The 91,364-nt window shown below is 36.0% G+C and carries 96 protein-coding genes, 20 tRNA genes, 2 rRNA genes, 2 pseudogenes and 4 riboswitches (2 of these 124 only partly in view); of the genes and pseudogenes, 29 read left to right on the top strand and 91 right to left on the bottom strand.

Annotated features, from left to right (window positions below):
* Window positions 1-773, bottom strand: the 5' portion of a protein-coding gene (locus AABL52_RS22850) for a cation:proton antiporter (RefSeq protein ID WP_061687463.1). Its footprint begins 355 nt before the window's first position; the window shows 773 of its 1,128 coding nt (coding positions 1-773); its start codon is at window positions 771-773; the stop codon falls past the left edge of the window.
* A 278-nt stretch (window positions 774-1,051) separates the two neighbouring features.
* Here AABL52_RS22850 and AABL52_RS22855 point away from each other — a divergent pair, with 278 nt between their 5' ends.
* The gene (locus tag AABL52_RS22855; RefSeq protein WP_098585755.1) at window positions 1,052-2,455 is read left to right on the top strand and encodes an amino acid permease; all 1,404 of its coding nucleotides are present in this window, start codon (window positions 1,052-1,054) and stop codon (window positions 2,453-2,455) included.
* A 28-nt stretch (window positions 2,456-2,483) separates the two neighbouring features.
* Here AABL52_RS22855 and AABL52_RS22860 read toward each other — a convergent pair whose 3' ends face one another.
* The 3 genes from AABL52_RS22860 to AABL52_RS22870 all read right to left on the bottom strand — a co-directional run bounded on the left by AABL52_RS22860 (window position 2,484) and on the right by AABL52_RS22870 (window position 5,412).
* The gene (locus AABL52_RS22860; RefSeq protein WP_001174858.1) at window positions 2,484-2,654 is read right to left on the bottom strand and encodes a hypothetical protein; all 171 of its coding nucleotides are present in this window, start codon (window positions 2,652-2,654) and stop codon (window positions 2,484-2,486) included.
* Between the two features lie 12 nt (window positions 2,655-2,666).
* Window positions 2,667-2,870, bottom strand: a complete 204-nt coding sequence (locus tag AABL52_RS22865) for a hypothetical protein (RefSeq protein ID WP_000391503.1) — start codon at window positions 2,868-2,870, stop codon at window positions 2,667-2,669.
* A 79-nt stretch (window positions 2,871-2,949) separates the two neighbouring features.
* A complete protein-coding gene (locus AABL52_RS22870; RefSeq protein WP_341518502.1) occupies window positions 2,950-5,412 on the bottom strand; it encodes an FN3 and LamG domain-containing metallophosphoesterase family protein in 2,463 nt (820 codons plus the stop codon).
* A 309-nt stretch (window positions 5,413-5,721) separates the two neighbouring features.
* Between AABL52_RS22870 and AABL52_RS22875 the strand changes: the two genes are divergently transcribed.
* Window positions 5,722-6,186: an S-Ena type endospore appendage gene (locus AABL52_RS22875; protein WP_341518503.1), complete on the top strand. Its 465-nt coding sequence runs from the start codon at window positions 5,722-5,724 to the stop codon at window positions 6,184-6,186.
* 115 nt (window positions 6,187-6,301) lie between these two features.
* Here the strand turns inward: AABL52_RS22875 and AABL52_RS22880 are convergent, their stop codons facing one another.
* The 4 genes from AABL52_RS22880 to AABL52_RS22895 all read right to left on the bottom strand — a co-directional run bounded on the left by AABL52_RS22880 (window position 6,302) and on the right by AABL52_RS22895 (window position 8,060).
* Complete coding sequence (locus AABL52_RS22880; RefSeq protein ID WP_340422992.1) at window positions 6,302-6,655, bottom strand: DUF3992 domain-containing protein; 354 nt, start codon at window positions 6,653-6,655, stop codon at window positions 6,302-6,304.
* Window positions 6,656-6,671: 16 nt separating this feature from the next.
* Window positions 6,672-7,052, bottom strand: coding sequence for a DUF3992 domain-containing protein (locus AABL52_RS22885; RefSeq protein ID WP_001277551.1), 381 nt, complete (start codon window positions 7,050-7,052; stop codon window positions 6,672-6,674).
* Window positions 7,053-7,161: 109 nt separating this feature from the next.
* Entirely contained in the window at window positions 7,162-7,767 is a 606-nt protein-coding gene (locus tag AABL52_RS22890) for a DedA family protein (protein WP_000435019.1), read from the bottom strand.
* Window positions 7,768-7,778: 11 nt separating this feature from the next.
* Window positions 7,779-8,060: a YkvA family protein gene (locus AABL52_RS22895; RefSeq protein ID WP_000733847.1), complete on the bottom strand. Its 282-nt coding sequence runs from the start codon at window positions 8,058-8,060 to the stop codon at window positions 7,779-7,781.
* Between the two features lie 491 nt (window positions 8,061-8,551).
* Here AABL52_RS22895 and AABL52_RS22900 point away from each other — a divergent pair, with 491 nt between their 5' ends.
* The gene (locus AABL52_RS22900; RefSeq protein WP_340422995.1) at window positions 8,552-9,364 is read left to right on the top strand and encodes a Ku protein; all 813 of its coding nucleotides are present in this window, start codon (window positions 8,552-8,554) and stop codon (window positions 9,362-9,364) included.
* A 17-nt stretch (window positions 9,365-9,381) separates the two neighbouring features.
* On the opposite strand, the gene AABL52_RS22905 is transcribed toward AABL52_RS22900, so the two are convergent.
* Both AABL52_RS22905 and AABL52_RS22910 read right to left on the bottom strand, forming a co-directional pair.
* The gene (locus AABL52_RS22905) at window positions 9,382-10,161 is read right to left on the bottom strand and encodes a DUF2935 domain-containing protein (protein ID WP_097844524.1); all 780 of its coding nucleotides are present in this window, start codon (window positions 10,159-10,161) and stop codon (window positions 9,382-9,384) included.
* A 14-nt stretch (window positions 10,162-10,175) separates the two neighbouring features.
* Window positions 10,176-10,589 (bottom strand): VOC family protein, encoded by a 414-nt coding sequence (locus AABL52_RS22910; protein WP_341518504.1) that lies wholly within the window; start codon window positions 10,587-10,589, stop codon window positions 10,176-10,178.
* A gap of 48 nt (window positions 10,590-10,637) precedes the next feature.
* Here AABL52_RS22910 and AABL52_RS22915 point away from each other — a divergent pair, with 48 nt between their 5' ends.
* From AABL52_RS22915 to brnQ2, 4 genes are all read left to right on the top strand, one after another.
* On the top strand, window positions 10,638-10,853 hold the full coding sequence (locus AABL52_RS22915) for a spore coat associated protein CotJA (protein ID WP_001046257.1): 216 nt from the start codon (window positions 10,638-10,640) through the stop codon (window positions 10,851-10,853).
* A gap of 8 nt (window positions 10,854-10,861) precedes the next feature.
* Window positions 10,862-11,125 carry a spore coat protein CotJB gene (locus tag AABL52_RS22920; RefSeq protein WP_000194492.1) on the top strand — a complete coding sequence of 88 codons (264 nt, stop codon included), beginning with the start codon at window positions 10,862-10,864 and terminating at the stop codon, window positions 11,123-11,125.
* Window positions 11,126-11,137: 12 nt separating this feature from the next.
* On the top strand, window positions 11,138-11,707 hold the full coding sequence (cotJC, locus tag AABL52_RS22925; RefSeq protein ID WP_132134262.1) for a spore coat protein CotJC: 570 nt from the start codon (window positions 11,138-11,140) through the stop codon (window positions 11,705-11,707).
* A 217-nt stretch (window positions 11,708-11,924) separates the two neighbouring features.
* On the top strand, window positions 11,925-13,241 hold the full coding sequence (gene brnQ2, locus AABL52_RS22930; protein ID WP_341518505.1) for a branched-chain amino acid transport system II carrier protein BrnQ2: 1,317 nt from the start codon (window positions 11,925-11,927) through the stop codon (window positions 13,239-13,241).
* A gap of 38 nt (window positions 13,242-13,279) precedes the next feature.
* On the opposite strand, the gene AABL52_RS22935 is transcribed toward brnQ2, so the two are convergent.
* The 4 genes from AABL52_RS22935 to AABL52_RS22950 all read right to left on the bottom strand — a co-directional run bounded on the left by AABL52_RS22935 (window position 13,280) and on the right by AABL52_RS22950 (window position 18,039).
* Window positions 13,280-15,202 carry an ABC transporter permease gene (locus AABL52_RS22935; RefSeq protein ID WP_341518506.1) on the bottom strand — a complete coding sequence of 641 codons (1,923 nt, stop codon included), beginning with the start codon at window positions 15,200-15,202 and terminating at the stop codon, window positions 13,280-13,282.
* Window positions 15,203-15,341: 139 nt separating this feature from the next.
* Entirely contained in the window at window positions 15,342-16,346 is a 1,005-nt protein-coding gene (locus AABL52_RS22940) for an ABC transporter permease (protein ID WP_341518507.1), read from the bottom strand.
* Window position 16,347: 1 nt separating this feature from the next.
* A complete protein-coding gene (locus tag AABL52_RS22945) occupies window positions 16,348-17,214 on the bottom strand; it encodes an ABC transporter permease subunit (protein WP_340423006.1) in 867 nt (288 codons plus the stop codon).
* A gap of 90 nt (window positions 17,215-17,304) precedes the next feature.
* On the bottom strand, window positions 17,305-18,039 hold the full coding sequence (locus tag AABL52_RS22950) for a TIGR02206 family membrane protein (protein WP_341518508.1): 735 nt from the start codon (window positions 18,037-18,039) through the stop codon (window positions 17,305-17,307).
* Window positions 18,040-18,250: 211 nt separating this feature from the next.
* Between AABL52_RS22950 and AABL52_RS22955 the strand changes: the two genes are divergently transcribed.
* The 4 genes from AABL52_RS22955 to entC all read left to right on the top strand — a co-directional run bounded on the left by AABL52_RS22955 (window position 18,251) and on the right by entC (window position 23,028).
* Window positions 18,251-19,357: an efflux RND transporter periplasmic adaptor subunit gene (locus AABL52_RS22955; protein WP_341518509.1), complete on the top strand. Its 1,107-nt coding sequence runs from the start codon at window positions 18,251-18,253 to the stop codon at window positions 19,355-19,357.
* Window positions 19,354-20,028 carry an ABC transporter ATP-binding protein gene (locus AABL52_RS22960; RefSeq protein ID WP_000609098.1) on the top strand — a complete coding sequence of 225 codons (675 nt, stop codon included), beginning with the start codon at window positions 19,354-19,356 and terminating at the stop codon, window positions 20,026-20,028. The genes AABL52_RS22955 and AABL52_RS22960 overlap by 4 nt, the downstream gene beginning before the upstream one ends.
* 26 nt (window positions 20,029-20,054) lie before the next feature.
* Window positions 20,055-21,206, top strand: a complete 1,152-nt coding sequence (locus tag AABL52_RS22965) for an ABC transporter permease (protein ID WP_412783812.1) — start codon at window positions 20,055-20,057, stop codon at window positions 21,204-21,206.
* A 448-nt stretch (window positions 21,207-21,654) separates the two neighbouring features.
* A complete protein-coding gene (entC, locus tag AABL52_RS22970) occupies window positions 21,655-23,028 on the top strand; it encodes a cell wall-binding protein EntC (protein WP_341519746.1) in 1,374 nt (457 codons plus the stop codon).
* Between the two features lie 56 nt (window positions 23,029-23,084).
* On the opposite strand, the pseudogene AABL52_RS22975 reads toward entC, so the two are convergent.
* From AABL52_RS22975 to AABL52_RS23010, 8 genes and pseudogenes are all read right to left on the bottom strand, one after another.
* Window positions 23,085-24,013, bottom strand: a pseudogene (locus tag AABL52_RS22975) (HEAT repeat domain-containing protein).
* Window positions 24,014-24,116: 103 nt separating this feature from the next.
* Window positions 24,117-25,202, bottom strand: coding sequence for a DUF871 domain-containing protein (locus AABL52_RS22980; protein WP_341518510.1), 1,086 nt, complete (start codon window positions 25,200-25,202; stop codon window positions 24,117-24,119).
* On the bottom strand, window positions 25,192-25,470 hold the full coding sequence (locus tag AABL52_RS22985) for a hypothetical protein (RefSeq protein ID WP_061680153.1): 279 nt from the start codon (window positions 25,468-25,470) through the stop codon (window positions 25,192-25,194). Before AABL52_RS22985 ends, AABL52_RS22980 begins: the two co-directional genes overlap by 11 nt.
* A complete protein-coding gene (locus AABL52_RS22990; protein ID WP_341518511.1) occupies window positions 25,446-26,756 on the bottom strand; it encodes a PTS sugar transporter subunit IIC in 1,311 nt (436 codons plus the stop codon). The genes AABL52_RS22985 and AABL52_RS22990 overlap by 25 nt, the downstream gene beginning before the upstream one ends.
* A gap of 82 nt (window positions 26,757-26,838) precedes the next feature.
* Window positions 26,839-27,144, bottom strand: a complete 306-nt coding sequence (locus tag AABL52_RS22995; RefSeq protein WP_341518512.1) for a PTS sugar transporter subunit IIB — start codon at window positions 27,142-27,144, stop codon at window positions 26,839-26,841.
* A 1-nt stretch (window position 27,145) separates the two neighbouring features.
* A complete protein-coding gene (locus AABL52_RS23000) occupies window positions 27,146-27,466 on the bottom strand; it encodes a PTS lactose/cellobiose transporter subunit IIA (RefSeq protein WP_000131328.1) in 321 nt (106 codons plus the stop codon).
* Between the two features lie 111 nt (window positions 27,467-27,577).
* Entirely contained in the window at window positions 27,578-29,518 is a 1,941-nt protein-coding gene (locus AABL52_RS23005) for a BglG family transcription antiterminator (RefSeq protein WP_340423021.1), read from the bottom strand.
* A gap of 73 nt (window positions 29,519-29,591) precedes the next feature.
* On the bottom strand, window positions 29,592-30,680 hold the full coding sequence (locus AABL52_RS23010) for a DUF871 domain-containing protein (protein ID WP_340423023.1): 1,089 nt from the start codon (window positions 30,678-30,680) through the stop codon (window positions 29,592-29,594).
* Window positions 30,681-30,998: 318 nt separating this feature from the next.
* Between AABL52_RS23010 and AABL52_RS23015 the strand changes: the two genes are divergently transcribed.
* Both AABL52_RS23015 and AABL52_RS23020 read left to right on the top strand, forming a co-directional pair.
* Window positions 30,999-32,201: an MFS transporter gene (locus tag AABL52_RS23015; RefSeq protein ID WP_341518513.1), complete on the top strand. Its 1,203-nt coding sequence runs from the start codon at window positions 30,999-31,001 to the stop codon at window positions 32,199-32,201.
* A gap of 346 nt (window positions 32,202-32,547) precedes the next feature.
* The gene (locus AABL52_RS23020; RefSeq protein ID WP_341518514.1) at window positions 32,548-34,203 is read left to right on the top strand and encodes a Na/Pi cotransporter family protein; all 1,656 of its coding nucleotides are present in this window, start codon (window positions 32,548-32,550) and stop codon (window positions 34,201-34,203) included.
* A 34-nt stretch (window positions 34,204-34,237) separates the two neighbouring features.
* On the opposite strand, the gene AABL52_RS23025 is transcribed toward AABL52_RS23020, so the two are convergent.
* A complete protein-coding gene (locus AABL52_RS23025) occupies window positions 34,238-35,236 on the bottom strand; it encodes a YhdH/YhfP family quinone oxidoreductase (RefSeq protein ID WP_341518515.1) in 999 nt (332 codons plus the stop codon).
* A gap of 314 nt (window positions 35,237-35,550) precedes the next feature.
* Here AABL52_RS23025 and AABL52_RS23030 point away from each other — a divergent pair, with 314 nt between their 5' ends.
* Both AABL52_RS23030 and AABL52_RS23035 read left to right on the top strand, forming a co-directional pair.
* Complete coding sequence (locus tag AABL52_RS23030) at window positions 35,551-36,759, top strand: LCP family protein (protein WP_000437405.1); 1,209 nt, start codon at window positions 35,551-35,553, stop codon at window positions 36,757-36,759.
* Window positions 36,760-36,908: 149 nt separating this feature from the next.
* Entirely contained in the window at window positions 36,909-37,349 is a 441-nt protein-coding gene (locus AABL52_RS23035; protein WP_000642361.1) for a hypothetical protein, read from the top strand.
* An 80-nt stretch (window positions 37,350-37,429) separates the two neighbouring features.
* Here AABL52_RS23035 and AABL52_RS23040 read toward each other — a convergent pair whose 3' ends face one another.
* From AABL52_RS23040 to AABL52_RS23090, 11 genes are all read right to left on the bottom strand, one after another.
* Window positions 37,430-38,194 (bottom strand): sulfite exporter TauE/SafE family protein, encoded by a 765-nt coding sequence (locus AABL52_RS23040; protein WP_336180865.1) that lies wholly within the window; start codon window positions 38,192-38,194, stop codon window positions 37,430-37,432.
* Window positions 38,195-38,227: 33 nt separating this feature from the next.
* On the bottom strand, window positions 38,228-38,707 hold the full coding sequence (locus AABL52_RS23045) for a DsrE/DsrF/DrsH-like family protein (RefSeq protein WP_341518516.1): 480 nt from the start codon (window positions 38,705-38,707) through the stop codon (window positions 38,228-38,230).
* 69 nt (window positions 38,708-38,776) lie between these two features.
* Window positions 38,777-39,073, bottom strand: a complete 297-nt coding sequence (locus AABL52_RS23050; RefSeq protein ID WP_000661819.1) for a rhodanese-like domain-containing protein — start codon at window positions 39,071-39,073, stop codon at window positions 38,777-38,779.
* Between the two features lie 14 nt (window positions 39,074-39,087).
* Window positions 39,088-39,447, bottom strand: a complete 360-nt coding sequence (locus AABL52_RS23055; protein WP_001092310.1) for a rhodanese-like domain-containing protein — start codon at window positions 39,445-39,447, stop codon at window positions 39,088-39,090.
* 30 nt (window positions 39,448-39,477) lie between these two features.
* Entirely contained in the window at window positions 39,478-39,708 is a 231-nt protein-coding gene (locus AABL52_RS23060) for a sulfurtransferase TusA family protein (protein ID WP_002070570.1), read from the bottom strand.
* Between the two features lie 31 nt (window positions 39,709-39,739).
* On the bottom strand, window positions 39,740-40,870 hold the full coding sequence (locus tag AABL52_RS23065) for an MBL fold metallo-hydrolase (protein ID WP_341518517.1): 1,131 nt from the start codon (window positions 40,868-40,870) through the stop codon (window positions 39,740-39,742).
* 38 nt (window positions 40,871-40,908) lie between these two features.
* The gene (locus AABL52_RS23070) at window positions 40,909-41,484 is read right to left on the bottom strand and encodes a sulfurtransferase TusA family protein (protein ID WP_341518518.1); all 576 of its coding nucleotides are present in this window, start codon (window positions 41,482-41,484) and stop codon (window positions 40,909-40,911) included.
* 73 nt (window positions 41,485-41,557) lie between these two features.
* A complete protein-coding gene (locus AABL52_RS23075; protein WP_000456204.1) occupies window positions 41,558-41,821 on the bottom strand; it encodes a metal-sensitive transcriptional regulator in 264 nt (87 codons plus the stop codon).
* Between the two features lie 185 nt (window positions 41,822-42,006).
* On the bottom strand, window positions 42,007-43,671 hold the full coding sequence (gene cdr, locus AABL52_RS23080; RefSeq protein WP_341518519.1) for a CoA-disulfide reductase: 1,665 nt from the start codon (window positions 43,669-43,671) through the stop codon (window positions 42,007-42,009).
* Between the two features lie 200 nt (window positions 43,672-43,871).
* Complete coding sequence (locus AABL52_RS23085; protein WP_016133667.1) at window positions 43,872-44,456, bottom strand: DUF3238 domain-containing protein; 585 nt, start codon at window positions 44,454-44,456, stop codon at window positions 43,872-43,874.
* Window positions 44,457-44,591: 135 nt separating this feature from the next.
* A complete protein-coding gene (locus AABL52_RS23090; RefSeq protein ID WP_341518520.1) occupies window positions 44,592-45,176 on the bottom strand; it encodes a DUF3238 domain-containing protein in 585 nt (194 codons plus the stop codon).
* Window positions 45,177-45,319: 143 nt separating this feature from the next.
* On the opposite strand from AABL52_RS23090, the gene AABL52_RS23095 reads away from it, so the two are divergent.
* The gene (locus tag AABL52_RS23095) at window positions 45,320-45,793 is read left to right on the top strand and encodes a MarR family winged helix-turn-helix transcriptional regulator (RefSeq protein ID WP_001016465.1); all 474 of its coding nucleotides are present in this window, start codon (window positions 45,320-45,322) and stop codon (window positions 45,791-45,793) included.
* Between the two features lie 130 nt (window positions 45,794-45,923).
* Here the strand turns inward: AABL52_RS23095 and AABL52_RS23100 are convergent, their stop codons facing one another.
* From AABL52_RS23100 to AABL52_RS23110, 3 genes are all read right to left on the bottom strand, one after another.
* The gene (locus tag AABL52_RS23100; RefSeq protein WP_341518521.1) at window positions 45,924-47,186 is read right to left on the bottom strand and encodes a neutral/alkaline non-lysosomal ceramidase N-terminal domain-containing protein; all 1,263 of its coding nucleotides are present in this window, start codon (window positions 47,184-47,186) and stop codon (window positions 45,924-45,926) included.
* A 108-nt stretch (window positions 47,187-47,294) separates the two neighbouring features.
* Window positions 47,295-48,710 (bottom strand): stage V sporulation protein SpoVR, encoded by a 1,416-nt coding sequence (gene spoVR / locus AABL52_RS23105; protein WP_016089234.1) that lies wholly within the window; start codon window positions 48,708-48,710, stop codon window positions 47,295-47,297.
* A 114-nt stretch (window positions 48,711-48,824) separates the two neighbouring features.
* Complete coding sequence (locus AABL52_RS23110; protein WP_016089235.1) at window positions 48,825-49,385, bottom strand: nitroreductase family protein; 561 nt, start codon at window positions 49,383-49,385, stop codon at window positions 48,825-48,827.
* A gap of 233 nt (window positions 49,386-49,618) precedes the next feature.
* On the opposite strand from AABL52_RS23110, the gene AABL52_RS23115 reads away from it, so the two are divergent.
* From AABL52_RS23115 to AABL52_RS23155, 9 genes are all read left to right on the top strand, one after another.
* A complete protein-coding gene (locus AABL52_RS23115; protein WP_341518522.1) occupies window positions 49,619-50,215 on the top strand; it encodes a hypothetical protein in 597 nt (198 codons plus the stop codon).
* Window positions 50,216-50,340: 125 nt separating this feature from the next.
* Window positions 50,341-51,858 (top strand): spore germination protein, encoded by a 1,518-nt coding sequence (locus tag AABL52_RS23120; protein WP_144560732.1) that lies wholly within the window; start codon window positions 50,341-50,343, stop codon window positions 51,856-51,858.
* Window positions 51,855-52,940, top strand: a complete 1,086-nt coding sequence (locus tag AABL52_RS23125; RefSeq protein WP_000722252.1) for a Ger(x)C family spore germination protein — start codon at window positions 51,855-51,857, stop codon at window positions 52,938-52,940. The genes AABL52_RS23120 and AABL52_RS23125 overlap by 4 nt, the downstream gene beginning before the upstream one ends.
* A 16-nt stretch (window positions 52,941-52,956) precedes the next feature.
* A complete protein-coding gene (locus AABL52_RS23130; protein ID WP_001095034.1) occupies window positions 52,957-54,066 on the top strand; it encodes a GerAB/ArcD/ProY family transporter in 1,110 nt (369 codons plus the stop codon).
* A 45-nt stretch (window positions 54,067-54,111) separates the two neighbouring features.
* Window positions 54,112-54,624: a PCYCGC domain-containing protein gene (locus AABL52_RS23135; RefSeq protein ID WP_000761026.1), complete on the top strand. Its 513-nt coding sequence runs from the start codon at window positions 54,112-54,114 to the stop codon at window positions 54,622-54,624.
* 120 nt (window positions 54,625-54,744) lie between these two features.
* Window positions 54,745-54,993: a YhdB family protein gene (locus AABL52_RS23140; RefSeq protein ID WP_001195461.1), complete on the top strand. Its 249-nt coding sequence runs from the start codon at window positions 54,745-54,747 to the stop codon at window positions 54,991-54,993.
* A gap of 164 nt (window positions 54,994-55,157) precedes the next feature.
* Window positions 55,158-55,577 carry a disulfide oxidoreductase gene (locus AABL52_RS23145; protein WP_000532264.1) on the top strand — a complete coding sequence of 140 codons (420 nt, stop codon included), beginning with the start codon at window positions 55,158-55,160 and terminating at the stop codon, window positions 55,575-55,577.
* Between the two features lie 12 nt (window positions 55,578-55,589).
* Window positions 55,590-56,042, top strand: a complete 453-nt coding sequence (locus AABL52_RS23150; protein WP_000738442.1) for a thioredoxin family protein — start codon at window positions 55,590-55,592, stop codon at window positions 56,040-56,042.
* Between the two features lie 72 nt (window positions 56,043-56,114).
* Window positions 56,115-56,330, top strand: coding sequence for a DUF1540 domain-containing protein (locus AABL52_RS23155; RefSeq protein ID WP_001115486.1), 216 nt, complete (start codon window positions 56,115-56,117; stop codon window positions 56,328-56,330).
* Window positions 56,331-56,363: 33 nt separating this feature from the next.
* On the opposite strand, the gene AABL52_RS23160 is transcribed toward AABL52_RS23155, so the two are convergent.
* The 3 genes from AABL52_RS23160 to AABL52_RS23170 all read right to left on the bottom strand — a co-directional run bounded on the left by AABL52_RS23160 (window position 56,364) and on the right by AABL52_RS23170 (window position 58,413).
* Window positions 56,364-56,615, bottom strand: a complete 252-nt coding sequence (locus tag AABL52_RS23160) for a hypothetical protein (RefSeq protein ID WP_000834197.1) — start codon at window positions 56,613-56,615, stop codon at window positions 56,364-56,366.
* Window positions 56,616-56,718: 103 nt separating this feature from the next.
* Entirely contained in the window at window positions 56,719-57,480 is a 762-nt protein-coding gene (locus AABL52_RS23165; protein ID WP_341518523.1) for a L,D-transpeptidase, read from the bottom strand.
* 66 nt (window positions 57,481-57,546) lie between these two features.
* Window positions 57,547-58,413: an SDR family oxidoreductase gene (locus tag AABL52_RS23170; protein WP_341518524.1), complete on the bottom strand. Its 867-nt coding sequence runs from the start codon at window positions 58,411-58,413 to the stop codon at window positions 57,547-57,549.
* A 201-nt stretch (window positions 58,414-58,614) separates the two neighbouring features.
* Here AABL52_RS23170 and AABL52_RS23175 point away from each other — a divergent pair, with 201 nt between their 5' ends.
* Window positions 58,615-59,916: an NCS2 family permease gene (locus AABL52_RS23175; RefSeq protein ID WP_340423065.1), complete on the top strand. Its 1,302-nt coding sequence runs from the start codon at window positions 58,615-58,617 to the stop codon at window positions 59,914-59,916.
* Window positions 59,917-60,014: 98 nt separating this feature from the next.
* On the opposite strand, the gene AABL52_RS23180 is transcribed toward AABL52_RS23175, so the two are convergent.
* The 9 genes and pseudogenes from AABL52_RS23180 to AABL52_RS23220 all read right to left on the bottom strand — a co-directional run bounded on the left by AABL52_RS23180 (window position 60,015) and on the right by AABL52_RS23220 (window position 67,143).
* Window positions 60,015-60,218 (bottom strand): hypothetical protein, encoded by a 204-nt coding sequence (locus AABL52_RS23180; RefSeq protein ID WP_341518525.1) that lies wholly within the window; start codon window positions 60,216-60,218, stop codon window positions 60,015-60,017.
* A gap of 32 nt (window positions 60,219-60,250) precedes the next feature.
* The gene (locus AABL52_RS23185) at window positions 60,251-60,901 is read right to left on the bottom strand and encodes an ABC transporter ATP-binding protein (protein WP_340423068.1); all 651 of its coding nucleotides are present in this window, start codon (window positions 60,899-60,901) and stop codon (window positions 60,251-60,253) included.
* Window positions 60,902-62,134 (bottom strand): ABC transporter permease, encoded by a 1,233-nt coding sequence (locus tag AABL52_RS23190; RefSeq protein ID WP_341518526.1) that lies wholly within the window; start codon window positions 62,132-62,134, stop codon window positions 60,902-60,904.
* 155 nt (window positions 62,135-62,289) lie between these two features.
* Window positions 62,290-63,423 (bottom strand): RNA-guided endonuclease InsQ/TnpB family protein, encoded by a 1,134-nt coding sequence (locus AABL52_RS23195; protein ID WP_341519747.1) that lies wholly within the window; start codon window positions 63,421-63,423, stop codon window positions 62,290-62,292.
* Window positions 63,368-63,996: pseudogene (locus AABL52_RS23200) on the bottom strand (IS607 family transposase). The gene AABL52_RS23195 and the pseudogene AABL52_RS23200 overlap by 56 nt, the downstream one beginning before the upstream one ends.
* Before the next feature lie 35 nt (window positions 63,997-64,031).
* Window positions 64,032-65,105 (bottom strand): ABC transporter permease, encoded by a 1,074-nt coding sequence (locus AABL52_RS23205; RefSeq protein ID WP_341518527.1) that lies wholly within the window; start codon window positions 65,103-65,105, stop codon window positions 64,032-64,034.
* Window positions 65,106-65,128: 23 nt separating this feature from the next.
* Entirely contained in the window at window positions 65,129-65,518 is a 390-nt protein-coding gene (locus AABL52_RS23210) for a hypothetical protein (RefSeq protein ID WP_341518528.1), read from the bottom strand.
* 180 nt (window positions 65,519-65,698) lie between these two features.
* Window positions 65,699-66,553, bottom strand: coding sequence for a patatin-like phospholipase family protein (locus AABL52_RS23215; protein ID WP_341518529.1), 855 nt, complete (start codon window positions 66,551-66,553; stop codon window positions 65,699-65,701).
* Window positions 66,554-66,681: 128 nt separating this feature from the next.
* Window positions 66,682-67,143 carry a MarR family transcriptional regulator gene (locus AABL52_RS23220; RefSeq protein WP_016089247.1) on the bottom strand — a complete coding sequence of 154 codons (462 nt, stop codon included), beginning with the start codon at window positions 67,141-67,143 and terminating at the stop codon, window positions 66,682-66,684.
* A gap of 140 nt (window positions 67,144-67,283) precedes the next feature.
* Between AABL52_RS23220 and AABL52_RS23225 the strand changes: the two genes are divergently transcribed.
* Entirely contained in the window at window positions 67,284-68,465 is a 1,182-nt protein-coding gene (locus AABL52_RS23225) for an MFS transporter (RefSeq protein ID WP_016089248.1), read from the top strand.
* A 22-nt stretch (window positions 68,466-68,487) separates the two neighbouring features.
* Here AABL52_RS23225 and kdpDN read toward each other — a convergent pair whose 3' ends face one another.
* The 18 genes from kdpDN to tenA all read right to left on the bottom strand — a co-directional run bounded on the left by kdpDN (window position 68,488) and on the right by tenA (window position 83,460).
* Window positions 68,488-69,642, bottom strand: a complete 1,155-nt coding sequence (kdpDN, locus tag AABL52_RS23230; protein ID WP_080118087.1) for a KdpD-like non-kinase potassium sensor — start codon at window positions 69,640-69,642, stop codon at window positions 68,488-68,490.
* 56 nt (window positions 69,643-69,698) lie between these two features.
* Window positions 69,699-70,280, bottom strand: a complete 582-nt coding sequence (gene kdpC, locus AABL52_RS23235) for a K(+)-transporting ATPase subunit C (protein WP_016089250.1) — start codon at window positions 70,278-70,280, stop codon at window positions 69,699-69,701.
* Between the two features lie 16 nt (window positions 70,281-70,296).
* The gene (kdpB, locus tag AABL52_RS23240) at window positions 70,297-72,387 is read right to left on the bottom strand and encodes a potassium-transporting ATPase subunit KdpB (RefSeq protein ID WP_016089251.1); all 2,091 of its coding nucleotides are present in this window, start codon (window positions 72,385-72,387) and stop codon (window positions 70,297-70,299) included.
* Between the two features lie 13 nt (window positions 72,388-72,400).
* Window positions 72,401-74,068 (bottom strand): potassium-transporting ATPase subunit KdpA, encoded by a 1,668-nt coding sequence (gene kdpA, locus AABL52_RS23245; RefSeq protein ID WP_341518530.1) that lies wholly within the window; start codon window positions 74,066-74,068, stop codon window positions 72,401-72,403.
* Window positions 74,069-74,087: 19 nt separating this feature from the next.
* On the bottom strand, window positions 74,088-74,168 hold the full coding sequence (gene kdpF / locus AABL52_RS23250) for a K(+)-transporting ATPase subunit F (RefSeq protein ID WP_000972378.1): 81 nt from the start codon (window positions 74,166-74,168) through the stop codon (window positions 74,088-74,090).
* Window positions 74,165-74,269: a SipW-dependent-type signal peptide-containing protein gene (locus tag AABL52_RS23255; protein WP_000887889.1), complete on the bottom strand. Its 105-nt coding sequence runs from the start codon at window positions 74,267-74,269 to the stop codon at window positions 74,165-74,167. The genes kdpF and AABL52_RS23255 overlap by 4 nt, the downstream gene beginning before the upstream one ends.
* A 95-nt stretch (window positions 74,270-74,364) precedes the next feature.
* Window positions 74,365-74,510: riboswitch (cyclic di-AMP (ydaO/yuaA leader) on the bottom strand.
* A 261-nt stretch (window positions 74,511-74,771) separates the two neighbouring features.
* Window positions 74,772-75,002: a hypothetical protein gene (locus AABL52_RS23260; RefSeq protein ID WP_341518531.1), complete on the bottom strand. Its 231-nt coding sequence runs from the start codon at window positions 75,000-75,002 to the stop codon at window positions 74,772-74,774.
* A 16-nt stretch (window positions 75,003-75,018) separates the two neighbouring features.
* Window positions 75,019-75,405, bottom strand: coding sequence for a hypothetical protein (locus tag AABL52_RS23265; protein WP_000424082.1), 387 nt, complete (start codon window positions 75,403-75,405; stop codon window positions 75,019-75,021).
* Window positions 75,406-75,498: 93 nt separating this feature from the next.
* Window positions 75,499-75,646, bottom strand: a riboswitch (cyclic di-AMP (ydaO/yuaA leader).
* Between the two features lie 85 nt (window positions 75,647-75,731).
* A complete protein-coding gene (gene thiD / locus AABL52_RS23270) occupies window positions 75,732-76,553 on the bottom strand; it encodes a bifunctional hydroxymethylpyrimidine kinase/phosphomethylpyrimidine kinase (protein ID WP_002070538.1) in 822 nt (273 codons plus the stop codon).
* 6 nt (window positions 76,554-76,559) lie between these two features.
* The gene (locus AABL52_RS23275) at window positions 76,560-77,579 is read right to left on the bottom strand and encodes a thiazole biosynthesis adenylyltransferase ThiF (protein ID WP_341518532.1); all 1,020 of its coding nucleotides are present in this window, start codon (window positions 77,577-77,579) and stop codon (window positions 76,560-76,562) included.
* On the bottom strand, window positions 77,572-78,342 hold the full coding sequence (thiG, locus tag AABL52_RS23280; RefSeq protein WP_144612949.1) for a thiazole synthase: 771 nt from the start codon (window positions 78,340-78,342) through the stop codon (window positions 77,572-77,574). The genes AABL52_RS23275 and thiG overlap by 8 nt, the downstream gene beginning before the upstream one ends.
* 2 nt (window positions 78,343-78,344) lie before the next feature.
* A complete protein-coding gene (gene thiS / locus AABL52_RS23285; protein ID WP_001049508.1) occupies window positions 78,345-78,548 on the bottom strand; it encodes a sulfur carrier protein ThiS in 204 nt (67 codons plus the stop codon).
* 15 nt (window positions 78,549-78,563) lie between these two features.
* Window positions 78,564-79,673, bottom strand: coding sequence for a glycine oxidase ThiO (thiO, locus tag AABL52_RS23290; RefSeq protein ID WP_098238500.1), 1,110 nt, complete (start codon window positions 79,671-79,673; stop codon window positions 78,564-78,566).
* Window positions 79,666-80,286 carry a thiazole tautomerase TenI gene (tenI, locus tag AABL52_RS23295; RefSeq protein WP_000787176.1) on the bottom strand — a complete coding sequence of 207 codons (621 nt, stop codon included), beginning with the start codon at window positions 80,284-80,286 and terminating at the stop codon, window positions 79,666-79,668. The genes thiO and tenI overlap by 8 nt, the downstream gene beginning before the upstream one ends.
* 10 nt (window positions 80,287-80,296) lie before the next feature.
* Window positions 80,297-81,298, bottom strand: coding sequence for an ABC transporter substrate-binding protein (locus AABL52_RS23300; RefSeq protein WP_341518533.1), 1,002 nt, complete (start codon window positions 81,296-81,298; stop codon window positions 80,297-80,299).
* Window positions 81,295-82,047 carry an ABC transporter permease gene (locus tag AABL52_RS23305; RefSeq protein WP_341519748.1) on the bottom strand — a complete coding sequence of 251 codons (753 nt, stop codon included), beginning with the start codon at window positions 82,045-82,047 and terminating at the stop codon, window positions 81,295-81,297. Before AABL52_RS23305 ends, AABL52_RS23300 begins: the two co-directional genes overlap by 4 nt.
* On the bottom strand, window positions 82,047-82,796 hold the full coding sequence (locus AABL52_RS23310; protein WP_001256817.1) for an ABC transporter ATP-binding protein: 750 nt from the start codon (window positions 82,794-82,796) through the stop codon (window positions 82,047-82,049). The genes AABL52_RS23305 and AABL52_RS23310 overlap by 1 nt, the downstream gene beginning before the upstream one ends.
* Window positions 82,765-83,460, bottom strand: coding sequence for a thiaminase II (tenA, locus tag AABL52_RS23315; RefSeq protein WP_000666823.1), 696 nt, complete (start codon window positions 83,458-83,460; stop codon window positions 82,765-82,767). The genes AABL52_RS23310 and tenA overlap by 32 nt, the downstream gene beginning before the upstream one ends.
* Window positions 83,461-83,542: 82 nt before the next feature.
* Window positions 83,543-83,646, bottom strand: a riboswitch (TPP riboswitch).
* Window positions 83,647-83,706: 60 nt separating this feature from the next.
* Window positions 83,707-83,818, bottom strand: a riboswitch (TPP riboswitch).
* Between the two features lie 269 nt (window positions 83,819-84,087).
* Here tenA and AABL52_RS23320 point away from each other — a divergent pair.
* Both AABL52_RS23320 and AABL52_RS23325 read left to right on the top strand, forming a co-directional pair.
* Window positions 84,088-85,248, top strand: a complete 1,161-nt coding sequence (locus tag AABL52_RS23320) for an SH3 domain-containing protein (RefSeq protein ID WP_341518534.1) — start codon at window positions 84,088-84,090, stop codon at window positions 85,246-85,248.
* Between the two features lie 5 nt (window positions 85,249-85,253).
* Entirely contained in the window at window positions 85,254-85,592 is a 339-nt protein-coding gene (locus AABL52_RS23325) for a hypothetical protein (protein ID WP_001137810.1), read from the top strand.
* Window positions 85,593-85,833: 241 nt separating this feature from the next.
* Here AABL52_RS23325 and AABL52_RS23330 read toward each other — a convergent pair whose 3' ends face one another.
* The 24 genes from AABL52_RS23330 to AABL52_RS23445 form a co-directional block, all read right to left on the bottom strand.
* Window positions 85,834-86,985 (bottom strand): DUF3965 domain-containing protein, encoded by a 1,152-nt coding sequence (locus AABL52_RS23330; RefSeq protein WP_098238502.1) that lies wholly within the window; start codon window positions 86,983-86,985, stop codon window positions 85,834-85,836.
* 295 nt (window positions 86,986-87,280) lie between these two features.
* Window positions 87,281-87,700, bottom strand: coding sequence for a CBS domain-containing protein (locus AABL52_RS23335; RefSeq protein WP_000199029.1), 420 nt, complete (start codon window positions 87,698-87,700; stop codon window positions 87,281-87,283).
* A gap of 130 nt (window positions 87,701-87,830) precedes the next feature.
* Window positions 87,831-87,902: transfer RNA gene (locus AABL52_RS23340), tRNA-Glu, on the bottom strand.
* 1 nt (window position 87,903) lies between these two features.
* Window positions 87,904-87,978, bottom strand: a tRNA-Asn gene (locus AABL52_RS23345).
* Between the two features lie 8 nt (window positions 87,979-87,986).
* Window positions 87,987-88,063 (bottom strand) — tRNA-Ile (locus tag AABL52_RS23350).
* Window positions 88,064-88,072: 9 nt separating this feature from the next.
* A tRNA-Trp gene (locus AABL52_RS23355) sits at window positions 88,073-88,143 on the bottom strand.
* Between the two features lie 6 nt (window positions 88,144-88,149).
* Window positions 88,150-88,222, bottom strand: a tRNA-Thr gene (locus AABL52_RS23360).
* Between the two features lie 9 nt (window positions 88,223-88,231).
* Window positions 88,232-88,307: transfer RNA gene (locus AABL52_RS23365), tRNA-Phe, on the bottom strand.
* 8 nt (window positions 88,308-88,315) lie between these two features.
* A tRNA-Asp gene (locus tag AABL52_RS23370) sits at window positions 88,316-88,391 on the bottom strand.
* 3 nt (window positions 88,392-88,394) lie between these two features.
* Window positions 88,395-88,471 (bottom strand) — tRNA-Met (locus AABL52_RS23375).
* Window positions 88,472-88,493: 22 nt separating this feature from the next.
* Window positions 88,494-88,586: transfer RNA gene (locus AABL52_RS23380), tRNA-Ser, on the bottom strand.
* Window positions 88,587-88,641: 55 nt separating this feature from the next.
* Window positions 88,642-88,734 (bottom strand) — tRNA-Ser (locus AABL52_RS23385).
* A 20-nt stretch (window positions 88,735-88,754) separates the two neighbouring features.
* Window positions 88,755-88,827, bottom strand: a tRNA-Ala gene (locus AABL52_RS23390).
* Between the two features lie 15 nt (window positions 88,828-88,842).
* A tRNA-Pro gene (locus AABL52_RS23395) sits at window positions 88,843-88,916 on the bottom strand.
* A gap of 10 nt (window positions 88,917-88,926) precedes the next feature.
* Window positions 88,927-89,000, bottom strand: a tRNA-Arg gene (locus AABL52_RS23400).
* A gap of 3 nt (window positions 89,001-89,003) precedes the next feature.
* Window positions 89,004-89,092, bottom strand: a tRNA-Leu gene (locus AABL52_RS23405).
* Between the two features lie 16 nt (window positions 89,093-89,108).
* Window positions 89,109-89,183 (bottom strand) — tRNA-Gly (locus tag AABL52_RS23410).
* A 29-nt stretch (window positions 89,184-89,212) separates the two neighbouring features.
* Window positions 89,213-89,293 (bottom strand) — tRNA-Leu (locus tag AABL52_RS23415).
* Window positions 89,294-89,307: 14 nt separating this feature from the next.
* A tRNA-Lys gene (locus tag AABL52_RS23420) sits at window positions 89,308-89,383 on the bottom strand.
* A 4-nt stretch (window positions 89,384-89,387) separates the two neighbouring features.
* Window positions 89,388-89,462 (bottom strand) — tRNA-Gln (locus AABL52_RS23425).
* Window positions 89,463-89,473: 11 nt separating this feature from the next.
* Window positions 89,474-89,557, bottom strand: a tRNA-Tyr gene (locus AABL52_RS23430).
* Between the two features lie 8 nt (window positions 89,558-89,565).
* A tRNA-Val gene (locus AABL52_RS23435) sits at window positions 89,566-89,641 on the bottom strand.
* 5 nt (window positions 89,642-89,646) lie between these two features.
* Window positions 89,647-89,762: ribosomal RNA gene (gene rrf, locus AABL52_RS23440) — 5S ribosomal RNA — on the bottom strand.
* 101 nt (window positions 89,763-89,863) lie between these two features.
* Window positions 89,864-91,364, bottom strand: a 23S ribosomal RNA gene (locus AABL52_RS23445); it runs 1,421 nt beyond the window's last position.

Here is a 91,364-nt window from a genome sequence, read left to right on the forward strand (position 1 = left end):
TTATGTTCTACTTCGTGCTTATACTCTGTTTGCGAAATAGCAATTCCAGCTGCAAATGCTCCGATAATACCTGCAATCCCCATCATTTCACTATAATACGAAAAAGAGAAACAAATAATAAGAGCTGCACTAATTAATGCCTCAGTTACACGAAGTGGCACGAGCATTTTCATAATCCAAGGCACAACTTTCCAGGCAATAAAAACAATGCTGACAAAGAAAATAATTTTCTTTACGATAACAAGTGTTATATTCACATCTTGCGTTCCTAAAAAACTCATAACGAACGCTAATAAAATAACGACGATGACATCATCAAATACAGCAGCACCTAAAATCGTTGTACTTTCTCTCGTATTCATTTTCCCTAAATCTCTTAGCGTTTGCACCGTAATACTAACTGACGTTGCGCAAAGTAATAATCCTAAGAAAATCGCATGAGATTGTATTAATCCAAACAACAATCCTGTTACGTAACCACCGATGAAAGGAAAAATAATTCCACCAGCCGCTACTGCAAATGATGATTTCAAATTCCGATTTAACTCTTCTAAATCTGTTTCAAGCCCTGCCATAAACATAAGTAGTAAAACACCAATCTCACTCAGTTCATCGATCAATTCAGAGCTATTAATAATACCGAGTACAGCTGGACCGATAATAATACCGACAAGTAATTTACCAAGTACAGAAGGCTGGCCGAGTCTCACGCTAATATCGCCAGCTAATTTCGTGCAAAGTAAAATGACAACAAGTTCAAAATAAAATAACATAGCATCTGCTCCTACTTTAACTTTAATGAGTGGGCTTTCTCCATCCAAAGTAGATTATTAACCCTCGTCCATTCCTGCCAGTAGTTTCCCCTATTCATCCGCATTTTATTTGTCAAATTTTTATTTGACAAAATATTCTGAATTATATTAAGATTAATCCAGCAATTTTAAAAACTATAATACCATAACTGTACCTCCATTTACTTACATACTCTTTTCTAGTGGGCTCCTACTATATCCGCAGTTATGGAAATGAAAAAACGGGGGGAGAGTCCAAAGTGAAGTCATTATTACGAAAAAAACCGCTTAGTACTGAATCACCACGGCAGCTAGATAGAACATTAACGGCACTCGATTTAACATTTTTAGGAATTGGCGCCGTAATTGGGACAGGGATCTTTGTATTAACAGGTATTGTCGCAGCGAAACATTCTGGTCCTGGTATTATGCTATCATTCCTTATTGCTGCATTTACTTGTGCTTGTGTAGCCTTTTGTTATGCCGAATTTGCTTCTTCGATTCCTGTATCTGGAAGTGTGTATACTTACGCATATATGACAGTCGGAGAAGTCGTCGCCTTTATCGTTGGCTGGTGTTTAATGCTCGAATATTTACTTGCAGTCGCAGCAGTCGCTGTCGGCTGGTCTGGTTATTTACAATCTTTACTACAAGGATTTAACATCCATCTGCCCGCCATAATCGCCTCGGCCCCTGGCGTAGGAAAAGGTGGCATTATCGATTTACCGGCTGTTTGTATTTTACTACTCATTACAGGGCTTTTAAGTTTTGGTATACGCGAAAGCGCACGCATTAATAACATTATGGTTCTTATCAAGCTAGCTGTTATTATCGCCTTTATCGTAGCAGGCGCAAAATATGTAAAACCTGAAAATTGGACACCGTTCATTCCATTCGGGTACGACGGTATTATTACTGGGGCTGCCACTGTATTCTTCGCCTTCTTAGGCTTTGATGCAATCGCAACCGCTGCAGAAGAAACGAAAAAACCACAGCGCGATTTACCAATTGGCATTATCGGTTCCCTTCTTATTTGTACTGTTTTATACATGATTGTATCTTTCGTTTTAACAGGTATGGTTCCATATACACAATTAGATGTTTCTGATCCAGTTGCATTTGCCTTACATTTCGTTGGTGAAGATACAATTGCAGGACTACTCGCTGTTGGAGCGATGACTGGAATGACAACCGTCCTCTTAGTCGTTATGTACGGACAAGTTCGCGTTTCTTATGCGATGAGCCGTGACGGACTACTTCCAAAAGCACTAGCACGTGTAAATAAAAGAGTAAAAGTCCCTTTATTAAACACATGGATCACTGGTGTTGTTGCCGCTTTATTAGCAGGACTTTTAGACTTACATTTACTAGCGAATTTAGTAAACATCGGTACGTTAACAGCATTCACATTCGTTTGCTGCGCGGTACTTATTTTACGAAAAACACACCCTGACTTAAAGCGCGGATTCCGCGCACCTTTCGTACCTGTATTACCAGTTGTCGCGATTCTTTGCTGTTTATATTTAATGATTAATTTGTCTAAAACGACATGGATTAGCTTTATAGCTTGGCTTATAGTCGGCTTATGCTTCTATTTCTTCTACTCTAGAAAACATAGTCATTTAGCAACTGAAAAAACAAATGATGAAGAGAAAAAAGCATAACAAAATAGCTCGCCGATAAAACGGCGAGCTATCTTTCTGTATTATTATATTTTTTCGTTAACGATTGTAAAATGAAAAATATGCCGATGCAAGCTGTAAACGATGCCCAATTTCCTATTGGTGTTGAGTATTTAAAAATTCCAATACCTACAAGCACGATGAAAATGATCACCTGATATAGGAGCTTCCACTTTTGCATATGTTTCCTCCTTTACTTCGTTCCCTTCTTTTTCTTCTTCCATGCATTTAAACTATCAAAGAAGAAATTAATAAATAACGTGCCTAAACCCGCTAATAAAAACGTCATTAAAAATAAAATCCATATACTTTTCTCTTTTAAGAAATAATATCCTACAAGGAGCACAACCGCGATCCATACATATTCAAGAATTCTTTTTAGCTTTTTCTCTTCCAAATTATTCGCTCCCTCATTCTATACTATTTTTAGTATAACAAAAAAGAAGCCTATCATGATAAGCTTCTTTTCTTCTCTCTTATTTGTTTATGCTTTTTTCAACGAGTGAAATCGCGTATTCCATCGTACGATTCATCGTTTCTACTTGTGCATCTTTTACTTTCGCATCTTTTAACACAGATTCTGCCACTGTAATTTTTTGACTCAATGATTTCACTGAACCGTCCGTTACATTTGCAGCTTGCGCTTTTTTCACCACTGCTTTTGCAGATTCAATATTGATTTGTAATTTTTCTTTCGGTGTTTTCGGTTGTTCTTCTGCCACTTTTGATTGTACAAATGTCACATTAGCTGTTTTTAATTCGTTATATGCTTGAACGATTTTCTCTCCAGTACTTCCTACATTTTCAAACGCTTGCTTTGCAGTATTATAGCTTTTCTCTAGTTCTTGAAATGCTTCTTTTGAATATTGACCTGGTTTGTCACCAAACTCATACGTACCAGCTAACACTTCTTTTACTTTTCCAAGCTCTTCATATAACGCGTTTACTTCTTCTAACTTTGTACGGTTAGAAAACTCGTTATATGCTGCTAATACTTCTGAAGAACTTAACGCTTTACTATATAATTTCGCAAGCGCAATTTGTCCATTTAATGGAATACCGCCATTCCCGTTGCTATCAGGGTCTGCCCCAAGTGCAAATGGTACGTTCGGGTGGTATACTTTCCCTGTAGCTGGTTGGCTATTTGCTTTTTTACCATCTACATAAATTGCTACTTCACTTCCGTTATACGTTCCTGTTAAATGGTACGTTTTATTTGCCTCTAATTGAACACCAACACGTTTATAACTTCCACCAATATGAGCCCATAATTCTACATAGCCACTTCCTGTAGACTCAAAACCAATTCCGCCACTCTCTGTATTTTGCAAAATACCTTGTCCACGAATTTGATTCATTGAAAATACAGTTTCTAATGTAAACGTATTTGCTACTTTTTCTTTTTGTGCTGCTGAAAACGGAAGGTATCCAAATGTATTGGCTTGTCCATTCAATTTCATTACATTTGTTTTTAAAGCTTTGTCGTATGCAATAGATACATTCCCTTTCACATCGCCTTTCGTTCCAAACGATGAGTTATCTTTAAATGTACCATCTAAGAAATTCACATCAAAGACATCTGCCTTTGGTACTTTTACATTTGGGTCAATATTATCTTTTTTTGTAGTAATTTCTGCTGTTAACGGCTGTACACTTTCATTGCCGAATGAATCAATCGCAACGACTTCAAGTGTATATGTTTTCCCACCATCTAATCCTGCCAGTGTAAATGTTAGTTCTTTCGGCACTGGGTCACGATAAAACTCTGAGAATGCTAACAATTTATTTTTTATTTCTCCAGTTTGCTTATCTCTAGCTTGTACACGATAAGAATGAACAAGAAGGTTGTCCAACGCTTGCATGAATGTTACTGTTGCTGCATTTTCTGTTACATTTGATACCGATAACTTCGCATCTTTTGCAAAGTATGGCTTTTCTTTATCACGATCTTCTACATGTGTAAAAGTTTCTTTCTTTGATGGCAACTGAATTTTCCACGGTTCGCCTGTCCAAGAATTCGTATGGAAATCGCGACGATTAATCGTTACTTCTTTATCATCCACTTCTACTAATAAACCTTGACTTAATGTGCTAGCTCCTGGTGGGATAGTCCCTTGTACTTTACCACCTTCAACTTCCATATAACTTACAGAAGATGTACCAACTGATGTAAAATCTTTTTGATGAATCGATCTTGGATCATCTAACGGATAGTGTGAATGGCCAGAAAACGTAATGACTTGTGGGTATTGTTTTAATACCTCATTAATTTTTGCACTATCTTGCGTTCCCCATTCTTGGCTACCGTATACTGTATCTTTGATATGTTGATGTAAAAATACGAAAATTGGTTTTTCTGGATCATCTTTTTGCGCTTTTGCCATCTCTTCTTTTAGCCAATTAATTTGCTTGTCTGAATAATATCCATGAGTTGTCCCGTTCTCTGGAGACATAACAAGGAAGTGATACCCTTTCACCACTTTATGATAGTAAATCGATTCCATGCCTGTTTTTTCTAAGAAACGCTTCTGCGCTCCCTCTACAGATAAACCGTTCCAATAATCATGGTTTCCTAGAGAATTCATTCGTACTGCATCTTTATTTGCATTTTCATTATATACTTGCATGAAACGATCATATTGCTGCACAGACCCTGTATCTGTGAAATCACCTACGATAACAAAAGCATCTTGCTTTGGTGCAAGCGTATTGAGCTGTTCAATCGCTCGTTTCCAGCGAAACGTATCATCCGTTCCACTATTTTTAATATGTACATCACTTACGACTGGAAAAACGATCTTCTTTTCACTTGGTGCCTTTTCTTGCTTCTTCTCTTCCGCTTTGACTGATGTACTCCACGGAAATGATACGAATGCTAATACAAAAACCATTAATAATCCAATAAGACCTCTTACTTTTCGTAAAGCTGTTCTTTCCACATGAATCCTCCTCATATAATAAATTAATTACACTGGTTATTGTATCGAACATATATTAACTTCATTTAAACTAAAAATGTATTTTGTTTAAATTTTGTAAAAATACAGTCAATTTTATATTAAGTGCCACATTTACATAAAACAAGTACTTTTTGTCTAATAGATAACTAATTTTTCCCTATAAAAACTATTAAGAGATATGAGCCTATGAAACTATCACGATTTAATTTTTTTTGTCCATTCTTAACACATCGGCCATGCTGTTACATTTAATAATAATAAATACCTTTTCAAAAGGAGGGGATCCTATTGAAATCCCACAAAAATATTGGTTGTTTTGCTCCTTTATCTATCATCTGTCAACCGACATGTCCTTGCCCTCCAATTCCACCACCTCCTACATCCAATTCTGAACTTGTTACAAATGAATTCGCTGGTAATATATTCATCTCAAATGATTTCATCCCAGTTTCTCAAAGACAACTAAAACAAACATATTCAACATTAAAGATTTGGGAATCCGATGGACTTATTTCAGTTTCCGGCACTATATCAATATATAACAATAGAAATAGTACGAATGCTTTATTCATACAAATAGTAGGCAATAATATAAGTACCTTCACCGTTTTACCAGGTAATACTTTGTCATATACAGGATCTAATTTACAATCTGTTTCCATAATAGATATTCCAACAGATCCTTCTATTTATGTAGAGGGACGCTACTGTTTCCAACTCACTTATTGCAAATCAAAACGCGATTGCATATAATTGCATTATTTTTTGTCTACAAACAACCATTACTTTTGAAAATCCAAAAGTTCACTAAAAAACGTGTAAACTATCTCGTAGTTTACACGTTTTTTTATTTCAATATTATAATATCCTATGTTAAAGTATAACGAATCGTCATACAAAATTCCCCAGTTTCAGCAGCTGCTGTTCCAAGAATCGTAACAGTATCAAAACGACGAACTGTAAATGATGCGCTACTTCCAGTGGCAACAACAATCGTTTCCAATGCAGTCCCTGCTATACCACCACTATAAAACACAAGTGTAACAGGTCCAGTACCAGTATCTACTTTCAAATACCCAGATGCATAAATATCTTGAGAGATATTATCTGCATAAATTACTTCAGCAGCTGCTGATGCAGTCCAGTCAATACAAACTTTATCTTGAACGATCGTTTTTTGCGAACTTGCACAGCATGAAAGATTAGTACTACAATTCCCCATCTTATTTTTCCCCTCTCTATGAAATTAAATAACGTGTAGTAATACAAAATTCTCCTTGGTAGGTTCCTAATGGAGTAGCCGGTGTCGTAATTTGAATGATATTAAAACGACGGAACGTAAACGCAATACTTGTTCCTTCAGAAACGGTAAATGATTGAATCGTTCCTCCGCCCGAATCGAGCACTGCCACAGTAATTTGGTTTGCAGGACTCACACCCGGCCCGACATCATAAGTTAAATAACCTGTTCCAACGATATTTTGATTCACATTATTCGCATACACAGTAAATGTACTAGCAGCGGCACTAGACCATGAATTACATACTTTATCTTGGACGAAGTTACTACTATTATCCGAACAACACGTTAAAACTGTTCCTGAGCACTCACAAGACATAGTCTTTCCCTTCTTTCTTTTTTATTCCTTATATGTGTATGTCCTTCAGAGTCTTTTGCCTGTACTATTCATCTATTTTCAAAAAATAAGACAACTCCTGTACGAATGACTAGATTGATTCTGTTCTGTTTCTTTTTTTCATAAATTTATAGATTAAAATACCACCTACAACAATAACTACGACTAGTAATATCGGTAGCATATATTGTCCAACAACATCCGCCGCTTTTTCCCAATGCGGACCTAATTTCATTCCAAAATAGACATATAAAGTCGTTAACGGGAACATCGCTACAAATGTATATATACTAAATTTCCATATGTTCATTTTCGCCATACCACATGGAACAGAAATAAGCGTTCGAACTCCTGGTACAAAGCGTCCAACAAATGCTACAACTGGTCCATATTTCTCAAAGAAATCATCGGCTTTTTGAATTTGCTCTTCTTTAATAAAGAAGTATTTCCCGTACTTTATTAATAGAGGACGGCCACCGTAATAACCGAGTGCGTATAATGTTAACGGTCCTGTCGTTCCGCCAAGTGTCCCAGCTAATACAGCTAACCAAAAATTCATATCCCCCTCGTATACCCAATACCCAACCATGGGCAAAACTACTTCTGCTGGAATAAATTCAAATGTTAATGCTAATACAACTCCAAAATAAGAAAACTGCTTTAAAAACTCAATTATATCTAAAATAATTTGCTCCATATTTTTAACCCCTATCCGATATTTACATTATGCTTTTCTTGCAATTGCACTGGCGCCATCTTTACAATTCGGTTCAAAATGAATAACACAATTCCAATATCATCTAAAATACCGATAAACGGCAGGAAGTCTGGAATTAAATCGAGCGGCATTACAACATACCCAACTAAAAAAGCAATAGATAAAATTTTCTTCTTTATTGAAACCTCTTTTGAAGTAAAAAAGTCAAATAGGAATGGAACGAAACGACGGACATGAAATACAACTCTTAATCTACTAATAAGTTTTTTCATTTTTATTTCTCCTCTCTTTGTATACAAAAAGGACCCTACCAAATATGGTAAGGGTCCTAAAAAAGACAATAAGGGGCCTTTACCATTGCTGGTAAAGGTCTCACTAACAACGAAACGTTGCCAATAAAGCCGAGGGTTTCTCCCTGTAATGACGACTTTACTGTAATAAGTTACTCCCCTTTATACACAATTTTATACACTCACATTAAAATATTTCAGATGGCTTGTCAATATATTTTATCCCGCTTTAACGGGCAGTAAGACCCCCACCTCAAAATTTAGCAAAAGCAAAGAAGTTAGGTTGGGGATCAACTGCCCATAAAAGTCCGATTGGTGAGGGCTGATAATCAGTGGGGGATGAAGAAAACCCCCACTGATTAAAGTTTCACTTTATATCCCAAGCCCTTCCGTAAAAAACAAAAAACGTATAGGAAATTTCTTACTATCTCATAATATACATAATCATTTTTGAACGAAAGGAGATGTTTTATTTGCATACCGTATGGAAAGGTGCACTTTCACTTGGACTATTAAATATTGGAATCAAACTATACAGTGCCGTAGAAGAAAACGATATAAAATTTTTAAGTCTCCATAAAGAATGCTTAACACCTATTAAATATAAAAAATTTGCTCCTGATTGTACGGATGAAGAAATTGATGATAAAGATATTGTAAAAGCTTATGAATATGCACCTCATAAATACATCATTATTGATGAAAAAGAATTAGCTACGTTGCAAAAAGCTCACGAACCACGATCCATTCGCATTATATCTTTTATCCAAAATAACGAAATTGATTCTGTTCTTTATGGCCGTTCTTATTTTATAGGTCCTACCCCAGGACATGAAAAATCATATTTATTATTAAAAGAAGCTCTTGAACGTACAAATAAACTTGGGCTTATTCATATTTCTATTAGAAAAAAACAACATTTAGCTATTATCCGTAACTTTGAAGATGGACTTATGTTACAAACCATCCACTACCCTAATGAAATTCGCGATATAACAAATACACCTAATTTACCAAGTCACGAAAATTATCCTATCCAAAAACAAGAACTTACCGCAGCAATTAATTTAATCCACCACCTTACAAATCCTTTTGAACAAGAAATGTATACAGATGAATATAAAGAAGCCCTTACCGAATTAATCGAGAATAAAATTGAACAACAGGAAAAAGCTGAAACAATCTCTCCAGCCCCGAACATCATTAATATTATGGAGACATTACAGGCAAGCATTGAACAAGTAAAAATAAAAAGAGAAAACAAAAAAGAACAAGAGGCCAAATGAAATTGACCTCTTATTCTTTAAAGTGGATTACATTTCGGCATTTCGAGTCCAGATGATTGAGCTAATTTTAATAAATAATAACATTCCTCTCTTGCCATATGATCTGCCATTCTAGCTGATAGTGCACTTAATACTTCATGCGATAACTCCAGCTCTTCCACTTCATGTAAAAAATGCGAAAATAATTTCAATTCAAGTGAAACATCTTTTGTAAACTTCTTTAATGCTGGAAAATGATGAAGCTCCGTTCGTAAATACCCAGTCATCTCAACTGCCTTTAAGTAAAATTGTTCAAAATGCTTCGTAAATTCTTCGCTTTTCTCTTTTAATCTTTTTTCAACAAGATCTAGCCCACCAGAAATAGAACCCGCATGACCAGCAGCATCAGTTAACCAAACGAGATGATAATGCAGTTCATGAAAAACAGGCGGAACTTCCCCCTTCTTCAAAAACTCTAAAACCGTTATATACTCTTCCACTTCGTTTACCATATGATTAATAAAAGTTGGCGTAAAATGAATAGTAATCTTCCCCTCCAACTGCTTCTGTATAATATTTAATTTAAACATCCGAATTTCCTTAGCAGCTTGTTCTGCCTCTTTTGAGAATGCCATCAGATTCACATTCCGAACTTTATTTAACAAATTCGTAAATGTTTCAACAAAGTAAGTAGCTTTTTTTATATCCTCTTTTTCCTTCGGAGCTAATGCATCAAGTAAAAATTGTGCATGATCAGTAAGTACCTTTAGCCAAAATTGATGCTCAAACAACGCACTTTCTTCATAATTTCTCTCCACTAAATCCCCTCCGTTTATTCATCCTTCTCTACCACTTGAAGTTTATATCCATCCGGGTCTTGTACTATAATACTTTTCTCACTTTTGTTTTCTGTATATACAATTTTATAGAATACTAACCTCTTCTTTACATTCTCTATGTTAGAAATTGAAAACGTTAGAACATCAACTGATTCCGCAACACTCTTCTCACACCCGCCCAAACTGCGATTCATAACAAAACTAATTCTCGTTGAATCGGTATCATACCAAACCCCTGTAACATCTAATTGCGGCCTCTCTAAACTAGGTGTTATTCCTAAAATCCCTTCGTAAAAATACAGAGTTTCCTTTAAGTTCTTTACTTCTAACACAATTAAATTCTTTACATTCTCCACATTCATTCCCCCTGTACTTATTACTTTTTTATATGTGTCATAAATGCTCATTATGTCTGAATACAATACGTAGTAATGAACATTTAAGGAGGTCTATTCGTGAATAAATATATGAGATCATTCGTGCCCTATCATAGTCCTCTCGATCCTTGTCCTCCTATCGGAAAAAAATATTATTCTACTCCGCCTAATTTATTTTTAGGCTTTCAACCGCCAAACTTACCGCAATTCACGCCAAAAGAAGCATTGCAAAAAGGGACTTTATGGCCTGTTTTTTATGACTATTATGAAAATCCTTATAAAAAAGGGCGGTGACTACTGACGTGACTCAATCGCTACCAGAAGAATACTATCAGCTTTTACTGGAGCTTCAAGAACTGGACTTTGTACTAGTTGAACTCACTCTTTATTTAGATACACATCCAGATGACACCGCCGCGATTAATCAATTTAATGATTTTTCCTATAAACGAAGAGTATTAAAACAAAAGATGGAAGAAAAATACGGGCCACTCCAACAGTTTGGAAACAGCTATTCTAATGCTCCTTGGGAATGGAGCAAAGGTCCTTGGCCATGGCAAATATAAAGGAGATAAACTATGTGGATTTATGAAAAGAAATTACAATACCCAGTTAAAGTGGGAACTTGCAATCCAGCACTCGCCAAATTATTAGTTGAACAATATGGCGGTGCTGACGGTGAACTAGCTGCTGCTCTTCGCTACTTAAATCAACGTTATACAATTCCTGACAAAGTTGTTGGCCTACTAACCGACATTGGTACAGAGGAATTCGCACATTTAGAGATGATTGCGACAATGATTTATAAATTAACAAAAGATGCAACACCAGAGCAAATGAAAGCTGCTGGACTAGACGCGCAGTACGCTAATCATGATAGTGCTTTATTTTATCATAATGCGGGTGGTGTTCCTTTTACTGCTACTTATATTCAAGCAAAAGGAGACCCTATTGCAGATTTATATGAAGATATTGCTGCTGAAGAGAAAGCAAGAGCAACATATCAATGGCTCATTAACTTATCAGATGATCCAGATATAAATGACAGCCTGCGCTTCTTACGTGAACGAGAAATTGTCCATTCACAACGTTTCCGAGAAGCTGTAGAAATTTTAAAAGAAGAACGTGATAAAAAAATATTTTTTTAAAACACGTATCCGAGCGATATGTGTTTTTTTACGTTAAAAGTTAAATCCTTCCTATTGAAGATATAAATAGTATATTTATTCGATTTAATGTATTATTTTTTAATATTTTCAAAATTCCCTATTGCTTTCTAGTCATCAGACCTTTAAAATAGTAACAGTTACTCGACAAATTATTTGAATTTTCGACAAAAACACTCATTAGGAGGATTTTCTTTATATGCGTACAACTTTAAAACCAGCGCAAATACTTTCGATTAGTTTATTACTATTCGCAGTTTTCTTCGGTGCTGGTAATATGATTTTCCCGCCGCTTCTCGGTCTTTCTTCCGGAGAAAATATGTGGATTTCCATTACAGGATTTATTATTACAGACGTCGGTTTATCTTTACTTGCTATCGTCGCTGTTGCCCTTGCCGGTGGTAGTTTTAACACTTTAGCAAGCCGTGTTCATCCAAAATTCGCAGCTATATTCGCTATCATTATTTATCTTTCAATCGGCCCACTATTTGTTATTCCACGAACTGGATCTGTATCTTACGAAATTGGGATTGCACCACTTTTCCCTGACCAATGGTACTCTATGTTAATCTTTAGTGCGATTTTCTTTACAGTCGTCTACTTCTTATCATTAAATCCATCAAAATTAGTAGATCATATCGGAAAAATATTAACGCCAATTTTACTTGGAATTATTGCAATTATGGCAACAAAAGCGATTCTTTCACCTGGAACATTTGCTGAGCCTGTTGGTGACTATAAAGAAATTCCCTTTTTCAAAGGATTTCTTGAAGGATTTTTAACTTTAGATGCAATTGGCGCACTTGTATTATCAACAATTGTTGTAAATGCAATTCGCCAAAACGGTATACAAGAGAAGAAATCGATTGCGAAATATACAATTATTTGCGGGAGCATTGCAGCTCTATTCTTAACAATTGTTTATTTCTTACTCGGTTATATCGGTGCTTCAAACGGAAACTTAGGACAATTTGAAAACGGTGGTCAACTATTAGCTACTGTTATGTATCAATTCTTTGGGACAAGCGGTAATGTTTTATTAAGTATCGCCATTATCTTCGCTTGTTTAACGACAGCAATTGGTGTTGTAAGTGCATTCGCCAACTATTTCGCAACAGTACTAACAAATGTTTCATATAAGAAACTCGTACTATACGTTTGTATCTTTAGCTTCGTAATTTCAAACTTAGGTTTAAGTTTATTAATTAAAATTACATTACCTGTATTAATCATTTTGTATCCAATTACAATCATTTTAATTTTCGTATCATTTATTGATAAATATACGAAACGTAAACCTTCTGTCTACATCGGAGCAATGATCGCAGCATTCATTATTAGCTGTATTCATGCACTGGATAATGTGGAAATGATACCAACCTTTATCGCTAATATCGTACACACCATTCCTTTTTACAACTTAGGAATCGGCTGGATTATTCCAGCAATCATCGGTGGTATAATCGGATACTTTATTCCGCAAACAGAAGCTGAAGGTGAAGTTTCTACAAAATAAAGAAAAGAAGCAAGCATGAAATCCATGCTTGCTTCTTTTTATCGTCTATCGCTAAATACAGTATTGGTATACGAACGAACTGTTAACATATAGTAACCAAAGTAGATTATGATATACACCGCTATACTGCCTAATAAAGGAAGACTATATTCAAACATTCCTGTAAAGCCCATCAAACTTAAAAATGCAAAGAACGTATGACATATTGCAAGTAGTAAAGGTACTACGAAAATCGCCCCTACTTGCTTTCTTACTGACTCTGTTGCTTCCCTTTTCGTTAGTCCAATTTTCTTTAACATTCCGTACGCTGGTCGCTCTGCCATCGCTTCTGTTATTTGTTTAAAATATAAAATACAACCCGTTGCCAAAATAAAGACAATCCCTAAAAATACACTAGCAAATAATAACACTGCACCATCTTGCAATTCAGATTGGCTCGCCTCTTCAAATGATTGGAGTTTCACTTCTTTAGGAATGATTGTCCCTAGCTCTTTCGTTAGTTCGCTATTACCGTTTCCTTCAACGATAAATCCACTAACTGTTGAAACATCCTTTCCTTTCTGCAACTTATTAAATAACGAATCTCGAACAACAAGCCCCACTGGTGCAAGTTTCGCACTAACAACTGTTTCCTCTCGATGGTCAACGATTATAATATCATCCTTCATCCCTTCAAAGGACACATTATTTCCTTCAAGCGAATTCTTTTCTATGTTATACGACTTATACGGATCTAATAAAACAACTTCCTTTTCAGAACCGAGAATAACTTGTTTGTTACCTAACTTAGAAGCTGATTTATTATAATCTGTCACTTTTATAATTTGTACATTGCCATTACCTATTAAGTACCCAGTTAATATTTGTTCTCCATCTATCTTCCCTTGCATAGAGAGCATCGCTACAGACGTTTCATTTTTAATTGCTAACTCATGTTTTTGAATTTCTTCTCTAACTTTCTTATCTAATTCCTTTCCAGTCGTTACATACTCATAACTAACTGGATTCATTAATGCCGCTGTCTTCTGCGCTCCATAATACATACTAGAACTAATTCCGATGGTACATAATGTTACCGCACTTAATAAAGATAATAGCGCAAGCATCTTTACGTTTCCTTTTATTCTGAAGAACAATGAAGAAATGGATAAAATGTTCGTTCCATTCCAATATTTCGTTTTATCTCTCTTTATTTTATGGAGTGACTTCACTGTATATTGCTCAAATAGTAAAAACGTACCTTTTACAATACAACCAAAAATCAGTAAACCTGTAATAAAAATGGCTCCAAACCCAAAAACTTGTGTAAGTAGCGCAATGATATAACCTGTAATTAATAAAACAATTGCTCGCTTTGCCTTCTTACTTGAATACGTAGGTGCCTCTTCTTTTTGATTTTCACCATATAATAATTCAACTAAACGATGCTCATAAATTAACTTTTTACTTTTCCATGATGCAATAAAGAAAATTGCACCTATCGTTATAAGAACTTCTACTATAGATAAAAATGAAATCGTAAATGTGAACGTAAACGCACTTCCCATTAACTTCACAAGAAGCCCTGCGCACATATTCGCTATAAATAAACCAGCAAGAATACCTAACACACTTGCCGCAGCACCAACTAATAAAGTTTCATAAAAAAGTAACTTCGCAATTTCTTCTTTACGGATACCTAATAAACTGTATAGCGCAATTTCTTTTTTCTTCTTTCGCAAAAAGAAGCTATTACAATAAAAAATAAATATCGTTAAAAAGATAATTAACAATATTTGTGCAAACGTAAATGTCGTTTCCACTTTATCCGACTCTTTTAAAAGAGCTGCTACACTTTCATTTCGTTTAATCGATACGAATGTAAAATAAATAATAATGCTGCCTACTAATGAAATAAAGTATAGAAAATAATCTTTCATATTTCGTTTTATACTACGTTTTGATACTTCTAAAAAATCCATCGTACACCTTCACCCGCTCTCGCATTTCTCTATACATAAAGTGTATACGAAATTGTATTTCTCCCCTATCGATTTTCATTACATCTCTCTTACGATATTGTAATATAACAAAATAAAAGAACCTAGTTTCCTAGGCTCTTCACATCGTATGTTTAAAAGTAAATAACTCTTCTTTTGACTGCACAGCAGATTGTTCCTCTTCTATAGCGCCCTTCTTTATCTCTCCTCCTAACCTTACTTTCATCATCGCCTCTTCTATACTTTTTACAATCATATTTCCTGAAAAAATAGTAAGTCCAAAAAATGTAATGGGAACAAGCGGAATCCACGGATTCACTGTTAATGATCTAAAGTATACTCCAATTAAACCTGACCATTCATGCGTGTAAGATTCTATTTCTTCTATCGGTCCCAAAAACTGAACTGTTCCACCAAAGAATATTTCCAGTAATCCTAAGTGCAGTAAAATAGTAAGAGATTGCGTAAACTGCTGAAAAAATACAAGTATAAACGTCATATAAAGATGCGGGAAAATATGCTTTATAACAATGTGCCTTCTCGATCCACCTAATATGCACGCAGCTTCAATAAATTCTTCGGTTCTCAATTTACGTACTTCCTTCGCAACATACAGTGCAATAACTGGCATCACAAGCATGACAAGTAATAAAACTTGAAACGAAGCTCTTTCAAAAAAGGTTGTTGTTTCCTCTCCACTCCCAAATGCATTTGCAAGGTGAAGAAAAAAATACGCAATCATAACTGTTGGAATAACTGTAAAACTATCAAAAAAAGCCTCGATTTTTGAAAACCCTCTTTTTACATATGTTCCAAGCACAACACCAAAAAACACACCTATCACCATTCTAAGTGCCGCAATTAAAATAGAGATACCTATCGTCCACTTTGCGCCTTCAATGACTAAATGTAACAGGTCGTACCCTTTCCGGTCTGTTCCAAGTAAAAATTGTAATGAAGGTGAAAACGGTGGTACTTGTGGATTTTCATCCGCATCATATTGCAATGTAACTTGTCTAATATGCCCATCATTCCATATCGTATTTCCGATGCTCAAAAGAACTAATATGAGAAGAAACCCAATGCTTATCCAAAATCTTTTATCACGTTTTATATACGTCCACATATTATAGTCTCTCCTTCATCGCAGCTGGAATGAGATAATGAAACAATTTAAACAAAATAAAAATCGGAATATAAATAAGCAGCACACTAACGATGAAAACCTCTACTTTAATACTCTCATACGATTTCAAAAACATAAAAATACCACCCGTATTAAAAATCCATTCTATAATATATAAATTAGATAACATAAAAAAGATATTCGTTTTCGCAAAGAAAAGTGTACTAAGCAACACATTTCGTAAAACATGGCGATTTAAAATATGAAAGCGATTCAACCCTTTAGCCTTAGCAAATAGTACATAATCTTTTTCTAATTCATTTTCAAAACGAAGTACTAACATTTTTACAAACAGAATCGTAGTCGGTATACTCAAACAAAATATTGGCAATCCTCTAATCGACTCGCCTCCAATTGACGCAATTTGAAAAGGTAAAAAACCTGTTTGTTTAAAAAACCATACAACTAATATTTGTGATACTAAAATAAGAAGAATATCTGGAATAGATTCTAGGAAGATGAGAAATGATTTAATACGATGTTGTATACGTGGTGAACTACTCATAATGACATAAACAATACAAAATGCTACAAATAATGAAATGAAAAAAGCAGCTAAAAATATAACAATTGTTTCTTTATAATGGACGAACAATTGCGGAAATAAAAATTTACCTCTCACATATTGAAAATTGGAGATATCCATTAAGTTTACAAACACTTCTTTTAAACTCTGTATGTACCTTGATACATGCAACTCAAATCCATAAAATAATTTCGGCAGTGCCCCTAAAAAAATAATACCCAAAATCGAAATAATAAATTGAATCGTCACTTCCATCCCATTCAGAAAAACTTTTTTGACCACGTTTTCCCTTCTCTCTTTATATAATTTACCCTCTAATTTTATTCTTAATTTTCTGAATTGTAAATATTTATAAAACAAAAAATCACTAGGTTATGATCCTAGTGATTCTTTATGCGCATGCCCTTCTCTTTTCGCAAATGGCATATACAAAATAAAACATCCAATAAGCGCAGCTATTTCTAATGAAATAATATAGTAAGGATGCGGCCCTAACATATCGAGTAATGAAGCAGTTTCTGGCTTACGAGCTAAAAACATATAATTGCCACCTGTTTTGTAGTTCACAAAAGAAACGATTGGAATTATTATGTTTAAAAATATCATCGTACGCTTAATTGATTGCAAGGTCGGTCTATATCCTTCTACCCACGTCATAAAGAGTGGTGCCCAAATGAGTAATACATGTGCGGCGAAGAATTCTATAAAGCGAAAATGCGGAAAAGCATATTGCACGTTCGGCGTTAAAATAGCTTGTGACGCACCGATAATTCCTGTAAAAAATACAATCTCATATATGCGGTAACTTTTCGTTACAATCATAATCGATGCTAACAATAAACTAATCGTACATAACTCAAATGGTAATGAAGTGCCTAGTTCAAAAATCCCCGCTTTCCATTCCCACATATGGAGCCCAATTTCACTCCCAATAAATAAAAATGCAATCGCATATCGAACCGTTATATTCCACTCACTTTGCCGTAATACATCTTGGTATTGATACAGAAAAAATATCCCCACCATCATAATAAATAATATAAGGACGTGTTGCCTTGAGTATGGAATAAATGGTTTTAATGGATGCACACTAAAATAAGCTTCCATCTTGCCTCCTCCTCTCCTTCATACAATATTATTGTAAGAAAGAAACAACGAGTCAATTCATTTGCTCACACTTGGACAAGCTCTACCTTACATTTACATATTCATACCTTACAAAACTGTAAGGTTATTGTAAGCTAAAACGATTTGTCAGATTCTTCACCTCTTTTATACTGAATGTAGATACTAAAACGAACGAAAAGGTGATAAATAGATGAAGAAGAAAAATAAAGTGTTAATTACTAGTGTAGTAGCAATCGGTATTGCAGCTGGATCATATTTTGCATTTGCTGGTGGCGGTGGTTCAGAAGTAGCAATGGCATATAGCGGATATAAAGTAACAGAAAAACAAATTGAAAACGCGCAAAAATTTGGCGGTGAAGTCATTCCAAACGGCATCGAAACAATTTCATTTGATCCAACAAAAGGTACGTATGAATTAGCTGTAAAAAAAGGTGATGAAGTAAAAAAAGGTCAGCTCCTTTTTAAATATAATGACCCTACTGCGAAACAAGGTGTAACGGAAGCAGAAATGCAAAAGAAAATCGCACAAAAAGAAGTAACATTGTTCCAAAAACAAATTGATACAGCGAAACAAAAATTACAAAAAGATAAAAATGCAGGCCTTCCTGCTGAAGCATTAAAAGCATCAGAAATCGAAGTACAACAATTAGAATCACAAATTGAAATGAAAAAGTTTGAAGTTGAAAAATCTGATGAAATGATTAAAGCAGCAAAAGAGAAAGTAAACACACTTTCTGTAACGAGCCCTACTGATGGCGTAATTGATGATATCGTAAAAACTGCTGATGAAAAAACAGGTATGAGCGGCATTACACTTCGTCATGCTGGTCCATTTAAAGTAAAAGGTCAACTTTCTGAATATGAGCTTGCTAGTATGAAAGTTGGGCAAGAAGTAACTGTTTCATCAAAAACGGTCGCTGGTAAGACTTGGACAGGAAAAGTAACAGAAATCGGTTCTACACCATTAAAGAGCATGGATGAAAACAAAACAGTTTCTAACTATCAATTCACTGTTACATTAGACAATAGTGAAGAATTACAAAACGGTTTCCATGTATACGTAACAAGTAAATCTGGCGAAGCAACTGGTACAATTGTTCCGAAAAGCAGCATCGTAAAAAAAGGTGACAAAAATATTGTTTTCGTTGTAAAAGACGGCAAGGCGAAAGAACAAGCGGTTACTGTTGAATTCGAGACTGATAGCGAAGCAAAAGTTTCTGGAGTGAAAAAAGGAGAACAAATTATCTCTAAACCTGAAAAAGACTTAAAAGATGGTATGGAGGTTGTCGTTGAATGATTAACTTAAAAGGCATCACGAAATCTTTCCAAAATGGTGCAGAATCCGTACAAATATTACACGGCATTGACGTAACACTAAACCAGGGAGAATTCACTTCTATTATGGGACCATCTGGTTCTGGTAAATCAACATTAATGAACATTATCGGTTGCTTAGATAAACCAACAACAGGTGCGTATGAACTAGCTGGTCAAAATATTTCAAACATGTCTGAAACAGAACTTGCGCGCGTTCGTAATAAAGAGATTGGATTCGTATTCCAAAACTTCATGTTATTACCGAGACTTACAGCACTTCAAAATGTAGAGCTACCTCTTATTTACGCTGGAGTTGATAAAAAAGAAAGACGTGAGCGCTCATTAGCCGCTTTAACAAAAGTAGGTTTAGCTGATCGTGCTACTCACTTACCGAACGAATTATCAGGTGGACAAAAACAACGTGTAGCAGTGGCACGCGCAATTGTAAATAATCCAAAGTTCATTTTAGCCGATGAACCGACGGGTGCACTTGATACGAAAACGAGTACACAAATTATGGACCTCTTTTACGAATTAAACAAACAAGGCTCAACAATCATTATGATTACCCACGATCGTGAAATTGGGGAAGCTGCAGCACGTCAAATTGTAATTCGTGACGGAAATATCGTCCAAGATTGGAGAGGTTAATTTTGAACACGAGTGAAAATATACGCATGGCCCTTTCCTCTATCTTTGCTCATAAAATGCGTTCTATCTTAACGATGCTAGGAATTATTATCGGTATTAGTGCCATTATTACTATCATTTCAATGGGTGATGGTACAAATGCAAAGTTTAAAGAAGAATTAGGCCAAGGAAAAGATAATGAAATAACCATTTACTACAACAATCCTGACTATGGAACAGATAGTGCCAAAATCACACCTGATATGCTAAACCGTCTTCAAACCGTCTCAGGCGTTAAAGATGTGTATCCAGATGTAAGTATGAAAGTAAAAGCATCTGCTGGTTCAAAAGATGTAAATCTTGATTTAAAAGGTGGAACAGGCGCCTTTATGACAGATTCGAAAATAAAATTAGTTCACGGTCGTGAATTAAACGACAGCGAATTAAACCAAGCAATCCCTGCCGTTATATTAAATGAAGAAGCTTTCAACAAATTATTTAGTGGTTGGGAATCAAATCAATACACAGATATAAAAGGAAAACCGTATAAAATAGTCGGTGTATACGAAGCGAAAAACGACTTCGGAATGCCTATGCCTGAAGGTTATACGTCACTTGAAAACGCGCCTGTCATTTCAGGAGTAAATGAGTATGACTCGGTAAGATTAACAATGACCTCTCCAACAGAACGTAAAAGTGTAGAAAAACAAGCCGTTTCTGTTTTAAACGAAATGAAAGCACCTAAATTTGAGCACAAATTCGAAGCACAAGATTTAGGTGAATTTACGAAGCAATTAGACGAATCAATCGGTATGATGAAAATGGTATTCGGTGGTATTGCTGCTATCTCATTACTTGTTGGTGGTATCGGCGTAATGAACATTATGCTTGTATCTGTAACAGAACGTACACGTGAGATTGGTATTCGTAAAGCACTTGGTGCAACACGCGGTAAAGTATTAACACAATTCTTAATTGAATCTTGTATTTTAACAGGACTCGGTGGATTCATCGGATTCATGCTCGGTATCTTCTTCGCTTGGATCGTTTCCATCTTTGCCGGATGGCCACTCGTTGTCTCAAAAGAACTTGGACTTCTTGCAGTAGGTATCTCCATGTTAATCGGTATTATATTCGGTCTACTACCAGCTAACAAAGCTGCAAAACTGGATCCAATTGAATGTTTACGATATGAATAAACAAAAACGTAGGAATTTACACTCCTACGTTTTTTTATTTATCTATTAAATCGTGTTTCTTCTATTATATATGTTTTACGTTATACATACCTTTAGCTATTGTAAAGTACTAAAGCTATTATAGAATCCTATTATTGCAAAAATAATATGTGACAAACTAAAATCAAGGCGTAATTTTTTCCATACCTCGACTTATTTTGTAACAATTATAGCGATATTTCATTGATTTTTACCTCATTTATATTTCTCCACTACCAAAATAGTTATTTTTACATAACTACTTTTCTGTCCCAGCAGCAAAATACGCCATTTTTGTAACAGTTACGAAACGATTACGTAATAATACAGAAACATAATTAACAGATTAGAAATTGAAATACTCCTCTTTTTATGCATTGTATGCTCTAACCTCCCCTATAAACTATAAGAAAGCGCTTTTAGGATATTACTGGAATTATTACAGAATATTAATGACCCGTTACGAAACCTTTGTAATTTTATGTTTTCCGCAAATAAGAAAATAATGGTTGCTATAATGAGGTCAACGAAAACAAATGCAATGGAGGCTATTATGAAAAAATTTATGGGTATAGCAACAGCAGCGGTTTTTGGTCTTGGGATTTTCACAACATCTGCTAAAGCAGAAACGATTGTAACAACTGACGTACTAAATGTACGCGAAAACCCAACTACTGAATCAAAAGTTGTCGGAAAATTATTAGATGGATATAAAGTTAACGTTTTACATACAGAAAACGGATGGTCAAAAGTGAAATTGAACAGCGGTAAAGAAGCTTTCATTAGCGCTGACTATACAAAAGACACTTACTACGTAACAGCAAACGTATTAAACGTACGTGCTGGTGCAAACACTGACTCAGAAATTCTTGGTAAGTTGAAAAAAGATGATGTAATCGAAACAACACACCAAGTACAAAATGACTGGATTCAATTTGAATATAACGGAAAAACAGCGTATGTTCATGTTCCTTACTTAACAGGTAAAGCACCAGTTAAAGTTCAACCAGTAGTTAAAGCTGAAAAAACAACTAAAGTTCAAGATACAGCTAAAGCAGTGGAAGCAACTAAAGCTCGTGAAGTAGCTGAAACGCAAGCAAAAGCTAAGGCGGAGGAAGCAACTAAAGCTCGTGAAGCAGCTGAAGCTCAAGCAGAAGCTAAGGCCGGGGAGGCAGCTAAAGCTCGTGAAGCAGCTAAGGCTCAAGCAGAAGCTAAAGCTCAGGCAGCGGCTGAAGCTCAAGCAGAAGCTAAGGCTCAAGAAGCAGCTAAAGCTCGTGAAGCAGCTAAAGCTCAAGAAGCAGCTGAAGCTCAAGCAGCGGCTAAAGCTCAAGAGGCAGCTAAAGCTCGTGAAGCAGCTAAAGCTCAAGAAGCAGCTGAAGCTCAAGCAGCGACTAAAGCTCAAGAGGCAGCTAAAGCTCGTGAAGCGGCTAAAGCTCAAAAACCAGCTACACAACAACCTGTTGCAAAAGAAACTGAAACAAATGCACCATCATCTTCTCGTGAACTACGCGTTGTAGCAACAGCTTACACAGCAGATCCACTTGAAAATGGTTATAAAGCAGGCGACCAAGTAAAATCAGCTTTAGGTCACAACTTAACAGCTAATCCAAACATGAAACTTATTGCAGTTGACCCAAGTGTTATTCCATTAGGTTCAAAAGTATGGGTTGAAGGTTACGGAGTAGCAATCGCTGGTGATACTGGTGGAGCTATTAAAGGAAATAAAATCGATGTTTTAATGCCTGATAAAGGTACATCAAGTAACTGGGGACGTAAAACAGTTACAGTTAAAGTATTAAACTAATTACCATATAAAAAAGAGTCAGTTTCATTGTTGAGGCTGACTCTTTTTTATGATTCTCACATTCTTTCTTTCTCTTGAAAGTAACTAATATGATTCCGAATCCACTTTCGCTCTGACATAAATAAGTTCCCTCGGTTTTTATATACTTTATCAAACGTCTTTAAAACTTCTTCATGATCAACAAACTTATGTAAAAAACGAAGAGCGATGATAATCTCTGATTCGTCAGTAGGCTCTACTTCATTTTTACGTCTTCTAGAAACAACTTTCGTTACACGTTCGCAAATTGGTTTAATCGCCATTTCATCTCCATATGCATAAATAGCTCGCACAGCTTCATATTTCACCATTACATTTCTATCCGCTAAAGCTTCAATATAAACTATTTGTAAGTCTGATCCCCCTATTTTTGCTAAAGTCTCAATAGCTGCTGAACGAATATAAGCACCATCGCATTGTAAAAGTTTCGTTAAAGATAGAATTGATCGCTTTGTTCCAACCTCATATAAAGTGGCACATATATTTACAATATCATCTCGATTCTCTTCCACTGTAAGTAACTTTAATAAAGCATCTTCTGCTCCCAACGATTTACACAACTTTAAAGCGATGACAGCAGAATAACGGACTCCACTATTTTTATGATATATGTAAGGAATAATTTTATGCGCATTGCTTGCTTCTGATAATTTACTTAAATCTATAAGCATGCTATTTAACACTACCCTGCTTTCTTCACTTTCTAACCGATCTACCAAATAATCTGCAATATACATCTCTTTAGTATTTATTGCAAGTTGTGTAATTAAAAAATAAAGGTTTGTTTTTATATATACTTTTCGTGCTCCCCTTACTTTCTCTTGCAAACAAGAAAAAAGTGATACATCATTTAACTGTCTTGCTTCTTCATACGCACATTGCTGAATACCTGCTTCTTCATCATATCATCCATCCGCTTTAATAAATCATCTATATACTCTTCCATCTCCTTCTCTCCCGTCCAAATTAAATCTATCTCTTTGCATTCTATATACGATAAATTACTATTTCAACAGAAAAAAGAGGATGCCATAGCATCCTCTCCTTTCCTATTCCACACAAGTAAACTGTGTCCAAGCTCCTACATAATCTAGTAAGAATAACTCTTCTTCTGCAATTGTACCGACAATATTTTTCCGTTCATCTATCGGCATTTCTTTTAGAATGATTTGCAGTTCACCTTTATACTTTCCGAATGAGTTGTTACCAATTACAACTTGCCCTCTTTCCTGTAATACACTTTCGCGCACTGGGAAGTCATAGTCTTTGTACTTTTTACGCACTTCTGTAGAACGTACCATATATTCTGTTATGTCGCCGCGTCTTACGTGTAATTCTTGCAGTGTCGCTTTCTTCTCTACTTCATTCGCTTCGTCTACAAAGTGTACCTTTAGCTGTAACATGTAACGATTTAAGTTTCCTAGTTTCTCTAACTCTTCTTCACTCGCATAAGCATTTCCTATAATCACATCATCAATAAGCCCTGTCGCCCATAAATGTTTCGCTTGTACTTCAATCGGTAAGTTACGATGCTCTTCTAACGTACATAATCCGTCGTTAATATCCCATGGACCGATGTTAGCTGCATGTGACGTAATAAATGCTGCCGTGCGAATACCGTGTTTTTTAAAACGTTCACTACAGCGAATGAAATAATCATACGGAAGACCAGTGAATTTTTGCGGATAAAAGTTATGGCAACCAATTAAAGCTGGTTTATTCGCCTGATGCGAAAGGATATTTTCTAAGTATGCAATATCGTTACTTACGTTCAGTTCAATTTTTAAGCCGTACGGATTATTCGTCATTTTCGCTTCCGTTAAACCGTCGAAACCTAAATCTAAACGGATACCATCTGCCCCTAACTCCGCAAAGAATGATAGATCGCTATAGCTAATACCAAGTTGATCAAATACCGCTGGAGCTACATCTAAAATAACTTCCATATTATGATCTTTTGCATGATTAATAATTTCTTTAAATTCAGCTACAATCTCTTCTTTCGGACGATTCACAGATAATAGACATGTGAATATTCTTGAAAAACCGTGGCGTGCCGCTGCCGAAATATATGCCATATCTTTTTCTTTCGTTGAATGCTCTGGATAAAGTGAAATTCCTAACTTACGCTCCATGCTTTTGCATCTCCTTCACACGTTGTATTAATGCCATGCTCGTAAATCTATATTTTGCAGATAAACATGTTGCACATAAAATCGTTGGTACAATAATTACGTACGGTGATTGTAACCCTAACATTACATAGGCACCCATTGAACTACCGATAAATAAAATTGATACGAGTAATAAAACTAATAAAGATTTACTTTGTACCCATTTTGAATAATGTGCAATACACTGCCCCGCTACGAATGTAATTAAGATGATAATTGCTCCGAGCATTTTTCTTTCTCCTCTCCTGCTACTTGTTGTTTCTCATACATTTTGAAGAACGGATAGTAAATAACGAATGAGATAACAAAGTTAACAAGTACAAGTACACCAGCCATAATTGTCCAGTCCGTACTAATAACCGCTGCAATTGGTGCTAACATCGTAAATGGCAATTTCGCCATCATCATCGGAATCATACCTGAAACAACTGCGAAATATGATACTGTCGTTGTCACTAACGGTGTAATAACGAATGGAATAATTAAAATTGGGTTCATTACAATTGGTGCCCCGAAAATAATCGGTTCGTTAATATTGAATAAACCTGGCACGAATGATAATCTACCTAACTCTTTTAGGAACTTAGATTTAGAGAACATAAACATAATAACTAAAGCTAACGTTGAGCCTGATCCACCGATCCATACGAACCATTGAATAAATTGCTCTGTAAATAAGTTTGGTAATTGATGTGCATTTCCTGTAGCTGTGAATACTTCCATATTTTCAAGAATTGCTGAGTCCCACATCGGACGAATGATTGGTCCTAAAATCGCAGGGCCATGTATACCGAATGACCAGAAGAACACGATTAAGAATACTGTTAATAAACCGCCGAATAAGTTATTTCCTACTAATACGGATTTTAGTGGTGCGATTAAATATGTGATTGTTGTATTTACATCAAATTTTAAACCGTAACGAATACCCCAGAATAAAAGAATAACGACTAAAGTTGGAATTAATGCTGCAAACGAATTTGAAACTGCTGGTGGTACACTATCTGGTAATTTAATCGAGATATTATGCTTAATCATAAAATGATAAATTTCTACTGCAATTAATGCTGTAACAATTGCTCCGAATAAAGATGTTGCACTTAATGTTCCTACTGAAATGTATCTACCTGCATCAATAACACCTGGTACAGCTTTCGTAATTTGAATTGGTTCAACTGATGCTAGTAAAAAGGCGAGTACAGATAACAATCCTGCACTTAACTGATTGAGCTGATAAAAATTCGCGAGTGAAGCTCCTACCCCAAATGCTGCGTATAACGCCATTAAACCTACTGTAAATCGGAATGGAATATCTAAAATATGGCGAAACGGTGCAATCCACTCCATATATGCATCAATTGGTAAATTTAAAAAGATAACGAAAAATGATCCGACAATCGTTAACGGCAATGTAGAAATAACTCCATTTCGAATTGCTAATAAATGTCGTTGTCCTGCAATCTTTTGCGTTGTTGGCATAATTTTTCGTTCCATAAAACTCATAAAACCATTCATCAATACCCCTCCTCTTTCTCTTTACTACGAAAGAACGAAATAAAGTTATAACATTATAATGTTTATATTTAAAAAAATATAATTATGCTAAAACTAATTGTTCTGCTTGTTTCAATACTTTTAAACCGTCACACATGCCATAATCTCGTTGCTCTATAATTGCAACCGGTATATCGTATGAGTTCGCAAGAAACTCTACAGCTGGAAACAAATACTTCACCTGTGGTCCGATTAAAACAACATCAGCATTTTTTATCTCCAGTTTCACAAGTTCTGAATCAACTGCTTTAATTTTATAATCCTTCCCTTGTTTCATTGCCTCTTCTTGCATTTTTCTTACAACCATACTCGTTGACATGCCTGCTGCACAACATAATAAAATGTACATCTTATACTGTCACTTTCTCTTCTACTCGTTTATGAAGAGTGATAAATTCTTCAGCAAGTTCTTTCACTGTAATTGCATTCATTAAATGATCTTGTGCATGCACTAACAGTAAACTGATTTCTGCATGATTTCCTCTTGCCTCTTCTTGAATTAAGTCTGTTTGAATACGATGAGCTGCTGAAATTTCTTCACTAGCAAGTGTCATCTTTTCACTCGCATTCTCAAAATCTCCTTGTCTTGCAAAAGCAATTGCTTCCAGTGCCGCGCTTCTCGCGTTGCCACCATGTAAAATTAACGCAAATGGAGTTTGCATATCAGTCATTTTAAATTCCCCCAAGCTATCTTTTTTCTATATTGCTATCTTATTATGAAAACGCATACAATTAAACATAAAAAACTTCCGTTGTGTAACGGAAGTTTTTACATACTTTTCTTATAACGATAATAATATCTCTTGAAAATCTTCAATCACTTTAGCCTGAACTAATTTCTCTATCGTATTTTGACTAGACATAACATCATATAAAAAATCATACAGCTTTTGTAAATCTTCATTATTATTGCGCTTTACACTAAATAAAATAATAACTTGTACTTTCTTATCTCCCCAGTCAACCGCTTTATCAAGTGTACAAAACATCAAAAATGTTTTCTCACTTAATAACTGCATCGGATGAGGAATCGCAACTAAATTCCCAACCGCTGTAGGAGATGTATTCTCTCTTTCTATAACAGAATCATAAAAGTGTTCTGGTACATAGTTTTTCTCAGCGGCTTTCTCACATAAAAATTGGATAGCCTCTTCTTTCGTAGAAGCGCTATGATTTAAAAAAATTAAATCTTCCTTTATATATTGCTGCACACTAGTATTCACATGCGTAAACAATTGCTGACCGATTAACTTAATCTCTTTATCATCAAATATTGAGTTCACTTTTATAACTGGAACAGGCAAGCCACTCGGTATATGAATCGTACTAATAATACAATCTATTTTATCTTTATAAAGGTCCTCCACTTTCAATTGATAATAACCTGTAATTCCCACAATCTCTAATTTATCTCGGAACTGTGATAGAATTTTATATTTCAATAGCTGGGCGCTTCCTTGACCAGTCGCACAAACTAATAAACATCTTTTCTTTTGATTCTCTTCCTGTAAACGACTCATCGCCCCGCCGAAGTGAATCGCAATATAACCAATTTCACTTTCCGGAATCGACTCTCCCGTATATTCACCAATTATATCTCCAACGAGAACCGCAATTTCAAAAGCATACGGATAATTCTTTTTCACTTCTGCCAATAGAGGATTTCTCGTATTTAACTTATACTTCAAACGGTTTAATAACGTTTTTAAATGAACACCAAATCCAAATAATAATTCTTCATCATAATAAAAAATAAGATTCCGTTCTTCCGCTACTTTAAAAAGAATATGTTGCATGAATGCATATAGATCTTTCCCTAATAATTCTTCCACATTTTCATAACGATCTTTTGCTGTAACAGCAGTACTTAATAAGTGCATTGTCACATATAAAACTTCTTCTTCTGGAAATGAAAGATGTAACGCTTTCTCTAAATCCCCTAAAATCTCTTTCGCAATTGTATATTCTTTCTTTATGATAAGTTCAGCTTGCTCTTTATTTAGTCCTTTCATATAATGTTGATTTTCACAACGCTTTAATGCGATTGCAATATGAATGACTAAATTATCGATTTCTATATCTGATAAATATATCGTCCCTCCCTCGATATACTTTAATATAACCGAACGGATAAGCGGTATATGAGGTAACGATACATATGTATCACTCTGCTCAAATTGCTCATGAAACGGAGTATGGTCATAACGCGGTAAACCATATTGTGACAAACAAGAACGAATATTGAACTCCTCTCCCACAATACGTATACCATAATACGGTCTCTTTTCAATTTGTAATTGATAACGACCACATATATCTGTAACATCTTTCATAATTAAGTTCACAGTCGATTTACTCACATAAATCTCCTCTGCTAACTGTGAAAGCTTCACATATCCCTCTGTCGTTAAAATACGTTGCAGAATGTACGCTATCCTTTCTTCATAAGAAGTTGGGATTTTTTCTGTCTGTTTTTGAAATAGACCCATGCAAAACTCTTCAAACTTCTTCTTTTGTATAATTTCTAGTTCGTATCCAGTCCCTCTTTGCGATTCAATTTTCGCTCCGTTTTCTTCCAATATATCATTTAATAATTTTATATCTTTTTGAATCGTCTTCGTTGATACATGTAAACGGCTCGCTAAAAAAGCTCGATTTAACATCGATTTCTCTTCTAAAAACTCCTCTAAAATAGAAACTAATCGCTGATGCACCTTTGTCATAGCTCTTCCTCTCGCAATTATATAAAAAGGAAAAAGCTGCTGAGGTCAGTAGTTTTTTCCTTTTTTATTTAATCTATTTCTTTAATGTAAACCCGAATTTATCCCATGCTTGTAAATAATCTAATAAGAAAATTTCTTCTTCCACAATTCGGCCAACTACATTTGTTTTTCCTGTATTCACCATATCTTTTAAAGCAATTTGCAATTCACCTTTATATTGACCATACTGTTCATTATCAATTAAAAGATCACCGCGTTTAATTTCGCGTGTATTATGCGGTTTGAACTCTTCTTTCTTATATTTCACACGACTTTGTGTCGAACGAATCATATATTCAGATACATCCCCGCGGTAAAAATGAGGCTCGTCTAATACGATAATTTTTTCTAGTTCTGTTGTTGTATCATATAATTCTATATCAAATGTTTGTTTCTCTTTATTTAATGCACCTAGTGCTTGTAATTCTTCTTCTGATGCATAAGCATTCGCAATAATGACATCATCAATTAATTCTGTCGCAAATAAATGCTTCGCCTGTGTTGTCATCGGTAATTCACGATGCTGCTCTAACGTACATAATCCTTCTGTTACTGGCCAAGGTCCGTATGTTGCATCAAATGATGAAATAAAAGCAGCTGTTCTCATACCGTAATCTTTAAATTGTTTCGAGCATTTAATGAAATGATCGTATGATAATCCTGAATAACGATGTGGATAAAAATTATGGCAACCAATTAAATTTTCACGGTTTGGTCTATGGCTCATAATGTTATCTACATATTTCGTACCATTACTCATATTAATTTCAATTTTTAAGCCGTATGGATTGTAAGTCATAATCGATTCTTCTAAACCAGAGAAACCGACATCTAACCGAATACCGTACGCTCCTAGCTCATGGAAGAACGATAAATCATTATATGAAATACCTAATTGTGTAAAGACAGATGGACTAATATCAACTAATACTTGGAACCCTAATGCATTTGCATGAGAGATCGTTTCTTTAAACTCTTCTATAATTTTCTCTTTCTCTCCATCTACAGACAATAAGCATGTGAATACACGATTAAATCCGTATTTACTTGCTAATGTTAAATATTCCTTATCTTTCTCTACTGTTGAATGTTCTGGATAAATAGAAATACCTAATCGTCTCATATGTACACGCCTCTTTCTTCATTGTTTTGTAAACCTTTTCAAATATATGTAGTGAAAAAGTATATATCCCCTTCTCATTCACTACTTTTTGAATCCGCTTTCTTTAAAGAAAAAACAATTTCTATCATTCATAACAACTACAAGTCTATACATCTATACTTTACATCTTTTTTTCATAGTTGTGTAGCTTTTACACAAATTTGTCAGTTTTTTCACCTCGAAAATTGTTATACGTTTTCAAGGCACCTTCCTTGACTGTTACATTGACCAATACATATACTCGAAAGAAAAGAGAAATTTTATATAGGGGATGAATATATGGGAGAGGCAATACTCGTAAAACGAGAACCGTTATGGACGAAAGAGTTTATGGCGCTAATTCTAGCAAACTTATGTATGTTTTTAGGATTTCAAATGTTAATTCCTACTTTACCTGTTTATGTGAAAGAAATTGGCGGCACAAGTTCCAACATCGGATTTGTTGTCGGTATGTTTACCGTTGCAGCACTTTTTGTTAGACCGCTAACTGGAAATGCCTTGCAAAAGTTCAACAAAAAAATCATTTTAATGATCGGTACTGCTATTTGTTTACTCGCTATGGGCAGTTATCTTTTCGCTTCAACCGTCTTCCTATTGCTTGCCGTTCGAATTTTACACGGAGCTGGTTTTGGTATTACAACGACTACATATGGGACTGTCGTTTCAGATTTAATTCCGCAAGCTCGCCGCGGTGAAGGTATGGGATATTTCGGTCTTTCTGGAACGATTGCAATGGCGCTTGGTCCACTTATCGGACTTTGGCTGATGCAAACATATAACTTCACAATTCTTTTTTTATGTGCACTTTCCTGTACAGTAGTTTCATTAATATTAACAAAACTACTTCAAATCAAAAAATCGCCGCAACCACCACAGCAAACATCTGGTACCTTCCTCGATGGATTTATCGAGCGCAAAGCTTTACTTCCTTCATTATTAATATTATGTATTACATTAATGTACGGAGGAATCGGGAGCTTTATTACATTATTCGCTACGGAAGTCGGAATTGCTGATATTAGCCTCTTCTTCTTATTTAATGCACTGGCAATCGCTGTCACTCGTCCGTTTTCTGGGAAGTTATACGATGCGAAAGGTCATACATTCGTTATCATTCCAGGAGTTATTATTACGTTTGTAGGTATTATTTTATTGTCGTATACAACTACCATTCCGAGTCTAATCATCGCAGCGGCATGTTATGGAAGTGGTTTTGGAGCGATTCAACCTGCACTACAAGCATGGATGATTGACCGAGTAGCACCGCACCGACGAGGAGTCGCAACAGCTACATTCTTCTCAGCATTTGACCTTGGAATTGGCGCTGGCGCAATTATTTTTGGATTCATTGCACATTTTACAAACTACGCAACTGTATATCGCTATTCCTCTCTACTCCTTATTGCATTCCTGTTCATTTACATCACAAGTATAAGAAAGCAAAAGTATGGAGATAAAAACAGAGAAAAAGCTGCTGGATAATTCAGTAGCTTTTTTTATGTGCAAAAACGGGATGAGTAACGAGAAATAAATTAATAAAATCATTTTTCTACATATTTTTTTAACTTTCATCAAAAAATATACGATGAACTCGCAGACGCTTTCCTTCATATTCAACTAAACAATACTATTCTAAAAAGTGTGATTTCTTTACAAAAAACACTGTGTAAATAGGGGTAAAACCAATTAAATCCAGCTGTTTCTTTAAAGATTTGTAAACTTTTTATCCCTTTGTAAATTTAGTGTAAATTTTACTAGTAAACCGTTTACAGTCCCTCAAGGTTTAGTTAATAATTACATCGTACATGAAATTTAAGGAGTGGAATGCGTGGAATACAATATTCAAGATATGATCTTCCAGTTCATTGGTGGATTAGGTATTTTCTTATTCGGTATTAAATACATGGGCGATGGACTGCAACAAGCAGCTGGAGATCGTCTTCGCGATATTCTAGATCGCTTTACAACAAACCCACTTATGGGTGTACTAGCAGGTATGTTAGTTACTGTATTAATCCAATCAAGTTCAGGAACAACCGCTTTAACAGTCGGACTGGTAAGTGCCGGATTTATGACATTAAGACAAGCAATTGGTGTTATTATGGGTGCGAACATCGGAACGACAGTTACTGCATTTATTATCGGAATTAAAATCGGAGAATACGCTCTTCCAATTATGGCAGTTGGAGCTATCTTACTATTCTTCTTTAAAAATAAAAAGGTACATTCTTTAGGTCAAGTTATATTCGGTTTTGGTATGTTATTCTTCGGTTTAGAATTAATGAGCGCAGGTATGAAACCTCTTCGTTCTTTAGAGTCATTCCAAGAATTAACGGTTAGCATGAGTGATAACCCAATTTTAGGAGTTGTTGTTGGTACAGTCTTCACTTTAATTGTACAAAGTTCAAGTGCGACAATCGGTATTTTACAAGAACTATTCGGTCAAGGTGCAATCGATTTACAAGCTGCCCTTCCTGTATTATTCGGTGATAACATCGGTACAACAATTACAGCTGTATTAGCAGCAATCGGTACTTCTATTGCCGCAAGACGTGCAGCATTAGTTCACGTTATCTTTAATATCGTCGGTACAATCATATTTACAATTTTATTAGTACCATTTACAAGCTTAATTCAATATTTCCAAACATCATTAAACTTAAATCCAGAAATGACAATTGCATTTGCACACGGAACATTTAACATAACAAATGCAGTTATTCAATTCCCGTTCATCGCTGTATTAGCATGGATTGTAACAAAACTTATTCGCGGCGAAGACTCTGCTATTGATTTCAAACCGCAACATTTAAATCCAATCTTTATTGAGCAATCTCCAGCTATCGCTTTAACAGAAGCTCAAAAAGAAATCATCCGTATGGCTGAGTTTTCATTACATGGATTAAAAGAAGCAAATCAATTTTTAAACACACAAGATAAAAAACACGCTGACATGGCTACTCAATTAGAAGGAGCTATTAACAATTTAGATAAAAAAATTACCGAGTATTTAGTTTTACTATCAGAAAAACCACTTTCCCCAACAGACTCAGAGAAACATTCTGTTCTAGCAGGTGTCGTTGGAGATATTGAACGTGTCGGTGATCATGTAGAAAACCTTGTAGAACTTGTAGATTTCCAAATTTCAAACCGTGTTTCCCTATCAGACGAAGCACTAGCTGAACTAAATGAAATGCTTGAATTAACAATTTCAACATTACAAGACGCAGTTGAAGCTTTAACAAACTTCGATACTGAACTAGCACAAACGGTTATTGCAAAAGAACGTAAAATCGACCAAATGGAACGTGTTCTTCGCAAACGTCACGTATTACGTCTAAACGAACGTAGCTGTTCAGGTGATGCAAGTATCATCTTCGTTGATATGGTAAGTAACTTAGAGCGTATCGGTGATCACGCTGTAAATATTGCTGATGGTGTTTTAGGTGAACAAGGTAAAATCAATTTAAAACAATCATTATAATAGAAAAGAGACGCTAACTTAAGCGTCTCTTTTTTCATTTCATATTTACAACCGTTCTTCCTTTTAACTTTCCTTGCAATATAAGTGTAAACTTTTCATCTAACTCTTCCAATGTACATTCTTCTGTATAAGATAGTAACTCATTATTTTCCCATTCACTTGCTAAGAGCGTCCACACATCTCTTCTCACATCCACTGGGCATTGCACAGAATCTATTCCTATAAGACTTATACCTCGCAAAATAAACGGATATACCGTTGTTTGTAATTCCTGGCCTGCCACATTACCGCATGTCGTTACACAACCACCATACTTTACCGTTTTTAAAGCGGTTTCTAGCATATGTCCACCTACAGTATCGATAACCCCGGCGTATATCCCTTTTAACATTGGTCTTCCTGATTCATCATTCAACTCCGTACGATGAATCACTTTTTTCGCTCCTAGACGTAGTAGCATCTCTTCCTCTTCCATTTTCCCCGTCGCTCCTACTACATTAAACCCTAACTTACTTAAAATACTAACAGCTACACTCCCTACGCCGCCTGTGGCACCCGTTACTAAAATATCTCCCATACTAGGCGTTATCCCTGCTCCAATAAGCTTATATACTGATAAAGCAGCTGTAAATCCTGCTGTCCCGTACATCATGCTTTCCTTTAATGACATTCCCTCTGGTAAAGGAACAATCCAAGATGCTGGCACGCGAATATATTCTCCGAAACCACCAGAAGTATTCATCCCTAAATCATATCCCGTTACAATAACTTGGTCTCCTACCTTAATGGTTTCATCTGCACTACTCACAACCACTCCTGCTGCATCAATCCCTGGCGTATGAGGGTATGTTCTCGTAACACCTTTATTACCCGTGGCTGAAAGAGCATCTTTATAATTTAATGAAGAATAATGAACCTGTATTAATACGTCTCCCTCAGATAAACTACTTACTTCTCTCTCTACAACGTTTCTTACAAACTGCTTACTTTCTATTTCGTTCACAACGATTGCTCGGAATGATGTATGATTCATTATGCTCTCTCCTTTATCCGTAAATTTCTTCTTTATTATATAGAAGAAATAAGTAAACCTACTCATTTCTTCTTGGCTATATTTCAACAAATCTTACTTCTCTATTACTTTCTCACAATACATATTTTCATTTCTACTAAAAAACCTTATACTTATTCTACATCTAAAAAATAAGATATAGGAAATCTGACTTTTTATAAATAAATTGAATTTTTACGAAATGTAAATGATTTGTAATGTTTTTTTTCGTCAAATTTCATTATAATAAGTGGATATGAGTGTCGTATTTCAATCCAAATGAAGGAGTACAAGAAATGGAGCAAAACCCATCTTTGCAAGAAAATACACGCAGTAAACCGAAAAAAGGTAAGAAAAAAACAAAAATTATTATAAGCGTTATTCTATTCTTTTTAATAATAGGTGGCGGTTATACTTGGTTTTTAGTAAATAAAGCATCTTCTGCTGTTCGAAATGCCGCACACGATTTAGCACGCGGTGATAAATCTGATTTACGTGATAAAGCTGTAAAACCTATCGCAAATAACGTCTCTGTCTTAGTCATGGGTGTTGATGAAAGCGATGTCCGCGGGAAAGAATATGGTGAAGCTATAAGAACGGATGCACTATTACTTGCAACGTTTAATAAAGATAGCAAAACTGTAAAACTATTAAGCATTCCACGAGATACATATACTTATATTCCAGTGGAAAAGAAAAAAGATAAAATTACACACGCTCATGCATACGGTTCTACTAAAAACGGAAAAGATGGTGGACCACAAGCAAGTATTGATGCAGTTGAAAAATTAATGAATGTTCCTGTCGATTACTTTGTAAAGTTTAACTTCAAATCATTTATGAAAATTGTCGATGATTTAGGCGGCATTGAAGTCGATGTACCAGTTGAATTTACTGAACAAGATAGTAATGATAATGCTGATGCAATTCATCTGAAAAAAGGTGTTCAAAAGCTAAATAGTGAAGAAGCTCTCGCTCTTGCTAGAACGCGCCACATCGATAGTGATGCAATGCGTGGACAACGTCAACAACTCGTTATTGAAGCAATTTTAAAGAAACTAACAAGCGTTGGATCTGTAACAAAAGTTGGTAACATCATTGATGATATTAACGGACAATTCGTTACTAACTTAACATTCGATGATATGCTTTCATTCTACAAGTACGGATCGGACTCGGAAATTGAGAAATTACAAATTCAAGGTGAAGACTGCTATATGGAAAAAGGTGACGATACATGTAGCAAATCTGCTGGTGGCGGCCGAACGTATTACTACAATCCAGATAAAAAAGAATTAGCAAAAGTTACAAACGATCTTCGTGCTCACCTTGGATTACCTGCATATACAAAAACAGACTCTGATTCGAAGAAAACAAGCACAGAGAAAACAAAAGAATCTAAGTCAGAAAATTCAAGTGAACGCGAATCAAGTAACAACGAATCTAAAAATAAGAATAAAAATAGCAGTGAAGACACAGAAACATCGTCTAACGACAATGAATAAAAAAGGAGCAGTTCTCTCTGGAGGTAGAGTACTGCTTCTTTTTTATTTATCCGAAACTAAAAATCAGAACTTTCTAACTATCTTTTTTAATATTTTTAAATTATAATAAATAGTAGCAATCTATTCCAATTATCAGGGGGCTCATACATATGAAAGCTGCAGTAAAACATAACATCTCAGATTTTAAAGACTACTTAAAATCCAACGATATATACATGGAAGAAAATATAGATGAAAATGATGGTTCTGTTCATTTTTCAGTAGGATTAGAAACAGAAGCTGGCGCAAAAATTCAACTAATCGCTGCTTTCCAAAACGAACATCCTACTGTAGATATATACTGCTTCAATGTTGCTCACGTACCTGATGCAACATCAACAAATGATATTTTGCACGTTATCAATGAATTAAACACATCTTATCGATTTGCAAAATTCACATTAAACAAGCAAAATGCAATTGATATTTCAGCATCGCTTGCATTCTCAGAACCAAACTTTAATCCAGCACTTGTCTTTGAACATACGAGAATGCTATATAAATTAGCAAATGACGAATATAAAAACTTAATGAAAGTTATTTGGGCATAAATCAGCCTGCACCAATCAGGCGTTTACTACCTTCAAATAGCGAGATAAATAAAAGGATGGGCTGCAAGCAGCCCATCCTTTTATTTCGATATCATATCAATCCACATCTTAACAGCAGTACCTACAATCAAAATCGATAACATATATTGCAGTGCTTTTTGATTGATCCTCTTCCCAACTCGCGCTCCAAGCGGCGCAGCAAAGATACTTGCAATCGCAATAATGAGAGCTGGAATTACAACTACTTGCCCAGTTATCACTTTTCCAGTCGTAATCCCTACTGAGGAAATAAACGTAATAGCAATAGATGTCGCTATTGTTGTACGTATCGGCAATTTTAAAATCACTAACATAATCGGTACTAATAAGAAAGAACCGCCAGCACCTATAATGCCTGATGCTCCGCCTACAATAAACGCTAGCGAACTTGCTAACCATTTATTATATTTCACTTTATCACCAATATTTCGCTTCGGTACGAACATCATAATAGCAGCAATTGTTGCTAACGCTGCATAAACAACATTGACCGTATGTTCCTCTAATACGTTAGCACCAAAACTCCCTATGAAACTTCCTACTAATATACTAGCTCCCATATACACAACTAGCGTTTTATCCATATCATTACTTTTCCGATAGGCCCATGCCCCTGCAAAAGTTGCAAAGAATACTTGCACTGCTGTAATACCACTCACTTCATGTGACGTATAGCCAGTAAATCCTAGCAATACCGGAATGTATAGGATCATCGGATAATTAATAATCGCACCGCCAATTCCAACCATTCCTGATATAAACGATCCTATAAACCCAATTATAAAAAGTAATACGACTAAACTCACCTTATATCCCCCGCCTTCTAAAAAGAAGGTGATTTAAATGAATAAGTTCACATTCCCATCCGAAGCATCTGCTAAATAAGCTCCTACTCCTGCAAACTCTACCCCTTCCATAATCTCTTCCTCTTTTAACCCTAATAAATCTACCGTCATTTGACAAGCTACAAGTTTAATCCCCTGTTCTTTCGCCAAATCCATTAAATCTGGTAAAGGCATCGCATTATGTTTTTTCATAATACCTTTAATCATCTTTGGCCCCATACCAGCAAAATTCATTTTTGATAATCCCATCTTATCCGCACCACGCGGCATCATTTTTCCAAATACTTTTTCTATGAACGTTTTCTTTACCTTCACATGTTCATCTTTCCTTAAAGCATTTAAGCCCCAAAAAGTATGAAAAATAGTCACCTCTTGATCATACGCCGTTGCACCATTTGCAATAATATAAGCAGCCATCGCTTTATCATAATCTCCGCTAAATAAAACAATTGTTGTTTTCTTCTGTTGTTCCATGCTGTTCTCCCTCCGTTTACCTGTAGGGGTATTTATCTGTTTATAAAAAGGCTCAAATCACTTACTTCACTATACGATTTTACCTTCCCACGCTAACATACCACCTACCATATTGATTGCTTGAAAACCGTAGCTCTCTAAAAACTGAACTGCTCGTGCACTTCTTCCGCCAGAACGACAAACGATAATATATTCTTTGTTTTTATCCAACTCATGCATTCGAAACTCTAATAGTCCTAGTGGAATGTTACTTGCTTCTGGAATTTTCCCCTCGGCTACTTCTTCTACTTCACGTACGTCTACGATATTTACTGCTTCTTTACGCAACAATTTTTCTTCTAATTCTTTTACTGTCATTTCTTTCATTTTTAATTCCCTCCTCACAAACCGTTCATACCACCTGAAACATTGATAACGTGCTGAAACCCTAATTTCTTTAATACCTTTGCTGCTTGCTTACTTCTCATCCCACTCTGACAAATAACGATTACTTCCTTATTTTTATCTAATTGATTTGCTTTACTAGCTAACTCATTTAATGGGATATTCTGAAACCCTTTCATATGATTTCCCCTATACTCACCTACTGTACGAACATCGATAAATTGCTTCCCCTTTTTTCCCGCTATACTCTTTAGTTCTTTCCCACTTATATTTTGAACACCTTTTACCGGTAAAAAACGTGAAATAACAAATCCTGCAGCCAGTACAATAAAGAGCGTACTTAATATTGTATTCATATAACCAACCTCTCTACATTTATGAAACTACTACGCCTTCTTAATCCAAAACTTCAGCACATCAGCTTCTTCTACATGCTTTACGATGTCATGACCACCTTTATTTGCCCACGCTGGAATATCCTTAACTGATCCTTTATCCGTTACATGTACTTCTAACACTTCTCCAGTTTGTAAAGTATCCATCGCTTTCTTCGTTCTTACAATCGGCATCGGACATGCTAAACCTTTCGCATCTAATACTTGTTTTACATTCATCATCTATTCCTCCATTTTTTATTTGTTTATTTCATTATTCATGAACTGCACAACGGTTTGGACCAATCTCCATTTCACGCTCTTCGTCTTGACTTGGATTTAATCGCCCCATATTTGTTTGGCGAATTTCTTGATATGCATTCGGCTGAGGTGGTAAATTCTCTGTTACCACTTTACGAAACTCTCCCTCATCCTCAATATTTAGCCCTGCATTATACGTAAATAAATCTTTTAACTTTGCGCTCACAACACCATTCTCATCCATTTCACTTATTTTTGAATAATGAGCTGGTAACACAATTAATTGTTGAGATAGTACTTTATATCGATCATATAAAGTTTCTCGTAAATCACTCACCCAATCCTCAGCCTTTCCAGCAAGATCTGGACGCCCAATTGAATCTACAAATAAAATATCACCTGATAATAAATAGGAATCATCTACAATAAATGATGTACTTCCAATCGTATGCCCCGGTGAGTATAATGCGTCAATTTCAATTTTAGTACCCCCCACCGTAATAACAGATCCTTCAACGAGTGGTTTATATGAGAACACAACTTCCTCCGCATCTTTTGGCGGCAACCAATACGTACCACCTACTTTTTCCGCTAACTTACGTCCGCCAGAAATATGGTCTGCATGTAAATGTGTATCCATTACATTCGTAATCGTAACGCCATGCTCTTTCGCAAACTCTTCATACGCTTCAACTGTTCTTACTGCATCAATAACTGCTGCTTCACCGTTTGAAATAACCATATATGATAAGCAACCTTTTCCAAGACGGTTAAACTGATACATACTTCCGCCATCTTTTAAATCTCCCACTTTTATAGGCTTTACATATTCACTCCAAGCCTTCATACCACCAGATAAATAATATATATTTTCTAATCCAGCCTCTGTTAATTGCTCTGCCACAAATATAGAAGACCCTTCTTTTGCACATACTACTAAAACATCTTTCTCTTTAGGTAGTTCACTGACAATATGATCTACACCATCTAACAAATCAAAATATGGTTTATTTATAGAAGAAATTTGTCTCCCTTCAATTTTCCAATCTTCATAATCCACCTCATTACGAACATCTAAAATAAATAACTCCCCGAATAAAACTTTCTCTGCAACATCTTTTGCTTGTAATGCTTTAACATCCATCTCATTACCCCCGTAGGTATATTTTCATTTAAAAAATTTTATTTTTCCACATTCCCTTGCCACTCTAACATGCCTGGAATGACATTTTTCACATTTGAATACCCTTGCTCGTTCAACATGTGGCAAGCTACATCACTACGGTTACCAGTTCGGCAAACAACATAAATTTGCTTCGTCTGATCTAATGCTGCACTGCCCAGTTCGCCTAATGGAACTGAAATAGCCGCTGGAATATGACCAAAGGCGAATTCCGCTGCTTCGCGAACATCCACTACAATACACTCTTCACCGCTTAATAATATATTTTGTAATTCCGCATTTGTAATTGTTTGAGGATATTTCACTACTTCATTCACTTCATGCTCATGTGCTTTTCTAACGTAATGCATCAATAGATCTCCTTCGTGTTTCGTCCCGATGTACTGATGACCTACTTTACTCGCCCAACTTTGTATATCTACAGTAGACCCTTTATCTGTTGCCTGAACTTCAATCACTTGCCCTGATGTCAAACCTTCCATCGCCTTCTTCGTCTTCACAATCGGCATCGGACAAGCCAAGCCTTTACAATCTAAACTCATATCCACTTTTATACTCATAGTCGATTCCTCCATAATGTATATACATATACCTGTAGGGGTATATTAAAATGTTTTTGAAAATCTGTCAACACTTATGTTTGACAGATTATCGGCTTTTTACAAGTAATTGAACAGCTTCTTTAATTAACTCTTCATTTGAACCATTACCTTTTTCAAACTGCTCACGCAAACATTGCTCTAAATTTGTCCCAACAACAAGTCCAATTGTACGATCAAGTGCAGAACGAGATGCCGTTAACTGTGTAATAACCTCTCGGCAATCTTTTCCTTCTTCCATCATACGAAGTACACCACGAACTTGACCTTCAATACGTTTCAATCTATTTTTCATATCTTGATTATATTCCATTCTATAATCACCTCATTACCATTATGTCACTATTTATAGCTTATGACAATACATTATACCCTACAGGGTATTTTGTAAACCCCTATTTTTAATGTTTATCTTATATGTGCATAAAACAAGAAGTGAAACCTTACTATATAGGCTTTCATCTTCCACCAAATTTTGAAGTGGAAGATGAAAAAATATTAATATACAATACGTTCTGGTAATACTGTCCCATACAATTTAAAGCCACCATCTACATTCTTTACCTTATATCCGTTTTCCATTAACATGCGCGCTGCAACATACCCTCTCATACCAAGTTGGCAAGTAATATATATTTCTTTATCCACCGGTACCTCATCCAAACGATCACGTAATTCATCTAAGGGAATATTAATAGAGCCTTTAATTATTCCTTGTTTAAGTTCATTCGGCTCTCGAACATCAATAAGATATCCACCATTTTCAACAATACGATCTATCTCATGCCATTGTACTGTGTCCACAAAACCATCTACTATATTACTTGCTGCATACCCCACCATGTTTACTGGGTCTTTTGCAGAAGAATAGGGCGGAGCATATGATAATTCTAAATCTGGCAAATCAATTACAGTTAAATTCGCCTTCATTGCCGTTGCAATAACATCAATACGCTTATCTACACCATCACGCCCTAACGCCTGTGCTCCATACATTTTCCCGCTATCTTTATTAAAAATTAATTTTATTAGCACTGGCATAGCATTCGGATAGTATCCAGCATGAGAATTCGCCTGTACATGTACTACCTCATAGGGTATATTTAATCGTTTTAATATTTTCTCATTTACTCCCGTCACAGCAACTGTTAAATCAAAAACTTTAGCTACAGAAGTTCCCATCGTACCTTTATATAAAGAATCTGTATGACCATGAATAATATCTGCTAACATGCGACCTTGACGATTAGCTGGCCACGCTAAAGGAATCATCGTTTCTGTTTCTGTAACAAAATCTTTCACTTCAATCGCATCACCAATTGCATATATATGTGGGTCTGATGTTTGAAATCTCTCATTTACCTTTATCGTTTCTCTAACTCCTAGTGCTAATCCTGCGTCCTTCGCTAAACTGCTCTCTGGTTGCACACCAATTGCTAAAATAATCATATCTGTCTTTATGATTGAACCACTTTTTAAACGTACAACAGTCCCATTCTCTTCTAATGCATCTACACCATCTTCAAAAACAAGCTCAACATTGTGATTTTTCATATGCTCATGCACATATGCCGCCATTTCATAATCGATTGGTGGCATCACTTGATTTGCCATCTCTACAAGAGTAACAGCAATTCCTCGTTCTCTTAAGTTCTCAACCATTTCAACTCCAATAAATCCACCACCAATAACCGTCGCATGACGTGGTTTCTTCTCATCAATATACGCTTTAATACGATCTGTATCAGGTACATTTCGTAACGTAAACAACGCCTTCGCTTCTTCAATACCGGGAATAGGTGGAACAATTGGTTTTGCCCCTGGTGAAAGAATTAAAACATCATATTCCTCGTTATATGTTTCATTTGTAGTTACATTCTTTATAGTAATTGTTTTCTCTTCTTTATTAATCTTTACTACTTCACTCAATACACGTATATCTAGATTAAAACGCTTTGACATTCTTTCAACAGTTTGTACTAATAACTTTTGTCTTTCTGTAATAACACCGCCAATGTAGTATGGTAAGCCACAATTTGCAAATGAAATATATTCACCGCGCTCCACCATAATAATTTCATCTTCTTCACTTAAACGACGAAGCCTTGCAGCTACTGATGCGCCGCCGGCAACTCCGCCTACTACAACTATTTTTCTAGACATATTTCAAACCTCCATATTGTTTAATTTTCTCATGCATCACACATAAAAACATATACCTGTATGGGTATATGATAGAGTATAAAAAATTTAATTTCAATCAATGTGTCTTTCTTTCACAAATTCGAAACAAATAAAAAAGAACTTAGACATTTCCAAGTTCTTTACGGATGAATCAATCCATCGTTCCATTGTCATACTTCCTATAATTTCTTTGTAAAACTATAATCCATTTCTCCACCTAGTGCTGCAGCTGTATCACCAGTTTCTCTAAAATCATGTGTATATATTTTTTCAAATGAACCGAAATCTACTTGCTTATAAAATTCAAAACAAGGGAATCCATCATGCTCTCCTTGAATATCAATACTACCATCCCTTTTCACACATACATGTAATACATAATCTACAGGAGGTGCATATATATTTAATGGATTACTTGCACTCGCACTCATTTTAAATTGCACACCATCAGGATTCCATACGATATTAGTACACACAATATTTTCAGCACTCGCTTTTCCTGTTCTTTTATTCACAGAACCGTCTGGATTCGTAACCTTCTCAGTCGTAATACCCGTGTTCGCATATGAAAACACTTCTTCTTTATAAAAATCCACTACTACCTCTTGCTCAACTCTAGAGCGCATAGTATTTACCGCATGTGGTGTAAATTCACGTGAATCACCTTCGAATTGAATTGTTTTTCCTGTCTCCATATCCTTCCTTGGTTCTGTCCAAGACATTGGAATAAATACGTTAGCTCTAATTTTTACGATATTAGTCATAAGAAACACCTCTATAATATTATTTTAAATACTGCATAATATTGAGTAAAACAAACCACAATTTCGCTCCCATAATCAATAGCTTTCTCTTTTACGTTTGCTACTTCCTTCTGAAAAATAGCGCTATATTTATATCTAGATTGTCGTTTTAAAGCTATATTCCATTTCTCCAGCTAGTGCTGCTGGGGTATCATCCGTTTCTCTGAAATCATGTGTATATATTTTTTCAAATGAACGAAAGTCTATTTGTTTATAAAATTCATAGCAAGGGAAACCATCATGTACACCTTCAACATGCACAGTACCACTTTCATTAACTCGTATAGTCAAAAAATAATCAGCTGCGGGTGCTGCCGCATTTAACGGATTACTTGCACTTGCTCTCATTTCAAATGAAACTTCATCCTCGCCCCATACGATATTAGTACATACAATATTTTCTGTACTTGTTTCTCCTTTTTGATACTCAATTGAGCCATCTGAATTTATAATTTTCACAGTAACGATGCAAGCATCTACATATGTGAAAATTTCTCTTTTATAAAAATCAACAATCACTTCTTGTTCTAATCTTGAACGCTTTGTATTTACAGCGAATGGTGTAAATTCACGTGCATCTCCAGCGTATTCAAAAACTCTTCCTGTTGCAGCATCCTGAATAGGCTTCAGCAACGCATACGGCGCAAATACACTCCCTCTAATTTTTACAATATTAACCATGTGAAACCTCCGTTGATTCTATTTATTTAAATCATTATTTGTACTATACAGGATATAGTCAATTTGATTGACTATATCCTGTATAGTACAATAAGTTTCATATGTAGTCAACTTGATTGACTACAATCACGGAGGTTATATACATGAATCATCAAACATTTAACGAACTAGACCTTACTTCACTTTTATCATTATCTTTCAGCACATTAATTACTGAACTACATGACAGATTAAGTGAATTAGGATTTGAAGATATTAGGCCAGCACACGGTTTTATGTTCAAACGAATCCTTCCTAATGGAGCAACAGGTATAGAACTAGCTGAGTATTTAGGAGTTTCTAAACAAGCTGTAAGCAAAATGATCGATTCTCTTGAAAACAGTGGTTATGTCACGCGTAAAAAGCATCCTACTGATAAAAGAGGTAAAATCATTATTTTAACCGAACGTGGTTTAGCTGTAATGAAAGCGAAAGAAGAAATAGTAGCTGAAATAGAGCAACGATGGATTGAAAACATAGGTACTGAACGAATGCAAATGCTCAAGGAAGATTTAACAACATTCGTTACTAAAGAAAATACAGAGAAATTATCATCAAATATACGACCTGTTTGGTAAGCAAAAACTCCACATAAAAACGAATCCATTTTGATCAGTCCCTTTCAAAATGGATTCGTTTTCTACAGTTTTATTAATAATTATTGCTTCTTTTAAATTTCATATCAAATATGCAGCAAGAGTCTATATTTTACGCATTATATAATTCCATAGCTCTCTGCACGACTAATTCTGCCGTATTCTCCTCTGGTGGCATCAATAAATTCGTAACCGTTCCATACACAACAGGATTTAATTCCACTTCATATCCACCATATGCATACTCCTCTTTTGTCGGTAAATAACCAATATATCCATTCGTATATCCACCTAAAAAAGCTATTTCATTTTGAAGACGCTCTTTCACTTCTAAAGCTGTTTCTGAAAAAGGTTCCATCGGTATACCAAAGAACATACCATCATTCATTTGAAACAGTTGAACTTCTAAATCAATACTTAACTGCCGAATACCTTGCTTATATTTCTCTAAAATTATAGCAAGCCATTCATCCGTATTCACATCCCACTGCTTCTCAGCTAATTGAGCCATGCTTCGTATTTCATTCATTTCAGGAATATCTTTCAACTTCATTTGCATCGTGCTCGAAACTGTCCTTAAACTTACAATTGGGCTATATGTAACTATTGGCAACATCGTTAATACATGCCCACTAAGCGTGTAAGCCATTTGTGTTAATGCGTCCCCTGAACCGCGATACTTTGCATTTACATTGCCAGCAGCACCTTGCACAATAATAACAGGACAGTTTACGATTTTCTCAAGAATCTCTCTCGTCATTCCCGGATAATCCGCTGATAATACATCGCTATCACCTTTTAACACATTCGGATGTGCCGTACAAAATACTATAATCCCAGATAGCTCCTTCGTTTCAGCATTTCTTATTGCTAACATGCCAATTCGTTTATCTACAACACCCTCTATATTTGTTCCCATCTTCGCTCTTCCATCAGATGTTCTCTCTCTTCGGTTTACCCCAATATCACCTGTCGTAACACTCCAGCCAATTTCACATGGACTCAAGTTGTTATTCGCAGTAACAGCACCGTGCACTACATTATTTACTAAAATCGTTTTATACGACTTTACTAAAGGATGATCACCGACTGTTTCCGGACCAGAATGTGTATGTGTATAAACAACAGTTATTCGCTCAAATGGTATATGAAGCTCTCTCGCTATTTGTTCACGAATCATATTTGTATCTTCTACTAACATTCCAATATTATCAATACTTATAAACACAGTTTTCGTCTCATCTTTTTCAAATACAAAAACTGTCCCATACATACACTCTTCAATATTATTTATTCCTGTCTCTCTATGGTATCCGACAAAATCAATACCTACAGGCGGCGTAATATCAACCTTACATACCCCTATTTTGCTCACTTAAATCGCTCCATTTCTCTATGTAACTCCCTTTTTTCAAGAATAGCATATTTAACTTTGTTCCAAATAAAAAAGAACGGACATAGTATTCTATGTCCGTTCTTTTCATCACACATACTTCCGATGCACCATCTTCCCATCATAAGAAAACACAACGCCCTTACTCTCCACAATCGACTCCATATGCACCGTTCTTCCCCATAATTGATGAATGTATGGCAATACTTTTTCTAAGTATTTTAAATCGAGCTCGATTCCTTCGTAACTATGTTTAATGTACAATTCTCCGTTCTTTAAGTAATCTCCATCTTCTACTACTAAGTACGGGAAGCCACCGTTTGTACGCATATTTACGAGTTGATCACGCACATGTTCCCACTCTTTATCTATTACTTTATATTCTTTTCCTTGGCGCTGGAATAAGTACATATCTTCTCTCATTACGAGATCTTTGTTTAAGTAGTTTCTTAAGAATGATACATCCCATTCGATTTCGCGTACTTCAAAGATTTTGTCCCGACCAGATCCTGGCTTTACGCCGCGTCGTTTCATTTCTTCTGTCGGGTTATTGTAGCGTTCTTCAATATCTTCGAACATTTTAATACCGAGGTAGTATGGGTTAATACTTGTTTTAGATGGTTGAACTACACCTGCATTAAGCTTTGCGAATTCAATCGCTTCAGAAGATGTTAAGTCCATTTCACGGAGTATGCGTTGATGCCAGTACGATGCCCAACCTTCGTTCATGATCTTTGTTTCAAGCTGCGGCCAGAAATATAACATTTCCTCGCGCATCATCGTTAATATATCGCGCTGCCAATCTTCTAGCTCACGGCTATATTCTTCAATAAAGAGTAGTAAATCTTTCTCTGGTTGCGGCGGAATTTTCTTCTTTTTATGCATATTAGGCCGTTCTCTCTTTTTGTTTCGATCATCTAAATTCCATAAATCATCGTACTGTGATATCTTTTTCTTTTCTACATCCTCTTCTAAATCTTCAATACTCCACGCAAGTTTTGGACGCATAAGCGATGGATCAATGTGCTCTTGAATGGCAAGTACGGCATCTAAAAATGTTTCTACCTCTGCCTTTCCATACTTATGCTCATATGCTTTCACACGGTCCGCTGTTGCCGCCATACTTTCTACCATATCTCGCTTCGTATTTGAAAAACGAATATTATTTTTAAAGAAGTCACAGTGTGCTAAAACGTGCGCTACAATTAATTTATTTTGAATTAACGAGTTCGTATCTAGTAAAAAGGCATAACATGGATCAGAGTTAATAACGAGTTCGTATATTTTACTAAGACCTAAATCGTATTGTAATTTCATTCTGAAAAACTGTTTTCCAAAACTCCAATGTGAAAACCGCGTCGGCATCCCATACGCACCAAATGTATAAATAATTTCCGCTGGACATATTTCATAACGCATCGGATAAAAATCAAGCCCAAATCCAGTCGCAATTTCCGTAATTTCCGCAATTGCATATTGCAGTGCTTTATCGTCACTTACTCTCATTATTTTCCCTCCTTACACTTTCCCTTAAGAAAGTGTATGATGAGGAACAAGCTTTCATGAGGATTGATTGCATAATAAAAAGACATCCTCATAAAAACGAGAATGTCTCATCTATTAACCTTCAATAATCTCCATCTTCTCCGTAATCGGTGTACGAGCTTTTCCTTCTGGTGCTTTATCGAAATAGCCAAGGTGAAGAATTCCAACGATGCGTTGACCTCTTGTTAAACCAAGTCCTTCTATAAATAATGGATTGTAGTTTAATCCGCCTGATTTCCAAACACAACCTAATCCACGTTCCCAAGCAAGAAGTTGGAAGTTTTGCATAAATGCACATGTCGCAGCGTAATCTTCGTCTCGCTGAATTTGGCGTGGATCTTCATTCATATATACAACGATTTGTGCAGGCGTACTTAAGAAACGATCTGATAAAATTTTACCACGTTTCGCTCTTTCTTCTTCTGTGAAAGAGTTTAATACTGCATCTACTAATTTCTTTCGGCCTTCTCCCATGTATAGTTTACAATTCCATGGTTCACGGTGCTTATGATTCGGTGCCCACGTTGCGTCGTTTAATAGCTCAATTAATAATTCTTTGTCCACTGCTTTATCTGTAAATGTACGAACAGAACGTCTTTCTTTAATCACATTTGCGATGGAAGTATATGTAGTCATATTTTTCTCTCCCTTATTTTTATCTATATGTATAACGTTTGTTATTGATATTGATTTTCAATTTCGATTATAACCTAGTTTTTTACTATTAATCAATGTTTTATGTTGGAAAACTTTCAAAAACGTCATTTCATACTGTGAATAAAAAAACTTAACTTGTTCACAAGTATTTCACATTTTATGGAAATGATATGTATACAGTTTTCCACATTATCCATCTAGGAGGAGTCTATATGTACAAAAAAATCGCAATAAGTATGACTATGGCAGCACTATTATGCGGGATATCTATCTTCCCCGCTTCCGCCGCTACACCAAAAGAAGTAACATTGCACCATCATAAACCAATTTCAGAAGAAGAAATGCAGTCGCTCGAAAAACTCGGCTATAACAAACATGAAATTTGGAAAGCTGCTCACATTGCAAGAATGAGTAAAAAAGAAATTAAAGACGTTTTAGCTTACTATAAACAAAATAAATCTTGGGAGAAAACAGCTGAGCATTTCGGCGTAGATCCAAGTAAATTGAAAAAGCATCATATGGATAAAGAAACGAAAAAAGCACTACTGCAAGAATTAGCAAATATGCAAAAATCTACACCAGACGGACTAAAACAAAAAATGAAAGAATATAATATCGGATTACGTCAGCTCACGGTATTAACAATCATCTCTCAAAAGAGTAATACCCCTCTTGATGATGTACTAAAAATGAAAAAAGACGGTATGGATATTAAACAAATCTCGGAAAAATTAAATGTTAAAAGAGAAGATATACGAGCAGAGATGATTAAATTAGTGAAGTCTATTAAAGAGAAGCAAACAAATTAACACGCAAAAAAGGAAGAGGTATTCACTGCTCTTCCTTTTCTTTATGAACTTTCAACTTTGAAGTATAAATTCCCGTATTTCCCAAAAACTAACACAAGTAAATGATGTAAGTTAGGGGTGAAAAAATGTTCGGTTTATCATCTAAGAAATCAAAAAAGACTAATACAAAAACACTTTGTTCTATTCCAGAATTTATACAAACCATGAAAGAATCAAGCGATTTTGTCTCTTATAACATACTTAAAGATGAAACGTTGTGCTTGTTTTATTATAAATCTGTCGTGGAAGCACTTATTATTAAACAATTCATTTTAACTCCTATAAAAAAGGAATCGGAACAAATCCAAAACATCTCTGATTTATGTAATATCATCTCTATTGAAGACATTATCACCTCCCCTTCTATTGATGATATTCGTGAAAAATTATTAGGTGGATATATTTTAATACGCTTAAAAAACAATTCGAATCCTGATCAATATGCTTTAATTCGTGCCGAAAGTACTGTTTTAGGAAAACGATTATATAACGATACAGAAAATGAGTATAGCGTAATCGGGCCTAAAATCGGTTTCGTTGAAAACCTTGATACAAATATCCACTTATTACGCCGAAATATCGTAACGGAGCAACTCATTTTTAAAGAAGTTACCGTCGGATCTATATCAAAAACGAAAGTAGCAGTTGCTTATATAGAAGGAATTACAAATGAACAATTCATCAACACCGCAATACAACGGCTAGAAGACATTGACTTTGATGTCCCATTTGATTCAACTATGATTGAGCAATTTATTAGTGATAATAGCAATTCACCTTTTCCTGTTTTATTACCTACAGAGCGATTAGATCGAGCTGTATTTGCGTTAATTAACGGGGAAGTTTTAATTTTAACAGATGGCTCTCCATATGCTTTATCAGGACCAACAACGTTACTGGATTTTTTCATTTCACCAGAAGATTATTATTTACCGTGGATGATTGGATCGTTCTTTCGTATTATTCGTTTTTTCGGAGCTATATTTTCTCTGTTTTCCTCCGCTATTTATACAGCGGCTTTAACATATCATTATCAAATGATTCCTGCCGATTTACTAGGTCCTATTATTTTCTCGAGAGCTAACGTACCTTTCCCTCCTATTCTAGAAGCACTCTTTTTAGAAATTACAATCGAATTGCTTCGTGAAGCGGGAGCGCGTTTACCGACAAAAGTCGGACAAACGATTGGGATTGTTGGGGGGATTGTAATTGGCCAAGCATCTGTTGAAGCGGCTTTGACAAGTACAATTTTATTAATTGCAGTTGCTTTATCCGCTCTTGCATCTTTCACAACACCGACTGTAAAGATGTCTTCTACTATCCGGTTGTTACGCTTTCCGCTTATTCTTTTAGCCGGTGCATTCGGAGGATTAGGCCTCGCTGTCGGATTTGTATTTATTTTAGCTCATTTAATTAAATTAAAATCGCTTGGATCACCTTATTTGTTACCTTTATATCCATTTCGTGGTTTAGGTACAGCAGAAGGTTTTCTTCGATTACCATTTAGTCAAACGGCACAAAGACCTTCTTTTCTTAGACCAAAATCAAAATGGCGCTACAATCCAAACAAATCGAAGCAAAAACGTGATGGTGAGAATGAATGAAGAAAATTTTATTGCACCTTATTATCATTATCTTCTTCATTTTACAAACTGGCTGTACACAAACGTATATAGTGGATACGCAGCGTATTATTCATGTCGCTGGATTTGACATCACTAAAAACAAAAGATTCCAAGGAACTATTCTCTTCCCAGAGTACACACATGGTGTAAAGTCTAAACCAGAAACTCAATCAACATCTGCCCGTTCACTTGAGACAATCGCTTCACGATTAAATGCAAAATCACCTCACAATGTCGTTGTAGGTCAAATGCGTGTCGTCCTATTTGGAAAGGCTCTAGGAGAACGCGGAATGGGAGAGATTATTACTAACTTACAACGTGACCCAAATATCGGGCGCGATGTACAACTAGCAATTGTAGATGGATCAGCTGAGGAACTTTTAAATTACGGAAAAAAAAATGGATCTTTATACATTGCTGATTTACTTGAACAAAATATCCGAAATGAGAACATTCCACAAACCGCATTAGACATTTTTTTATATAATTACTACTCTTCTGTATGTGATGCCTATGTCCCTTATCTTAAAATGGACGATAATCATTCCGTCGCTGTCAAAGGACTTGCTTTTTTAAAAGGCGATAAAGTCGTTATGTATACGGATAAAAGACATTCTGTTTTAGCAAAATTACTTATTAACCCTACGAAAAATGGACGTTACGAAGCAGCGATAACAAAGGATAAACATAAAGGTATGGTTGTTATACAAAACTTAGCTGGGGAAAATAAGTATGATATAGATCAAACTGGCGACATACCAAAAGTAAAAATCCATTTAAAATTAAATGGATTAATTAAAAACTCTCCAAATTGGATTGATCTAAGAAAAAAAACAAATATCAACTATATAAAAAAACAAATTGAACGAAATGTTGAAAAAGACTGTGAAGATTTAATAAAACAATTTCAAGAAAAGAAAATTGATCCTTTAGGAATACGAGATGAAATTAGAAGCCATACGAGAAAATGGAATATAAAACAAATTCGAAATATGTATCAAAATGTAGCGGTGGATATAAATTTAGATCTTAATATTGTACAATCTGGAATCGGGGAATAGTGAGGTGAAATGAGCAATGAATACAATGAATAAAACAAAAACTGTCTCTCCATATTTTGCATTTATTTTATTGCATTCTCTCCAAATCGGAATAGGAATTCTCGGATATCAACGTGTAATTTTGAAAAATGCAGGTTATGATGCTTGGATTTCTCTTATTATTGCAGGTATTGCAACTCATATTGTACTGTTTTGTATGTTAAAAATGCTTGAAAAAGACGGAGATTTAATTAGCATTCATACAACAACCTTTGGAAAATGGATTGGCTCTATATTTTCTGTAATTTTCACTCTCTATTGCTTATTATTTTGCCTTACTGTTCTTCGTACATATATGGAAGTAATACAAGTTTGGATCTTTCCTACCATTAAGTTATGGAAACTTACGCTTATGTTTTTATTAGTCACTTACTACATTATAAAAGGTGGCTTCCGTTCTGTGACAGGGATATGTTTTTGGGGTATTGTTCTTCCTATGTTCGTTGTATTCTTTTTAGTCTATCCGATGAAGTATGCACATTTTCGTAATATTTTACCTATTTTTACGCATTCCCCTTTCGACATACTTGTGTCAGCAAAACAATCTGCATTAGAATTTCTCGGATTTGAAACAATTCTTATCTTCTATCCCTTTATTGAAAAAGGAAAATCTTTAAAAAGATGGGCTCACGCAGGGATTGTTTTTAGCACTCTAATTTATGTAGTTTTAGCTATTGTATCATTTATGTATTATAGTGAAGGACAATTGAATCACACTATTTGGCCTACTTTAACGATGTTAAAAATAATTAAAGTTCCTTTTATTCAACGGTTCGAATATATTATTATTTTTGTTTGGTTTTTAATAATTTTGCCGAATCTTTGTTTAACTATTTGGTCATCATGTCAAACGATGAAGCGTTCCTTTCATATTTCATTTAAATTTACACTACCATTTTTTATTTTCATCGTTTTTACAGCTTCTTTATTTTTTAAAAATCGGGAAAGTATCAACGCATTAAATACTGTACTATCTCAAGCGGGATTGTATATTGTATACGCTTATATCCCAATTTTATTTCTAGTTCATTCGCTAAGGTGGCGCTTCAAAAATCAGTCAAAAAAATCTTCAACCGATACACCGTAATCTCTGATACAATTTGATTAATACATTTGTAAAGGGGACAAGCGAATGAAAAAGTATGTATTTTCTTTACTTGCAGTACTAAGCTTAATTCTTGCTGGATGCGGAAGTACTGGTACAAATGACCAAAAATCTTCTGAATCAAAAAAAGAAGAACATGACCACGCATCGCACACTCAGCAAGCTGACATTCAAGAGAAAACAAAAGGAGTCGACACACTCCCTACCTTCCTAGACAAGCTTGATCCACAAATGAAAGATATCTACACTGTCGCTGGGCAAAATGCAGAGCTATTAGATTGGATTCCATGTTACTGCGGTTGCGGTGAAAGTGTAGGACATAAAAATAATAAAAATTGCTTTATTCGTGAAATTAAAAAGAATGGTGAAGTTGTTTGGGATTCCCACGCAACGACTTGTGTCAATTGCCTAGAAATAGCTGTTGAATCTGCTTCCATGAAACAAAAAGGAAAATCAACGCTGGAAATTCGCAACTATATCGACAATAAATACAAAGAGGGGTACGGTAAGCCAACACCTACGCCAATGCCAAAAGCTTAAAAACGAGGAAATACCTCGTTTTTTCTTTTCATTCACTTTTTTTCTTAACAAATTCTTTCAAGTGTATTTCTCCTTGCTTTTCACACACTATATATAACTCCTCAGTAAGGAGGGTACACAGTGCAAACATATAACGACTATGACAAAGCTCTCTATTACACATATAGCTGTAATTGGGATAAATTACTCGTTCTTATGGTTCAAACGAACGATCAACTATTTTCTAAGCGTATTGAACATTTTTTACACGCTTATCAATACAGTAAAGAAATGCCAGAAGTTGATAAACAATTGCAGCTCCTATTTCAATATATTGACCATGCATCCCAAAAGTCACATATAGAAGAAGTAGAGCAAATTCAAATGTAAAATATAGCGCTATTCTCTTTATGAGAATAGCGCTTTTTAAAATGTTTATATCAATAAAAGTTTCCCCTTATAAAACTTTTATTGATAAACATATTTTTTCTTTCTTTTCTGTACCACTTCATACTATAATTTAGTATGTAACTATTATAAGAGAGGTATAAAATATGGGACGAGAAAAAAAGCAAGAATATGCTTTACTTACCGCATGGGGAGCTTCTTTTATCGCTACACTAGGAAGTCTTTATTTTTCCGAAATCATGAAATTTGAGCCTTGTGTACTTTGTTGGTATCAACGTATTTTTATGTATCCATTCGTTTTATGGCTTGGTATCGCTGTAGCAAAGAAAGATTATCGCATCGCAAGTTATTCTTTACCAATTGCAAGTATTGGTGCTTGTATTTCTTTATATCACTATGCAATTCAAAAAGTCCCAGCATTTTCAGCAGCTGGAGCAGCTTGCGGCCGTGTACCCTGCACCGGAGAATTTATAAACTGGTTTGGTTTTATTACAATCCCGTTTTTAGCACTTATCGGCTTTATTACAATCGCGGTATGTAGTTTTATTGTAATAAAAAACAAATAAGGAGATGAAACAATGAAAAAAATGCTTATATTTGGTGGTATTATTATCGCCTTGTTTGCAGCCATTTTCGCTGTCACACAAATGGAAGAAAAAAATGCTACTAGCCAAAAGATTGATAATGCTACTGATAGTAAGACAAATGGCCCTGACTACTATACAAATAAAATCTCTCTTTCAGACCTTCAAAAGAATTTAAAAGAGAAAAAAGAAGAAACAGTATACTTTTATCAAACATCTTGCGTTCATTGTCAAAAACTATCTCCTGTCGTAGTACCAATGGCTAAAGACTTGAACGTTGATATGAAAGTTATGGATATTGAAAAATTAGATGTTCCTTGGGATGAATATAAAATTAAAGGAACTCCAACAATCATTCACTTTAAAGATGGCAAAGAAGTAAACCGTATTAGTGGCGAACAACCGAAAGACAAATTAAAAGAATGGCTTGAGCAAACGAAAAAATAACGAGAAAAGGAAACTCCTTCTACACATGAAATGGGCGTAAAATCCCAAACTAATGTATAAGGAGGGGGTTTTATGCCAGAAGTAAGATGCTCTGTTTCCAATTGCTCATTTTGGGGACAAGGTAACTTTTGTCAAGCAAGTGCGATTATCGTTCAGCCAGATGCGGATGAAACGGGTCAAACTGAAAATGAATCGTATACAAGTGCAGTTTTAACAAACGAGACACTAGAAAGTTCTGTAGCAACAAGTGTAGAAACTTGTTGTCACACATTTAAGCCAAAATATTAAACATAAAAAGCATACGATTAACCGTATGCTTTTTTACATTCCTCTCCAAAAATCATGCATCATAAAAAAGTACAAAATAACGAGAACAACTGTCCCACATAAAGTAATGCGCCGATATATACTCTTCTCTCCTTCTCTTGCTTTCACAAATGCCCAAATAAATCCGAAGAACAATATTAAATCAACATATGGAACATAAAAAGAAAAGACGAGAAATGCATACAAATACACGATAAATAAACAGGTCGTCACTAAGAAAACTTTAAAAGCAAATTCACTTTTCATAATGGAACCGCCCCCTATCTGTACTGTATTATATTCAGCAAAATACAATAGTTGCAGTTAAACTCAAAGTAGAAATAAGCTACCGTCTATAATACGGTAGCCATTACGGAATTTTATATTTCCGTTTATATATATTACTTAAAACCGAAGAAGGAATTTGCTCATAACGAATTTTTTCTCCTGTTTCATCTATAATATACAAATTGTTTCCTATATAATATATTCCATCTTTTCGTTTTGAATACACTGTATATCTTTCGTTTGGCAATACCGTTTTCACTTTCGTTAACTGCCCATTTGGTTCTTGCCAATATATATCGGCACGGTCTACTAACGTAAGCACGCCAATTTGCTCTTCATTTACTTTACGACCATTCCAGCTTACAACGCGGTAACCAAGCTTATTTGCTTCATATTCAGGACTCGTATGAAAACGAGAAATGATTACTTTCGTCTGTAATTGCACCCTATCATATAACCATTGTATATCCCTGTCATGCATGCGAATACAACCATTCGACTCTCGGCTTCCAATCGTCCATTCCCGATTTGTTCCATGAATCGCGTACTCCTTTTTATCCAAACCTAACCAGCGCGTACCGAGAGGATTATTTGGTGCACCACCAGGTATTTTCTTTCGATGGTATTCTTTGTTTTTAAATTTAGTTATAATACAAAAACTACCTTCAGGCGTAGGTGTACGATCTCTTCCAGTTGTTACGGGGAATGTTTTTGTATAATTTCCATTTTCAAAAAAAGACAACTGGTTTGTCGTAAGATTCACTAATATTAAATGATCTGTATCAGCAAAAGCACTAACCGGTAGAATGAAAAATAATAGTATGACAAAACATAACTTTTTCATCTATATCCCCCCTAGCGCTCACTATAATAAGTGGAATTAACTTTACTTTGCTCTTATAAATGAAAACTATCCATTTACAATAACGCCCCCATTTACATGTATCATTTGCCCGGTAACGTAGGATGAATCGCCAGATGCTAAGTATACGTATGCTGGTGCTAATTCATATGGTTGACCAGGTCGTTGCATCGGGACATTGCTTCCAAACTGAGAGACTTTCTTCTCATCAAAACTCGATGGGATAAGTGGTGTCCAAATTGGTCCCGGTGCAACACCATTTACACGAATCCCTTTTTGCACTAACGATTGAGAAAGCGATCTTGTAAAAGCTACGATGGCTCCTTTCGTTGCGGAATAATCAATTAACATTTCATTTCCTTCATACGCAACGATAGACGCCGTATTTATAATGACGTCCCCTTGCTTTAAATGAGAAAGTGCTGCTTTTGTAACGTGAAAATAAGAAAAAATATTAATACGAAATGTCTTTTCTAGCTGTTCTGCTGTAATATACTCTAGTCCTTGCTGCGGATATTGCTGCGCGACATTATTTACTAAAACATGTAAACTACCTAGCTGCCGGACGGTCTCTTCTACAATATCTTTACAATGCTGTTCATTACTTAAATCACCCGGTAACAACACACACTTTATCCCTTCTTGTTCTACACGTTGCTTCGTCTCATTGGCATCTTCTTCCTCATCTAAATACGCAATCGCAATATTTGCCCCTTCTTTCGCAAAAGCAACGGAAACAGCTCGTCCAATTCCACTATCTCCCCCTGTAATTAATATATTTTTTCCTTTTAACTTTTCGCTTCCTTTATAATTTGGATCTTCAAACTGCGGTAGAGGATTCATTAATGATTCAATACCAGGCTGTTTATTTTGATGTTGCGCAGGCATTGTTACAAAGTTTTTTTGCTGTGGCATAGCTTCTTTCAACTCCTTTTCCTTATAATGCGCACAATAAAAACTGAAATTCACACATCGGTTTACGATTAATATTCGAATTTAAGACACAAAATATGAATTGTTATAAACTTTTTATGCAAAACTATTGCAAAATAGTTAAAAAACGAATATTATATATAACTGTTGTGAAAATTATTCGTAAACAGAAAGGATGTTTATATGTTTAACCTTTCAAAACATAAAACTTCTATTAAAACTGAAATTATGGCAGGTATTATTACCTTCTTAACAATGGCATATATCATTGTCGTAAACCCTGTCATCCTTGGGGATGCAGGAGTTCCATTTGAACAAGCATTTACAGCAACCATTATCGCTGCTGTTGTCGGAACATTATTTATGGCAATCTTTACAAACTTACCAATCGCAATCGCACCAGGTATGGGATTAAATGCTTACTTCTCTTATTCTGTTGTAAAAGCTCATGAAGGCATGACTTTCGCAATTGCATTCTCTGCTGTATTCGTAGCAGGTATGATTTTAATTTTGTTATCATTCACTTCTTTCCGTACAAAATTAATGGAAGCAATTCCTGAAAACTTAAAGCACGCAATTACTGCTGGTATCGGTCTTTTCATTGCCTTTATCGGTTTACGTTTAACAGGTATCGTTACAAAAAACGATGCAAACTTAGTTGGACTTGGTGATCTTCACTCTGCTCCAGTACTACTAGCATTAGCTGGACTTGGAATTACAATTGTCCTTATGTCTTTAAATGTAAATGGCGCCCTATTTATCGGAATGCTATTAACTGGTATTATCGCTTACTTCACAGGACAATTATCGTTCTCAAACGGTGTTACATCAATGCCTGGATTACCAGAAGGAATCATCGTTTCAAATCCAATTACTGCTGTATCTGATGTAATTAACTACGGATTATACGGCGTTGTATTTTCATTCTTCCTTGTTACATTATTCGATACAACAGGTACATTACTTGGCGTTGCTCAACAAGGTGGATTTATGAAAGATGGAAAGCTTCCAAAAGCTGGACGAGCTCTTCTATCTGACTCATTCTCAGCAACAATCGGTTCTATGTTCGGAACAACACCATCAACAGCGTACATTGAATCATCTGCTGGTGTTGCAGCTGGTGGTCGTACTGGTTTAACAACTGTTACAGTAGCTGTTCTATTCGCACTAGCAGCATTCTTTGGACCATTAGTAAGTGCCGTTTCTGGTGTATCAGCTATTACTGCACCATCATTAATTATCGTTGGTAGTCTTATGATGGGTTCAGTTCGCCACATCGATTGGGACGCATTTGATGAAGCATTCCCAGCATTCTTAGTAATCTTAAGCATGCCACTTACATCAAGTATCGCAACAGGTATTGCACTTGGATTTATTTCTTATCCACTTATGAAAGTGGCAAAAGGACAATTCCGTGCTGTTCACCCACTGGTGTACTTATTCGGAATCTTGTTCGCTTATCAATTGATTTTCTTACCACATTAAAATCCCTCATACAGAGGGATTTTTTATTTATAAAAGGAAAGTAGAGCATCGAAATTAGATGCTCTACTTTCCTTCTATAACAATCATACGAATTACTTTTAACACTTCTCATTTACTTGTAATTCTTTACTGTACTTTTGAATGAAAATTGATGAAATAACCATTACCATCCCTACACTCAACCCAATAAGCTGATCCAATAGCATTTCATCATGAATGAACCAGCGCAGTAAAAATACACCGCCAAAAATAAGCAACATAGTAAATCCAGTATGTCTAAGCTCTTTATATACATTTTCCATCTGTATCACCACTCCACATACTTTTATCCATATTACACCACATATCCATCAAGCAAACGTATTGTCCTCTGGCAGTATGCAGCTACCTTTTGATCATGTGTAACAACTAGCACCGTTTTTCCTTGTTTATGAACCTCTTTTAAAATACTCATAATTTTCTTCCCGTTTTCTTGATCAAGAGCACCAGTCGGTTCATCAGCAAGTATAATTTTTGTATCTTGTGCTAATGCCCTCGCTATCGCTGTCCTTTGCTGTTCTCCTCCAGATAATTCGTGGGGATACTTGTTAATATGTCTCTCCAGCCCTACCATCTCAAGCATTTCTTTTGATATTTGTATACGTTTCTTATGAGAAACTTTTCTATATATAAGCGGGAGCATTACATTTTCAATAACTGTATAATCATCTAGTAGCGAAAAGTTTTGAAACACAAATCCAACTTCCTTATTTCTATACTTATGATAGTTTGACTTTAATGTACTCGTATCCATGCCATCTAAAAAATACTTTCCAGTAGAGGGGTTATCAATTAAGCCAATAATATTAAGTAAGGTTGATTTCCCTGAACCAGATGGTCCCATAATGGCTATCATTTCGCCTTTTTCTATTGTAAGGTTAATATCTTTTAAAGCACTAAAATTACTCTTTCCGTATCCCTTAGCCACATTTGCGAGCTGAATCATCTATAACACCTCTTTCATATATGTATTTTTTATTTTTAGTACATTGAAATAAATGATTGCATATATAACGAGGATCATTACAAGTGATAAAGCAACTATAACAACCAATGATTCTATAGAGACTTTTAACGTTCCAAAGAAAGATAATATACTATTTTCTAGACCTTTCTGAATTTCAATTACTCCGCTATTCTCCCATTGAAAATACATAATTCCTATACATATAGATAAAACGAATAACAACATATACTCAATAACAAACGGAAGACATAGTTGAAAAGTACTTGCTCCTAATGCTGATTTAATAGAAATATTTTTACGTTCTATATAAAGCGTGGCCATTGATGTTAATAAAATAGATATAAATGAAAAAGATAAGACTGTACCGCTTAATAATAAGGGATATAACATATTATCAATACCTTGCTTTTCATTTTCTAATAATTTATCCGGATTTGTAACATAATACGAATACCCCTTACCTTCTGTTACCTTTAATACTTTCTTTTGAAATTCATTTATATCTATCTTCTCATTTGTTTCTATAATTAACCCATTGTATAAAAGGTCTACACTATAGAACTCTATTTCTTCTGTTCCAATTGGTAAAATCGCCATGTCATCTAATAATGTAATACGATTATCTGATATTTCACCGCTTCGAGGATATGTAAATACTGAATTTTTTTCTAAAAAGCCAATTACTTTTAGTTTCATTTTTCCAGATGGTATGATATCACCAATAGATACCTTTTCTTTATAATTAGCCCCTAATATAACAGGTCTACTATCAAATACTGATTTATGAAATTCCGATTCCTCAAAATATCTTCCTTGTGAAATTCGTATATAAAAGTATTTATTAATATCTTTATCAACAATAAGAGTCTTTATCGTTCCATTTTCTTTTTTTAAACTAAGTGAATAGTTACGGAACAGATAATTAGTTTTATTTGTTATTGGTATCGTATTCGATAACCCTTGAATGAAATGTTGATAATCACTTTTCGCTTTTTCTTCGCTAAACAATGTTATATCTTGCGTCGCATAAAGTTCATAGAAATTTTTATGAGTCGATAAATTATTTGCTACCGTCATCATTTTTCGATATCCCGAAAGATTACTAACAAATTCTATTGCTGAAGAAAATGCAATAATTAAAGAAATTACTATAATCAAACTTGGTAACAACCGCTTTTTCACAGACCGTATAGAATCAAATATAAAAAACATGAAGACCTGCTACTAAAAATATAGACAAATATATATTCTTAGAGTATTCCTGCTTCTACGTGTCCTGTCTCGCCAATCACTCGCTACTACAGTTTGCTGTAACACTCCACAGGCGTAGATTCCGATGTAGCCCACCGTACATATATACAATCTATTTACGTTAGTATTGTATATTCTTTTGCTTGTAAAAGATTGATCGCTGCGTTCAAATCTCTATCCATTACATTTCCACATTCACATGTATATATCCGGTCAGATAGCTTTAAATCCGCTTTCTTTTGACCGCAACATGAGCACAACTTTGACGATGGATAAAACCGGTCTACTTGACGTAATTCAATTCCATATTCCTCACATTTCGTCAAAAGCCACGTTTTAAAAGCATAAAAAGATTGCTTCGCAATCGTTTTAGATAGATGTTTATTCTTCAGCATATCTTTCACATTCAAATCTTCCACTGTAATAAACGTTGGCTTGGTTTTCACCACATTCGTTATAATAGACTTTACATACTCTAGTCGAATATTCGCTAATCGAGCATGTAGTTTTTGCACTCTAAGAGTATTTTTGTTTATATTCGCTCTTTTATTAGTAACAGATTTTTCACCTCTCTTTTTTAGATTTTCATATTTTCGCGATAAAGAGCGTTGTTCACGTTTTAACCGTTTTTCTATCTTTTTTACTTGTATTGTTTTATTGATGTTTTCGTGAACGATACCATCGCTACGTGTAGCGAAATCCTTCACTCCTAAATCAATCCCTAAACCTGTTGAGTTAAGTGTTGACTTCGTTGCTTCTTCTTCCAATTGGCAAAGCACAGATACAAAGTATCTTCCTGCTCTTTGATATACTGTGCCACTTTTTACAGTTGCATTTGTAGGGATATATCCATATTCTTTTAATCTTACCCAACCAATTGTGGGGATTTTTATTCTATGCCTTTCTACTGTCCAATCTGTTTTGTTGTTTTTAGGAAAATAACACTTCACATCTTGCTTCTTCTTTTTCTTATATCGCGGAAATTTAGATAAACCCTTAAAAAATCGCTTAAAAGCTTTTTCCCCGTTCATAATCGCTTGTTTTACAGCTTTACTTGATACTTCTTTTATCCACTGATCACATTCTTTTGTATAGACATTGTTCAACCATTTTGAAAAATCATACCCACTTAGAAACTTTCCTTCTGCTTCATACAACTCTTTGTTTTTAGAGATATACAGGTTGTAAACATACCTACACACACCAATCGTCTGATTTATTTGGGTTATTTGTTCTTTTGTCGGATGGATTTCTATTAGATATGCTCTTTTCATAAATCTTTATCCTCCGCTATTTTCTTTTTGTATTTCCTTAACCCGTAAATTCTACAACTCAATACATGAACGATAGATAGTAAATCTTGAATAAGCTCTTCCTGTGGAGATAATTTTTCAAACCATTTATAACCAAAACGTATGAACCTACCTCTGTATGCAATAATAATAGTTGAGACATTACCATCCGTACAATCTTCAATCAGTTTATTCCACTATTTCCTGTTATAATTCAAATCACTTCCAATATCCTCGATAGCTTCATCTACAATAATCCCTCGCTCATGAGCCAATGTTTTTAAAACCTCAATCTGATTTTCTAAATCATCTTTCTGCCCACGATTAGACGCTCGTATGTAAATAACCCTTTCACCTACTTTCTTTTCTTCTTGAATCCCCATATGGTCTTTATACTGTTTATCTGTATAATATCTTCTTCCTTTAGGGGTTTCAGTAAGCGGTCCATACACCCTCGTTATCTCACCTCTGTAAAGTTCATACAGATACATTGATGATTTCAGCAAATTCTCTTGGTTTATATTGCTTCATAGGTAGATTGCAATACATTTGTCTATATTTACCTCCTACGTTCTTAAATGTTTTCCAGGATATATATTTATAATGTGCTTAATTGGAATTACAGTAACAAACATTGTAAGAAAAATCATAAAAACAACATTATATATGAATACATACGGTGTTAACGGTTTTAGTAAGTATGTTTGAAAATACGTATGAATGGTTCCAGAAAATATTTCTAACGTAAGAAAAACCAATAACATCGCTACTAGAGCAATAAACAAAATTTGAATATATAGTTCGTAGTAAATCAATCTATTAGAAGCACCTAATGCTTTCTTTAATGAAATCTCTCTCTCTTTTTTGTAAATCCAAAATAACACTGCGGAAATGCCCGAAACGATTGCAACAAGAATGAATTTATAATAATACTTATTTGCTGGATCTATATGTGTTACATTTAGTTCCTGAAGATCTCGTTCATTCAGTATTTGAACCTCTCCGGAAAGTACTTCTTTGCTCCTATTCATAAATGTCTTTATTTCGTTATGAATAGATGAGGTAGGATTAACAACTGTTAACTGTAATTGTTTACTAGCGATAATACCTTTTTTAGATATAGTAGGTAGGTTTTGAAGCGAAATGTATATGCCGGCTACACCTACATCACTGTCTATTCTCGATATAGTTCCTATTTTTTTATATGTATCATCAAATTCATATAATTCTTTTACATTCGTTTGATTACCAACAACCATATCATTTACACTCCCGCGATGAAAATATTGCCCTTCAGCAATATATGGCGTCCAATAATAATCATCTTTTAAGTTCACAGCTATCATTTTTATTGCACCTGAACTATTCAATGCTTTTAAATTTTCTACGTAAATATCACTTTTCACAAAAGTATCTTGTATGAGAGGAATTATCGCTTCCAATTCGGTTTCATTCGCTATCGGAACAGTTAACGTTTGATTCTTTTCTGGAAAACCAATTTGAAAGGCAGCTATAAAGTTTCGTTTAGACTCTGTTAAAAGCGCGGCTACTGATATAGAAAGAAAAGAAATAAAAAATGATATAAGAAGAATTACGGAAAATAGTTTGTTTCTTTTTATATTTTTAAAAGCTAAATACATGGCACAGCTCCTTACAAAAATAACTACAATTCTAAGTTATCGTAACTATCAAAAGTACCTTTTCGTATCTCTTCTTGATAGTCATTATCCTCATTCGCATAATGCTCCGAGTATACTCCTTTTGCACCAAAGCCGTTAAATGCATCGTTACTCACAGTAGCATTCAATGCCCTTCCCGATTCATAAGGGCCTAATTTATCCGAGACACTTTCAATATATGTATAACTTCCATTTGAATTAATAAAAGAAACCGCTACTGAACAATGGAATGCATTTTGATTCGTAGTAGTTTGAGCTCTATAAGATAGCAGGTTATCGTTTTTATGAACGCTTAACGTTGAGTAGAAGGCACTAGTTGAGATTGCTGTTGCTAATAACATGAAAGTTGTTATTGTAAAAACTTTTCCCTTCATAACAATCACCTCTTAAATAAATAATTCAATCGTGCTACATCGTCATAGTATCTTTCAATCGCATGTTCCTCAATAAGAAAACTATATGTTTTACAAACTCTTAAAAAACTTAAACATTTATACATTTTTTAAAAACAATATAAAAAGACTGCGGAGAAACTCTTCCCCACAGCCTAATACTTATTTTTGTAAAAATGAATGTAAATCTGCAAACTGTCTCTTTGCATCTTCATAGCCTTGCTCATATAAACTTTGTAATTTAGCCGTATCCTTTTCCATACGATCTACTTGAAGCGGCACTTCTGGGCGAATAACAAATAAATTACCCGCTTGCTCTTCTTTTTCAATATAGTGAAGTGTTTCATTATATACTTCATAACGATTTAACATCGTATTAACAAGGTTGGGATATTTTTTATAAGCTTTCGCTGCCACCCATCCAAACTTTGATTTTTTCTTAGCATAACCGTGATTTCTCGTTAAAATAACGACTGATTTTTTAAATCCATCTTCTTGCGCTTTACGAACTGGAATCGGATCAGAAATTCCTCCATCTAATAACTGCTTACCACGGTAATTTACTACAGGTGCAATGAAAGGCAATGAACTAGATGCTTGTAATAAATTTAGTGCATCATCATTCGTTCCCTCCTTTTCAAAATAAACAGACTGTCCTGTTTCACAATCCGTCGTTCCTACAAGGAAACGTTCTGGACTATTAAAGTATGTTTCAAAATCAAACGGCACATGCTTTTCTGGAATTTCATGAAAAATGAAATCCATATCAAATAACTGACGCTTTTTCCATAAGTTTTTATACGATAAATATTGTGGGTGTGATGCATAATCAATATTTACTGTTTTATTTCTATTTCGTTGTCTGGAAAGATACGACGCTGCATGACAAGCACCAGCTGATACACCGATTACATATGGAAAATATAAATCTTGTTCCATAAAATATTCTAATATCCCACCCGTATATACACCACGCATACCGCCGCCTTCTAATACTAACCCCGTATTTTCAAGCATGTTATTCTCTCCTCTTTATATATTGACTCTTTAATTATTCACTATGTTAAGTATCTTTTTCTATTATATATGAGTTCTTTTAGAAATTATATTCAAAAGGCTTGAAATAAAGGAGTTTTTTCTTCCAATTATATTTCCAAATGATCGGAGACATCCTTTATAAACCTTTGAATAAAATCTTGTTCTTCTTTCGTATATCTATCTAAAAGTAACAGCCACTTTTCTTCAGCTTGTTTATGCAATTTATCATGAGCTTTATATATTTCATTTCCGCTTTCCGTTAAGCGAAAGAAAATTTCTTTTTGATTGTCTAACATTTGCATCTTCTCAACGAATGCCTTTTGGAACAATTTTGTACAAATTTTAGAGATTGCACCCTTCGTTATTCCCATTTCTGTCGTAATTGCCGTTACATTCATCAAACCATTTTTCCCGATACACTCGATCACATGTAACTCAGATAAAGACATACCACTTATACCTGTCTCACGAAAAAATTTCTCATTTTGTCCTTTCAAATGTTCTTCTTTTTTATGCAAAAGTGTACGAATGTCCGAAAGTATTTCCATTTGTTTCGTTGCATAATCCAACCCGTTCGCCCCCTAAGTTTCCAAAGAAACAATTTAACTATATACCATTTTAAAATCATTTTTTCATATTTACAAGTGAGAAAAACATGTTAAAATAAATTTAGTTTCCTAGGAAACTAAATTAAAAGGAGGTTACCACAATGAAAAAATCCAAACTAAATTTCATTTTATATATTATCTGTATTAGTGCCTTACTCGGTTCCTTCGCTCAAAATATTTACACGCCTATCTTGCCCATGATTCAAGCTTCTTTTCACACTTCTCTTTATCTTGTAAATGTAACAGTTTCACTTTTCACATTCGTTCTTGCAATTATGCAGCTCGTATATGGGCCTTTCATTGATACAAAAGGAAGAAAATCTGTCCTTATCCCTAGTTTAATCATTAGTACAATTGGTTCAATCGGATGTGCTTTTTCGGCGAACATTTATTTATTTTTATTTTTTAGAGTTGTTCAAGCTATAGGAATAGCAGCTATACCTGTAGTCGCAGCAACGATTATCGGTGATTTGTTTGAAGGAAAAGAACGAGGGGAAGCAATGAGCCTATACCAAATGTTACTTGCTCTCGCACCTGCGATTGGCCCTCTCATAGGTGGTTACCTCGGTAGCATACATGGACACTTATCCGTATTTCTGTTTTTATCTATACTTGGCATTCTCTTATTCATTATAAACATTTCACTACTTCCAGAAACAAAACCAACTGTAATTAAGCAACCGCAAGCAAAAAAAAATTACTGGTTTATCTTAAAAAATAAAACTGGATGTTCTATTACTCTTATTGGCTTTATTCAATTTTGTATTTATTTTTGCTTTCTCGTTTTTTTACCGAGTATTTTAACAAATTCATTTCACTTAACTGCAAGTGAAATTGGTCTTGTATTTGTACCGATGTCCCTTTCTATTATGTTAGGAAGTTATTGCTACAAGGTTTTGCAAAAGCACCTTACAACAAAGCAAGCTTTATTCATTACTAGTTTCTTCAATATTATATGTGTCACTTTATTCTCTTTCACATATAGCATCAATATCCCATTCCTCATTATCGTTACATCTTTGTACGGTTTTAGTATGGGACTTTCTATGCCAACTCACACTACTTTATTAACGGAAGAATTCGTACAAGAACGCGCAACTGCTATCGGTATGTACAACTTCATCCGCTATCTCGGTATGAGCACAGGGCCACTTGTAGGTGGATTTCTTTTATTTAATCAAAATTACTTTTGGATTTTCTTCCTAGGTGCAATTATGTTTCTACTCATAATCTTATATGCGATGAAAATACTATGCTTCCCTGTCACACAAAAAGTAAAATAGAGACCTACAGATGGTCTCTATTTTAAGCTCTTTGATCCGCAACAATATGAATATCAATATACTTCGTTTGTCTCATAATTTCATTTACAATAGAACCTTTTCGTATTTCTTCCCACCTTGTTCTTGCCGATTGTCCGAGTAAAATTTGCGTTACTTGTAGTCTTTTCGCGACTTCAATAATAACATCAGCTGGCTTTCTTCCATTTGCTTCTTCTAATACAAAACTTGCATCAAATTGATTCGTTAGCGATTTCCACTCTTCAATTGTTTGCTTTTTCCCTGCTGAAAGTGAATCTATATTTTCCCGCTCTACATTTAAGACATACAATTCAGCATTTAACCGATCTGCCATACGCCAACCTCTTCGTATTAACTTCTCTGCTGTTGAACTGTATTGTACACAAACGAGAATTTTTTCTTTCACCCCAATCGGTTCTATAACTGTTTGGCTAATTTTCTCATCCATATCATCTGCAACTTCACGAAGCGATAATTCCCTTAGTGCTCCTAAATTATTAAGCGTAAAGAAGTTTTGTAAGCTTTGTTGAATTTTTTCTTCCTTATATATCTTTCCATCGATTAATCTCTTCCTTAATACCTCAGGTGTTGCATCAACAAGCTGAATTTCATTTGCTTTTTGCAAAATAAAATCTGGAATACGTTCTCGCACTTTAACATTCGTAATTTGAGCTACAATATCATGAACGCTTTCTAAATGTTGAATATTAAACGCTGATAATACAGATATACCAGCATCTAGCAATTCCTGTACATCCATATAACGTTTCTTATTTTTCGACCCGGGAATATTACTATGCGCAAGTTCATCCACAACAACAATTTGTGGTGCACGTTTTATAATTCCTTCCACATCGAGTTCATAAAATACTTTCCCTTTATAATCAATTTCTTTTAAAGGAACTTTTTCTAAATCAGCAATTGCGTCTTCCGTTTCTTTTCTCCCGTGTGTTTCAATTAAACCAATTACAATATCCATACCATCTTTTTGCATTTCTCTTGCATCAAATAGCATTTTATAACTTTTCCCTACTCCTGGAGCCGCTCCTACATATAGCTTTAACTTTCCTCGATTTTGCTGACGAATATATTCTAAATACTCTTCTGGTGTTCGCCTTTGAAAAGTTGGTTTATAGTCATCCGCATACAAAACACTCACAACCTTTCTTTCAAAACAACGCTACCTCAATCCGTTAGATTGAGGTAGCACTGTTACTATTTCATTAGTTTCTGTAATTCTATATTTAACTTTAAGACGTTCACACGATCTTCTCCAAATAAACCAAGTGCCGCACCTTCCGTTTGATCTTTAATCAATTGATCTAGCGTTTCTTTCGGGATTTTCGTTAATTTCGAAATGCGCTCTACCTGTACAGAAGCTGCCTTCGGACTAATGTCAGGATCAAGCCCTGAACCTGAATTTGTCACTAAATCGATCGGCACTTCTGTAACTGGAACCGCCCGGTTTTGTTTCTTCCAGTCTTCCATACTTTTCTCTACTCGTTTCTCTAAATCTGGATTAGACGGTGCATAGTTATTTGAACCAGATGCTTCTGCTTTATATTCAATACTAGAGACACGCCCATGAAAATAACGTGGATCTGTGAAATTTTGGCCAATTAACTTAGAACCAATCACTTCATTTTTATCATTATATATTAGACTTCCATCCGCATTCTCCTTCATTACTGCTTGTGCAATACCAGTAACAATAAGCGGATATACAAGTCCGCACAACACTAAAAATGTAAAAGTAATACGGACAATCGGTGATAGTATACTTTGTTTCTTCGCCATCTTTTTCCCCTCTTCCTTATATAAACAAGCCGACAATTATATCGATTACTTTAATTCCAATGAACGGTACAATAACTCCGCCAAGCCCATAAATAAATAGGTTTCGGCCAAGTAGTGCATTCGAACTCATCGGTTTATATGCAATACCTTTCATCGCTAACGGAATGAGTAACGGAATAATAACAGCATTAAATATTAGTGCTGATAAAATCGCTGACAGTGGTGATGTTAGTTTCATAATGTTTAATGCTTCCATTTGCGGAATCGCAAGTGTAAACATCGCTGGAATGATTGCAAAATATTTTGCGATATCATTCGCAATACTAAACGTCGTTAACGCACCACGCGTCATTAACAATTGCTTACCGATTCCTACAACCTCAATAATTTTTGTCGGGTTCGAATCTAAATCAATCATATTCGCTGCTTCTTTCGCAGCTGTCGTACCACTATTCATTGCTAATCCAACGTCAGCCTGCGCTAGTGCCGGCGCATCATTTGTACCATCACCTGTCATCGCTACAAGTTTCCCTTTATCTTGCTCTGCTTTAATAACCGCAATTTTATCTTCTGGTTTACACTCAGCAACGAATTCATCTACCCCTGCTTCTTTTGCAATTGTCGCTGCTGTTAATGGGTTATCGCCTGTACACATAACTGTTTTAATCCCCATTTGACGCAATTGTTCAAAACGCTCACGCATACCAGGTTTTACTGTATCCTTTAAATAAATTAAACCGTAAATACGATTATTCACTGCAACTACAAGTGGTGTCCCGCCCTCTTTTGAAATGAAATCTGCTTTTTGATTTACATCTTTCGGAATCGTTCCACCTTGTGACTGAACCCATTCAATAACGCTACCTACAGCACCTTTCCTCACTTTCGTTCCGTCCTGTAAATCAACACCACTCATTCTCGTTTCTGCTTTAAATGGAACAAATTCACCTTGTTCTGCAATTTCTCGATTATATGATATAGACTTCGTTTTTACATATTCTATAACTGATCGACCTTCTGGTGTTTCATCTAAAACTGAACTAATCGCAGCCCATTTTCCTACTTGCTCAATCGTTTCATTTCCTACAGGAAGTAATGTATGTGCCATTCGGTTCCCGAAAGTAATCGTACCTGTTTTATCTAAAATAATTGTATTAATATCACCTGCAGCTTCTACTGCTTTACCCGACATCGCTAACACATTGAACTTTGTCACCCGGTCCATCCCAGCAATACCAATTGCTGATAACAACCCACCAATTGTCGTTGGAATTAAACAAACTAACAATGCGACAAGTACAGCTGTATCAATTTGAAACCCTAAATAGTTTGTAAAGATCGGCAACGTCACAACAACGATTAAGAAAATAAGCGTTAAGCTCGTTAATACTGTATTTAAAGCAATTTCATTCGGCGTTTTTTGACGAGCAGCGCCTTCTACTAACGAAATCATTTTATCAATAAATGATTCACCAGGATTACTCGTAATGACAATTGTAATCTCATCACTTACGACCATCGTTCCGCCTGTTACGGAACAAAAATCACCGCCCGCTTCTTTTATTACAGGAGCTGATTCACCTGTAATCGCAGATTCATCTACAGAAGCTAACCCTTTCATTACTTCACCATCACTTGGGATCATCTCACCTTGCTTTACAATAACAACGTCACCTTTTCTCAAATCAGTTGCTGAAACTTGAACAATGTCCCCATTTTCTTTCACCACATTTGCAAACACATCTTTCTTCGACTGTTTTAAAGAATCGGCTTGCGCTTTCCCCCGCCCTTCTGCTAACGCCTCTGCAAAGTTAGCAAATAAAACTGTAAATAAGAGAATGAGAGAAACTGTTATATTAAACCATCCTGGTACACTACTAGCACTACTTGGAAGAAACGATAAAATGAACGTAATGATAAATCCAATTTCCACAACGAACATAATCGGATTCTTTATCATGACTTTCGGATTCAATTTCGCAAAGGATTGTTTCATCGCATGTGTTACGATATCACGATCCATCGTTTTCGCTTGTCTAACCTCATCTTCTATAGCATGTATTTGTGACTGATTTACTTGTTTTTCTTTTACTACTACCGGTCTCATCATTTACCCTCCATTACTTCAATGTAAGAAATTCTGCAATTGGGCCAAGTACTAACATCGGGAAGAATGTTAACGCACCGACAATTACAATCGTTCCGATGAAGATGCCACCAAATAAACCATTATCTGTACGGAACGTTCCGACTGTTTCTGGTACTACCGTCTTCTCTTTCAACGAAGCTGCCACAGCTAACATCGTAATTAAACTGAAATAGCGTCCTAAAAACATAACTAAACCAGTTGTAATATTCCAAAACGGTGTATTATCTGCTAAACCTTCAAATCCAGATCCGTTATTCGCAGCTGACGATGTGTATTCATATACAACTTGCGTTAAACCGTGGAAACCGGAATGTGAGATAGCATCTGTTCCTAAACTTGTTGAAAGAGCTAATGCTGAAAATCCTAAAATAAGCAATGGATGGAATAAAATCGTTACCGCAATTAATTTCATTTCCTTACCTTCAATTTTCTTACCTAAAAACTCCGGTGTCCGTCCAACCATTAAACCAGATATAAATACTGCAATAATGGCATACATAATAATGTTTACAAAACCTGCTCCAACACCGCCATATACTGTGTTTAACATCATATTTACGAGTGGAACTAGACCGCCAATTGGTGTTAATGTATCATGCATCGTATTAACAGCCCCTGTTTCAGCAGCTGTCGTTACTGTTGCGTATAGTGAAGAAAATACAGTTCCGAATCGTACTTCTTTTCCTTCTGTACTTCCTTGTACATGTTCGATACCCATTCCATTTAACGCTGGATTTCCATGTAATTCCGATGTCGTAATCGTTATAAATCCAAGTAAAAACACCATAAATAGTGATACGAAAAGGATACGACCTTGTTTTTTATTCCCTATCATTCGTCCGTACGTAAATGGAAGTGCTGTTGGCAATAGCATCATAAGCATCATTTGCAAAATATTACTCATTTGTCCTGGATTTTCAAAAGGATGTGTAGAGTTTGCTCCGAAAAATCCACCGCCGTTATTCCCAAGTTCCTTAATGGAAACAAATGATGCAACTGGCCCGCGTAATATACTTTGCTTTGCCCCATCAATCGTTTGTGCCGTAACTGCACCGTCTAACGTTTGTGGTACACCGAGTGTGACAAAGACTAGCGCCGCAATAAATGCGATAGGAATAAATACTCTCGTTAGTGCTCTCGTAAAATCAACGAAAAAGTTACCGAGTTCTTTTCCAGCGAGCCCTCTTATAAATGCCATAACGAGTGCTAACGTCGTTGCCGGTGCTGCAAACATTAAAAATGTAATTCCGATTAATTGTGATAAATAAGATAAACCATTTTCACCGCTATAATGCTGTAAGTTTGTATCAGCCATAAAACTAATTGCTGTATTAAAAGCAAGCGTAGGCTCCATTCCTTCAATGTGTGCTGGATTTAATGGCAATACTCCTTGTAGTCTGAAAATGAAATATACGACAACAATCATAAATCCATTTAATAAAACTAATGACAATGCGTACTGTTTCCACGTTTGATTGTATTCTTTTACACCCGTAATTTTAAAAATAAGTTTTTCAAAAGGCCCGAATACTTTATCTAGCTTTTGACTACCTTGAAAGGCTTTCTCTAAATATATCCCCATTGGCTTTGCCACAAGAATAAACAACAGCATGGTAATAACAACTGCGACCCAAATCATAATGAATGATTCCCCCTAATTAAAACTTCTCTGGATTTAATAATGCATACACTAAGTACACCGTAATTGCTGCAACAATAACCGATAAGGCAATCATCATGATTGCTTCCCTTCTTTCACAACTTTATCTGACCAACTTGCAAGACTTGCCATCGATGCGACTAACACAACAAAAATCCCGATCATTACAACATCTAACATAACTACCCTTCTCTCTTTGTAAAAATTTACCATTAAATAGTCAAAAAAAGAACACTAAGCTCTACTTAGTGTTCGAAATGAACAACACAAAGTAAACCTCCTCTCTAAACGCTTACGAGGTTAGCTGTCGGATTCGGGCCTAAAGAGTAGCCCTACTTTCAAAACTGAAAGATTCACCCCAAGTGACGATGCACAAAATTGGTTCCCCCGCTCCATTTCTGGAACTCAGCGATTTTAGGTTTTTTTGGAAATTTTATGAATGATTTATGAGAGTAAATATACTCCTCTATATTTAACTTGTAAAGAGGCAAATTACTGAAAATAAGAAAATATCCATCTATTTAAACGCTTACATTGAGTGTTATTAATATTTTTTCACCTATTTTCTCGTCTTTTCTTTCTTTTTCATAGAAATGATCTTTTAAATACGAAATAAAAAGAGCGAATGACATAAAGTGCATAGCTTGTTGCACTTAGCATTCGCTCTTTTTTCATTCACTATTTATTCTCCTTGTAAAAAAGCACGTAAATTTCTCCCGCGAATATAAACTTGCGACAATTCTGCATGTAGCTGCTCATATTCGATAACATCTGTTTTTAAATATAAAGCGTCTTTCGATGGCAATATAATATAGGGCCTTGGAAAAATAGGATCAAGCACCACCAATTCTTGAACTCGATCTATTGATACCGCCCAACGATTCGCTATATCTCCTAGTAACAACACCTTCATCTTCTTTTCCTCCGCCCTATTCAAAAAATAAAAAAGAAATATTATCACAATTCGTAAACACGACAAATGTAGCTCCAATTATTTCATAGAGCCTTGCTGGATATCGTTTATTCCTTGTAACAACAGTAATAGGTGCTTGAAAAGAAAAACGAATGTGTTCTGTAAAGAAGCTAACGATTGGAAGCTCATCCCCTAGTAAAATTACCTTCTTTATGCACTCACAAATACTAGTAAAATCCTGCTCCTTGCTACAACTATACGTCCAATCAAACCCACAATCCCTAACTTCAGCTGCTATCTCTTCATTTGCTGTAAAAATGATTAACTCATGTTGAAATGCTACTAAATCTCTTAAACTATTTACCTTGCTTTCTTCTCCAACACAAATAAGTGTTAGCTCCATGTACCTCATCCTCCTTAGCATAAAAGAACTCAAACATAGATTGATATTCCCCTATACTAATCAGATTGATGAAGTGATGTATCCATCATGGCACCGTCCTCTCTCAAGACGCTTACGAAGTTAGCTGTCGGATTCGGACTTTGAGAGTAGCCCTACTTTCAAAATTGAAAGATTCACCCCTAGTGACACTGCACAAATTGGTTCCTCCGCTCCTTATATTTGGACTCAGCGTTTACAAAAAAATGTATTCTGGCTGATATATTACTCCTGTATTTGGAAAAAGTAAACAGAAAAAAAGCCAGCTATACAACTGACTTTTTACTTACCTATGCTTGCGTTTTATTCAAATTATATGCAAAATGATTCGTCGGCCCATGGCCACTTCCAATATTCAACGGCTCTTCAATTGCTATACTAATAAATCGTTTTGCTTCTTGAACTGCCTCTTCAATCGAGTAGCCTTTCGCAAGTCCTGCTGTAACCGCTGAAGCAAATGTGCACCCGCTTCCGTGCGTTTGCTTTGAAGGAATCCGTTCACTTCTAAATTCAATAAACTGCTCACCATCAAAGAGTAAGTCAACTACCTCATTACCTTGATATTCTGCATGTCCACCCTTCATAAGCACGTATTTCGCACCTAATTCATGCAGTACTTTCGCAGCTTCCTTACTATCTTCAACATTATGAATCTCCATCCCAGTTAACACTTCTGCTTCAGGAACATTCGGTGTTACAACTGTTGCTACTGGTAATAAATATTCTTTTAATGCTTGTACTGCTTCTTGTTGTAATAATGATGCACCGCCCTTAGCAATCATAACAGGGTCTAGTACAATATTATTCCAGCCAAATTTATTAATATGTTCTGCTACAATTTGAATAATTTCGCTGCTAAATAACATTCCTAGTTTCACAGCATCTGGTGTTAAATCCGAACCAATTGAATTCAACTGTTCCGTAATACCTTCTAACGGAACTGGATATACCCCTTGAACGCCAAGCGTGTTTTGAGCAGTAATTGCCGTAATAGCCGTCATCCCGTACACACCAAGCTCTTGGAATGTTTTTAAATCTGCTTGAATGCCGGCACCGCCGCCGCTATCAGATCCTGCAATTGTTAAAGCTTTATTTACTTTCATCCCACTCATCCTTTTCTATCCAAAATAGCGATGATAAATTGTTTTTGCTTCGCTTATATCTTTCGTTCCATGTACAAGTACACGACCATCTTTAAAAGCAACTAATCTCTTTTCTTCCACAGAAAATGATAATAAATATGGGTTTACATTTAAATCATTCACACGATCATGCAGCAGCTCTTTGTATCGTTCAAAATCCATTTCCTCTTTATGAGGCGGTCTAATTTGAACTGTATTTCTCCCGCATAAAACAGCTGTTTTTGATGTGTTTTCTTTATTTAAATACGGATACAATGCATTCTCTCCGCACGAAGGACAATTGTGTTTACGAAGCTTTTCCACATTCATACATGAATATTCATTCTTCCATACATCAAACGACACAAGTCCATCTCGAAGTGATTCGTAATCTTCCACTAACAATTTAAGAGCTTCCGTAACTTGATGAGAAACGACGAGAGATACAGCAGGAGATATAATGCCCGCTGTATCACATGTCGCTCCGCCAAGTGGAATCGATTGTAGTAAACATGATAAACATGGCGTTTTACTAGGAAGAATTGTGTAAGAAAGGCCGTAACTCCCTACACATGCTCCGTAAATCCATGGAATAGAATGTTTTTGTGCTATATCATTTACAATAAAACGTGTTTCAAAATTATCAGTTGCATCAATAATTACATGAACGTTTGTAACGAGTTCTTCTAATTCCTCAGCTGTTACATCTTGAACGAGAGCTTCTATTCTTACTTCACGATTGATCTCTTCTAGACGTTTTTTTGCCGCTACAGCCTTCGGAAGATTATTTTCTACATCACTCTCTGCATACAATTGCTGCCTTTGTAAATTACTCCAATCGACATAATCCCGGTCAACAATCGTTACTGTGCCAACACCAGCTCTTACAAACATCTCTGCACTTGCACTACCTAATGCACCTGCACCGATAATGAGCACATGCTTTTCTCTTATCTTTCGTTGCCCCTCTTCTCCAATTGGAGAAAATAATTCTTGGCGAGAATATCGATTATTCAACTACACTCATTCCTTCTAAAGGACTACTTGCTGTTGCACAACGTTTACGTGCAATACGACCTGCCTCAAACCCTAAACGCCCTGCTTCAATGCCTAACTTCATTGCCTGTGCCATTTTAATAGGATCTTTTGCTCCCGACACAGCCGTATTTAACAACACACCATCCGCTCCTAATTCCATCGCAAATGCCGCATCAGCTGGGCTACCGATACCAGCATCAACGATAACTGGCACCGTCGCTTGTTCAATAATGAAGCTTAAATTTAACGGATTTACAATACCAAGCCCTGAACCGATTGGTGATGCTCCTGGCATAATTGCATGCACACCTAGTTCTTGTAATTTACGTGCTAATACAACATCATCAGATGTATACGGAAGAACGATAAATCCTTCTTCTAGTAGCATTTCAGATGCCTTTAACGTTTCTACTGGATCAGGTAATAACGTTCTATCATCACCAATAACTTCTACTTTGATCATGTCGCAAAGCCCCGAAGCTTTTGCTAATTTTGCAATACGAACCGCTTCTTCAGCATTTTTTGCTCCAGCTGTATTCGGTAATAACTTATATTTTTTCACATCAAGTTTCTCTAATAAATTAGGCTGCTTTGCATCAAATATATCCATACGACGTACTGCGAACGTTAAAACCTCCGCCTCAGATACATCAATTGCCTTTTGCTGCACATCAAAATCAGGGAATTTTCCTGTTCCTAATAAAAGTCTAGAATGAAATGAAAATGGTCCAATGTTTAACATAATCAACCGCCTCCTACGAAAGTTACAATCTCAATTTGGTCTCCATCAAAAACAGATGTATCTGTATGATCGTCTTTTTGTAAAATATCTTTATTACGCTCTACTACAACAATTCTGTTTTCTAACTCTAAATGTGTAAGTAGCTCAGCTACTGTTTTTACACTCTCTGGCACTTCAATTTGATTACCATTAATTTTTAAATTCAAACTTCCATCCCCTTTCTAAACTGTCTTAGAAAGCAATGAATCTAGCAAGTGATTCTCCTGCTTTCCTTCTATTAAATCCGCCATATACTGACCAGAAACAGGACTTAATAAAATACCGTTTCGATAATGCCCAGTACAAGCATATAAACCTTTTATCTCTTCATGCTCTCCCATATAAGGAGCTTCGTGATTCGATTGTGGTCTTAACCCTGCCCATGTGCTTTCCCACTCTGCTTCTTTTAAAGCTGGTAATATTGTATACGCGCGCTCTAATATAGAAGTAATACTTTCCGGTTGCACAGTTTTATGAAACGTATGAGGCTTCATCGTTGCTCCAATTACGTAACGTCCGCCGCGCTTTGGTGCAATGTAAAATCTTTCTTGGAAAATAGGCGCCTTTAAAAGTTGGTTTCTACTTCTTACCGCTACTACTTCTCCTTTAACTGGATATGTACCCCATTCGTGGTGAAAATGACGCAGTAACTTCGTGCTCCATGAACCACCCGCAATAACAACTTTTTCACATGTGATACTACCTTCGCTCGTCACAATCCCGTTCACTTTATTATTTTCAATACGAATATCAAACACTTCTGTCTGTTCATATATATCAGCACCCGAAAATGATGCAGAATGTGCGAATGCTTTCGTAAGCTCCGGTGCAATAACATGACCATCTTTCGGATAATATACAGCCCCTATAATTGACTCAGAAAGAAATGGTTCTTTCTCTCGTAAACGACCTCCCGTTAGAAAGTAAGAATCTTCACCCGTTTTCTGCTGCCAATCCATAATGTGAAGAATTCTTTCCTTCTCCTCTTCATTTTGAGCAATGCGATAAATGCCTTTCTCTTCATACCCAATATCGATGCCTGTTTTTTCACGTAAAACTTCTGCAAGTTGTGGAAATATAGCACGGCTTTCTCTTGCAAGTTCAAATAGTGGGTCATATGCATCCCATTCTGCCTGAACCCCAAGTAAGCCAGCGGCTGCTTTCGAGGCTTCAGATGCAATTCTTTGCTTCTCTATAATCGCTACTTTATGTCCTCTTTCTGCTAGAAAATGTGCAACTGCACTACCAATTACACCACCGCCAATTATCGCTACATCATACTTCTTACACATGTTTTTCCGCCCACTTTCTTATTGATTCCTTATAAGATTTCGCTTTGCTATACGGGTTACTACTGCTTATAATTCCAGACATAACAGCAATACCACTGACGCCGTTAGTAAGAACATCCCTGGTGTTTTCCGTGGTGATTCCTCCAATTGCTGTAATTGGTATGGATAAACACTTTGCAATGTCTGAAACCTCTTCAAGCCCTCTCGCTGGCACACCTTTTTTACAATCTGTCGGAAATACATGACCATAGACGAGTGAATCCGCTCCATTCTTAAATGCATCGATCGCCTCTTCTAAAGAATGCACAGAATAACCGACATGCAAATAAGAAAACTTTTCTTTCACTGACCTTACATTTGCGCTTCGATATCCTAGCTGTACGCGCGGAATGTTTAATAAAATAGCAATATCAATTCGATCATTTATCACTATTTTTGATGCCGGAAAGCCTTTCTTCAAAAGGCCTTCCACACCTTCATACAATTCCTTCGTACTTTTCTCACGCTCACGAATATGCAAATAATCAATCTCACTTTCAATTTGCATCGCTACATTCACTAACTCTTCGAATGACATGTGACCATTTGAGATTACATGAAGCTCATTTTTCATATTCATTCGCCTACTTTAAAATGTTTTCGAATAATTCATCGGCCGGAACGATTTTTTTCGTCATTCCTTTATCCTTCAGCCATTTATTTTGTTTCTCCCATGATTCTTTTGAATCTGATAAGAATGGCTCATCTTTCGTTTCCATCTTCTCTAATAAAATTTTCATACTTTCTTTTTCAACTTCTGGTACAAGTGGGAAGTTTTCTTTTTCTTGGTGGTTTAATAAAATATTTAATGCTTCATCTGGATTTTTCTTCATGAAATCATAGCCCTTTTTCGTACCACGTAAGAAAGCTTGCAACGCTTCTTTATCTTTTTTCAACGTTTTATCACCTGTTACAAATACAAGCTCATGATAATTTGGTACACCATAATCAGCTGGATTAAAGTATGCTGGTTCATGACCTTCATGACGCATAACAGGTACTTCATGATTAATGTATGCCCCTGTTACCGCATCCACTTTTTTCGTAATTAGTGCCGGTACTAAGTCAAAGCCAACATCGACTACTTTCACTGTATCTGGATTACCACCAGCTTCTTTTACCATCGTTTTTAAATACATCTCACTTAAAGGTGTTCCAGAATATCCAACTGTTTTCCCCTCTAAATCTTTCGGCGATTGAATGCCTGCTGACTTCAGCGATACAACATGATTTAATGGTGAACGTACGACAGCTCCAATTGATTTCACTGGAATTTGTTCATTTGCTTTTGCCATGACAACATCAGGCTGATAATATAAGCCCACTGTTACTTTTCCTGCAGCTGCTAAAGTTAATGGGTCAGTCGGATTGGAAGGGAATTTAATATTCACCTTTACTCCTTCTTCTTTAAAGTAGCCTTTTTCAATTGCCGCATAAATAAAGCTATGTACCGCATTTGGGTACCAATCAAGCATGACCGTTATTTCTTTTTCTTTTTTACTCTTATCTGATGCTGAATTATTAGAACATCCAGCGATCATTGCAACTAATAATGTCAACACAAAGATGCGTTTTAAAAATTTCATGAATGCTTCCTCCAACTAATGAATTTCTTTTCTAATACCGAAATAAGTATGACGAAGAAAATAGCTAATAATGATAACAATACAATCGGTGCAAATACACCCGCTCCGTCTAACTGCGTCATCATTCTTTTACTGAAATACCCTAGCCCAGCTTGTGCACCGAGCCATTCACCAATTGCTGCCCCAATTACACTAAGCGGAACTGCAATTTTTAAAGCTGAGAAAAAATAAGGAAGAGCAGACGGCAACTTTAATTTAAGAAAAACATCTTTTTTCGTTGCCCCGTACGTAACTAAGAGCTCCTCCCATTCTTTTTTCGTACTGCGTAGTCCATCGTACGTATTGACCGCAATTGGGAAAAACGTAATTAATACCGTAACAACAACCTTACTCCAAATCGTATATCCAAACCATAAAACGAAAAGCGGAGCAAGCGCTGTAATCGGAATCGTTTGTGAAGCAACTAATAATGGATAAAATGCTCTCTCCATCCAATTACTCGCATTCATTAACATCGCTAGCCCTACCCCAAGTACGATAGAAATAGCCACCCCTATTAAAACGACGTATAATGTTGCCGGCAAATGAACCGTGAATAATATATCTTTTAGTTTCCATATCTTCATTACAATTGCAGACGGTGACGGTAAAATGTACATTTCATCTACGATTCTTGCGCCTACTTCCCAAAAGGCAAGTAAAATACTAGAAAGTGTAAGGGCAGGCAATAGCTCCTTCAACCCGTTCATCATACGAGCACCTGCCTTTGTAACATACTAAGAAGCTCATCTTTAAGCGCTAACACTTCCGGCTTATATAAATCTTTTCTTGTTCGATTACGATCAAGTGGTACAACCCTCTCGGTTAAAGTAGTTATCGGTTGCTGCTCTACTACTAAAATTCGATTAGAAAGAAACAACGCTTCTTCCACATCATGAGTGATAAATAAAATTGTTTTTTCCCACTCTTTCCATTGTTCAAACAGCCATTCTTGCAAAGATGCCTTCGTTAAAGCGTCCAACGCGCTAAACGGTTCATCTAACAACAATATCTCCCCGCCTGTTAATAAAGTTCGAATGAAAGATACGCGTTGCCTCATACCACCAGATAAATCTTTCGGATATTTTGTCTCATACCCTTGCAACCCAAATTTATATAGCAGCTCCTTTGCCTTTATTTGTGCTTCTTTCTTCTGTACACCTTGGCACTCTAGCGGCAGAGCTGCATTCTCAATAATCGTTCTCCACGGCAGAAGCATATCTTTTTGGGGCATATACCCTACAGGATGGCTCTTTGTTTCTGTCAGCTCTATTTGTCCAGTACTTGCCTCTTCTAAACCTGTAATAAGGCGAAATAAAGTACTTTTCCCGCATCCACTCGGTCCGATAATACTTACAAACTCTTTATCTTGTATAGAAGCATTTAATTCATTGATGATTGGTTTCTCATCATAATGAAAAGAAACATTATGAAACTGTAGTATGTTCTTGCTCCTCAAATCCCCACATCTCCTTACGATAGGACATATCCCAGAATAAATATTCAAATCGGCTGGAATATAGGAAAATCTCCTCTAATCGATCTAGCTCTTTTTCAGACTTTCCAACTGCCATTTCATTCAATAAATCTATTAACCAAATACAAAGGTTACCGTATTCTGCAGAACTATATCCTTGAATCCACTCACCAAAGAACTCATGATCTCTTGCTCCAGGAATATCATTTAAACGCTTTCCAATTTCCCAGTAGCTCCACATACATGGAAGAAGTGCTGCTATTAATTCCGCAAGTGTACCATTTTGAGATACAGACATCATGTAATTTGTATAAGCTAAATTTTTAGCAGATGGCTTTGCAGACTCTATCTCCTCTATAGAAATTCCAAGTCTTTTTGCATACTGTTTATGGATCGTCATTTCTCCATTTAATATGCCATCAATTTGTTCAGCAAATTTCCCCATTACTTGTGGATTTGTTGCCTTTACAACACCAATCGCATATAGCTTTGCATAATCTAACAAATATAAGTAATCTTGAATAATGTAATACTGAAACTTATCTTTTTCTAACGTGCCATCCCCCATACCTACTACAAACGGATGATTATGACTCATCTCCCAAACTGGTTGTACAGTTTCTAATAATCTATCGCAAAATTTCATTTCCCTATCCCCTTCCGGTATGTGTATATAAATAAAAAACCACTTCTAAATAAGAAGTGGTTACAGCAAATAAAATTATAATTTATTCGTTGCTCCACTTCCCTTCGCTAGTATTACCTAGATCAGGTGTTATAAGGGTTAAGGATTATTCCTCTCTCAGCACAACAAGCACCCCTAGTGGTTTCAATATGAAATTTTCAAATAAAAAAGCCCCGTTTCTATACGCAAAGAAACGGGGACTCATTATTAGTGTCCGAATTGCTTCCCTACGCTAGCATAATCTAGATCAGGTAATGAAAAGGATCAAAGGCTTATGGCCTACTCTCAGCTGGCAACACCAGCTCTCCTAGCAAACTATGAAATTAACACTGTCAGTATAACATCGTAATAAGACATCATCAACTGTTTTAATTTTCTCAATTGTCAACAAAATAATGAAACTATATAATACTTATATTCTATGTTAGAAATTATTATCCTAATGAATTGGATAATAAGGAATCATTATCCTCAAAAAATTTATTTTTATATTGATTTCATATTACATTTATGTGAATACACCCACTATATTATATCTTTATACTATAATAAAATTACAACTATACAACTAGAGGAGGTCTCTATTATATGAATATGAAAGCTACCGCTTTAACAGCAACTACTGTCGCAATTACCTCTTTACTTCCTTCTATGGGAGAAACAAATGTACAAACAGCCAACGCTGAACAATTATCTAATGTGAAAACTGGATATGTCAAAGTCGATCAAGTAGCCTTACATACAAAAGATAACGCAAATAGCTCTTCAATTGATACAATTCGCTTTAATACGAAAGTGAACATACTTGAAACAACTAATGGCTGGTATAAAGTATCTGTTAATAATAAAGTAGGTTACGTACAAAAAGATGCTATTCTACTAAAAAACAAACTTCAATCTAATAATCAATACATCGTTAATGCCAATGCATTAAACGTTCGTTCTGAACCTAATTTAGAATCTTCAATTTTAGATGTATTACCAAATGGGAAATTCGTTACCATTCAAGAAGAACAAGGTGAGTGGTATAAAATTTTACATAATGGCAGAACAGGTTACGTACAAAAAGCATTCGTATCTAATGGTTCACAGTCTTTAGTAAAAGGCATCACAGTTCAAAATAATACGAAATACACAGTTGCAACACCTAAACTTAATGTACGTAGCAACGCTAGTACAAGTAGTGCACTACTTGGTTCATTACAAAATGGTACACAAATACAAGTAGTGGAAACTGTGGGAACTTGGTATAAAATTCGTTTTGGCACAGGATACGGATACGTGGCAAAACATTATGTGATGCAAAATCAAACACAATCACAAGCTCAAACAGCTCAATCTACTTCCATTCCAGCTGTTTTCAAATTTCCTACTCAAGGAAGAATTAGCTCAACCTTTGATATACGCTGGGAACAAATGCATTATGGTATAGATATTGCAGCTCAAGGTAATGTCTCTATCCAGGCAGCGGCTGCAGGTAAAGTAGTGAAATCATATTATTCAGCTAGCTATGGCAATGTTGTGTTCGTCGCCCATCAAATAAACGGGAAATTATATACAACAGTCTATGCACACATGAAAGATCGCACTGTGCAAGCTGGTGATCAAGTACAAGCTGGACAATTAGTAGGTCATATGGGAAACACAGGTCATTCATACGGGCAACATCTTCATTTTGAGTTACACAATGGAGAATGGAATTTTGAAAAAACAAATGCAGTAAACCCACTGCCATATTTAGTTAGGTAAATTGTATGCCACGTAATATCAATATACCTCTCTTAATTGAATACTTAGCCTTTTTAGGCTTAATCTGTTGTTTAATCATTTATAATACAAACACTGTATTTTTATCTATTATCATTGCTTTTGTTGCTTTAGAAATTATGATGGAATCTTTTCAAGTACAACTAAAACAAAAAATTGCCCATATTTATAATGCCATCTTTCTATTAAGTGCCCTAATAACAAATATTATTAGTAATGGTTTTTATTTATCTACCGTATATCCTGTATTCTTTATGGCTGTTTTATTATTCATAGCCAGGTACATTCATGTTCCTAAAAACAAGAAACACGAACAAGAAGCTTAGAAAGAGGAGACACTGTGTACCGATCTTTCAAAGATAATCCGCTAAAATATATATTAAATTTATATAAAAAAACAAATACTTTTTTTGGTATACAAGGAAGTAATACTGCACAATTTCTCCTTTATGGAATGTTATTGCTCATTTTAATTGCGTTCTCCTTGTTTTACTAATAAAAAAAGGATCTCAAATAAATTTGAGATCCTTTTTAATTTATATAAATTTTTTATATAGAAAATGCTCTTTATCCGCAAGCATATTTTTCATAAATAAAGCTAAGATTATATTTTTTCTCTAAGCTCATTCTTTGTTCATCATCACACCAATAGAACAGAATGTCATGAATCGTTGCATAACGCTTATTTTTAAGAAATAGTTTAAAGAATGATGGTAAACAATCATGTAATTGTATAAATATATAATTGCGTAATATTTCTTCTTTATATTCAATGCCCTTACAAATATACAGTAATTCTTCACAATAATATGCATGTTGTGGAACTTGAATCATTTCGAAAAATGGCACATATGATAATAACTTCCCGATAAAATGATCATATCGATCCATTATTCCTATCGTCATATGCTCCATCATTTCTTTCATTACATATAAATAATCATCTACATGAGTAGTTTTCAATGGATCTAATCGATCTGAAATTTGAGAAAGTACAGCTCTTTGACAAGCTAACACCGCTTGACTAGGTCCATAATATGATAGGAAGTCTGTACACTTACGATATTTTCGTAATAAGTCATGTGTGTATAAGTCATACACAAACGTATTACAATACATCGCTAGACTCATCATATCACTATTTAATTGCTCTTTTGATAGTAATTTAGCTCTCTTACACATATAAAAGAATGTAAATTCCAATACTTCTTTATGAGATAATAGATGCTTACAATCCGTAATACATTTCTCATTAAATTTAACTCTATCCCAAATTTCTACATCCCCATCAGTCAATTCACCAATACGATATTTAATAATTAAATAGTTTAAAGCAACCGCCTGCGTCAAAAGATCCCACGTTTCATATTCCAATGAAGTGTGAACAAACTCAGCTAGTCCTTGAGTTATCATAAAAGTATTTGCTTCTTCATACCAACCAATCTCTTGGCATAAGCGAAGAATACGTACTAGAGTTGGAATTTCATCTTTATGAAACTGCGGTAAATTCTTTACTTTATTCATTCCATATACGATAAATGCCGCTAAATTTTCTTCTTTATAAAATTCTTTTTCTTTCCACACTAATATAGTTCGTTCTTTCCCTTCACCTTTTGGATGACAAGGTACAAGCAAAGATAATAATTCAGCGAAATTATCTGGTTCTATATATGTATCTGTAACCAAATTCCAATTTGGATCGCGCTGTACAGCCCTCATATAATTCCCCTTCCCTTTTGTCTACATAGGAAATATTAATCCATTATTACATCATTAACGATGAATATTGTTATATTCGAAATCTTTCATAATACTTATATCTATCAGTATATCATTTTTTCTCTTATTTAAAATTAGGAATGACAAATTTAAAAAAACTGTCGAAATTACTAACTGTATACTTATATTATATAATGTCTCAGATACATCATGCTAACATATTAGTTTAATCCATATACTAGAATAATGCATCTGATTTTGATACGTAACTTATCCCACTAATAAAAGTCTCTCTTCATTCCGTATGCTCCGAAATTTCACTTAAAGCAAATCCAGCTTGATCATCTGCCGATTCTCTTATAGCTAAATCACCTAGTGCTAGCATCCCAACAAGTTGACCACCCTCAACTACTGGTAATCGTCTAATTTGATACTGTGCCATTAACTCTGTAGCTTTTTCAATAGAATCATCTGGAGAAACTGAAACAATGTTTGTTGTCATTACATTTGTAATTTTATTAGATCCAGGATGTTTCTCAGCAATCCCACGAATAACTAAATCTCGGTCCGTAACAAGCCCAACAACTTGCTCATTTTCAACAACTGGAATCAATCCAATCGATTCTTCTTTCATCTTTACAGCAGCCTCATATACATTGTCTAGCGGTGTACAATGTACAACATGAGTACTCATAACGTCTCTCACTCGTGTCATTTTTGTCTCCTCCTTTTTATACATACCATAGCTTTTCCTAAATCCCTTTATTTATTTCAGGAAAATCAGTTGATAACAGAGGATTCTACAAAATAAAAAAGAGTCAGCAATATGCTGACTCTTTTTTTTATGACCCGTACGGGATTCGAACCCGTGTTACCGCCGTGAAAGGGCGGTGTCTTAACCACTTGACCAACGGGCCATGGCTCCGCAGGTAGGACTCGAACCTACGACCGATCGGTTAACAGCCGATAGCTCTACCACTGAGCTACTGCGGAATAATATATGGTGGGCCTAAATGGACTCGAACCATCGACCTCACGCTTATCAGGCGTGCGCTCTAACCAGCTGAGCTATAGGCCCATATACTTACAGGGGCAGTAGGAATCGAACCCACACTGGAGGTTTTGGAGACCTCAGTTCTACCTTTAAACTATGCCCCTAAAGGATGCCGACTAGAGGACTTGAACCCCCAACCTACTGATTACAAGTCAGTTGCTCTACCAATTGAGCTAAGTCGGCATAAAAAAATGGTGGCTCGGGACGGAATCGAACCGCCGACACGAGGATTTTCAGTCCTCTGCTCTACCGACTGAGCTACCGAGCCAACATAAATGGCGGTCCCGACCGGGGTCGAACCGGCGATCTCCTGCGTGACAGGCAGGCATGTTAACCACTACACCACGGGACCATTTGGTTGCGGGGACAGGATTTGAACCTGCGACCTTCGGGTTATGAGCCCGACGAGCTACCGTGCTGCTCCACCCCGCGACAATATAATATTTTTAAAAAATGGAGGAGGTAGAGGGATTCGAACCCCCGCGCGACTCTCGCCGCCTGTCGGTTTTCAAGACCGATCCCTTCAGCCGAACTTGGGTATACCTCCATGAAGGAAAAAAGAAATATTTTATTATTTATGTCTAAACCATTTAAAAAGAAAATGGAGGAGGTAGAGGGATTCGAACCCCCGCGCGATTCTCACCGCCTGTCGGTTTTCAAGACCGATCCCTTCAGCCGAACTTGGGTATACCTCCGAGACATATAATAAATAAAGTGGAGCCTAGCGGGATCGAACCGCTGACCTCCTGCGTGCAAGGCAGGCGCTCTCCCAGCTGAGCTAAGGCCCCATGTTTTTGGGAATATCGGGAAGACAGGATTTGAACCTGCGACCCCCTGGTCCCAAACCAGGTGCTCTACCAAGCTGAGCCACTTCCCGTTAATAAAAGCGCGCCCGAGAGGAGTCGAACCCCTAACCTCTTGATCCGTAGTCAAACGCTCTATCCAATTGAGCTACGGGCGCATATGGTGCCGAGGGCGGGGGTCGAACCCGCACGGTGGTCACCCACCGCAGGATTTTAAGTCCTGTGCGTCTGCCTGTTCCGCCACCCCGGCATGTCATATTGAAAATTGGAGCGGAAGACGGGATTCGAACCCGCGACCCCAACCTTGGCAAGGTTGTATTCTACCACTGAACTACTTCCGCAAGACATGTTTGAGTTATTTTATTAAAAGTGCGGGTGAAGGGAGTCGAACCCCCACGCCAAAGGCGCTAGATCCTAAGTCTAGTGCGTCTGCCAATTCCGCCACACCCGCATATTTTGTTAAAATGGTGAGCCATGAAGGATTCGAACCTTCGACCCTCTGATTAAAAGTCAGATGCTCTACCAACTGAGCTAATGGCTCTTAATGGCTGGGCTAGCTGGATTCGAACCAGCGCATGACGGAGTCAAAGTCCGTTGCCTTACCGCTTGGCTATAGCCCATTAATTAAGAATGGTGGAGGGGGGCAGATTCGAACTGCCGAACCCGAAGGAGCGGATTTACAGTCCGCCGCGTTTAGCCACTTCGCTACCCCTCCGACATATATGGTGGAGGATGACGGGATCGAACCGCCGACCCCCTGCTTGTAAGGCAGGTGCTCTCCCAGCTGAGCTAATCCTCCATTTTGCCTGGCAACGTCCTACTCTCACAGGGACAAGGTCCCAACTACCATCGGCGCTAGAGAGCTTAACTTCCGTGTTCGGTATGGGAACGGGTGTGGCCTCTCTGCCATCATTACCAGACTATATTCATTTAAGACAAGAATCATTTTAACTTATTTAACTTTTAAAGTCAACAAGTTTTTTATATTCTTTCAAAACTAGATAACATTGCTTCATATTATATGGTTAAGTCCTCGATCTATTAGTATTCGTCAGCTCCACATGTCACCATGCTTCCACCTCGAACCTATCAACCTGATCATCTTTCAGGGATCTTACTAGCTTACGCTATGGGAAATCTCATCTTGAGGGGGGCTTCATGCTTAGATGCTTTCAGCACTTATCCCTTCCGCACATAGCTACCCAGCTATGCCCTTGGCAGAACAACTGGTACACCAGCGGTGCGTCCATCCCGGTCCTCTCGTACTAAGGACAGCTCCTCTCAAATTTCCTACGCCCACGACGGATAGGGACCGAACTGTCTCACGACGTTCTGAACCCAGCTCGCGTACCGCTTTAATGGGCGAACAGCCCAACCCTTGGGACCGACTACAGCCCCAGGATGCGATGAGCCGACATCGAGGTGCCAAACCTCCCCGTCGATGTGGACTCTTGGGGGAGATAAGCCTGTTATCCCCGGGGTAGCTTTTATCCGTTGAGCGATGGCCCTTCCATGCGGAACCACCGGATCACTAAGCCCGACTTTCGTCCCTGCTCGACTTGTAGGTCTCGCAGTCAAGCTCCCTTATGCCTTTGCACTCTACGAATGATTTCCAACCATTCTGAGGGAACCTTTGGGCGCCTCCGTTACACTTTAGGAGGCGACCGCCCCAGTCAAACTGCCCACCTGACACTGTCTCCCGGGTCGATAAGACCCGTAGGTTAGAATTTCAATACAGTCAGGGCGGTATCCCACCAGCGCCTCCACCGAAGCTAGCGCTCCGGTTTCAATGGCTCCCGCCTATCCTGTACAAACTGTACCAAAATTCAATATCAGGCTACAGTAAAGCTCCACGGGGTCTTTCCGTCCTGTCGCGGGTAACCTGCATCTTCACAGGTACTATAATTTCACCGAGTCTCTGGTTGAGACAGTGCCCAAATCGTTACACCTTTCGTGCGGGTCGGAACTTACCCGACAAGGAATTTCGCTACCTTAGGACCGTTATAGTTACGGCCGCCGTTTACTGGGGCTTCAGTTCAGAGCTTCGCTTACGCTAACCCCTCTCCTTAACCTTCCAGCACCGGGCAGGTGTCACCCCCTATACTTCGCCTTACGGCTTCGCAGAGAGCTGTGTTTTTGCTAAACAGTCGCTTGGGCCTATTCACTGCGGCTTTCCGTTAAGAAAGCACCCCTTCTCCCGAAGTTACGGGGTCATTTTGCCGAGTTCCTTAACCAGAGTTCTCTCGCACACCTTAGGATTCTCTCCTCGCCTACCTGTGTCGGTTTGCGGTACAGGCACCTTTTATCTCGCTAGAAGCTTTTCTTGGCAGCGGGGAATCAAAGACTTCGCTCCATAAGGAGCTTCCCCATCACAGCTCAGCCTTCACGATAAGCGGATTTGCCTACTTATCAGCCTAACTGCTTGGACGTGCACAACCAATCGCACGCTTCTTCTATCCTTCTGCGTCCCTCCATTGCTCAAACGATAAAGAGGTGGTACAGGAATATCAACCTGTTGTCCA

It is taken from the genome of Bacillus paramobilis (assembly GCF_038096195.1).
GTDB classification, from domain to species: Bacteria; Bacillota; Bacilli; order Bacillales; family Bacillaceae_G; genus Bacillus_A; species Bacillus_A mobilis.

Excerpts from the sequence above, each read along its gene's own strand:
- AABL52_RS23050 (WP_000661819.1), bottom strand. The coding sequence starts at position 39,073 with ATGAAAGAAATGACAGTAAAAGAATTAGAAGAAAAATTGTTGCGTAAA.
- AABL52_RS23205 (WP_341518527.1), bottom strand. The coding sequence starts at position 65,105 with ATGTATTTAGCTTTTAAAAATATAAAAAGAAACAAACTATTTTCCGTA.
- AABL52_RS23065 (WP_341518517.1), bottom strand. The coding sequence starts at position 40,870 with ATGGATGTTAAAGCATTACAAGCAAAAGATGTTGCAGAGAAAGTTTTA.
- AABL52_RS23070 (WP_341518518.1), bottom strand. The coding sequence starts at position 41,484 with ATGGAGGAATCGACTATGAGTATAAAAGTGGATATGAGTTTAGATTGT.
- AABL52_RS23045 (WP_341518516.1), bottom strand. The coding sequence starts at position 38,707 with ATGGAACAACAGAAGAAAACAACAATTGTTTTATTTAGCGGAGATTAT.
- spoVR (WP_016089234.1), bottom strand. The coding sequence starts at position 48,710 with ATGAGAGTAAGTGACGATAAAGCACTGCAATATGCAATTGCGGAAATT.
- AABL52_RS22890 (WP_000435019.1), bottom strand. The coding sequence starts at position 7,767 with ATGGAGCAAATTATTTTAGATATAATTGAGTTTTTAAAGCAGTTTTCT.
- AABL52_RS22860 (WP_001174858.1), bottom strand. The coding sequence starts at position 2,654 with ATGCAAAAGTGGAAGCTCCTATATCAGGTGATCATTTTCATCGTGCTT.
- AABL52_RS23095 (WP_001016465.1), top strand. The coding sequence starts at position 45,320 with ATGAATCATCAAACATTTAACGAACTAGACCTTACTTCACTTTTATCA.
- AABL52_RS23060 (WP_002070570.1), bottom strand. The coding sequence starts at position 39,708 with ATGATGAATGTAAAACAAGTATTAGATGCGAAAGGTTTAGCATGTCCG.
- AABL52_RS22990 (WP_341518511.1), bottom strand. The coding sequence starts at position 26,756 with ATGAATGGTTTTATGAGTTTTATGGAACGAAAAATTATGCCAACAACG.
- AABL52_RS22985 (WP_061680153.1), bottom strand. The coding sequence starts at position 25,470 with ATGCTCGGAGCAATTATCATCTTAATTACATTCGTAGCGGGGCAGTGT.
- thiO (WP_098238500.1), bottom strand. The coding sequence starts at position 79,673 with ATGTGTAAGAAGTATGATGTAGCGATAATTGGCGGTGGTGTAATTGGT.
- AABL52_RS23010 (WP_340423023.1), bottom strand. The coding sequence starts at position 30,680 with ATGAGACGATTAGGTATTTCTATTTATCCAGAACATTCAACAGTAGAG.
- kdpB (WP_016089251.1), bottom strand. The coding sequence starts at position 72,387 with ATGAGACCGGTAGTAGTAAAAGAAAAACAAGTAAATCAGTCACAAATA.
- AABL52_RS23330 (WP_098238502.1), bottom strand. The coding sequence starts at position 86,985 with ATGAGGGCTGTACAGCGCGATCCAAATTGGAATTTGGTTACAGATACA.
- brnQ2 (WP_341518505.1), top strand. The coding sequence starts at position 11,925 with ATGCGTACAACTTTAAAACCAGCGCAAATACTTTCGATTAGTTTATTA.
- AABL52_RS23090 (WP_341518520.1), bottom strand. The coding sequence starts at position 45,176 with ATGGTTAATATTGTAAAAATTAGAGGGAGTGTATTTGCGCCGTATGCG.
- AABL52_RS23035 (WP_000642361.1), top strand. The coding sequence starts at position 36,909 with ATGAAAGCTGCAGTAAAACATAACATCTCAGATTTTAAAGACTACTTA.
- AABL52_RS23300 (WP_341518533.1), bottom strand. The coding sequence starts at position 81,298 with ATGAAATTTTTAAAACGCATCTTTGTGTTGACATTATTAGTTGCAATG.
- AABL52_RS23125 (WP_000722252.1), top strand. The coding sequence starts at position 51,855 with ATGAAGAAAATTTTATTGCACCTTATTATCATTATCTTCTTCATTTTA.
- AABL52_RS23260 (WP_341518531.1), bottom strand. The coding sequence starts at position 75,002 with ATGAAGGTGTTGTTACTAGGAGATATAGCGAATCGTTGGGCGGTATCA.
- AABL52_RS23000 (WP_000131328.1), bottom strand. The coding sequence starts at position 27,466 with ATGACTGATATGCAAACTCCATTTGCGTTAATTTTACATGGTGGCAAC.
- AABL52_RS23005 (WP_340423021.1), bottom strand. The coding sequence starts at position 29,518 with ATGACAAAGGTGCATCAGCGATTAGTTTCTATTTTAGAGGAGTTTTTA.
- AABL52_RS22885 (WP_001277551.1), bottom strand. The coding sequence starts at position 7,052 with ATGTCTTGTGAGTGCTCAGGAACAGTTTTAACGTGTTGTTCGGATAAT.
- AABL52_RS22950 (WP_341518508.1), bottom strand. The coding sequence starts at position 18,039 with ATGGAAGCTTATTTTAGTGTGCATCCATTAAAACCATTTATTCCATAC.
- AABL52_RS23015 (WP_341518513.1), top strand. The coding sequence starts at position 30,999 with ATGGGAGAGGCAATACTCGTAAAACGAGAACCGTTATGGACGAAAGAG.
- AABL52_RS23165 (WP_341518523.1), bottom strand. The coding sequence starts at position 57,480 with ATGAAAAAGTTATGTTTTGTCATACTATTATTTTTCATTCTACCGGTT.
- thiD (WP_002070538.1), bottom strand. The coding sequence starts at position 76,553 with ATGAGTGGGATGAAAGTAAATAAAGCTTTAACAATTGCAGGATCTGAT.
- AABL52_RS23135 (WP_000761026.1), top strand. The coding sequence starts at position 54,112 with ATGAAAAAGTATGTATTTTCTTTACTTGCAGTACTAAGCTTAATTCTT.
- AABL52_RS22880 (WP_340422992.1), bottom strand. The coding sequence starts at position 6,655 with ATGGGGAATTGTAGTACTAATCTTTCATGCTGTGCAAGTTCGCAAAAA.
- AABL52_RS22980 (WP_341518510.1), bottom strand. The coding sequence starts at position 25,202 with ATGGAGCGTAAGTTAGGAATTTCACTTTATCCAGAGCATTCAACGAAA.
- kdpA (WP_341518530.1), bottom strand. The coding sequence starts at position 74,068 with ATGATTTGGGTCGCAGTTGTTATTACCATGCTGTTGTTTATTCTTGTG.
- AABL52_RS23155 (WP_001115486.1), top strand. The coding sequence starts at position 56,115 with ATGCCAGAAGTAAGATGCTCTGTTTCCAATTGCTCATTTTGGGGACAA.
- AABL52_RS23160 (WP_000834197.1), bottom strand. The coding sequence starts at position 56,615 with ATGAAAAGTGAATTTGCTTTTAAAGTTTTCTTAGTGACGACCTGTTTA.
- AABL52_RS23130 (WP_001095034.1), top strand. The coding sequence starts at position 52,957 with ATGAATACAATGAATAAAACAAAAACTGTCTCTCCATATTTTGCATTT.
- AABL52_RS22910 (WP_341518504.1), bottom strand. The coding sequence starts at position 10,589 with ATGAGCATTTATGACACATATAAAAAAGTAATAAGTACAGGGGGAATG.
- kdpF (WP_000972378.1), bottom strand. The coding sequence starts at position 74,168 with ATGATGATTGCCTTATCGGTTATTGTTGCAGCAATTACGGTGTACTTA.
- AABL52_RS23255 (WP_000887889.1), bottom strand. The coding sequence starts at position 74,269 with ATGTTAGATGTTGTAATGATCGGGATTTTTGTTGTGTTAGTCGCATCG.
- AABL52_RS23120 (WP_144560732.1), top strand. The coding sequence starts at position 50,341 with ATGTTCGGTTTATCATCTAAGAAATCAAAAAAGACTAATACAAAAACA.
- kdpC (WP_016089250.1), bottom strand. The coding sequence starts at position 70,280 with ATGGCGAAGAAACAAAGTATACTATCACCGATTGTCCGTATTACTTTT.
- AABL52_RS23210 (WP_341518528.1), bottom strand. The coding sequence starts at position 65,518 with ATGAAGGGAAAAGTTTTTACAATAACAACTTTCATGTTATTAGCAACA.
- AABL52_RS23320 (WP_341518534.1), top strand. The coding sequence starts at position 84,088 with ATGAATATGAAAGCTACCGCTTTAACAGCAACTACTGTCGCAATTACC.
- AABL52_RS23225 (WP_016089248.1), top strand. The coding sequence starts at position 67,284 with ATGAAAAAATCCAAACTAAATTTCATTTTATATATTATCTGTATTAGT.
- AABL52_RS23150 (WP_000738442.1), top strand. The coding sequence starts at position 55,590 with ATGAAAAAAATGCTTATATTTGGTGGTATTATTATCGCCTTGTTTGCA.
- AABL52_RS23085 (WP_016133667.1), bottom strand. The coding sequence starts at position 44,456 with ATGACTAATATCGTAAAAATTAGAGCTAACGTATTTATTCCAATGTCT.
- AABL52_RS23325 (WP_001137810.1), top strand. The coding sequence starts at position 85,254 with ATGCCACGTAATATCAATATACCTCTCTTAATTGAATACTTAGCCTTT.
- AABL52_RS22955 (WP_341518509.1), top strand. The coding sequence starts at position 18,251 with ATGAAGAAGAAAAATAAAGTGTTAATTACTAGTGTAGTAGCAATCGGT.
- thiG (WP_144612949.1), bottom strand. The coding sequence starts at position 78,342 with ATGTTAAACATTGGACCATTTTCATTTCATTCTAGACTTTTATTAGGA.
- AABL52_RS23175 (WP_340423065.1), top strand. The coding sequence starts at position 58,615 with ATGTTTAACCTTTCAAAACATAAAACTTCTATTAAAACTGAAATTATG.
- cotJC (WP_132134262.1), top strand. The coding sequence starts at position 11,138 with ATGTGGATTTATGAAAAGAAATTACAATACCCAGTTAAAGTGGGAACT.
- AABL52_RS23180 (WP_341518525.1), bottom strand. The coding sequence starts at position 60,218 with ATGGAAAATGTATATAAAGAGCTTAGACATACTGGATTTACTATGTTG.
- AABL52_RS23185 (WP_340423068.1), bottom strand. The coding sequence starts at position 60,901 with ATGATTCAGCTCGCAAATGTGGCTAAGGGATACGGAAAGAGTAATTTT.
- AABL52_RS23145 (WP_000532264.1), top strand. The coding sequence starts at position 55,158 with ATGGGACGAGAAAAAAAGCAAGAATATGCTTTACTTACCGCATGGGGA.
- AABL52_RS23215 (WP_341518529.1), bottom strand. The coding sequence starts at position 66,553 with ATGCTTGAAAATACGGGGTTAGTATTAGAAGGCGGCGGTATGCGTGGT.
- AABL52_RS23305 (WP_341519748.1), bottom strand. The coding sequence starts at position 82,047 with ATGAACGGGTTGAAGGAGCTATTGCCTGCCCTTACACTTTCTAGTATT.
- AABL52_RS23075 (WP_000456204.1), bottom strand. The coding sequence starts at position 41,821 with ATGGAATATAATCAAGATATGAAAAATAGATTGAAACGTATTGAAGGT.
- AABL52_RS23335 (WP_000199029.1), bottom strand. The coding sequence starts at position 87,700 with ATGACACGAGTGAGAGACGTTATGAGTACTCATGTTGTACATTGTACA.
- AABL52_RS22935 (WP_341518506.1), bottom strand. The coding sequence starts at position 15,202 with ATGGATTTTTTAGAAGTATCAAAACGTAGTATAAAACGAAATATGAAA.
- AABL52_RS23265 (WP_000424082.1), bottom strand. The coding sequence starts at position 75,405 with ATGGAGCTAACACTTATTTGTGTTGGAGAAGAAAGCAAGGTAAATAGT.
- AABL52_RS22895 (WP_000733847.1), bottom strand. The coding sequence starts at position 8,060 with ATGAAAAAACTTATTAGTAGATTAAGAGTTGTATTTCATGTCCGTCGT.
- AABL52_RS22960 (WP_000609098.1), top strand. The coding sequence starts at position 19,354 with ATGATTAACTTAAAAGGCATCACGAAATCTTTCCAAAATGGTGCAGAA.
- AABL52_RS23025 (WP_341518515.1), bottom strand. The coding sequence starts at position 35,236 with ATGAATCATACATCATTCCGAGCAATCGTTGTGAACGAAATAGAAAGT.
- AABL52_RS23055 (WP_001092310.1), bottom strand. The coding sequence starts at position 39,447 with ATGAATACAATATTAAGTACGCTCTTTATTGTACTGGCTGCAGGATTT.
- tenI (WP_000787176.1), bottom strand. The coding sequence starts at position 80,286 with ATGAAAAATGAGCTTCATGTAATCTCAAATGGTCACATGTCATTCGAA.
- AABL52_RS23110 (WP_016089235.1), bottom strand. The coding sequence starts at position 49,385 with ATGACTACATATACTTCCATCGCAAATGTGATTAAAGAAAGACGTTCT.
- AABL52_RS23190 (WP_341518526.1), bottom strand. The coding sequence starts at position 62,134 with ATGTTTTTTATATTTGATTCTATACGGTCTGTGAAAAAGCGGTTGTTA.
- AABL52_RS22965 (WP_412783812.1), top strand. The coding sequence starts at position 20,055 with ATGGCCCTTTCCTCTATCTTTGCTCATAAAATGCGTTCTATCTTAACG.
- AABL52_RS23115 (WP_341518522.1), top strand. The coding sequence starts at position 49,619 with ATGTACAAAAAAATCGCAATAAGTATGACTATGGCAGCACTATTATGC.
- AABL52_RS23170 (WP_341518524.1), bottom strand. The coding sequence starts at position 58,413 with ATGCCACAGCAAAAAAACTTTGTAACAATGCCTGCGCAACATCAAAAT.
- cdr (WP_341518519.1), bottom strand. The coding sequence starts at position 43,671 with ATGTCTAGAAAAATAGTTGTAGTAGGCGGAGTTGCCGGCGGCGCATCA.
- AABL52_RS22940 (WP_341518507.1), bottom strand. The coding sequence starts at position 16,346 with ATGTGGACGTATATAAAACGTGATAAAAGATTTTGGATAAGCATTGGG.
- tenA (WP_000666823.1), bottom strand. The coding sequence starts at position 83,460 with ATGAAATTTTGCGATAGATTATTAGAAACTGTACAACCAGTTTGGGAG.
- AABL52_RS22995 (WP_341518512.1), bottom strand. The coding sequence starts at position 27,144 with ATGTACATTTTATTATGTTGTGCAGCAGGCATGTCAACGAGTATGGTT.
- AABL52_RS23030 (WP_000437405.1), top strand. The coding sequence starts at position 35,551 with ATGGAGCAAAACCCATCTTTGCAAGAAAATACACGCAGTAAACCGAAA.